This is a genomic window from Chryseobacterium sp. LAM-KRS1 (genome assembly GCF_013184525.1).
GTDB classification, from domain to species: Bacteria; Bacteroidota; Bacteroidia; order Flavobacteriales; family Weeksellaceae; genus Chryseobacterium; species Chryseobacterium proteolyticum.
Genome location: NZ_JAAOIZ010000003.1, coordinates 634,386 through 749,728 on the forward strand (window position 1 = coordinate 634,386; position 115,343 = coordinate 749,728).

Annotated in this window: 105 protein-coding genes and 1 tRNA gene (1 of these 106 only partly in view); 54 read left to right on the forward strand and 52 right to left on the reverse strand. The window is 35.1% G+C overall.

What is annotated here, in order from left to right; all coding sequences use genetic code 11:
• Together G9C87_RS10340 and G9C87_RS10345 are read right to left on the reverse strand one after the other, a co-directional pair.
• Nucleotides 1-387: the 5' portion of a reprolysin-like metallopeptidase gene (locus G9C87_RS10340; protein ID WP_172280735.1), read on the reverse strand. Its footprint begins 2,532 nt before the window's first position; 387 of the gene's 2,919 nt are visible here — the first part of the coding sequence; the start codon lies at nt 385-387; the stop codon falls past the left edge of the window.
• Nucleotides 388-662: 275 nt separating this feature from the next.
• Nucleotides 663-2,681 carry a M43 family zinc metalloprotease gene (locus G9C87_RS10345; protein ID WP_172280736.1) on the reverse strand — a complete coding sequence of 673 codons (2,019 nt, stop codon included), beginning with the start codon at nt 2,679-2,681 and terminating at the stop codon, nt 663-665.
• Nucleotides 2,682-2,769: 88 nt separating this feature from the next.
• On the opposite strand from G9C87_RS10345, the gene G9C87_RS10350 reads away from it, so the two are divergent.
• Complete coding sequence (locus G9C87_RS10350) at nt 2,770-3,213, forward strand: hypothetical protein (RefSeq protein ID WP_172280738.1); 444 nt, start codon at nt 2,770-2,772, stop codon at nt 3,211-3,213.
• Between the two features lie 30 nt (nt 3,214-3,243).
• Here G9C87_RS10350 and G9C87_RS10355 read toward each other — a convergent pair whose 3' ends face one another.
• The 9 genes from G9C87_RS10355 to lpxB form a co-directional block, all read right to left on the reverse strand.
• A complete protein-coding gene (locus G9C87_RS10355) occupies nt 3,244-3,903 on the reverse strand; it encodes a DUF6048 family protein (protein WP_172280740.1) in 660 nt (219 codons plus the stop codon).
• Nucleotides 3,869-4,348, reverse strand: coding sequence for a DUF6452 family protein (locus G9C87_RS10360; RefSeq protein ID WP_172280742.1), 480 nt, complete (start codon nt 4,346-4,348; stop codon nt 3,869-3,871). The genes G9C87_RS10355 and G9C87_RS10360 overlap by 35 nt, the downstream gene beginning before the upstream one ends.
• Nucleotides 4,349-4,377: 29 nt before the next feature.
• The gene (gene rlmD, locus G9C87_RS10365; protein ID WP_172280744.1) at nt 4,378-5,784 is read right to left on the reverse strand and encodes a 23S rRNA (uracil(1939)-C(5))-methyltransferase RlmD; all 1,407 of its coding nucleotides are present in this window, start codon (nt 5,782-5,784) and stop codon (nt 4,378-4,380) included.
• A gap of 115 nt (nt 5,785-5,899) precedes the next feature.
• Nucleotides 5,900-7,441, reverse strand: coding sequence for a TlpA family protein disulfide reductase (locus G9C87_RS10370; RefSeq protein ID WP_172280745.1), 1,542 nt, complete (start codon nt 7,439-7,441; stop codon nt 5,900-5,902).
• A gap of 136 nt (nt 7,442-7,577) precedes the next feature.
• Nucleotides 7,578-8,345: a succinate dehydrogenase/fumarate reductase iron-sulfur subunit gene (locus tag G9C87_RS10375; RefSeq protein ID WP_172280747.1), complete on the reverse strand. Its 768-nt coding sequence runs from the start codon at nt 8,343-8,345 to the stop codon at nt 7,578-7,580.
• Nucleotides 8,346-8,369: 24 nt separating this feature from the next.
• Nucleotides 8,370-10,382 (reverse strand): fumarate reductase/succinate dehydrogenase flavoprotein subunit, encoded by a 2,013-nt coding sequence (locus G9C87_RS10380; RefSeq protein ID WP_172280749.1) that lies wholly within the window; start codon nt 10,380-10,382, stop codon nt 8,370-8,372.
• Between the two features lie 15 nt (nt 10,383-10,397).
• Complete coding sequence (locus G9C87_RS10385) at nt 10,398-11,060, reverse strand: succinate dehydrogenase cytochrome b subunit (protein WP_172280751.1); 663 nt, start codon at nt 11,058-11,060, stop codon at nt 10,398-10,400.
• 146 nt (nt 11,061-11,206) lie between these two features.
• Nucleotides 11,207-12,976 (reverse strand): ComEC/Rec2 family competence protein, encoded by a 1,770-nt coding sequence (locus tag G9C87_RS10390; RefSeq protein ID WP_172280753.1) that lies wholly within the window; start codon nt 12,974-12,976, stop codon nt 11,207-11,209.
• 150 nt (nt 12,977-13,126) lie between these two features.
• On the reverse strand, nt 13,127-14,230 hold the full coding sequence (gene lpxB, locus G9C87_RS10395; protein WP_172280755.1) for a lipid-A-disaccharide synthase: 1,104 nt from the start codon (nt 14,228-14,230) through the stop codon (nt 13,127-13,129).
• 79 nt (nt 14,231-14,309) lie between these two features.
• On the opposite strand from lpxB, the gene G9C87_RS10400 reads away from it, so the two are divergent.
• Both G9C87_RS10400 and G9C87_RS10405 read left to right on the forward strand, forming a co-directional pair.
• Nucleotides 14,310-14,819 carry a DUF2480 family protein gene (locus G9C87_RS10400; protein ID WP_172280757.1) on the forward strand — a complete coding sequence of 170 codons (510 nt, stop codon included), beginning with the start codon at nt 14,310-14,312 and terminating at the stop codon, nt 14,817-14,819.
• Between the two features lie 118 nt (nt 14,820-14,937).
• Nucleotides 14,938-15,588: a DUF937 domain-containing protein gene (locus G9C87_RS10405; RefSeq protein ID WP_172280759.1), complete on the forward strand. Its 651-nt coding sequence runs from the start codon at nt 14,938-14,940 to the stop codon at nt 15,586-15,588.
• Nucleotides 15,589-15,642: 54 nt separating this feature from the next.
• On the opposite strand, the gene G9C87_RS10410 is transcribed toward G9C87_RS10405, so the two are convergent.
• Nucleotides 15,643-15,762, reverse strand: coding sequence for a 30S ribosomal protein THX (locus G9C87_RS10410; RefSeq protein ID WP_172280761.1), 120 nt, complete (start codon nt 15,760-15,762; stop codon nt 15,643-15,645).
• A gap of 258 nt (nt 15,763-16,020) precedes the next feature.
• Here G9C87_RS10410 and G9C87_RS10415 point away from each other — a divergent pair, with 258 nt between their 5' ends.
• Complete coding sequence (locus tag G9C87_RS10415) at nt 16,021-16,458, forward strand: ankyrin repeat domain-containing protein (protein ID WP_172280763.1); 438 nt, start codon at nt 16,021-16,023, stop codon at nt 16,456-16,458.
• A gap of 142 nt (nt 16,459-16,600) precedes the next feature.
• Complete coding sequence (gene aspS, locus G9C87_RS10420) at nt 16,601-18,355, forward strand: aspartate--tRNA ligase (RefSeq protein WP_172280765.1); 1,755 nt, start codon at nt 16,601-16,603, stop codon at nt 18,353-18,355.
• 33 nt (nt 18,356-18,388) lie between these two features.
• Here aspS and G9C87_RS10425 read toward each other — a convergent pair whose 3' ends face one another.
• Together G9C87_RS10425 and G9C87_RS10430 are read right to left on the reverse strand one after the other, a co-directional pair.
• Nucleotides 18,389-19,678 carry an adenylosuccinate synthase gene (locus G9C87_RS10425; protein WP_172280767.1) on the reverse strand — a complete coding sequence of 430 codons (1,290 nt, stop codon included), beginning with the start codon at nt 19,676-19,678 and terminating at the stop codon, nt 18,389-18,391.
• A gap of 83 nt (nt 19,679-19,761) precedes the next feature.
• On the reverse strand, nt 19,762-20,331 hold the full coding sequence (locus G9C87_RS10430; RefSeq protein WP_172280769.1) for a Crp/Fnr family transcriptional regulator: 570 nt from the start codon (nt 20,329-20,331) through the stop codon (nt 19,762-19,764).
• A 180-nt stretch (nt 20,332-20,511) separates the two neighbouring features.
• On the opposite strand from G9C87_RS10430, the gene G9C87_RS10435 reads away from it, so the two are divergent.
• From G9C87_RS10435 to ligD, 3 genes are all read left to right on the forward strand, one after another.
• Nucleotides 20,512-21,297, forward strand: a complete 786-nt coding sequence (locus G9C87_RS10435) for a Ku protein (protein WP_172280771.1) — start codon at nt 20,512-20,514, stop codon at nt 21,295-21,297.
• Nucleotides 21,297-21,899, forward strand: a complete 603-nt coding sequence (locus tag G9C87_RS10440; protein WP_172280773.1) for a DNA polymerase ligase N-terminal domain-containing protein — start codon at nt 21,297-21,299, stop codon at nt 21,897-21,899. The genes G9C87_RS10435 and G9C87_RS10440 overlap by 1 nt, the downstream gene beginning before the upstream one ends.
• Nucleotides 21,900-21,970: 71 nt before the next feature.
• The gene (ligD, locus tag G9C87_RS10445) at nt 21,971-23,848 is read left to right on the forward strand and encodes a DNA ligase D (RefSeq protein WP_172280775.1); all 1,878 of its coding nucleotides are present in this window, start codon (nt 21,971-21,973) and stop codon (nt 23,846-23,848) included.
• A 65-nt stretch (nt 23,849-23,913) separates the two neighbouring features.
• Here the strand turns inward: ligD and G9C87_RS10450 are convergent, their stop codons facing one another.
• From G9C87_RS10450 to G9C87_RS10470, 5 genes are all read right to left on the reverse strand, one after another.
• Complete coding sequence (locus tag G9C87_RS10450) at nt 23,914-24,762, reverse strand: mechanosensitive ion channel family protein (protein ID WP_172280776.1); 849 nt, start codon at nt 24,760-24,762, stop codon at nt 23,914-23,916.
• 350 nt (nt 24,763-25,112) lie between these two features.
• Nucleotides 25,113-25,847, reverse strand: a complete 735-nt coding sequence (locus G9C87_RS10455; protein ID WP_172280778.1) for an SDR family NAD(P)-dependent oxidoreductase — start codon at nt 25,845-25,847, stop codon at nt 25,113-25,115.
• A gap of 154 nt (nt 25,848-26,001) precedes the next feature.
• Nucleotides 26,002-26,376, reverse strand: coding sequence for a preprotein translocase subunit YajC (gene yajC, locus G9C87_RS10460; protein ID WP_172280780.1), 375 nt, complete (start codon nt 26,374-26,376; stop codon nt 26,002-26,004).
• Between the two features lie 5 nt (nt 26,377-26,381).
• Nucleotides 26,382-26,888 carry a DUF1573 domain-containing protein gene (locus tag G9C87_RS10465; protein WP_172280782.1) on the reverse strand — a complete coding sequence of 169 codons (507 nt, stop codon included), beginning with the start codon at nt 26,886-26,888 and terminating at the stop codon, nt 26,382-26,384.
• A 1-nt stretch (nt 26,889) separates the two neighbouring features.
• Nucleotides 26,890-27,795 (reverse strand): transcription antitermination protein NusB, encoded by a 906-nt coding sequence (locus G9C87_RS10470; protein ID WP_172280784.1) that lies wholly within the window; start codon nt 27,793-27,795, stop codon nt 26,890-26,892.
• Between the two features lie 90 nt (nt 27,796-27,885).
• Here G9C87_RS10470 and G9C87_RS10475 point away from each other — a divergent pair, with 90 nt between their 5' ends.
• A complete protein-coding gene (locus tag G9C87_RS10475; RefSeq protein ID WP_172280786.1) occupies nt 27,886-29,547 on the forward strand; it encodes an ABC transporter ATP-binding protein in 1,662 nt (553 codons plus the stop codon).
• Nucleotides 29,548-29,646: 99 nt separating this feature from the next.
• Nucleotides 29,647-29,982 carry a DUF3276 family protein gene (locus G9C87_RS10480; RefSeq protein ID WP_034679055.1) on the forward strand — a complete coding sequence of 112 codons (336 nt, stop codon included), beginning with the start codon at nt 29,647-29,649 and terminating at the stop codon, nt 29,980-29,982.
• A 375-nt stretch (nt 29,983-30,357) separates the two neighbouring features.
• Here the strand turns inward: G9C87_RS10480 and G9C87_RS10485 are convergent.
• The 11 genes from G9C87_RS10485 to G9C87_RS10535 all read right to left on the reverse strand — a co-directional run bounded on the left by G9C87_RS10485 (nt 30,358) and on the right by G9C87_RS10535 (nt 40,826).
• Nucleotides 30,358-30,433 (reverse strand) — tRNA-His (locus tag G9C87_RS10485).
• A 35-nt stretch (nt 30,434-30,468) separates the two neighbouring features.
• Nucleotides 30,469-31,188 (reverse strand): bacillithiol biosynthesis deacetylase BshB1, encoded by a 720-nt coding sequence (gene bshB1 / locus G9C87_RS10490; protein ID WP_172280788.1) that lies wholly within the window; start codon nt 31,186-31,188, stop codon nt 30,469-30,471.
• Between the two features lie 83 nt (nt 31,189-31,271).
• Nucleotides 31,272-32,921: a tetratricopeptide repeat protein gene (locus G9C87_RS10495; RefSeq protein WP_172280790.1), complete on the reverse strand. Its 1,650-nt coding sequence runs from the start codon at nt 32,919-32,921 to the stop codon at nt 31,272-31,274.
• Nucleotides 32,922-33,010: 89 nt separating this feature from the next.
• Nucleotides 33,011-33,883 carry a PstS family phosphate ABC transporter substrate-binding protein gene (locus G9C87_RS10500; protein ID WP_172280792.1) on the reverse strand — a complete coding sequence of 291 codons (873 nt, stop codon included), beginning with the start codon at nt 33,881-33,883 and terminating at the stop codon, nt 33,011-33,013.
• A complete protein-coding gene (locus tag G9C87_RS10505) occupies nt 33,873-34,070 on the reverse strand; it encodes a DUF308 domain-containing protein (protein ID WP_373428030.1) in 198 nt (65 codons plus the stop codon). Before G9C87_RS10505 ends, G9C87_RS10500 begins: the two co-directional genes overlap by 11 nt.
• Nucleotides 34,071-34,144: 74 nt before the next feature.
• Nucleotides 34,145-34,987 carry an energy transducer TonB gene (locus G9C87_RS10510; protein WP_172280794.1) on the reverse strand — a complete coding sequence of 281 codons (843 nt, stop codon included), beginning with the start codon at nt 34,985-34,987 and terminating at the stop codon, nt 34,145-34,147.
• A 23-nt stretch (nt 34,988-35,010) separates the two neighbouring features.
• The gene (locus G9C87_RS10515) at nt 35,011-35,583 is read right to left on the reverse strand and encodes an ExbD/TolR family protein (RefSeq protein WP_172280796.1); all 573 of its coding nucleotides are present in this window, start codon (nt 35,581-35,583) and stop codon (nt 35,011-35,013) included.
• Between the two features lie 12 nt (nt 35,584-35,595).
• Nucleotides 35,596-36,204 carry an ExbD/TolR family protein gene (locus tag G9C87_RS10520; protein ID WP_172280798.1) on the reverse strand — a complete coding sequence of 203 codons (609 nt, stop codon included), beginning with the start codon at nt 36,202-36,204 and terminating at the stop codon, nt 35,596-35,598.
• A gap of 62 nt (nt 36,205-36,266) precedes the next feature.
• Entirely contained in the window at nt 36,267-37,130 is an 864-nt protein-coding gene (locus G9C87_RS10525) for a MotA/TolQ/ExbB proton channel family protein (RefSeq protein WP_172280800.1), read from the reverse strand.
• A 241-nt stretch (nt 37,131-37,371) separates the two neighbouring features.
• Complete coding sequence (leuS, locus tag G9C87_RS10530) at nt 37,372-40,185, reverse strand: leucine--tRNA ligase (RefSeq protein WP_172280802.1); 2,814 nt, start codon at nt 40,183-40,185, stop codon at nt 37,372-37,374.
• 173 nt (nt 40,186-40,358) lie between these two features.
• Nucleotides 40,359-40,826: a lipocalin family protein gene (locus G9C87_RS10535; protein WP_172280804.1), complete on the reverse strand. Its 468-nt coding sequence runs from the start codon at nt 40,824-40,826 to the stop codon at nt 40,359-40,361.
• 146 nt (nt 40,827-40,972) lie between these two features.
• Here G9C87_RS10535 and G9C87_RS10540 point away from each other — a divergent pair, with 146 nt between their 5' ends.
• Nucleotides 40,973-41,725, forward strand: a complete 753-nt coding sequence (locus tag G9C87_RS10540) for a glycosyltransferase family 2 protein (RefSeq protein ID WP_172280806.1) — start codon at nt 40,973-40,975, stop codon at nt 41,723-41,725.
• On the forward strand, nt 41,725-42,351 hold the full coding sequence (locus tag G9C87_RS10545) for a deoxyuridine 5'-triphosphate nucleotidohydrolase (protein ID WP_172280808.1): 627 nt from the start codon (nt 41,725-41,727) through the stop codon (nt 42,349-42,351). The genes G9C87_RS10540 and G9C87_RS10545 overlap by 1 nt, the downstream gene beginning before the upstream one ends.
• Here the strand turns inward: G9C87_RS10545 and G9C87_RS10550 are convergent.
• The 5 genes from G9C87_RS10550 to G9C87_RS10570 all read right to left on the reverse strand — a co-directional run bounded on the left by G9C87_RS10550 (nt 42,343) and on the right by G9C87_RS10570 (nt 45,818).
• The gene (locus tag G9C87_RS10550; RefSeq protein WP_172281057.1) at nt 42,343-43,578 is read right to left on the reverse strand and encodes a 3-deoxy-D-manno-octulosonic acid transferase; all 1,236 of its coding nucleotides are present in this window, start codon (nt 43,576-43,578) and stop codon (nt 42,343-42,345) included. The genes G9C87_RS10545 and G9C87_RS10550 overlap by 9 nt on opposite strands.
• A 3-nt stretch (nt 43,579-43,581) precedes the next feature.
• Complete coding sequence (locus G9C87_RS10555; protein ID WP_172280810.1) at nt 43,582-43,926, reverse strand: cupin domain-containing protein; 345 nt, start codon at nt 43,924-43,926, stop codon at nt 43,582-43,584.
• Nucleotides 43,907-44,374, reverse strand: coding sequence for a DUF1648 domain-containing protein (locus tag G9C87_RS10560; RefSeq protein ID WP_172280813.1), 468 nt, complete (start codon nt 44,372-44,374; stop codon nt 43,907-43,909). Before G9C87_RS10560 ends, G9C87_RS10555 begins: the two co-directional genes overlap by 20 nt.
• 10 nt (nt 44,375-44,384) lie before the next feature.
• Nucleotides 44,385-45,101 (reverse strand): C40 family peptidase, encoded by a 717-nt coding sequence (locus G9C87_RS10565; RefSeq protein WP_172280815.1) that lies wholly within the window; start codon nt 45,099-45,101, stop codon nt 44,385-44,387.
• Nucleotides 45,102-45,170: 69 nt separating this feature from the next.
• Nucleotides 45,171-45,818, reverse strand: a complete 648-nt coding sequence (locus G9C87_RS10570; RefSeq protein ID WP_172280817.1) for an O-methyltransferase — start codon at nt 45,816-45,818, stop codon at nt 45,171-45,173.
• Between the two features lie 180 nt (nt 45,819-45,998).
• Here G9C87_RS10570 and G9C87_RS10575 point away from each other — a divergent pair, with 180 nt between their 5' ends.
• Nucleotides 45,999-46,145: a hypothetical protein gene (locus G9C87_RS10575; protein WP_172280819.1), complete on the forward strand. Its 147-nt coding sequence runs from the start codon at nt 45,999-46,001 to the stop codon at nt 46,143-46,145.
• A gap of 58 nt (nt 46,146-46,203) precedes the next feature.
• On the opposite strand, the gene G9C87_RS10580 is transcribed toward G9C87_RS10575, so the two are convergent.
• Nucleotides 46,204-47,037: an OmpA family protein gene (locus G9C87_RS10580; protein ID WP_172280821.1), complete on the reverse strand. Its 834-nt coding sequence runs from the start codon at nt 47,035-47,037 to the stop codon at nt 46,204-46,206.
• Between the two features lie 86 nt (nt 47,038-47,123).
• Here G9C87_RS10580 and tilS point away from each other — a divergent pair, with 86 nt between their 5' ends.
• The 7 genes from tilS to G9C87_RS10615 all read left to right on the forward strand — a co-directional run bounded on the left by tilS (nt 47,124) and on the right by G9C87_RS10615 (nt 55,191).
• Nucleotides 47,124-48,437, forward strand: a complete 1,314-nt coding sequence (gene tilS, locus G9C87_RS10585; protein ID WP_172280823.1) for a tRNA lysidine(34) synthetase TilS — start codon at nt 47,124-47,126, stop codon at nt 48,435-48,437.
• A gap of 3 nt (nt 48,438-48,440) precedes the next feature.
• Nucleotides 48,441-50,516: a protein-disulfide reductase DsbD family protein gene (locus G9C87_RS10590; RefSeq protein WP_172280825.1), complete on the forward strand. Its 2,076-nt coding sequence runs from the start codon at nt 48,441-48,443 to the stop codon at nt 50,514-50,516.
• A 135-nt stretch (nt 50,517-50,651) separates the two neighbouring features.
• The gene (locus G9C87_RS10595) at nt 50,652-52,178 is read left to right on the forward strand and encodes a T9SS type A sorting domain-containing protein (RefSeq protein ID WP_172280827.1); all 1,527 of its coding nucleotides are present in this window, start codon (nt 50,652-50,654) and stop codon (nt 52,176-52,178) included.
• A gap of 197 nt (nt 52,179-52,375) precedes the next feature.
• The gene (locus G9C87_RS10600; protein ID WP_172280829.1) at nt 52,376-52,891 is read left to right on the forward strand and encodes a biopolymer transporter ExbD; all 516 of its coding nucleotides are present in this window, start codon (nt 52,376-52,378) and stop codon (nt 52,889-52,891) included.
• 66 nt (nt 52,892-52,957) lie between these two features.
• Entirely contained in the window at nt 52,958-53,467 is a 510-nt protein-coding gene (locus G9C87_RS10605) for a hypothetical protein (RefSeq protein ID WP_172280831.1), read from the forward strand.
• A 10-nt stretch (nt 53,468-53,477) separates the two neighbouring features.
• A complete protein-coding gene (locus G9C87_RS10610; protein WP_172280833.1) occupies nt 53,478-54,260 on the forward strand; it encodes an alpha/beta fold hydrolase in 783 nt (260 codons plus the stop codon).
• Between the two features lie 127 nt (nt 54,261-54,387).
• Nucleotides 54,388-55,191 carry a patatin-like phospholipase family protein gene (locus G9C87_RS10615; protein ID WP_172280835.1) on the forward strand — a complete coding sequence of 268 codons (804 nt, stop codon included), beginning with the start codon at nt 54,388-54,390 and terminating at the stop codon, nt 55,189-55,191.
• A 49-nt stretch (nt 55,192-55,240) separates the two neighbouring features.
• Here the strand turns inward: G9C87_RS10615 and G9C87_RS10620 are convergent, their stop codons facing one another.
• Nucleotides 55,241-56,245 carry a DHH family phosphoesterase gene (locus G9C87_RS10620; RefSeq protein WP_172281059.1) on the reverse strand — a complete coding sequence of 335 codons (1,005 nt, stop codon included), beginning with the start codon at nt 56,243-56,245 and terminating at the stop codon, nt 55,241-55,243.
• 231 nt (nt 56,246-56,476) lie between these two features.
• On the opposite strand from G9C87_RS10620, the gene rpmH reads away from it, so the two are divergent.
• Together rpmH and G9C87_RS10630 are read left to right on the forward strand one after the other, a co-directional pair.
• A complete protein-coding gene (gene rpmH, locus G9C87_RS10625; protein WP_172280837.1) occupies nt 56,477-56,635 on the forward strand; it encodes a 50S ribosomal protein L34 in 159 nt (52 codons plus the stop codon).
• A gap of 157 nt (nt 56,636-56,792) precedes the next feature.
• Nucleotides 56,793-57,503, forward strand: a complete 711-nt coding sequence (locus G9C87_RS10630; protein WP_172280839.1) for a cell division ATP-binding protein FtsE — start codon at nt 56,793-56,795, stop codon at nt 57,501-57,503.
• 3 nt (nt 57,504-57,506) lie between these two features.
• Here the strand turns inward: G9C87_RS10630 and G9C87_RS10635 are convergent, their stop codons facing one another.
• The 3 genes from G9C87_RS10635 to G9C87_RS10645 are packed head-to-tail and all read right to left on the reverse strand — an operon-like array spanning nt 57,507 to nt 60,242.
• The gene (locus G9C87_RS10635; protein WP_172280841.1) at nt 57,507-58,202 is read right to left on the reverse strand and encodes a tRNA1(Val) (adenine(37)-N6)-methyltransferase; all 696 of its coding nucleotides are present in this window, start codon (nt 58,200-58,202) and stop codon (nt 57,507-57,509) included.
• Nucleotides 58,202-59,656 carry a sensor histidine kinase gene (locus G9C87_RS10640; RefSeq protein ID WP_172280843.1) on the reverse strand — a complete coding sequence of 485 codons (1,455 nt, stop codon included), beginning with the start codon at nt 59,654-59,656 and terminating at the stop codon, nt 58,202-58,204. The genes G9C87_RS10635 and G9C87_RS10640 overlap by 1 nt, the downstream gene beginning before the upstream one ends.
• Nucleotides 59,646-60,242, reverse strand: a complete 597-nt coding sequence (locus tag G9C87_RS10645) for a riboflavin synthase (protein ID WP_172280845.1) — start codon at nt 60,240-60,242, stop codon at nt 59,646-59,648. Before G9C87_RS10645 ends, G9C87_RS10640 begins: the two co-directional genes overlap by 11 nt.
• A 49-nt stretch (nt 60,243-60,291) precedes the next feature.
• Here G9C87_RS10645 and pdxA point away from each other — a divergent pair, with 49 nt between their 5' ends.
• From pdxA to G9C87_RS10705, 12 genes are all read left to right on the forward strand, one after another.
• Nucleotides 60,292-61,383, forward strand: coding sequence for a 4-hydroxythreonine-4-phosphate dehydrogenase PdxA (gene pdxA / locus G9C87_RS10650; RefSeq protein ID WP_172280847.1), 1,092 nt, complete (start codon nt 60,292-60,294; stop codon nt 61,381-61,383).
• Between the two features lie 84 nt (nt 61,384-61,467).
• Nucleotides 61,468-61,998 (forward strand): YceD family protein, encoded by a 531-nt coding sequence (locus tag G9C87_RS10655; protein ID WP_172280849.1) that lies wholly within the window; start codon nt 61,468-61,470, stop codon nt 61,996-61,998.
• A 69-nt stretch (nt 61,999-62,067) separates the two neighbouring features.
• Nucleotides 62,068-62,271 (forward strand): 50S ribosomal protein L32, encoded by a 204-nt coding sequence (rpmF, locus tag G9C87_RS10660; RefSeq protein ID WP_172280851.1) that lies wholly within the window; start codon nt 62,068-62,070, stop codon nt 62,269-62,271.
• Between the two features lie 123 nt (nt 62,272-62,394).
• Entirely contained in the window at nt 62,395-62,874 is a 480-nt protein-coding gene (gene accB / locus G9C87_RS10665; RefSeq protein ID WP_172280853.1) for an acetyl-CoA carboxylase biotin carboxyl carrier protein, read from the forward strand.
• Nucleotides 62,875-62,972: 98 nt separating this feature from the next.
• Nucleotides 62,973-64,328: an acetyl-CoA carboxylase biotin carboxylase subunit gene (gene accC, locus G9C87_RS10670; RefSeq protein WP_172280855.1), complete on the forward strand. Its 1,356-nt coding sequence runs from the start codon at nt 62,973-62,975 to the stop codon at nt 64,326-64,328.
• Nucleotides 64,329-64,429: 101 nt separating this feature from the next.
• Nucleotides 64,430-65,677 (forward strand): ornithine--oxo-acid transaminase, encoded by a 1,248-nt coding sequence (gene rocD / locus G9C87_RS10675; RefSeq protein ID WP_172280857.1) that lies wholly within the window; start codon nt 64,430-64,432, stop codon nt 65,675-65,677.
• On the forward strand, nt 65,677-66,468 hold the full coding sequence (locus G9C87_RS10680) for a glycosyltransferase family 2 protein (RefSeq protein WP_172280859.1): 792 nt from the start codon (nt 65,677-65,679) through the stop codon (nt 66,466-66,468). Before rocD ends, G9C87_RS10680 begins: the two co-directional genes overlap by 1 nt.
• A complete protein-coding gene (locus tag G9C87_RS10685) occupies nt 66,465-67,229 on the forward strand; it encodes a polysaccharide deacetylase family protein (RefSeq protein ID WP_172280860.1) in 765 nt (254 codons plus the stop codon). The genes G9C87_RS10680 and G9C87_RS10685 overlap by 4 nt, the downstream gene beginning before the upstream one ends.
• A gap of 39 nt (nt 67,230-67,268) precedes the next feature.
• Nucleotides 67,269-68,018, forward strand: a complete 750-nt coding sequence (locus G9C87_RS10690; protein WP_172280862.1) for a glycosyltransferase family 2 protein — start codon at nt 67,269-67,271, stop codon at nt 68,016-68,018.
• Nucleotides 68,019-68,022: 4 nt separating this feature from the next.
• Nucleotides 68,023-69,006, forward strand: a complete 984-nt coding sequence (locus G9C87_RS10695; RefSeq protein ID WP_172280864.1) for a hypothetical protein — start codon at nt 68,023-68,025, stop codon at nt 69,004-69,006.
• A gap of 4 nt (nt 69,007-69,010) precedes the next feature.
• Nucleotides 69,011-69,976, forward strand: a complete 966-nt coding sequence (locus G9C87_RS10700) for a lipopolysaccharide core biosynthesis protein rfaS (protein ID WP_172280866.1) — start codon at nt 69,011-69,013, stop codon at nt 69,974-69,976.
• Complete coding sequence (locus G9C87_RS10705; RefSeq protein ID WP_172280868.1) at nt 69,966-71,003, forward strand: glycosyltransferase; 1,038 nt, start codon at nt 69,966-69,968, stop codon at nt 71,001-71,003. The genes G9C87_RS10700 and G9C87_RS10705 overlap by 11 nt, the downstream gene beginning before the upstream one ends.
• Nucleotides 71,004-71,078: 75 nt before the next feature.
• Here G9C87_RS10705 and G9C87_RS10710 read toward each other — a convergent pair whose 3' ends face one another.
• A complete protein-coding gene (locus G9C87_RS10710) occupies nt 71,079-72,509 on the reverse strand; it encodes an MAC/perforin domain-containing protein (protein WP_172280870.1) in 1,431 nt (476 codons plus the stop codon).
• A 358-nt stretch (nt 72,510-72,867) separates the two neighbouring features.
• On the opposite strand from G9C87_RS10710, the gene gltX reads away from it, so the two are divergent.
• Both gltX and G9C87_RS10720 read left to right on the forward strand, forming a co-directional pair.
• Nucleotides 72,868-74,379 (forward strand): glutamate--tRNA ligase, encoded by a 1,512-nt coding sequence (gene gltX / locus G9C87_RS10715; protein ID WP_172280872.1) that lies wholly within the window; start codon nt 72,868-72,870, stop codon nt 74,377-74,379.
• A gap of 47 nt (nt 74,380-74,426) precedes the next feature.
• Nucleotides 74,427-75,383, forward strand: coding sequence for an acetyl-CoA carboxylase carboxyltransferase subunit alpha (locus G9C87_RS10720; protein WP_172280876.1), 957 nt, complete (start codon nt 74,427-74,429; stop codon nt 75,381-75,383).
• 61 nt (nt 75,384-75,444) lie between these two features.
• Here G9C87_RS10720 and G9C87_RS10725 read toward each other — a convergent pair whose 3' ends face one another.
• Nucleotides 75,445-76,140 (reverse strand): DUF6759 domain-containing protein, encoded by a 696-nt coding sequence (locus G9C87_RS10725; protein WP_172280878.1) that lies wholly within the window; start codon nt 76,138-76,140, stop codon nt 75,445-75,447.
• Between the two features lie 143 nt (nt 76,141-76,283).
• Here G9C87_RS10725 and tsf point away from each other — a divergent pair, with 143 nt between their 5' ends.
• From tsf to G9C87_RS10770, 9 genes are all read left to right on the forward strand, one after another.
• Nucleotides 76,284-77,111, forward strand: a complete 828-nt coding sequence (gene tsf / locus G9C87_RS10730) for a translation elongation factor Ts (RefSeq protein ID WP_172280880.1) — start codon at nt 76,284-76,286, stop codon at nt 77,109-77,111.
• A 240-nt stretch (nt 77,112-77,351) separates the two neighbouring features.
• Nucleotides 77,352-80,159: a gliding motility-associated C-terminal domain-containing protein gene (locus tag G9C87_RS10735; RefSeq protein ID WP_172280882.1), complete on the forward strand. Its 2,808-nt coding sequence runs from the start codon at nt 77,352-77,354 to the stop codon at nt 80,157-80,159.
• A gap of 127 nt (nt 80,160-80,286) precedes the next feature.
• Entirely contained in the window at nt 80,287-83,088 is a 2,802-nt protein-coding gene (locus G9C87_RS10740) for a T9SS type B sorting domain-containing protein (protein WP_172280884.1), read from the forward strand.
• Between the two features lie 133 nt (nt 83,089-83,221).
• Nucleotides 83,222-86,047: a T9SS type B sorting domain-containing protein gene (locus G9C87_RS10745; RefSeq protein WP_172280886.1), complete on the forward strand. Its 2,826-nt coding sequence runs from the start codon at nt 83,222-83,224 to the stop codon at nt 86,045-86,047.
• A gap of 111 nt (nt 86,048-86,158) precedes the next feature.
• On the forward strand, nt 86,159-89,557 hold the full coding sequence (locus tag G9C87_RS10750) for a T9SS type B sorting domain-containing protein (protein ID WP_172280888.1): 3,399 nt from the start codon (nt 86,159-86,161) through the stop codon (nt 89,555-89,557).
• 151 nt (nt 89,558-89,708) lie between these two features.
• Nucleotides 89,709-90,497 carry a hypothetical protein gene (locus tag G9C87_RS10755; RefSeq protein ID WP_172280890.1) on the forward strand — a complete coding sequence of 263 codons (789 nt, stop codon included), beginning with the start codon at nt 89,709-89,711 and terminating at the stop codon, nt 90,495-90,497.
• A gap of 172 nt (nt 90,498-90,669) precedes the next feature.
• A complete protein-coding gene (locus G9C87_RS10760; protein ID WP_172280892.1) occupies nt 90,670-91,449 on the forward strand; it encodes a DUF6759 domain-containing protein in 780 nt (259 codons plus the stop codon).
• Nucleotides 91,450-91,524: 75 nt separating this feature from the next.
• Nucleotides 91,525-92,202, forward strand: coding sequence for a tRNA (guanosine(46)-N7)-methyltransferase TrmB (gene trmB, locus G9C87_RS10765; protein WP_172280894.1), 678 nt, complete (start codon nt 91,525-91,527; stop codon nt 92,200-92,202).
• 124 nt (nt 92,203-92,326) lie between these two features.
• Nucleotides 92,327-92,770, forward strand: coding sequence for a DUF6759 domain-containing protein (locus tag G9C87_RS10770; protein WP_172280896.1), 444 nt, complete (start codon nt 92,327-92,329; stop codon nt 92,768-92,770).
• 71 nt (nt 92,771-92,841) lie between these two features.
• Here G9C87_RS10770 and rpsB read toward each other — a convergent pair whose 3' ends face one another.
• The 3 genes from rpsB to rplM all read right to left on the reverse strand — a co-directional run bounded on the left by rpsB (nt 92,842) and on the right by rplM (nt 94,636).
• Nucleotides 92,842-93,603, reverse strand: a complete 762-nt coding sequence (gene rpsB / locus G9C87_RS10775) for a 30S ribosomal protein S2 (protein WP_172280898.1) — start codon at nt 93,601-93,603, stop codon at nt 92,842-92,844.
• Between the two features lie 185 nt (nt 93,604-93,788).
• Nucleotides 93,789-94,175 (reverse strand): 30S ribosomal protein S9, encoded by a 387-nt coding sequence (gene rpsI, locus G9C87_RS10780; RefSeq protein ID WP_172280899.1) that lies wholly within the window; start codon nt 94,173-94,175, stop codon nt 93,789-93,791.
• A gap of 5 nt (nt 94,176-94,180) precedes the next feature.
• Nucleotides 94,181-94,636 carry a 50S ribosomal protein L13 gene (rplM, locus tag G9C87_RS10785; RefSeq protein ID WP_089027987.1) on the reverse strand — a complete coding sequence of 152 codons (456 nt, stop codon included), beginning with the start codon at nt 94,634-94,636 and terminating at the stop codon, nt 94,181-94,183.
• A gap of 389 nt (nt 94,637-95,025) precedes the next feature.
• On the opposite strand from rplM, the gene G9C87_RS10790 reads away from it, so the two are divergent.
• The gene (locus tag G9C87_RS10790) at nt 95,026-96,123 is read left to right on the forward strand and encodes a DUF3667 domain-containing protein (protein ID WP_172280901.1); all 1,098 of its coding nucleotides are present in this window, start codon (nt 95,026-95,028) and stop codon (nt 96,121-96,123) included.
• Here G9C87_RS10790 and G9C87_RS10795 read toward each other — a convergent pair.
• Nucleotides 96,120-96,452, reverse strand: a complete 333-nt coding sequence (locus G9C87_RS10795; protein WP_172280903.1) for a hypothetical protein — start codon at nt 96,450-96,452, stop codon at nt 96,120-96,122. The genes G9C87_RS10790 and G9C87_RS10795 overlap by 4 nt on opposite strands.
• 182 nt (nt 96,453-96,634) lie before the next feature.
• Between G9C87_RS10795 and G9C87_RS10800 the strand changes: the two genes are divergently transcribed.
• Nucleotides 96,635-99,982 carry a methylmalonyl-CoA mutase family protein gene (locus G9C87_RS10800; RefSeq protein WP_172280905.1) on the forward strand — a complete coding sequence of 1,116 codons (3,348 nt, stop codon included), beginning with the start codon at nt 96,635-96,637 and terminating at the stop codon, nt 99,980-99,982.
• Nucleotides 99,983-100,056: 74 nt separating this feature from the next.
• On the opposite strand, the gene G9C87_RS10805 is transcribed toward G9C87_RS10800, so the two are convergent.
• Complete coding sequence (locus G9C87_RS10805) at nt 100,057-102,789, reverse strand: M16 family metallopeptidase (RefSeq protein WP_172280907.1); 2,733 nt, start codon at nt 102,787-102,789, stop codon at nt 100,057-100,059.
• A gap of 140 nt (nt 102,790-102,929) precedes the next feature.
• Between G9C87_RS10805 and G9C87_RS10810 the strand changes: the two genes are divergently transcribed.
• Complete coding sequence (locus G9C87_RS10810; protein WP_172280908.1) at nt 102,930-103,967, forward strand: hypothetical protein; 1,038 nt, start codon at nt 102,930-102,932, stop codon at nt 103,965-103,967.
• A 19-nt stretch (nt 103,968-103,986) separates the two neighbouring features.
• A complete protein-coding gene (locus tag G9C87_RS10815; RefSeq protein ID WP_172280910.1) occupies nt 103,987-104,706 on the forward strand; it encodes a diphthine--ammonia ligase in 720 nt (239 codons plus the stop codon).
• A gap of 25 nt (nt 104,707-104,731) precedes the next feature.
• Here the strand turns inward: G9C87_RS10815 and G9C87_RS10820 are convergent, their stop codons facing one another.
• Nucleotides 104,732-106,141 (reverse strand): pyridoxal phosphate-dependent decarboxylase family protein, encoded by a 1,410-nt coding sequence (locus G9C87_RS10820; protein WP_172280911.1) that lies wholly within the window; start codon nt 106,139-106,141, stop codon nt 104,732-104,734.
• Between the two features lie 275 nt (nt 106,142-106,416).
• Between G9C87_RS10820 and G9C87_RS10825 the strand changes: the two genes are divergently transcribed.
• Nucleotides 106,417-107,496 (forward strand): serine hydrolase domain-containing protein, encoded by a 1,080-nt coding sequence (locus tag G9C87_RS10825; RefSeq protein ID WP_228456999.1) that lies wholly within the window; start codon nt 106,417-106,419, stop codon nt 107,494-107,496.
• Nucleotides 107,496-108,017 carry a 2'-5' RNA ligase family protein gene (locus G9C87_RS10830; protein WP_172280915.1) on the forward strand — a complete coding sequence of 174 codons (522 nt, stop codon included), beginning with the start codon at nt 107,496-107,498 and terminating at the stop codon, nt 108,015-108,017. The genes G9C87_RS10825 and G9C87_RS10830 overlap by 1 nt, the downstream gene beginning before the upstream one ends.
• 51 nt (nt 108,018-108,068) lie before the next feature.
• On the opposite strand, the gene G9C87_RS10835 is transcribed toward G9C87_RS10830, so the two are convergent.
• Together G9C87_RS10835 and G9C87_RS10840 are read right to left on the reverse strand one after the other, a co-directional pair.
• On the reverse strand, nt 108,069-109,433 hold the full coding sequence (locus G9C87_RS10835) for a M64 family metallopeptidase (RefSeq protein ID WP_172280917.1): 1,365 nt from the start codon (nt 109,431-109,433) through the stop codon (nt 108,069-108,071).
• A gap of 2 nt (nt 109,434-109,435) precedes the next feature.
• On the reverse strand, nt 109,436-109,927 hold the full coding sequence (locus G9C87_RS10840; RefSeq protein WP_172280918.1) for a hypothetical protein: 492 nt from the start codon (nt 109,925-109,927) through the stop codon (nt 109,436-109,438).
• A 102-nt stretch (nt 109,928-110,029) separates the two neighbouring features.
• On the opposite strand from G9C87_RS10840, the gene ruvC reads away from it, so the two are divergent.
• Complete coding sequence (ruvC, locus tag G9C87_RS10845) at nt 110,030-110,584, forward strand: crossover junction endodeoxyribonuclease RuvC (protein ID WP_172280920.1); 555 nt, start codon at nt 110,030-110,032, stop codon at nt 110,582-110,584.
• Nucleotides 110,585-110,587: 3 nt separating this feature from the next.
• On the opposite strand, the gene G9C87_RS10850 is transcribed toward ruvC, so the two are convergent.
• Together G9C87_RS10850 and G9C87_RS10855 are read right to left on the reverse strand one after the other, a co-directional pair.
• Nucleotides 110,588-111,034: a lipocalin family protein gene (locus G9C87_RS10850; RefSeq protein WP_172280922.1), complete on the reverse strand. Its 447-nt coding sequence runs from the start codon at nt 111,032-111,034 to the stop codon at nt 110,588-110,590.
• A gap of 54 nt (nt 111,035-111,088) precedes the next feature.
• Entirely contained in the window at nt 111,089-112,978 is a 1,890-nt protein-coding gene (locus G9C87_RS10855; protein WP_172280924.1) for a zinc-dependent metalloprotease, read from the reverse strand.
• A gap of 227 nt (nt 112,979-113,205) precedes the next feature.
• Between G9C87_RS10855 and G9C87_RS10860 the strand changes: the two genes are divergently transcribed.
• A complete protein-coding gene (locus G9C87_RS10860) occupies nt 113,206-114,276 on the forward strand; it encodes a DUF4407 domain-containing protein (protein WP_172280926.1) in 1,071 nt (356 codons plus the stop codon).
• Nucleotides 114,277-114,638: 362 nt separating this feature from the next.
• A complete protein-coding gene (locus tag G9C87_RS10865; protein ID WP_172280927.1) occupies nt 114,639-114,923 on the forward strand; it encodes a hypothetical protein in 285 nt (94 codons plus the stop codon).
• Nucleotides 114,924-115,343: the final 420 nt, after the last annotated feature.

Below are 115,343 nucleotides of genomic sequence, written 5' to 3' on the forward strand. Positions count from 1 at the left end.
CCCATCCTGTATAATCATCGCCTGAAAATCATTAGGAGCCACAGAAAATCTTAAATATTTACCAGGATCATCCATACTTACTCCAACATAAGAACCCAGCTGGTATTGCTCTGCAAATTCTTTTGTCATTACAGGGAAACTATACACCGCAAATCTTTCGATCTTTCCTTTTAAAGTAGGAAGTAAAATCTCTACAGGTTTAGAATTAGTACCCATTTCCTGAGCACCTCTAAGTTGTGTTTTAATTTTCTCGAGATCCAGCTTATAGTAATTTCTCACATTAGTGGATTCAAGTTTGTCACTTCTTTCAAATTTAGTTGGAGTCCATTGCGCAAAAGCTGAAACCCCAATTAAACTACAAAATAAAGTAGAAAATAGTTTTTTCATAAATTAATATCTTTTTAAAAATTTGGTTAAACAAAAATATGAAACCAATACATATTTATACTACAAAACAGCAATAAAATCAAAAAATTATTTATACCTATAAACTATTAAATGAAAATATCAGGATATTATTGAATTTTTAATAAACCATTCAATCCACAATAAAATCAGTCCTATAAAGCAATTGGAAATCATAATTCACAAAAGCAATTGTTAAATTATAAGTAAAAAAAATACCTCAGTAAACTGAGGTATTTTCTATTGTTCTATTGAATCTATTTTTTAATAAACTTAATGCTTTCTGAAACAGCATTATCTTTTATTGAAATGACATACGCCCCTTTCACCAATTCAGCTACTCTTATCTGATTGTTGGTTATAGTGCCACTCTTTACAAGTTGCCCAACAGCATTATGAATTTCAAAATTGGCCTTATTGGAAACTTTAGTAATGTTCAATACATCATTTACCGGATTAGGATACACTTGAATTCCACTGTTTTTAATGTTAGATTCTGATGTTCCCAGTACCTGTACTTTTAAAGATCTGCTTTGCGTTGAAGCAAAATGAGATCCGGAAAGAAGGGTTGTTCCTGATAAAGACTTAATATTGTAATATCCTCCATACGGATAGAATCCATCACCAAATTCATCATTCACTGTTAATGTATAACACTCATCAGGACTTAAGGTCCAGTTAAATGTCTTCAGGGCAGGAAGAGCTCCCGTTGATGAATCAGTATAAGGACCTCCACTCTCCACAGTAGCCCCTGAGCTATTCTTTAAAGTCCAGCTTGTTTCAGAACCATACTGATCCAACTGAAGATTAAATACAACATTAGCGTCAGCTCTCACTACAGCTCCCAGATAATTTACTGTGATATTACTGTTAGATGCTCTTTGATCCGTAGTACCATTTACTGATGTTACATTGATATTCATTTGACCACCTAATACATTAGCATCCATTGGTAATGTAATTATCTGGTATTTATCCTGAGCAAGATTTCCTGACCAGTTATATGTTTTCGAATTACCATTTACAGAGTAAGTAATTACCGCAGATGTTAATGGGCTTGTTCCTCTATTATATAAAGATATTTTTGGATTTTGAGCTGCTGTAGTAGCACAGGTTGCTGTAGCACATTCTCTTTCAAGCTTTACTTCTGCATCATTTGGAAATAAAGGAATTGGCTGATCTGCAATTGAAGTCTTCAGCTCCATTCTTCTTGGAGAATTATTCATTACCGCAGTAATTCTATCTTTTTGATTGATTGTAAAGATATTCATACAGGTATCATTCGTATAATCCATATAGTTCTGAACCATTTCGAATACAGAAGGATTGGTACAACTTGCAATTGCAGGATTACAAGTATAATTGGATGTATGAGCTGTAGGAGTATCTGCACAGAAATCATCACCACAATTTGCATCCCCCCAGATATGTCTTAGGCCTAAGAAATGCCCTACTTCGTGTGTCATCGTTCTTCCTTTATCATAAGGAGCTCCAAGAAGGAATGTATTATTTACATTATAATCACTGCTTCCAAATGTTGCATAATTAGCCACAACACCATCTGAATAAGCTTCACCTCCCTGTACATTCAAGCCAGGTAGTCCTGACGAAGAAGGGAATTGCGCATATCCTAACAAAGTATTATCACTAAATTTCACACTCCACATATTCATGTATTTGGTAGGATCCCAAATAGTTGCAGGCTTTACAAAAGTTTCGATATCAGCTCTTGCCCATGAAGCCTGACATAAGTTAATTCTATCAATACCATTCGTAGGATTTCCATTTGGATCTACCTTAGCCAAAGCAAACTGGATTTGCACGTCTGCCCCCACTGCATTATTATTAAAACCAGGAGTTCCCGCAAGTCTACGGTAATCGTTATTCATTACGGTAATTTGAGAAATAACTTGCTCATCAACTATATTAGGAGCAACTCCAAGATTCTGACCATTATGGATAACATGTACTACAACAGGAATTGTAATGATATTACCATTTTGGGATTTATTAGCTTTAGCATTTTGAACCAATGGAGCCAACCATGCTTCAAATTGGTCAGCATTCATTCTGCCAGGGAATTTTGCCTGCAAATAGTTCTCATACTCTACTGTAGAGCATCTTTCAAAACCATGCGATTGTGTAAGTTCTTCAGAAGATTTGCTTACAAAGTCCGCTTTCTTTTTAACAGCTCCATTTTTGCTCTGAGCACTTAAAGCAACCGTAGCAAATAGAGGTAATAAAAAAAGAAATTTCAAAGTAGTAGATTTTTTCATTCTATAAATTTCTATAAGATTCGCAAATATATCAGTTTAGATTAATATATTTAACTATATTTAAATAAATAAAATAAAAAAATACAAAATGAAAAACATTATCATATTATTACTCTCAATAACAACAACTATTATTGGAAGTTGTCACTCTCAAAAAAGCACAGAAAACAAGCATGTTATAAAGAATAATCAGAAAAACGATCTGGAAAAAATTGAATTAACAGAGCAAACGCGAGGTACCGATAGAAAAATAACTTTTACCTCAGATTCTATAGTAACGTATCTGAATGGAGAATCAAAGATCACAAAATCAAATGATACTCAATGGACAAGTATTGTAAAACAAACCAGTTCATTGAATCTGGATAAACTACCTTCCTATACCGCTCCAACAACAGGTCGCTTTTCGGATAGTGCTTTATCTTCAGTAATCATTGTTACCTATAAGGGGAAAATATATCAATCTTCCGGATTCGATGCCGGAGCACCTCCAAAAGAACTGGAAGCTCTTTATCTGCTGCTAAAAAAATAAACCTGAAGAAAACTTCAGGTTCAGATATTTTTAAAATTTATAGGCTATATTCCAGGAGAACCCCATATTGAATTTGGACGAACTTCTTCCAAATCCAGGGACAATCATGGGCTGTATATCGTCCTGTTTGGTTGTAAATACCATATATTTAGGCTGAAGGTTGACATCAATATAAAAATTGGATTCAAATAACTGTACTCTTCCTCCTATCACTCCTTCAAGCCAATAAGAAGATTGGGTAGAAGACGGAAAAGCTACAGAAGAATTACTACCTCCAAACCCCCGGACAGGCACAGCCATATACTCCTGAGTATAAAATGATCCTGCTGCCTTTCCTCCGGCATAAAAACCATTAAATTCATTCTCCGGATCCTGGGCTAACATGTAAAAAGCTCCCAGCTTAGCAAATGGCCCATTCACTTTAGCGTCATATCCGTTTTTCTGGTATACATTTTTTTCAAAACCAGCTTCTGCAATTGCATGTACATTTCCGTTTATTTTGGAAGATATAAAACCTTGGTATAGTTTTCTATCCGAAAAAAAGGCACTCCCAGCATTGAGAAGATCCAAACCAACCATAAAATTTGGTTCATATTTCCATTTTTCTTTTTTTTCCACAGGCTTTTTCTGCTGAGCAAATCCAAGCAGGCTTATGCTAAAAAAGAAGGTAAAGATTAGTTTTGTCTTCATTCTCTATATTATTTTGTCCTATTTCAACTTTCTTTACCGGATTGCTCGGTGTTGGTGAATCAGAGTTCAGGTTTTCATATGTTTTTTTCAATCCACATCCGGGAGATACATATGTAGATTTAGTGGTATAACTTATCCTTACCTTTGACTCAGTCCCTTTGTCTGCTAACCGGAAATATACGTCTGTATAAGGGGAGTCGTCAACCCTTAATGGAATGAGTCTTGAACTTATTTTTTGCTGTTTTCCCAACTGCACTTTTCCGTTTCCATAATCTACGGCTACGTAAAGAGAGTCTAATGTTATGATTTTGTCATTATCTGCATTTTTAAAAGCAATTTTAATTCGTGGCGTACCTTCACCACTCTCACAGATATCATCATCTCCGCCACAGGAGCAAAGCATTCCCAACATCAGGGTTAATAAGAGAAATTTAAAATATTTCATAATAATATTTAAACTCAAATTTAGGTAAATTATTTCTTTATCAGCAATGCAATATTCTCCACATGGTGGGTTTGCGGAAACATATCCACAGGTAATATCTTAACAACCTTATATTGATCTTTCATCAACGCAAGATCTCTTGCCTGGGTAGCTGAATTACAGCTTACATAAACCACTTTTTCAGGGGAAAGCTTTAATATTTGTTCTACCACTTTCTGATGCATTCCGTCTCTCGGAGGATCAGTAATCAACACATCCGCCTTTGGATGATTTTCGAGAAATTCATCATTAAAGACATTCTTCATATCCCCACAATAGAATGTACAATTCGTAAGACCATTGAGTTCAGCATGTTCAATAGCTGCATCAATAGCCTCCTGAACAGATTCTATACCTATCACCTGCTTCGCCTTTCTGGCCACATACTGTGCAATAGTACCTGTTCCCGTATAGAGATCATAAACTACTTCATTTCCTTTCAGATCTGCAAATTCCAATGTCTTTCTATATAACTCTAATGCCTGCTTATAGTTGGTTTGAAAAAAAGATTTAGGCCCGATTTTAAATTTCAGTCCATCCATCTCTTCCATTAAAAATCCTTCCCCGGAGTAAACATTAATATCCAAATCGTAAATCGAATCATTTTGTTTTGGATTAATTGCATACACCAATGTTTTGATCTGTGGAAACTGACTCAATAAAAATTCAAAAAGCTTCTCTCTGTTTTCAGTTTCTTCCCTGTATAACTGAAACAAGACCATCCATTCTCCCTGGGAATTCTGCCTCATCATCAGAGTTCTTAAAAAACCTTCCTGATTTTTTACATCAAAAAAGTCCAAACCATTTTCAACAGCATAATTTTTTACGGCTAAACGAATTGCATTGGACGGGTCTTCTTGAAGAAAACATTCTTTCAGGTCTAAAATCTTGCTCCACATTCCCGGAATATGAAATCCTAAAGCATCTTTATTTCCAAAATTTTCTTCGGAACTGATTTCGTACTGAGTAAGCCATCTTGCATTGGAAAAAGAAAACTCCATTTTATTTCTATAATAATATTGCTCTTCAGCACCCAGAATTGGCAACGTTTCAAAGTTCTCTATTCCTCCTATTCTCTTAATATTATTATATACCTCTTCCTGTTTAAAATCCAGTTGTTTTTCATAGCTCATATTTTGCCACTTGCATCCTCCACAAGTACCAAAATGAATACACTTTGGATCTACTCTGTACGGAGAACTTTCCACAACTTCTACAGCCTCTGCTTCGTAATACTTAGACTTCGATTTCTTCACCCTTGCATTTACCACATCTCCCGGAATAGCTCCTGAAACCAATACCGTTTTGCCTTCCTCCGTTCTACCTATGGCAACTCCTTTTGCTCCGGCTGCTATTAATCTTATATTTTCAAGAATAATATTCTTCTTCTTTTTCATCCGTAATTTCTATTTTTTCTATCTGTTTTAATGTAACCTTACGGTTTCATTTTGCAAAAATACAATAAAAAAAACCTTATCCTAGGACAAGGTTTTTCATGTATGTTAAAGTTTACTATTTTGTTGGAGCTGGTTGAGGATTCGCAGGTTGCGGATTTACTTGCTGAGCAGAAGGATCAGCTCCCAAACCAGGTTGTAATTGTACATTCGGATTAACTTTTGGCGCAGAAAGTCCGGTTAATTTATCCAGTATCGTTACCAATTCAGGCTCTCCAAGATTTACAAAAGATCTGCTGGCAATTTTACCGTCTTTATCAATAATTACAAAACAAGGTAACTTGAATCCATAAACACCGTATTTTTTAGCAATATCAGAGTTCAGTCCCCCATCACCATAAACATTCGTTCCCGGAATTCCTTTCAATAAAGAATTGCTTGTTTTTACAAACTGATCTTTTGTATCGTCAACATTTACAAATACAAAATTCATTTTTGATTTATAGAAATTAACAACTTCTTTTAGTACCGGTACAGCAGCCTCACTGATGTATGGATTCCATGAAGCATAGAAAAACAGCATATAAGGTTTTCCTTTATTTTCAGAAAGCTTATAGGATTTTCCATCTTGCTTTATTAAAGTAGCATCTGGCGCTACCTCTCCGATTTTAACCCCATTTACAGCTATCTGAATCTTATTAAGGTCGTTTTTAATGGTTGCATCTTTGATATCCTCATCAATAATCTTCTTGATTTTATCCGTCACCTTTGCCGGTGATCCAGGATGGATATCAGACTGAGCCATAACAAATGCTAATAGATAGTCTTTCGTGGTTTGAGAAATATCCTTTTTTGTTTTTAAATACTGGGCAAATAATTCAGAAGTAGTTATGTCTGTTTTATTTTTGCTGTTGGCTTCAGCATATTTTTGAAAATCAGGACTCATTTTAGCCAATAAGTATTGTCTGTAGTAAGGATTCTCCTTTATCATAACATCCTTATTTTCCTGAAGTTTATTTTCATAATCAGTGAAAGTCTTACTGGCTTTAAAAGATGGATTTCCAGGCGTTTGACCTTGTCTCATTTCATACTGGTTGATGATGGACAACAAAGTGCTGGAAAGATCATTCTTCTTCCAATTTACTACCTCGCTGTCAGGACTAAATTTTTTAACGTTTTCTTCAATATTATTATTGATATCCTTTTCAACTTTCTGAATTCCCTGAAGAAATCCCTTTTCATCTTTCATCATCAGCTCATTCATATTAACTGTTTGAGCGTAATTGGTAAGATATTTTTGAGTTGCCGTGAAGAAATCATTATTCTTTTTTGCATCACCTGTAATTACATAATCATTCGGAAAATTCATTCCGCTACCTGAAATGTTAAGTGTTTGCCCTCCTTTTAGATATACCAGATTTTGTTTTCCGGCGTAGGAAATAAGATACATCCCGTTTTTTGGAGCCTCAAAACTCCCTGAGAATGTTCCGTCATTTTTCACTCCTATGTTTGCCAACGGTAATGTAGCAACTCCTGAAGCTTCAATGAACTCTATTCTTTCCAATGGAGATCCACCTGTGATTTTTCCTTTTACTTCAACTTTTTTAGAGCAAGACATTACAAATATTGCAATGATAAACAATAAAAGATATTTTTTCATTTTGATTTTTATAATTAAACAAAAATAGGTTTTTCAGTATTACTAAATACAATTTAATAGTACTTTTTATGAAAGATTTAACTAAAAAAATCGCCATCCTATAAGGAGACGATTTTTCTATTTACTTTAGCTGGTGTTATCCTTTATCTACCAGTGCTGCCATATATTCTCTGTTCATTCTTGCAATGTTTTCCAGAGAAATTCCTTTAGGACATTCTACTTCACAAGCACCTGTATTTGAACAGTTACCAAATCCTTCTTCATCCATCGCCTGCACCATGTTAAGAACTCTTCTTTTCGCCTCAACTCTACCCTGAGGAAGTAAGGCAAACTGAGAAACTTTAGCTCCCACAAATAACATCGCAGAACCATTTTTACATGTAGCAACACAAGCTCCGCAACCAATACATGCTGCAGCATCCATTGCTTTGTCCGCATCATCCTTAGGAACAAGGATTGCGTTAGCATCCAATGTGTTTCCTGAAGTATTCACAGAAATGAATCCACCTGCAGCCATTACTCTGTCAAATGCACTTCTGTCTACCATTAAGTCTTTAATTACCGGGAAAGCGGCACTTCTCCATGGCTCAATAACGATTGTTTCACCGTCTTTGAACATTCTCATGTGAAGCTGGCAAGTTGTGATACCTGTATCAGGTCCATGCGCTCTACCATTGATATAAAGAGAACACATTCCGCAGATTCCTTCACGGCAATCGTGATCGAAAGCGATCGGTTCTTTTCCTTCGTTAATTAAATTCTCATTAAGGATATCCAACATTTCTAAGAATGAAGAATCTGTTGATACATCCGATATTTTATAGGTCTCAAACTGACCTTTGGTTTTATTATTTTTTTGTCTCCAAATTTTCAGCGTAAGATGTAAGCCTTTTTTTGCACTCATAATTTTATATTTATAGGTTGGAGATTATTTGTAGCTTCTAGTTTTAACCTCAATGTTTTCATATATCAGGTCTTCTTTATGCAGAATTTCATTATTGATATCTGCTCCCTGATATTCCCAGGCTCCAACGTATTTGTAGTTTACGTCATCTCTTTCAGCCTCTCCATCCGGAGTTGAGTGATCTTCACGGAAATGTCCTCCACAAGATTCGTTTCTATGTAATGCATCGATAGCCATTAACTGTCCAAGCTCTAAGAAATCAGCTACTCTGAAAGCTTTTTCAAGCTCAGTATTCATTCCTTCTCCTTCTCCCGGAACCTTTACATTTTTCCAGAAATCGTTTCTTACTTCTTCAATTTCTTTTATCGCTTCTCTTAAACCTTCAGGAGTCCTTCCCATTCCTACTTTGTTCCACATAATGTTTCCTAGTTGCTTGTGGAAATGGTCTACAGAGTGGGTTCCTTTATTATTTAAGAAGAAATCTATTTTCTCTTTAATTCCTTTTTCAGCTTCTTCAAATGCTCCTGTATTCGTAGGAATAGCTCCTGTTCTGATATCAGCAGAAAGATAATCTGCAATGGTATAAGGAAGAACGAAATATCCGTCCGCAAGACCTTGCATTAATGCTGATGCTCCAAGTCTGTTTGCTCCGTGATCAGAGAAGTTAGCCTCACCAATTACGAAACATCCAGGAATTGTTGACTGAAGATTATAATCTACCCAGATTCCCCCCATTGTATAATGTACCGCAGGATAAATTTTCATCGGTGTCTTATAAGGATCATCTGCGGTAATTTTTTCGTACATAACGAATAGGTTACCATATTTTTCCTCCACCCATTTTTTTCCTAAATCATAAAGCTGCTGATCTGTAGGATTATGAATATGCTTTTCAATTGCTGCTTCTCTACCTTTCTTCATGATCTCTGTAGAGAAATCAAGATAAACACCTTCTTTGGTATCATTATTTTCGATTCCATAACCAGCATCACATCTTTCTTTAGCAGCTCTAGACGCAACGTCTCTAGGTACTAAGTTACCAAATGCAGGATATCTTCTTTCTAAATAATAATCTCTGTCTTCTTCTTTTATATTTTCAGGTCTTAATTTACCTTCTCTGATTGCCACAGAATCCTCTATCTTTTTAGGAACCCAGATTCTTCCTGAGTTTCTCAAGGATTCGGACATCAAAGTTAATTTAGACTGTTGTGTTCCATGAACAGGAATACACGTCGGGTGGATCTGTACATAACAAGGGTTTGCGAAATACGCTCCTTTCTTATGAATCTTCCATGCTGCGGAAACGTTTGAACCCATTGCATTAGTGGAAAGGAAATAAACATTTCCGTATCCTCCAGATGCAATAACCACTGCGTGAGCAGAATGTCTTTCAATTTCTCCGGTTACAAGATTTCTTGCAATAATACCTCTGGCTTTTCCGTCTACAATAACAAGGTCCAGCATCTCATGACGGTTGTACATTTTGATTCTACCTTTACCGATCTGACGGCTCATTGCAGAATAAGCACCTAACAATAACTGTTGTCCTGTTTGCCCTTTTGCATAAAATGTTCTTTTTACCTGAACACCACCAAATGAACGGTTGTCTAACTGGCCACCGTAATCTCTCCCGAAAGGTACTCCTTGAGAAACACACTGGTCAATGATATTGGCAGATACTTCAGCCAATCTGTATACATTAGCCTCTCTAGCTCTGTAGTCACCCCCTTTAATAGTGTCATAGAATAATCTATAGGTAGAGTCACCATCACCCTGGTAATTCTTAGCTGCGTTAATACCTCCCTGCGCTGCAATAGAGTGTGCTCTTCTTGGAGAATCCTGGTAGCAGAATGCCTTTACATTATATCCCTGCTCTGCTAAAGTAGCAGCTGCAGAACCTCCGGCCAAACCAGTACCTACAACAATAATATCAATCTTATCTCTGTTGTTTGGTGCAACAAGGTTCATATGGTCTTTATGATGCTTCCATTTATCCTTAAGAGGACCTGCTGGAATTTTTGAATCTAATTTACTCATACTAGTATAGTGATATTATTGAGTTATAAAATGATAAATCGCGATGAAAATAAATCCAAAAGGAATAAGGATTGAATACCATGTTCCTATCGCTTTAATTACCGGAGTATATTTTGGATGTCTTGCTCCAATTGACTGAAAAGAAGATTGGAATCCGTGAGCAAGGTGTAGTCCCAATAAAACAAATGAGATTACATATAAAGCTACTCTCCAGATATCTGCAAACTTTTCATGCAATTCCGGCCAGAAACGCTCTGCATCAGGTGCAAGCACTTCTACGTACTTATAATTGATTTCGTGAATCCAGAAATCATAAAAGTGAAGCGCTAAAAAAGCTAATATAACAGCTCCGGAGATGATCATGTTTCTGGACATCCATGTAGAATTCGCAGAAGCATTGTTGGAATCATATTTAATCGGACGCGCTTTATTATTCTTAACTTCCAAAACAAATCCCATAATAAAATGGAAAAGTACTGCGAAACCAAGAATAGGTTGCATTAAGAATTGAACAAAAGGATTATACCCCATAAAATCGGACGCTGTATTGAATGCATCTCGATTTATAACAGATAATAAATTTGTTGTTAAATGCAGTATAAGAAAAATCAGCAAAAACATAGCTGATAATGCCATAGCATATTTTCTACCTATTGTAGAACTCGTTAAACCTGCCATATTAAGTTTAAATTTGAATTTCTACAAAATTAGGAAATGTTAACAATACTGAAAAGTGAGAAATCTCACTATTAGCCAGTTTGTAATCTTTCTAAATAAGATTGTAAAAGCTTAATAAATAAGCGAAAATCAGAGAATGACAAGCATCAATTTATCTCATAAATCTTACCCTTGTAAATAATCTTTTTCCTGGTTACGTCCAGACTTTTTAATTCAGCACTTTTTATTCTTCGTGAAGTACAATAAGGATTAACCATATATTTAATAATTTTCTCCCTGTCAGTGGAGTCTGATATCCAAAACAAGGCTTTATTGCCATATTTAATTGAAAGCACTTTATTTTTTCCTGAATCGTGTATTAAAACCTCATCCTTTTGATTTTCTACAATCGTAAAGATAGCTCTTGCAATAAAAAACAAAAGAATAAAACAAATCAGTATCATCCTGTTTTCAAAATTGAATTTCAGTATAACAAACCTCAACCAATAGACAGACACAGATAAAATAAAGACTTCAACAAGATTCATCGGAATATTTTCAAAAAAAAGAGTATCGAAATCAGCAAACCAACGGATACTTGTAAGCAATCCGTTAATCATGATATCATATCCTTGGTTGATCAAATTAAAATCTATATTAAATGCAGCTAAAGCTGCAATAACAAAAGAGCATATAATAATAAGCTCTGAAAAGGGAATTACGATGAAATTAGCAACAATGGAAATAAATGAAAACTGATGAAAGTAGTATAAAACTAAAGGAATTGTTGCAAGCTGAGCAGAAACAGAAACAGATATCGTATTGAAAAGCAATTTTTTAAAATAGCTATCCTGCTTTGGAAAGCATTTTAACAATGGCTGATTCAACCAGAATATTCCTATGACAGCTATAAAGCTTAATTGAAATCCAATGGTAAATAACTGTTGGGAATCCATAAATAAAATGATAAAAGCGGACAAAGCTACAGAATGCAGTACATCTGGTTTTCTCTGGAGTAAAACATAGATAAAATAAACAGTAAGCATAATACATGCCCGCAGAACAGAATTTCCAAATCCAATAAACAAAGCAAACATCCATATAAATATTAAACTCAGTATTACTGTATATTTCCTGAATTTCAAAGGAAGGATCATTCTGAAAATAAAATAGAACAGACCAAAAACCACCATTATATGCGTTCCCGAAATGGCAAGAAAATGCACCAATCCTGATTTGCTGAAATCCTGTATTACCGATGAATCCATTTCTGTTCGATCTGCAAGGATAATTCCCTTTAAAAACTCCCTGTTTTTAGGAGAAATATTTATTCCGTCAATTTTTTGCAAAACTTCAAGCCTTCTCTGCCGAATAGATTCCTTTAAACTCATATCGTTTCTTGCAACGGATAACAGTTCTCCCGACAGGTACATCTGGTACCTTATATTTTTCCGTTTAAGGTAACCGGAGTAATTAAATTGAAAATCATATACAGGAGGTTTCAATTCCTGCATAAAAACCCATCCTTTATAGTAATAATTAAAGTTAAGCTGATGAACATTTTTAGGAATATATAAAATTGACTTGATGTTTTTTCCTTCTGCCTGAGCAATAACCTCATATTTCTTATATTTTTCAGTTGAGTTTAGCTTTCTGACTATTTTAAATGTTACAAGTTCCCTGGATTTCATTACATCAGAATTCAAAGGAAACGTATTCAATGAATGTAAAATAATGCCAAGAAAAAAGAACATCAACGCTAAAAAAATTGGTCTGACCCTATGGGAAAGATAGGACCGGAGAAACAAAGCGAGCAAAAGAACTGAACATAGAATTATTACAATGACAATAAATCTTTTATCAAGTGATACATAGTCCTGAAAAAAGATTCCAAGAATAAAACATATAACAAGAATAAAAAGTGGCTGCTTATTCAATTCGAAAATTTGTGTTACTCAAAAATATTTATTGAGACAAAAATTAACACACCAAAATTTCAGAATCTTTAAAAGACTACTAAATTCGTTTTAAAAAATAAAAATCGCAGAAAAAAATTCTACGATTTATGTTATTTATTATTGAATATTTCAAACTTTCAAAATCACATCTGCAGCATGATCACTTGCCCCGCTTCCACCGAGCTTTTCTTTTAAAAGAACATAATCATTCAATACTTGTGATCTTTTATTTCCCTCCAGTATCTTCTTTAATTCCTCGATTAAATTTCCGGTGTTTAGATCATTTTGGATTAGTTCCTTTACAACCTCCCGATCCATAATCAAGTTTACTAAAGAAATATATTTTATATTTTTAACCAATCTTTTGGCAATAGCATAAGAAATCTTACTTCCACGGTAACAAACTACTTCAGGAACATTCAGTAAAGCAGTTTCCAGTGTTGCTGTACCCGACGTTACCAAAGCGGCTTTTGAACATCTCAGTAAATCATAGGTTTTATTTGAAACAAAATGCACATTATCATCTACATAAGATTCATAAAAATCTTTTGGCAGACTTGGAGCTCCGGCAATCACAAACTGATACTCTTTAAAAGATGATCTCACAGAAAGCATCATTTCCAGCATTTTTTCAACTTCCTGCTTTCGCGAACCTGGTAATAAGGCAATAATTTCTTTGTCATTTAAGCCGTTTTCCTTCTTAAAAATATCTATATCGATTTCCTGTAAACTGGATATGGCATCTAACAGAGGATGCCCTACAAAATGGGAATGAACTCCATGTTTTTTATAAAAGTCTTCTTCGAACGGAAGAATGACCATCATTTCGTCCACATATTTTTTTATGATCTCTACCCTGCCTTCTTTCCATGCCCAAAGCTGTGGTGAAATATAATACACTACTTTTATTCCAAGTTCTTTGGCAAATTTGGCTATTCTTAGATTAAATCCCGGATAATCAATTAAGATTAAAATATCAGGTTGATTATTTTTAATGTCCTCTTTACAGAATTTAATATTATTTAATATCGTCCTGAGATTCATAGCAACTTCCAGAAATCCCATAAAAGCAAGATCACGGTAATGTTTTACAAGGGTTCCTCCCTGCTTAGCCATCAGATCACCTCCCCAGAATCTGAATTCAGCATCCGGATCTTTCTTTTTTAAAGACTTCATTAAATTACTCCCGTGTAAATCTCCTGAGGCTTCTCCGGCAATGATATAATATTTCATTTCTATAATAAGGATAGAGAACAAATTAAAACTTTGTTGGATCTTAATTTGTAAATTTGTTCAAAGATAATGATAAAAAATGTCAGAAGAATTTGAAATCAGAAATAAAGTAAACGAAAGCGGTCTTGTAAATTTTGATCTTGCCACGCTTCTTCCAAAAGGCACAAGAAAAGGAATCGACCTGAAAGATTTTCTTTTTCAGGAAATGATTTTGAAAGAGAAAGAATTTCGTGCACAGGTGGCCGCTATCAATACTGATGAATATAGTGATGCTTACATATACATTTACAATTCGGCAGATGCTATTGTTCCATTGTGGGCTTATTTTGTCCTTACAGCCAAACTTACTGATGTTGCAAAGAAAATAGTCTTTGGTAACCGTGAAGATCTTGAAGTTATTTTAATGCACAATGCAATACAGACTTATGACTTTGATGATTTAAGAGATAAAAGGGTATTGGTGAAAGGATGTTCGGATAAGGAAATTCCTGAGAATGCGTATGTAGAATTAGTAGAACAATTGAAGCCTATCGTAAAATCTCTGATGTTTGGCGAAGCATGTTCCAATGTCCCTATTTTAAAAAACTAAACTCAGTACCAGTTGCTTAGAAAAAATAAAAAACTTTAACAGTAATTTTAGATTAAAAAAATTATTAGGGAATATTTTTTGATAACTTTGGTTTATTAACAATTTAAATAAACACAACATGAGTTTAATCGATTTGCTAACAGGAAACACAAGCAACCAGGTTGCGGTACAGGCTGAAAACAAATTTGGAATCAGCAAAAACCAGATTATTGCTTTGTTAGCTGTAGCAGCACCCCTAATTATTTCGTACTTAAGAAATAAATCTCAGGATTCTAAAGAAGCTGAAGCATTAAACAATGCTCTGGATAAAGACCATAACGGAAGTATCCTGGATGATGCTTCACAAGTTGAAGCAAGACAGGCAGAAGGAGGCTCAATCCTTAGCCACATTTTCGGTAACGACAAACAAAATGTTGAAAATCAGTTATCACAAAATACAGGAATTTCCATTGATAAAATAGGTCCTGTTTTAGCAATGCTTGCTCCGGTTATTATGGGCTATATTGGCAAAGAAAAACAACAGAACAATGTTGGAGCAGGTGGATTGGGAGATCTATTGGGTGGAATTCTTGGAAATGCCTCTAATCAGGCACAGGCTCAGCAATCAAGTCCGTTAAATGACATTCTTGGTAGTGTTCTTGGCGGTGGCGGGCAGGCTCAATCGTCAGGAAATCCATTAAATGATATTTTAGGAAGCGTTCTTGGTGGAGGCCAAAAGCAACAACAAGGCGGACTGGGTGGTATCCTGGGAAGTATATTCGGAAAATAATTTAATTTGTATAAAAAAAAGACCGGGGATTTATTTCCGGTCTTTTTTATTCTGTTACTTCTTTGATTTTTCCTCCGAAGTTTCTAGTGATTTAGAGGCTTTTCTTGGTCTTCTTTTTCCATAGCTGCCATTATTAATTTTACCTCTTCTTGATTTTTTGTCTCCTTTTCCCATAATAAATTATTTGTTGGTTACGTCTAATGTAAGAAAACTTGTAAAAAAGCACAAAATATTGCCGTTAAAATTTTTATAAAACCAGTACACAAAAGACTCAAATTCTCACAAACAATCCTTTAAAATTAGCAGAATTACATTTTGTCATTATTAACAAATAGCATATATTTTATTTAATTTCAAAAATTGAAATCATAATCATAGTAAATTGTATCAAAAAAATAAATTAACTTTGTGTATTCTTAAAATAAAATTTTCATGAAAAAAATAATCTCTACTACATTGGTTTTCGCAATTTCTATTTTTGCTGGTTCATTATTCGCTCAGCAAATTTCAAGTGAACAGAGAATAGCTTTTCAAACAGATAATATTGAAACATTTAAAAAAGCTTTTCCAAAAGAAGACTACGATAAATGTCTGGGAGAAAAAAATATCAGCTACAATCTTTTGGCGTACAGTGTAAGATTCGACAAAAAAAATATTTTTAATTATTTACTTACAAATAATGTAGACGTCAATAAAATCTGCAGCAATCTAAGTCCGCTTATGGCCGCAGCTAAATTTGGAAGACCTGACCTGGCTAAAATATTATTAAAAAAAGGTGCTTCAAAAAATCTGAAGAATGAAAACGGAGAAACAGCCAAAGACATTTCAGTAAAATATAAACAGGCGGCTCTTACAGAAATTCTAAAATAATTTTCTTAAAAAATATATTCAAAAACTTCCTTTGGGAAGTTTTTTTTATTTATAAGACTTTCAAAAATCTTATCTTTGCACTTTAAAATTCAGACCTTAATGAGTCTGATATATAAAGTATAATATCTAACATCTAAAACTAATGTTTCGATCGCACACAAACGGAGAATTATCTCTAAAAAATCTTAATGAAGAAGTTACACTTTCAGGATGGGTACAAACTATCCGTGATAAAGGATTTATGATTTGGATAGATCTTCGGGATCGTTACGGAATTACACAATTGGTTTTAGACCAGGATCGCTCTTCAACTCAATTAATGGAAGAAGCTAAAAAACTGGGACGTGAATTTGTGATTCAGGTTACCGGAAAAGTAATTGAGAGAGTAAGCAAAAATCCTAATATTCCAACCGGAGAAATTGAAATTTTAGTTGAAAAACTAAGCGTTCTTAATGACTCTCAACTTCCACCCTTTACAATTGAAGATGAAACAGACGGAGGTGAAGAATTAAGAATGAAATACCGTTATCTTGATATCAGAAGAAATCCGGTAAAAGATAAATTAATCTTCCGTCATAAAATGGCTCAGAAAGTGAGAAATTACCTTTCAGAAGAAGGTTTCATTGAAGTGGAAACACCTGTTTTAATTAAGTCTACTCCGGAGGGAGCGAGAGACTTCGTGGTGCCAAGCAGAATGAACCCAGGGCAGTTTTACGCACTACCTCAATCTCCACAGACATTCAAGCAACTTCTGATGGTAGGTGGAATGGATAAATACTTCCAGATTGTAAAATGTTTCCGTGACGAAGACCTGAGAGCAGACAGACAGCCTGAATTTACACAGATCGACTGCGAAATGGCCTTCGTTGAACAGGAGGATGTGATGAATGTATTTGAGGGAATGACCAAAACATTGCTCAAAGATATTACCGGACAGGAATTCGGAGCTTTTCCGAGAATGACTTTCGCAGAAGCGATGCAAAAATATGGGAATGACAAACCGGATATCCGTTTCGGAATGGAATTCGTGGAGCTTAATGAACTGGTAAAAGGAAAAGATTTTAAAATATTTGATGATGCGGAATTGGTAGTTGGAATTAATGTTGAAGGCTGTGCAGACTATACCAGAAAACAGATCGACGAATTGGTGGACTGGGTAAAACGTCCTCAAATCGGAGCCTCAGGGATGGTGTGGGCAAAATTCCAGAATGATGGTGTAAAAACATCATCTGTTAACAAGTTTTACAACGAAGAAGACTTAACAAAGATTATTGAAAAATTCGGGGCGAAAGAAGGAGATTTGATGCTTATTCTTTCAGGAAATGAAAATAAAGTAAGAGCTCAGCTTTCCGCATTGAGAATGGAACTGGGAAACCGTTTGGGATTAAGAAAAGGAGATGTATTTGCTCCTCTTTGGGTAGTCGATTTCCCACTATTGGAATTTGACGAGGAAACTCAGAGATACCACGCGATGCACCATCCTTTCACTTCTCCTAAGCCGGAAGATATTCACCTGCTGGAAACTGATCCCGGAAAAGCCAGAGCAAATGCTTATGATATGGTTCTTAATGGAAATGAAATCGGAGGAGGATCAATCAGAATTTTCGACAGGGAACTTCAATCTAAGATGTTTGATTTATTAGGTTTTTCAAAAGAAGAGGCGGAAGCACAATTTGGGTTCTTGATGAACGCATTTAAATATGGAGCTCCTCCTCATGGTGGTTTAGCTTTCGGGTTTGACCGTTTGGTGGCCATTCTTGACGGAAATGAAGTGATCAGAGATTATATTGCCTTTCCTAAAAATAACTCGGGACGTGATGTGATGATTGACGCACCGGCATCAATTGCTGATGCACAGCTGGATGAACTGGAATTACAATTAAATTTAAAAGCATAAATTAAAGCGAGGTTTTTACCTCGCTTTTTTATTTTATACTATCTGAGATATCAGTTTTGAAGTCATCTTTATCATATCTTCCCTGCCAGGTCCCGTAGAAAGATAACTCACAGGAATTTCAAGCTCATTTTCAAGAAATTGAATAAACTCCAATAATTCCTCGGGTAAAGAGGAAGGATCTTTACATTCTGAAAATTCAGTTTTCCATCCTTTCATCCGACGGAAAACCGGACGTGCTTCATCATCAGTCATTAAACCTGACACTACAGTCTGATCTTTGACTTTATAGTGAGTACATATAGCCACAGACTCAAAGCCATTCAAGACATCCGCTTTGGTAATGATCAATTGAGTCACTCCATTAATCATTACAGCATATTTTAAAGCAGGCAGATCCAGCCACCCTACTCTTCGGGGCCGTCCTGTATTAGAACCAAACTCATTACCTGTTTGCCTTATCTTCTCACCTGTTTCGCCAAAAAGCTCCGTAAGAAAGGCACCATTTCCTACCCTGGTACAATATGCTTTTGTAACCCCATAGATTTCGCCTACCTTTTTAGGCGAGACTCCCAAACCGCTGCACGCTCCTGAAGCAATCGTTGTAGATGATGTAACGTAAGGATAGGTTCCGTGATCTATATCGAGTAATGTTGCCTGTGCACCTTCTGCAAGAATTTTTCTTCCACTCTTAATCGATTCATTTAAAAACACTTCAGCTTCTATCCATCGAAATTTTTTCAAAAACTCTATAGCATCGAAAAATGTATCTTTCAGATCTGTTATCGGAGGAAGTATCTGACCATAATCTAACAGCTGCTGATAGTCTCTTTCTACAATATGATTTACTGTTTCATTAAAGTCGGATCTATCAATATCACCCACTCTTAGATTCTGCCGCAGAATTTTGTTAGCATAGGCCTGTCCTATACCATTTTTAGTTGTACCAATTGTATTATAGGATGAATTCTCTTCCATAAATACGTCCATTAATGTATGTGTGGGTAACACAAGATGTGCTTTCCTAGATACAGTCAGGCGTTTTTCAACCTGAATATTCATATCAAAAGCATTTAGTTTCAAAACTTCCTGCTTGAAATTAACAGGATCCAATACGATCCCTGCCCCGATTACATTGTCTACTCCTTCTATAAATATTCCCGAAGGAAGAGTTTTCAATGTTATTCTTTTTCCATTTCGCTCAATACTATGTCCTGCATTCGCTCCTCCGTTGAAACGTGCGACAATGTCATAATTCCGACTGATCAGGTCAATGAATTTACCTTTCCCTTCATCTCCCCACTGTAATCCTAATACGATATCCATATTTTATAATTTATCTCTTTTTACAGAGCAAAACTATAGCATGAATACGAGGGGGCAATTGTCATTTGACAAGAAAGGGAAATCTATATTATATTTTTTCTGATCCGGCTGAATGAGGAGGGAGTAATTCCGAGATAAGACGCCAACATTGCCTGAGGAACACGGTTTGCCAATCCGGGATAATGATCCAGAAAATGAAGATACCTGGATTTCGCATCCAGGCTCAGCATCGTGCTGGCAACCTTTAGCTTATTCTCTGCTACAAAAGCATGCAACTTAGCGATCAGAACCGGCCAAACAGATATTCTGCTTTCTATGGTTCTAAAATGATTAAAATCTATGACCCATAAAGTTCCATCCGTAATTGCTTCTATATACTCGTTAGAAGGGGTCTGATTAACAAAACCCTGAAAATCTCCGATAAACCGGCCTTCATAAATAAAATATCGTGTACAATCGTCTCCTTGTTTATTATAATACAATGAACGAAATACACCTTCTTTTACAAAGGCAATCATCTGGCTTATCCTGCCCGCCTCTACAAATACCTCTCCTTTTTGGATAGTTAGTTCCTGTACTCCAACAGCAATCAGGTCTTTCTCTTCTTCACTTAGTTCCGCGAATTTCCTTATGTAACTGAATAGCTCTTTCATTCTTTATTCATTGGTATTTTAAAGATATACAAATACTTTTTATTCTCAATTGACAATTGAGAATAAAACAAAAACACATTTTTCTTTTTACATTTTATAAAATCATAATAAAGTACCACATTACGTAAATATTTTTCATACGGCACAATCATTGTACGTTATCTAAACAAACATAGTACAATGAAAGCAATCTGGAATGGCGCCATTGGCTTTGGCTTAGTAAATATCCCTGTTAAAATATATTCAGCAACAGAAACCAGCAAACTGGATCTTGACATGCTGGATAAATCTGACTTTTCTAACATAAAATTCAAAAGAGTTAATGAAAAAACAGGGAAAGAAGTAAAGTGGGAAAATATTGTGAAGGCTTACCTGATGGAAGACCGGTATATTGTTCTCGACGATGAGGATTATGCAGCGGCAAGTCCTGAAAAAAGCAAAATATTATCGATCGACCAGTTTGTAAAAGAATCTGAAGTAGATAGTGTTTATTTTGAAAATCCATATTTTCTTGAGCCCCAGAAAAATGGGGAAAATGCTTACAGGCTTCTCATGAAAGCTTTAACAGAAACCGAAATGGTAGGTGTAGGAACATTTGTATTGCGCGAAAGTGAAGCAATAGGGATGATCAGGCCATACAATGAAGAGGTTCTTATTCTCAACCGATTACGCTTTGATCAGGAAATAAGAGATTACCATGATTTAAAAATCCCGGCTAAAAAAGCTCCTAAACCTGCAGAATTAAAAATGGCAGTAAGCCTTATTGAGCAGCTTTCCCAGAAGTTTGATCCTACGATGTATAAGGATACTTACTCTGAATCACTCATGAAGATCATTAAACAGAAAGCTAAAGGTAAGAGTGTTAAGGCTCAGAAAGCTGAACCTGCAAAAGAAGGAAAAGTAATTGATTTGATGGCTCAATTAAAAGCTAGTTTACAAAGTTCAAAATCTAAAAACGCATCCTGATGGCTCTTAAAGATTATAACGAAAAAAGGAAATTTAACGAAACAAGTGAACCTAAAGGCAAAACAAAAAAGAGTAAGGATCAGCTTATTTTTGTCATCCAAAGACATGCTGCCTCACATCTTCATTATGATTTTCGTTTAGAGATGGAAGGAGTTCTAAAAAGCTGGGCAGTTCCTAAAGGCCCTTCTTTAGATCCAAAGGATAAACGTCTGGCTATGATGGTTGAAGACCACCCTTATGACTATAAAGATTTCGAAGGAAATATACCCGAAGGAAATTATGGAGCCGGACAAGTCGAAGTCTGGGATAGTGGAACTTATGAACCTTTAGAGAAAGACAGCAAGCTTTCTGACGAAAAAGAATTGTTAAAAGAACTTCATGCAGGATCTTTGAAATTTATTTTACACGGTAAAAAGCTGAAAGGTGAATTTGCTTTGGTAAAAATGAAAAACACGGAAGGGAATTCCTGGTTACTCATAAAACATAAGGATGACTTTGCAGAAGCTGGCTATAATGCCGAAGACAATACCTCTCCCAAATCTTTGGTAACAAAATTCTTAGAGGAAAAAAAAAGCCTAAAAAACAACAAAAAGAAGTCATAACATCAAAGCCTGAATTTAAAAAATTCAATGCATTAGCTGATGAAAAGAAGCTTACCTCTTTCATTAAGCCTATGTTGGCGAAGTCCTATGAAAAAGCATTTGATTCCCCGGAATGGATCTTTGAAATCAAATGGGACGGCTACAGGGCTATAGCCGATCTGAGCAAAAATGATCCTTTATTTTATTCAAGAAACGGAATTTCTTTTTTATCAAAATTCAGAAAAGTTACCCAAGACTTTAGTCTTCAAAAGCAAAAAATGATTTTGGATGGAGAAATTGTGGCCTATGACGAAAACGGAAAACCCAATTTCCAACTATTACAACAGATTGGTGATAATCCTGATCTCGCCCTGGTATATCAGGTTTTTGATCTGCTTTGGCTGAATGGCCATTCTACCGAACAACTCCCATTATTGCAAAGAAAAGAGCTGTTAAAAGAAGCATTGGTAGAAACAGAAATGATTAAATATTGTGACCATATCCCTGAAAATGGAATCAGTTTTTTCAATCAGATGGAAAAAATGCAACTTGAAGGCATGATCGCAAAAAAATCCGATAGCCAGTATGTTGAAAATCACAGAACTTCTGATTGGTTAAAAATAAAATTCACCAGTACTGAAGAAGTCATTATCTGTGGATTCACAGAACCCAGAGGTTCCAGAAAAGGCTTCGGAGCATTGATATTAGGAAAATATAAAGGTGGAAAGCTCATTTACTCCGGACATACAGGAACGGGATTCAATAGTGAATCTTTGAATCAACTTCATCAGCGTTTGGAAAAGTTAATTATAAAAAATTCACCGTTTGACAAAATCCCCAAAACCAATATGCCAGTCACATGGGTAGAACCGAAACTGGTTTGTGAAATCAAATATTCTGAAATCACCAAGGACGGAATTTTCAGACATCCTGTTTTTATCACGATCCGGGAGGATAAAAACCCGGAAGAAATCAATGATTCCGCCAATAAAGTGAACCCAAAAAATGAAAAACCTAAAAAAATGAAAGCCACTACATCATCAAAAAATACTGAAAAAGAAAAGGAAGTTACTTTAGATAAGCATAAAGTAAAATTGACAAATCAAGATAAAATATATTTTCCGGAAGATGGTATATCAAAAGGAGATGTGATTGAATACTATCAATCGGTTGCCAGATATATTTTACCGCATCTGAAAAACCGTCCGTTATCCTTAAACCGTTTCCCAAACGGAATTGAAGAACAAGGTTTTTATCAGAAAGATGCCAGTGACAATACTCCGGAATGGGTAAAAACAACACAGGTTTATTCTGAATCCAACGATAAATATATTGATTATATCTACTGTAATGATAAAGCCACACTCGCTTATCTTAATAATCTAGGTTGTATAGATCTCAACCCCTGGAACAGTTCACTCCCTGATCTTGAACATCCCGATTATTTAGTGCTTGATCTCGATCCCTCTAAAAAAAATACATTTGATGATGTTATTGAAACCGCCTTACAGGTAAATGAAGTCCTGAAGTCAATTAAAGTGAAAGGGTATTGTAAAACATCAGGAAGTACCGGAATTCACATCTATATTCCGATGGGAGGTAATTATGAATTCGATCAGGTAAAGGATTTTGCTCATATTGTCATGAAACAGGTCAATGAAAAACTTCCTAAAATAACCACCTTAGAAAGAAGCCTTCAAAAAAGGGATGATAAGAAAATCTATCTGGATTACCTTCAAAACAGAACAGGACAAACGTTGGCAAGTGCTTACAGCTTACGTCCAAAACCGGGAGCTTCGGTTTCTATGCCGATTGCATGGGAAGAATTAAAGCCCGGATTAAAACCTACAGATTTCAATATCCACAACGCACTTGACAGGATTAAAGAAAAAGGAGATTTATTTAAACCGGTTTTAGGAAAAGGAATTGATATGATGAAGGCGTTGGATTTATTGCAGAATTTAGGATAAATCAACGCCTTGATGAAATAAAAAAACCTGCATTTTATCAATGCAGGTTTTTCATTATAAGATTTTTAGTTATTATTATATACATGTACATCCCTTTGTGGAAAAGGAATTTCAATTCCTGCCTTATCAAGGGCTGCCTTACAAGCTATAATCAATTCTTCATTCATTGCCCAGAAATTTTCATTAGTGGTCATTACCCTTACAGACAAATTCACTGCACTATCTCCTAGCTCGGTAACAACTACTTGTGGCGCAGGTTCCTTAAGAGCATATTCATTCTGATGTATTGCCTCCAGCAGTATTTCTTTAGCTTGCTTTAGATCTGCATTATAAGAAACTCCTATATCAAACCACGTTTTTCTTGTTCCCAACTGCGTATAATTGGTAATACTCTTGTTGGAGATTTCACCATTAGGGATTACGATCAACTGATTCTGAGGCGTAATAAGCCTTGTATGGAAAACGTCTATTGCATTTACCGTTCCGGATACTCCTGAACTTGCCGAAATAAAGTCTCCGATCTTAAATGGTTTTAATAATAAAATAAGAATGCCTCCCGCAAAATTCGTTAAAGATCCCTGTAAAGCCAATCCAACCGCTAATCCGGCAGCACCTATCATGGCGACAAAGGCTGAAGTCTGTACTCCTAATTGGGTAACCACTACAATAAAGAGCAGGATATTAAGTCCCCAGTTGATAATATTTAATAAAAAAAGCTGTAAGGACGGCTCCATATTACGTCTTTTAAAGGCTTTTTCAACAAGTCTTTTAATCATCCTGATCATCCACGATCCTACCAAATATATCAGGAATGCTGAAATCACAGCTGTAATAATTTTCGGTGCCCATGCAATAGCTGAGGTCAAGAAGGTGTCCCACTGTTGTTGAACGTTGTCTAATTTTAAATCATCCATTTTGTATTTATTTAAATTGATATGTTATTTTTCTGATAAATTCTGAAACGATCCATATACCATAAAAAAATTAACCTTAAACCCTGGTTTAAAGTAATCTATATAATAAAAAGTATTGGATATCAGAACGACCTGTTCAGGTGCACTCAATGATCATTTTTCGAAATTTATTCAGGTAAAAGAATCATTTCAGATTTTAAAAATACTGAAAAAAAGAATGATTTCCAATTTCTATACCGTACTCCTTTTTTGAAAAAGAGCAGTCTTTTTGAGACTTAAAAATTAAAAATAAACAGATTTAAGAGTTTAATTAAAATTTATTTAGAAAAATAAAAATTCAGCGAAAAATATCATGGTAATTTTGCCACCATACTTCCAGGTAAAATTTTCAAAATAAAATAAATAATTTTCCATTTAAAATTCGGGACTATAGTAAATGAGCTCCCTGCATTGACCACAAAGTTCGCAACATAATCCGGTTCCATTATCAGGGATTCCGTAAGCTTCAGACCTGTATTCATTTTAGTGCGAATATATCCAATGACCAATGCATTGACAATAATATTTCTTGAAGATAATTCCTGTCGGAGACCGGCTAAATATTGTGTGAATGCAGATTTTGTGCTTCCATATATAAAATTACTTTTTCTTCCTCTTACGCCGGAAAGTGAAGAAAGTCCGATAATTCTCTCAAGGTTATTATTACTTTTGTCCATAGCAATAATATTAAGAATTGAAACCCCACCCATATAGTTTACCTGCATCATCTGGTATGCACCTTTAAAATCAAGCAAAGCTTTTTGATTGTCAACCAGAAATCCGGCTGCATAAACTACAATAGCCGGTTTTATCACCAGGTTATCATAAAATTGCTGATGCGAAGCAAAATCGGAAGCATCAAAATATATAATCTTAATTTTCGCTTGATCTAATTGATTTTCTTTAACAAAATTTTCCAGCGAGTCCGTATTTCTGGAAGCCGCAATTACTGAGTATCCTTTTTGCAGATACTGCTTAAAAGATTGTTTTGCAACATCAGAATTTGCTCCTAAAATAAGAACTGTTTTGTTTATATTTTGCTTCATAGGACAAAGATAATTTAAAACTATAAAAATAGTAAGGATTTAATGCCAACAGGAATTTATTGGTTACCATTTTTGTCGGCTTATCTCTATATAAAAGACCGGCGCGGTGAACTTTGTTCACCGCGCCGGTCATATTCTCTTTTAAACTAAAAAATTATTTCTTTTCAGTATCAATTTCTTTTTTCTCAGCAGTTTTTTCAGCTGCTTTAGTTGCTTTTTCTCCAAAACGATTGTCTGTAAATTCTCTTGATACAGCCGCTTTTTCGAACTTTAACTTTCCTGATAATGTTTCAATAACAAAACCATCATCCTGGATTTGAGCAATTCTTCCATGAAGGCCTGAAGTTAGTACTACCCTGCTTCCTACTTTCAGATTTTCCTGAAAGGTTTTCTCCTGCTTCTGTTTTTTCATTTGTGGCCTTATCATTAAGAAATAAAAACCTACAAACATCACACCCATCATGATCAGCATCATTGAAGATGATCCTCCTGCCGGCTGTGCCTGTAAAAAAATGGTTAATGTATTCATTTTAATTAAGGTTGAATATTCGCAGTGAATGTTAATTTAATTGGAGATTTTTCTACGTTCGCATATACGTCAGCATATTTCTGAACATTTCCATCGAAACTTGAAGAATCAAAATGTAAGGTAATCTTTCCTTTTTTACCTGGTAAAATAGGCTCTTTAGTAAAGTCAGGAGCTGTACATCCGCATCCAGGCTTAACTTCAGAAATTACCAATGGATTTTTACCTGTATTGGTTACTTCATAAACATGCTCTACTTTATCTCCTTTTTTGATATTTCCAAAATCGAAATTGCTTTCAGATAAAGCAAGTGAAGTTGAAGGTTGGTTAGATTGAGCCGGAGTTACCGCTTCTGTTGTTGCAGGAGCTACCGGAGAATCAGCGGGAGTTGTTGCAGCAGCAGAGGAATCTGTTGCTACAGATTCAGCAGTTTGAGCCTCCTTGTTTTCTTTTTTACAAGAAACTAAACCAAAGCCTATAATAGACAAAGCGATAATTGATAACGTCTTTTTCATGTTAAATTCTATTTTGATCTTTACAATATTTATCTAAAATTCCGTTAATGAAGATATTGGATCTGTCTGTAGCAAATACTTTAGCAATTTCAATATATTCATTGATAATAACTCTTGATGGTGTAAAAGGAAAATTATCAAGTTCCGATATAGCGGTAGACAAAATAACTTTATCCATTAAAGAAACTCTTTCCAAATCCCAGTTTTCCAATCTTTCACTTAGTTTCTTTTCATTATTTTCCCAATTGTTCAAAGTATCTCTTAGAAGTTTAGCTGCAAAAGCCTTATCATCTTCATCCTTGATCATTTTGATTAATGTTCTGCTTTCTTCATCTTCCTTCAGAAATCCAATTGTCTTTTGAACCATTGAATTGGAAATGTGAATATCATCAGACCAGGTCAGTTCCTTGTCTCCAAGATAATCATGAAAATCTTCATTTTCAGCGATATAGCGCAAAAATAATTTTCCGATAAACTTCTGGTCCTCTTCAAAAGAATATTCTTCTACTTTCATGAAATCCTGGTAACGTTTCCCTGCAGTAATTCTCTGGAAAGTTTTTACCAATAGATCATCATGTAAATCCCATTTCAATTCTTTATGTTGCCCTGTAAAGAATAGCCTTTCAGGGTTTTCCTCTAGTTTGATCAACACCTGATTGTTAATAAATTTCTGGTTGGGATTAATATCAGAATCTGTTTTCAGATATTTTTTCTTCCCAATTTCCATCTGGTTTTCAGCAAGCGCCTTTAGACCTACTAAAAAATTCAGTTGGTAAATATAGAGATGATAGATTTTCTCTATACCCGAAAACATGTTTTTCTCTAAAACATCAAATTTAATCGGATTCTGGTAGTATGAATACACATTTTCCACCACTTTTTCACGGATTTGTCTTCTTCCTAACATTCAAAGAGCTTTTTATGGGTGCAAAGATACAAAATTTAAAATTTATCGAATTCGTAGTGTGAAGGTATTTTTGTAATTTTGTAAAACTATATGAAAGCTTTAAAAACCCTGAACCCCTACTTTTGGAAACACAAGATATTGTTGTTTTGGGGGCTGTTATTTATCATTGCCAGTAATTTTTTTAATACATATAAAGTTCAGTTTGTAGGAAAATCGGTTGATGAACTTACCAAAAACGGACAAATGGGATTCAACAGGCAGGTATTGATTTACGTTGCCATTATTGTTGGTTGTTCGTTATTGACGGGATTCTTTACTTTCATGATGAGACAGACCATTATTGTAGCGTCAAGGAGAATTGAATATGAGCTTAAAAATAAAATCTACAGACACTATCAGGAGCTTTCCCTTACAGATTATAAGCAGACGACTATCGGTGACCTCATGAACCGATTGAGCGAAGATATTGTAGCGGTAAGAATGTACCTTGGACCGGGAGTCATGTATGTCGTAAATTTACTGGTGTTACTTCTTATTACCAGCATCTATATGATAAAAACGGACGTATCCATGACTTTATGGACATTACTACCACTTCCGATTTTGTCATACCTTATTTTTAAAGTAAGTTCAATTATTAACAAGAAGTCAAAGATAATGCAGAAAAGCCAGTCCGGTATTTCAACTTTTGTACAGGACAGTTTTTCGGGAATAAGAGTTGTAAAATTCTTTGCCAGGGAAAATTATATCAAAAAGAATTACGGGGCAAAGGTAACCGATTACCAGGATAAGGCATTAGACCTCGCAAAGACAGAAGCTTATTTTTTTACTATTATTTTATTTGTAATCGGATTGCTTAACGTAGCCATCATCGTCATCGGTGGACAAAAATATATTGCAGGACAACTAAGTATCGGTAAAATAGCCGACTTTTTCATGTACATCAATACCCTTATATTTCCTTTTTCAATGGTAGGATGGGTAACATCAGTCAATCAACGAGCAGAAGCCTCCATGCAGAGAATCAATGAGTTTCTGGATAAAAAATCTGAAATCATTAATAAAAATTCTGATCAGTATAAAATCAAGGGAGATATTGAATTTAGAAATGTTTCATATGTGTACCCTAACACAGGAATAAAAGCTTTAGAAAATTTAAGCTTTACAATTAATGCGGGACAATCATTGGCGATTATGGGGAAAACAGGAAGCGGAAAATCTACGATCGCCTTATTGCTATGCCGTTTAATAGACCCTACTGAAGGTGAAATTCTGATTGACGGGAAAAATCTTAAGGACCACAATCTCGAAGTGTACAGGGATTTTATTGGCTATATTCCTCAGGAGAGCTATTTATTCTCGGATACTATAGAAAATAATATTGGATTTGCGATCGACCATCCGTCCCATGAGAAAGTAGTAGAATATGCTAAAATCGCAGACGTTCATAAAAACATCATAGGATTTAAAGAACAGTATAAAACGACGGTTGGAGAGCGTGGAGTGATGCTTTCGGGAGGACAAAAGCAAAGAATTTGTATCGCCAGAGCCCTGATTAAGGATCCAAATATCATTATTTTTGATGATTCTTTATCTGCATTAGATACCGAAACCGAACAAAATATACTGCAAAATATTGAGTCAAAAATCCACAATGCAACCTCCATAATTATCACACACAGAGAGTCTAGCGCACAAAGAGCTGACAAAATCCTTAATCTTACTGAAATTACCAATTCTGTAACTGCTTAGCCGATTCATTCAAAATTGTTAAATAAATCATAAAAAAAATTTTGTGATTAAAAGAAATCTTTTATATTTGTTCTTAACAAGATTAAAAAATATCTAACAATGAGTGAATACAAGGAACGCCATGAAAATGAAATTTTCACGAAGGTGTTAAAAGCAGGAAGAAGAACATATTTCTTTGATGTGCGTGAGACGAAAGCGGGGGATTATTATCTTACGATTACCGAAAGTAAAAAGAACTTCGGTGAAAATGGAGAGGCTACATTTGAAAAACACAAAATTTACCTTTACAAAGAAGATTTTAAGAGTTTCCAGGAAATGTTCAATGAGTCAACAGATTTCATCATTAATGAAAAGGGTGAGGATGTAATTTCAGAAAAACATGACAAAGACTTCAAAAGCAAATCTTATACTATAGATTCTGACGACGAAGTATAAAAAAAGAATATCTAAAAACACAAGCATCTGAAAAAAGGTGCTTTTTTTATGTCTATTTTTTTACAGGATTATTCTAAGAACAATGGATTTAAAAGATGCAAAAGAGTACTTTTAAATCTAAATACCTATGATGTACCACTCATTAACAGTAATTATGCTAGAAATATGCTATAAAAATCTCTCTAGAATATTCTCTTATTATTTATCACTTCACATTCTATTTCAATCAAGTATTCCCCTTAAAACATCATCAAAATAAAAATCTATCCTGATCCTAAAATAAAATTAAAAGTTTGTGATATTTTTTTGGATAAAAAAATGAAACATCAGAAAGGTATAAAATAAAAAAGTACACTTTAAAAGTGTACTTTCTTTGGGTGAATGATGGGTCTCGAACCCACGACCTTCGGAACCACAATCCGACGCTCTAACCAACTGAGCTACAATCACCGTTTTGTGGTTGCAAATATAGGAAAGATTTTTTAATTACAAAACAATTCCTTCAAAATTTTTCAAAGCAATTAACTTCTCTGTCGTAAATCCCTCAGCGTAAGCAACTCCCGATAGACGCCCTAAATCCTGAGCTCTGTATGTTAAGCTTTCCAGAAAGTCTTTTGTAGCAATCGGAGTTACTGGTTCGGTAGAATTCGGATCATAAAACTGAGTTTTAAATGCAAGGCATGCTTCAATTTTCTTATCCAGATATTCTGAAATATCAATTACAAATTCAGGTTGAATATGTTTCCATTGGATATAATGAAAAATGTGTTTAGGTCTCCATACGTCCTGGCTTTCTCCTCCCTCTACAGTTTCTATCTTTCTAAGACCAGCTAAAAAGCACGCATCGGAAACTAATTTCGCTCCTTTTGCATGATCCGGATGTCTATCATCAATCGCATTGGCTAAGACGATTTCCGGGCGGTATTTGCGGATCATTTTTACAATCTTCATCTGATACTCTTCTGAATTAACAAGAAACCCGTCTTTCATACCTAAATTTTCCCTTGCGGAAACCCCAAGAATTTTTGCAGATTCAGCAGCCTCCATTTTTCTGGTTTCGTCTGTTCCTCTTGTTCCCAGTTCACCTTTTGTAAGATCTACAATAACACATTTTTTTCCTTCTGATATCAATTTGGCAATGGTACCTCCACAACCCAGTTCTACGTCATCAGGATGCGCTCCAAAAGCAAGTATGTCTGTTTTCATATTTTTCAAAGATAAGGCTTAAAATAAAAACTTCCCAAACATTATGAATGGGAAGTTTTAATATATATAATTTAAATTTTAAATTACTTATTGATCTCACCGTTAAGTTTAACAGCATCCTGATAAGTCGGATCCAACTGAACAGACTTAGCAACATAATCTTTAGCTTTAGCTAGATCAGAATCTTTGCTCATATAAGCTACGGCAAAGTAAGCATAAGCTAAAGTTTGTTTATTAGCCTCTACATCTGCTGGCTTAACAGTAGTGATGAATTTTTCATACGCTATTTTCGCAGCATCATTATTCCCAGCTTGTTGGTAAGAATAACCTAAACTGTAATAAGCAGGAGCCCAATCAGGAAGAAGTGTACTCATTTTCTGCCATGTTAATATAGCTCCGTTCCAGTTTTTAACATCCTGGTAAGCAGTCGCTAATTTGAATAATGAATCTGTATCCTGCGCATTAGCTGCTACTTTTTGCTTTAATCCTTCAATGGTAGGGTTTGTAGGTCCTGCATCAGCTGATCCCTGAGAAGCTCCTCCTCCGGCAATCTTAGCTAATTCCATATCCCATTTCATTGTTTCATCTTTTGCAGCTTTTGCAATAGCTATTTTCTGCTGAGCTTCAGTTGTTAAAGCAGTTTTCTTTGCTGCATCTTTTTCATCCTTAGCCAATCCAGCGGCAATTAAACCTTGTAATCCCTGGTCAGCAGGTTGTACTCTTGATTTATCCGCCTGAGAAACGAAAGTATCCATGTTTTGCTTAGCCTCTGCATATTTACCTTCAGAATATAATTGATAAGCTCTCAATTTGAACTTAATAGGATCATCAATTTTATCAAAGATCTTATCTAAAACAGTTCTTGAATTGTTATAATCTTCGTTTGTAAAATAAAGCTTAGCGATTTCTAATTGTGTATATGGATCTTCATCCGCATATTTAGTATAATTGATCAAGTCCTGAGTCGCTTTATCATTTTGCTGATATTTAATATCATAGGCAGCCAAAGCTTTATAAGCAGGTGCATATGTAGCATCTACAGCAATTGCTTTATCAATATTCTCTTTAGCTAATTTCCATTGCTGAGCAGCCATCCATAAGGTACCCATTCTGGTATAAACAGAAGCTTTATTTTTAGCCAGAGGTAACGCTTTATCATAAGCAGTCATAGCATCACCAGGGATTTTTTTCAATCTGTAAGCGTCTCCCAGTGTATAGTAATAATTCGCAGGAACTTCTTTTTTCTGTGCTCTTTCAATTGCCTTATTAAGGAATTGAATGGCAAGATCAGGAGAGTTATTTTTCTCAAATAAAGTTAAAGCCTCTGCAGCTCTGAACAGTACTTCAGCATCTTTTTCTCTTGAATCGCTAACAATTTTCTGTATTTCTGCAACAGCTGCCTTATCACCTTTTCCAAGCTTTACAGCCGCCAATCCGATCTTGTTTAAATAGCTTTTGCTGTCTGCTGCAAGACCTTTATTGAAGCTTTCAGTTGCTTTAGCAAAATCCGGCTCACCTTGTCTTAGAAAAGTATTTCCTAAATAGAAATAATTTTCAGCAGTAGGAGCTTTAGCAATCATATCAGTGAACTGAGTCTTTGCCTGGGCAAATTTATCACTGTCGATACTGTTAATACCATCTTGCAATGTTTGTGCAAACGAAAAATTGGCAAAAAATACCACCGCTGCTCCAAAAGCAATCTTTTTTACATTCATAATCATTATATCTTTCATTTTATATTTTCTAAATCGAGTAATATTATACACAATTTTCAGACCAAAATAGTGTATTTATTTGGGGGATAAAGTCAATTTAATATTTTTTAACGCATTTGCACCTCTCTTTTGTAAATATTGTAGGGTTGCAAACCTTCCTTCTGCACAATCATTTGCCCTAATTGGGTACATGAATATCTGATGAAACCATTGGCAATGTTAAAGTTTCCTTCATTTGTTAAAAAATACAAAACTCTAGTAAAAGGATATTTCATTTCACGCAGTCCTGCAAAATCCGGAGTATATAATTTTCCTTTGTTTTCAACCGGCAATACTTTAACCATATCCCTTAATTTTTCAGAAGTTTTATCATAAGGGCGGCTAAAGGTATTAAGACCTATGACACCAATTTTATCGGGATATTTATTGAGCTGTTCAATGATATTTTCATTACCTGGAATCACAGAAAATTGGAGATCTTTAGGCTGCTTCTTAAGCTTCTGAGCCACATAGTTTAAGTTACTAGAATTAGTCCCGTCAAAAACAAATTCCTTTTTATCAGAAAGAAGACCGTTTTGAATTTCATCCATTGAAATACTGGTCCTGGTAGAATTTTTTGGAACAATAAAAACAACTGCGTCAGCAGCAAATCTGGCAGGCAAAAATTTAGAACCCACCTGCTCTTTAAAAGCTTTAAGCTCTTCAGGACTTAAATCTCTGGACATTACCGCTACTCTGGCCTTTCCTTTCAGAAGGTCTAAAAAGCCCAGGTCTTCCTTCCTTGTAACTACCTTTAGGTGCGCTTCAGGATAATTAATCATGTATCCGTCGGCTAAGGCTTCCGTAACACTTTTAAAGGATTCATCAGTAAGGATTGTAAGATCTCCCTTATAATAGGATGGGGATTTGTCTTCTTTTTTACAGCTTACTGCAACTATACTTAAGACAAAAAGTATGATTACTTTAAAATTATTCTTCATTTCCTGAATTTTTTATTCTTGAAACCGCTCTGTAAATTCTAAAGATTCCATACAGAATCATAACACCTCCAAGAGGGTACGCTACAGTAGGCTCTAAAATAATAAAGAAGAATTTGTAAAAAATAACTACAATTCCTAAAACGATATAAAACAATCCCGTAACCAGGGATAACCAATTGAACATCATATAACAAAAATACCAAAAAAAATAAAAAGAGAAGCATATGCTTCTCTTTTTTAATTATTATTTAAAGATAAAAATTATCCTTCAAAATTCATTGTTAATGGTAATCTGAAACGGTAACGTACAGATTGTCCATTAATCTTAGCAGGAGCCCATTTAGTCTTAATAGACTTAATAGTTCTTACTGCTTCAGCATTAAAGTCTGAGCTTTTTCCACTCGCTTTAACGTCTGTAATACTACCGTCTCTTTCAACAACGAAAGTTACTTCAGCTTTTACAGTTCCTTCATCACCATTCATTGCAGATCCGTCAAAGTTACTAGACACTTTATTTCTAAAAGCATTAATACCTCCTGGGAATTCTGCAGTTTGCTCTACCTCTGTATACACTTGAGTGTCACTTACCTGAGGCTTAACTTCAGCAGTTGAAGTTTTAGTCCCCGTTGATGGTGGAGGTGGCGGAGGTGTGTAAGCCGGAGCTTTAACCCCCTCCTGATTTTGCAAACCAGTTGTTGTTTCTAATTGCTTAGAAATCGGTGGTGGTGGAGTTTCAATTTTCGGAGCCTTAACAGGCTCTGGAACCACGTTCTGAATTACCTCGATTTTCTCTTCTTTTGGAGGTGGAGGTGGTGGAGGTGGTTCTTCTTCTTTTGGCTGCTCAATAATTTTATCTTCCTGAAGAATTTCCACCAAATCAGCTTTTACTTCTTTCTTCTCTGGTGCAGTAAGTCTTTTAATCGTAAGATAAATAAAAGGAGACAAAGCCAAAATCAGGAATAGTGCCGTTCCGATAAGAAAAGATCTTGTCAGAAGTTTTGGATACTGATGTCTCAGATCATAGGCACCATATTCTTTGTTTCTATTTTCAAATACAATCTCGTCTAAAGTAAGATTCTGACTGTATACATTTTCATCTGCCATAGATTTACAATTTTATGGTTAAATTACTTTGTAGCTGGTGCAGCCGCAGCTCCATTATTCCCAACTTTCTTGTTATAAATAGCTACCTCCCAAGGTTTCAAATCGGTAACCCCATATTGTTCACTTTTGGTAATTGCCATTTCGTCAAGAATATCAACAAAGTTTTTATATACAGCGTCATCTGTCGGCTTAATAATTACAGTAAATTTACTTTTATCAGCCGCATTTGCTTTTGCTTGCTCAATTACCTTTCTAACACCTTCTCTATCGAAAGTAGTTTCATTCAGATTCTGATCAGTTAAAGATGTATTATCTTGCTGATGCCAGAAAATTTTATTGTCTTTACCCAATAACAATGAAATTGAGTTAGAAAGTTTAATTTCAGTTGGAGGTGGTTTTTTATCTTTTTCTTTCGGTTTTGCCGGAAGACCCAAATCCATTACGTTAGGTTTACTAAACGTGGTTGTGAACATAAAGAAGGTGATCAATAGAAAACCCAAGTCCACCATCGGAGTCATGTCAACTCTGGTACTCTGCTTCTTGGAACGTACCTTGCCGCCCTTGGCGCCCTTTTCCTGTACTTGTACTTCTGCCATTTCTGCTCGATATTATTCGTTAGGTTTACCTTCTTGTGATGTAATCAACCAAAATTTAAGAAAATCAATATCTCTTAAACCTTCAAATAAGCTTTTCACTTTAGGGTATTGAGTAGTAACGTCTCCTTTAATCGCTAATTTGTATTCAGGATTTACGCTCAAACTTTGTTGTACCCAGTCTACTAACTGCTTATTTGTACTATCCATAGGAATCCCTGTAGGACTCTTAAAATTCTTCTGCTCGTCATCTGGCAAATCAAGATAGCTTTTAAGTTGGTTCATTGGAACCCCAATCGCTTGTACTTTTTGAAATGCAGCTTTTTCGTTGTTGTCAAAAGTAATACCATATTTTTGACCCATTTTATCTAAAAGCTGTAATCTCTCTGATGCATTCTCTACCGGTTGGAAATAGAATTTCCCGTCCGGAGTAGCGTTGATAGTCATTAAACTAGCATCAGGAAGTAACTTCTCTGATATTGAAGATGGCGGTTTAATCTGCTCCACGTCAGGTTTTTTAAACTGAGTGGTCAATATAAAGAATGTAAGTAGTAGGAACGCAACGTCACACATCGCGGTCATATCCGTCACTACTCCATGTCTTTTTGGTTTGACTCTCGCCATTATTTTTATTATTTTTAATTAAACTTCTTTTATTGCTAATGCAAATTCCTTGCTGGAAATTCTTAGTTGAATTCCGCGAAAGATTGTTGGATACTCATTGCGATCTCATCGATCTTATAAGTTAATCCATCAATTTTAGATGTAAAGAAGTTATAAAGGATAATAGCGATAGCTGAAGTACCAATACCTAAAGCCGTGTTGATCAATGCTTCAGAGATACCTGTAGAAAGTGCAGCAGCATCTGGAGTACCACCACCTGAACCTAATGCGAAGAATGCTTTGATCATCCCGATTACGGTTCCTAAAAGTGCTACTAACGTTGCAACTGTACCTAAAGTAGAAAGAATCATCATGTTCTTTTCCAACATTGGCATTTCAAGAGTTGTAGCCTCTTCGATAGCTTTGTTAAGAGCCACCATTTTTTGCTCTTTGTTTAAAGTCGTATCATGAGATAAAGCTTTGTAAGTCGTAAGACCTTCTTTTACTACATTACCTACAGAACCTTGTTGTCTGTCGCACTCTTCTAAAGCCTCATCAATTTTGTTTTGGTTTAATAAGCTTCTTACCTGAACAACGAAGCTATCCAAGTTTCCTTTTCCAGCTGCTTTACCAAGTACGAAATATCTTTCAAAAGAGAAAACGATTACAGTGATCATGAAAGTAATCAAGATTGGTACGATAACCCCTCCTTTGTAGATAATACCTAAAAACGACTCTGGGTGAATGTCTTTTCCTTCAACACTTGAAAAAGCTACAGATCCACTACCTAGTTTATCTGCATCTTTGAAGTTACCAGGACTCCCTAGCACGAATAAATAAATACAAACTCCTATAACGAATAAAATAGGAATAATAATAGCCGGGTTTAAACCTCCTGCCTTTCTAGCAATTACTTGCTCATCATTTTTTGAAACATTCATTTCCATATTTAACTAAATTATATTGTTTTAAAATTTTATCAAGTTGTAAATTAAAGGCAAAATTAATTAAAATACAATAGTCTCAAATAAACATTTTGCATTTTTTTGATAACGAAATATTATTACGATTTCGATAAATCAATTATTCTCTTTTTTTTTAATGATATTTCTCAGTATTTTTAAATACTTTAAAAATTTCAAAAAATTAAGCCTTCATTTTTTTTAATTTGCCAATGTTAATTTTTTTTTAAATTACAATATTCACAATTCTGTGAGGGACTACAATGATTTTTTTCGGGGTTTTTCCTTCCAAAATCTGTTGCATTTTGGGGTCATTAATCACCAAATCTTCTACTTGCGCGGGTGATAATTGAGCAGATAGGGATAATTTGAACCTCATTTTACCATTTACACTCACCGGATATTCAATTTCATCTTCTACTAAATATGATTCTATTAATTCAGGGAATTTTTCAAATTCAATAGAATCGGTATGTCCTAACAAACTCCAAAGCTCTTCACAAATATGTGGCGCATAAGGAGAAATGATAACGGCTAACGGCTCAAGAATATTGCGTTTGTTACATTTTATTTTTTGTAATTCATTTACAGCGATCATAAATGAAGATACAGAGGTATTGAAAGAGAAGTTTTCGATATCGTAAACCACCTTCTTTATTAAAGTATGCAGGACTTTATATTCTGCTTTTGTCGGTTCTTCATCAGAAACTTCAAATACATCTCCGTTAAAATAAAGGTTCCAGAATTTTTTAAGGAATCCGTACACTCCACTTAGTCCCTGGGTATTCCATGGTTTCGATTGTTCCAATGGTCCTAGGAACATTTCATATAATCTTAATCCGTCCGCTCCATATTCTGCACAGATATCATCCGGGTTTACAACATTATATTTAGACTTGGACATCTTCTCTACCTCGCGATCTGTAATATACTTTCCGTCTTCCAAAATAAATTCAGCATCAGCATAGTCGGGTCTCCATTGTTTGAATGCTTCAGTATCCAATTCATCAGATGTTCCTTTTAATAAGGATACATCCACATGAATCTTCTGTGTTTTATATTGAGTTACCAATGATTTGGAAACATACTGATTTGTTCCTTCTACCCTGTACACAAATGCACTCATTCCTAAAATCATCCCTTGATTGATCAACTTTTGGAAAGGCTCATCCTGACTGATGTATCCTCTGTCCTTTAGGAACATATTCCAAAAACGGGAATACAGCAAGTGACCTGTTGCATGTTCACTTCCTCCTATATATAGGTCTACCTGTCCCCAATAATTAGTGATATCTTTTTTAGCAAAAACTTCTTCATTATGAGGATCCATATATCTTAAGAAGTACCATGAGCTTCCTGCCCAACCAGGCATGGTGGACAACTCTAATGGAAATACATTAACCTCATCGATTAATTCTGTAGCTACAACTTTTTGATTAGTCTCATCCCACGCAAAAAACTTAGCGTTTCCTAATGGAGGATCCCCGTCTTCTGTTGGTAAATATTTTTCAACTTCGGGAAGCTCCAAAGGCAAAGAAGACATTGGTAAAGTATATGGCATTCCATCCTTATAATATATAGGAACCGGTTCACCCCAATAACGCTGTCTTGAGAAAATAGCATCACGCTGTCTGTAATTTGTAGTTCCATGACCGATATTACGCTTCTCAACTTCGGCAATCATTTTTGCTTTAGCCTCATCGTAAGATAATCCATTCAGGAAATCTGAATTAACACAAACGCTGGTCTTAGAGTCAAAAGATTTTTCCTGAACATCTTCATCGGTCTCAACAACCTTTTTAATTTCAAGATTAAACTTCTTTGCAAATCTGTGATCACGTTCATCGTGAGCAGGTACTGCCATAACAGCTCCTGTTCCATATCCCATCAATACATAATCTGAGATATAAATCGGCATCTTCTCATTGCTGAAAGGATTGATTGCATAACTTCCGGTAAATGCACCACTCACGTTTTTTACATCAGACATTCTATCCCTCTCGGTTTTCTTAGAAGTCTCTTCTATATAAGCATCAACTTCAGCCTTCTGAGCAGTCGTAGTAATGGTATCAACTAATGGGTTTTCCGGAGCAAGTACCATGAAAGTCGCTCCGAAAATAGTATCAGGTCTTGTGGTGAAAACCTCGATCTTTTCGTCGTGATTCTCAACATTGAATTGAACCTGCGCTCCCTGGGATTTTCCAATCCAGTATTCCTGCGAATCTTTTAAAGGTTGTGGCCAGTCTATTGTATTTAATCCCTGAAGTAATCTCTCAGAGTATGCGGAAATCCTCATACTCCATTGCATCATCTTTTTCTGAAATACTGGAAAACCTCCTCTTTCAGACTTCCCATCTTTTACTTCATCATTGGCTAATACTGTTCCAAGAGCAGGGCACCAGTTAACTGTCGTTTCAGCTCTGTAAGCCAGACGATAATTTAACAAGATATCTTCCTTATCAATATCTGAAGCATTCTTCCACTCTTCTGCCGTGAAATCAAGTTCGTCATTTTGGTTTGCATTTAAACCTTGTGTCCCTTTTTCTTCAAAATGCTGAATCAGCGTTTCTATAGGCTCTGCTTTATCGGTATCTTTATTGTACCACGAATGGAACAACTGGATAAATATCCATTGTGTCCACTTATAATAGGAAGCATCTGAAGTTCTCACTTCCCTGCTCCAATCAAATGAAAAACCAATTTTTCTTAATTGTTCTTCATACCTGTTAATGTTTTGTTCAGTAGTAATAGCAGGATGCTGTCCTGTTTGAATAGCATACTGTTCCGCAGGAAGTCCAAAGCTGTCATAACCAACCGGGTGAAGCACATTAAATCCCTGATGTCTTTTATACCTTGCATAAATATCAGATGCAATATATCCAAGAGGATGTCCTACGTGTAATCCTGCTCCTGATGGATAAGGAAACATATCGAGAACATAAAATTTGGGTTTATCTGTTGTATCGGAAGTTTTGTATGTCTGCTTTTCTTCCCAGTATTTCTGCCACTTTTTTTCTATCTGCTGATGATCGTAAAACACTTTATGTATAGATTTTATTTAAAATTAATCTTCAAAAATTTGAAGAGGTACAAAAATAAAGATTTTAAAAGAAATAGAACTTTAATTTTTAATTAATTAGCATACTTTGATTTAAACAAAAAAATCTCATCCGAAGATGAGATCTGTATTCTTTATTTTCAACCTTATATATATTACTGAGGAATTCTCTTTAGTGTATATGTGGTAGACTTGTATAGATTAGGATCTGTAGTATCTTCAATGGTAAGATTTAGCGTCGTATCAGTGAGTGTAGTTACTTTTCCTTTGTCCGGAACTACTGTACCCTGATACTTGATTTCAATCCTCTTATCACTTGAACTATAGGTATAAGTAAAATTTCGGTCTGAAACAGTACTACATATTGCAGGGGTTCCTATTTCATCCTTATCGGTTCTTTTTCCGGTATTTCCTTCATTGAACAACCATCTTGATTCTTTCTGGCAAGTGGTAAAAGTAATTTCATCTGAAACCCCGGATCCGTTTGCCGGAATAGTGGTAATCACTTCTTTTACAGGTTGCCAAAGTCCGTTAATTGGAAATACCTGTTGAGTATCGTCGTCCTTACATCCGGTTGCTACTAATAATGATAAACCTGCAAATAGTAATGCTAATTTCTTCATGTATCAAATTTTTCAAGGCCTAAAATTATGATTTTTTTTAAATACTCTGTCATTTTTTTTAGGTTTTGCAATTATAATTTTCATTTTCTTAAAATTCCTTCAATAAAACAGATATTTTAAAACCTTATATTTGCATAAAAACACGTATGCCCGAGGTTTCCATAATCACTCCATGCTATAATTCTTCCAGATTTCTGGAAGAGACCATTCATTCTGTAATGAGCCAAACTTTTACAGACTGGGAGTGGCTAATCACTGATGACAAGTCTTTGGATAATTCTGTGGATATAATCCGTAAGGTAAATGATCCAAGAATAAAGTTATCTGTTGCGGAAAAAAATGGAGGTGCAGGACATGCTCGAAATTTATCCCTTGAAAAAGCAACCGGAAGATTTATTACTTTTCTGGATGCCGATGACTACTGGGAGCCTGATTTTTTAGAAGAGATGATCAGCTTCATGAAGCGCGAAAATGCTGAAATTGCCTATTCCAATTATGCGAGATGCAATGAACAGCTTATTCCTCAGATTGAAGATTTCAAAGCAGACAAGGAAGTAACTTTTGACAATTTACTGAAAACATGCCGATTATCCCTCCTATCATCGATGTATGATTCCCAGAGGGTAGGCAAAGAATACTTTCCGGAAGGCAGCAAACGGGAAGATCATGTTATGTGGCTCAATTTACTAAAGAAAATTCCTGTGGGAAAACCCCTTCCAAAAACTATGGCAAAATACAGGATGCATTCAACGAGTGTTTCCAGAAAAAAACAGCATATCGTAAAAGATCAGTACCTTGTGTACAAAGATTTCATGAAGTTTTCTACGTTAAAGTCTCTATATTATACTGCCAACTGGGCGTTGAACGGGTTTATGAAATATTCTAAAATTTTTAATTAATGGAGTATTCAAAAGAATTCAAAGCAGCACTGAGTAATTTCTCTTCTATAGAAAAAGACCGTTTGATCTTCAGACTTCTTAAAAAAGATAAGCTTCTTTCCAAAAAACTATATTTTGAGTTAATTGATACTGAAACAACGGATCAGAAAAGATCCCAGATGGAAGATATCATTGAAGAAAAAGTTCTTTTTGCATCTAAATATATAACTAATCCAAAATATTTCCTGGTTCTTATTAGAAAAATAAGCGCTGAAATAACTGAACACATAAAAGTTACTACCGATAAATTCGGTGAAGTATCACTTCACCTGTTTCTCATCAACAGAATTTTAGACCAAAATTCTCAGCTCAACCATCAAAGGTTCGATGCCGTATATAAGCTTTACATTTATATAATCAATAAAGCAATAAAGGCGCTTCTTACTATACAAAAGCTTGATGAAGATTACTGGATTGAGTTCGATGAGCAATTGAGTGAAATGGAAGATAAAATTCAAAATAACCGCTACCTACAGAAACTTTGTATCAATAATAGTTTTGATATTAGATGGCTTAAATCTGACCGTATTCCTGAAAATCTGGATTTAATCATTAAAGAGATCAAAAGCCAGGGATTCTTAAAATAATGTCATCTTTTTAATAATAAGCTCCGAAGAATCGGGTTTATCATCTACAAATTTTCTGGCACTTTGAGACATATCTTCAATTACCTCTTCATTATGGGTTAAAAAAAGAATAAAATCCGCAGCCAAATATTCGGTTTCAAAAGATTTGCCTCCATCTGCTAAAATCAGTTCATCTGCTTCAGGATTTTTCCTGTAGTGGTTTCCGAAAACAACAGGAACACCAAAAGCCGCCGCTTCAAGAATATTATGAAGACCTGCATCATGAAACCCACCTCCCACTACGGCAATATCAGCATAGGAATATAATTTTGATAGCAGCCCGATGCTATCAATAATCAACAACTGAGGATTGAAAGCCGAAAATCCCGAATCAGAAATCTCACTGTACAATAAGGCATTGGGAAACATCTGCTTTAAGTTCTGGACTCTTTTTAAATCATGAGGAGCAATAATAATTTTCACATCCTGATTCATTACAGAAACCAGCTCTGCAATTTTTTCTTCAGCATGCCACGAACTTCCGAAAACAATGGTTTTTTGATCTCCTGTAAAGTCTTTGATAAATTTTACATGATGATCCCTGCTCCTAAGTTGCTTAACCCTGTCAAACCTTGTATCTCCTGTTATGGAAGATTTTACCAATCCTATACTTTTAGCGAGAGCGTATGAAAATTCAGTCTGATGAAAAAACCAATCAACATTTGACTGAAGCTGTTTAACAAACCATTTCCCGTAAGATGTAAAAAATGACTGCCTTTCATAGAACAGTGCAGAAATCACATAAATTCTGGCATTCCTTTTTTTTAGTTCAGCTAAAAGATTATACCAATAATCATATTTAACCGTAAAGAACAGTTCAGGAGTGAACTGTGCAACAAACTCGCTCACAGATTTTTTTGTATCAAAAGGAAGATAGCAAATAACATCAGCGATATGTTTTTTCCTGATAACATTTTCATATCCTGAAGGTGAAAAAAATGTAATCAGAATTTTATGTTGTGGAAAAATTTCTTTCAGCCTTTCAAGAACAGGAAGCCCCTGTTCATATTCCCCCAGACTTGCTGCATGCATCCAGATTATCTTATCCGTTTTTGAAAATGAAGATTTTACAAGCGATAAAGAATGTTTTCGTCCCTCAATTCCTTTTTTAGTTTTCTCATTGAACAACGAAAATACTTTCATTCCGAAAATGAGGATATTAATCAGTATGTTATAAATAAAAGACATCATCTATTTTTCAATTTCAACCCGGTCATTATTTGTTGAAGGACAAGAGATCACTAAAAACTCAAGTTCTTCTTCTGTATCATTAAAAATATAATGTTGTGCTTTCGGCTCAATAGAAATACTTTCACCCGCTTTTATAAAAAACTTTTCCTGATCAATTTCAAATGAAGCCTCTCCCTTAAGAATATAAAAGAATTGGCTAGCTCTATTATGAAAATGAAGTTTTTCAAAGGTTCCCGAAGGCATTTTTTCCTGCTTTACAGAAAGTTCCTGGGTATCCTTCAGTATCCAGCTATCACAATGCTCTCCCCATATATAGTGATCAGAATTATTTTTGGATTTTATCATACTTTCCTTTTTTAAACATTACAAATATGTTTGTCCCTATTACAAGGATCATCAAGCCTAAAAAAACGAAAAACATATTACCCAAAGTATTTGTTCTGTTTTCAGCTATCCGAACGGTTTCTAAAAGAGTATACCCAAACAACAATAGCAGAGGTAGCAGAATACTGTATGCAAAAAGCTCTAAAGATTTTTTATTTCGGAAGTGATCCGGAATAGTAAGCATGGGAGAGTTGGGATCTCTAGTAACCGCAAAAAGAATAAAAGATAAGAAAGTAGCAATAGAAGGTAAAATCCAAATTATCCTTTTATGATCGTACCCGTCAATTCTTCCGTTAACCATAAAATGAGTTGGAATAATTTCCGGTAATTCTGCATATTTCCATCCGGTAAAAATCCAAATTGAAATAAGCAAGAGAATATTTACAATGAGTAATAGTTTACCAGACATGCTTCGGTTATTACAAAACTTTTTTAATCACTCTTAATTTATGGGTATGACTGTTCAATTCCTTATTGAAAATTCCGGAGGAATCAAGGGTGTCAATTCTTACCTTACCAGAGGCATGAATGATCTTCTGATTTTCTAACATAATTCCAACGTGAATAATTTTCCCTTCGGCATTTTCAAAGAATGCCAGGTCTCCGGGCTGACTTTCCTCAACAAAGGTTAAAGGCTCCCCCACCTCTGCCTGCTGATAGGTATCTCTCGGAAGCTTGATGTCGTGAACTTTATACACCAATTGTGTAAAGCCTGAACAATCTACCGCAAAAAAGCTTTTTCCTCCCCATAAGTAAGGAACATTAAGAAATTCTTTTGCCGTTAAAGCAATGCTTTCCCGAATATCATGACTTCTCCTTGAAGCCACAGCCGGAAATTCAACTTCTGATCCCATAGAAAGCAATGTTTTACCATCATTCATCAATACAGAGGAGAAATCTTCCGTAATCAGAGTAACTTTTCTCTTTTCAAGTTCTTCGTCTGATACCGGTTTTATCTGTTTAGTATCCATCCATCCTTCATAGCCATCATAATGCATTTTTATTTTGGTCCAGTTTTTATTCACTTCCAAAATATCAGCACTTTCACCAAACAATATTTCTGTTACAATCTCTGCTTTGTCCGAGTTTTCTGCCCGGACAGGAGCTACAGTAACAATACAGATTCCTTTATTCATCAACTTTCTTTATATATTAAATGACTAAGGATTTGAAAATTAAAAAATTTAAATTTCAAACCTCTCTATTTACTTCCTTCGAAGGAAATTAACCCCATCACGCAAAGGTAAAATAAGATTTTCAAAATCTTCATCTTTTGCAATCAAATCATTTAATTCTTTAATGACCTGGGTAGATCTTTGTTTTGGGTTTTCTTCCAATACTTTACCGTACCATAGAACATTATCAAACAATACCACTGATCCGGATTGGGTATGGGGTTTTATTAATCTGAAATATTCTGCATAATTATCCTTATCTGCATCGATAAAAACAAGATCAAAAATCTCATTTGTTTCTTTTAAGAAGTCTTTTGCATCCTGAAGTTTAAAATAGATCTGCTCCGAAAATTCACTTTCAGAAAAATACTTCCTTGGAAGGTAAGCCAGGTCTTCATTAACATCCAATGTTGTAATTTTTCCTTCTTTGGATAAGCCCGTAGCTAAACAAAGGGTGGCATATCCCGTAAAAGTTCCTATTTCAAGAATATTTACTGGCCGCAGCATCTGGGAAATAATCGTTAAAAGCCTTCCCTGCTGATAACCGGATATCATATGCGGCTGTGTTGTTTTCTGGAAAGTTTCTTTTCTTAATCTCTTCAGAATTTCAGGTTCGGAAGAAGCGTGGGTCTCCAGATACCTATCCATTTCCGGGTTCTTTTCTTCAAAAAAACTCATGTTATCGATTTTTGTTATTCAAATTTAATTAAATAAAAGAAAAAATGGTGGTATTGTGGATAAAAGATACAATTTAACCATGGGAAAATCACCCTGCTAAAATACCGTAAAAACACGGGTGTTTTAGCAGACTGGACATTAGTACCTTTGCTAAGCAGCAAACGCAAAAACATCATAAACATGGAAACAGAAGAAAGCCTAACTAAGAAAAAGAGAAAAGCTACAGGATCATTAGAGAATGTATCTTCTGAAAAAACTAAACGCAAATTATCCGATTCATTTATTAAGCGAATTATTTCATTATTGAAACAAGAAGAATTAGTTTGATTAAAATAATAAATCCCGAATTTCTCCGGGATTTATTTATGTTTATGTATTTCAAGTATTATTTCTTAGGAGCAATATCCATCAGTTTCATGAACTCATCAAGCTTAGGCATAATGATAATTTCAGTTCTTCTGTTTTCTGCTCTTCCTGAAACACTCATGTTCGTTGCTTTAGGATTGTATTCTGAACGACCTCCAGCTGTAATTCTTGAAGGATCTACACCAAACTGAGTTTGCAGCACCTTAGCAACCGCAGTTCCTCTCAATGCAGAAAGATCCCAGTTGTCTCTTGGTAAATTAGCAGAGCTCAAAGGAGCATTATCAGTATTCCCTTCAATAAGTACGGAATATTTATCGTAATCGTTGATCACTTTAGCTACTTTTCCTAGTACTTCCTGAGCTGCCGGCAGAATGTTATAATCTCCTGTTTTGTACAACATTTTATCTGAAAGGGAAATCATTACAACTCCTTTCAATACTTTTACCTGAACATCCTCATCTGTTACATTATCCAAAGATCTTTTCAGTTTATTTGACAATGCTAAATTCAGACTGTCATTTTTAGCATTATTAGAAATCAATTGTTTGATGTATGAGTTTGAAGCATTAATCTCACCTACCAGTTTATCAATATTTGCAGAGCTTTTTCCTGTATTGGATAAGCATGCATCTAAAGATGACTTCAGAGCATCATGCTGGCTTTTTAGTAAACTATTTTCACCGGATAATGCGGAGTTTTGAGATTTCAGATCCTGAATCTCTCTTTGTCTTTCGCCAATATTTTCAATGCACTGTTTGTAGTTCGAACTTAGTGCATCATACTGTTTTTTGCTGACACAAGATGTCATTCCCAACGCCATCGCAGAAACTGCTAAAATTTTTAATATCTTCATAAATAATCTTTTTTAGACGGATCAAAGTTAGAAAATTCAATTGAATTATATGAATTATCTTTGCACAAATGAAATTCTCAACAGTTATGTTGAAAAAATTAAGTATTAAAGAACAGCTTCAAAATCTGGTTAACTCACCCGAAAAACACAATTATCTTTTAGCGGTAAGCGGAGGTGCAGATTCCATGGTTTTAGCTTTTCTATTCAGTAATCTGGGTCTTAATTTTCAGATTGCACATATCAATTACAAACTTCGGGGTACGGACTCTGATTCGGATCAGAAAGTTGTTCAGGATTTTTGTCAGGCCAATGACATCAGATTTCATTTATATGAGGTTTCGGAAGAAGATCAACAACCTGAAAACTCCATTCAGCTTTGGGCCAGGGAACTCCGATATCAATTTTTTAAAAAGGTACAAGAGGCCGAAAAACTGGAATATCTGGTAACCGCACATCACCTGAATGATCAACTAGAAACATTCATCATTAATCTGTCAAAAGCAGCAGGCATTAACGGATTGAGCGGCATTCCTGCTAATGAGAACAAAATCCTGCGCCCTCTTTTAGGTTATTCCAAAGAAGAGATTTATAGTTTTGCAAAAGAAAACAATATTGAATACAGAGAAGATGCGTCTAATAAAAAAAACGATTACCTAAGAAACAAAATCAGAAATGAAATTGTCCCGAAACTTCTTGAAACTAATGATCATTTTTTAGAAAATTTTAAAAAAAGCTCTTCTTACCTGAATCAGGCAAAAGATTTTATACAAAAACAAATAGAAGAAATAGAAAATAGTATTTCTACATTTAACCTGGAAAAGAGAATCCTATCAAAGCAAAAGCTGGCTAAAGGAAGTGATTTTATAAAGTTCGAAATTTTAAAAAAATACGGATTCAACAAAGAAGAAGAAATCAGGAAAATTTTCACCGCCTCTACAGGAAGTTCTTTTTTTTCTAATGATTATCAACTGATGGTTAATCGGGATGAACTTATCATAATCAATAAGGTTGATAAAAAAGAGGAAGAACAGATAATTTTAATTGAAAAGTTTGATTTCAATAAAGTTTCAGTTGAAATCAATCTTGCCACATTCATTACAGACAGTAGTGAGCATAGCAAGAGTTTCAAATGGTCTTTTGATGCAGAACAGCTTCAATTCCCATTAATTTTAAGGAAAAAAGAGGAAGGTGATTTATTTTATCCATTACTCTTTTCGGGAAAAAAGAAAGTTTCCAAGTTTTTTAAGGATGAAAAATTATCTATTTTAGCGAAGCAAAAAATTTGGGTATTGGCGGACGGCAATAAAAACGTCTTAGGCATTATTCCTTACAGACAAGACAGAAGATTTGTGTGTACAGAAAAAACAAAGCATACCCTAAACCTTTTTAATGAAAAGTAAAAAATGAAAAGTAAATTTAAAGCATGGCTGTTATTAGCTTTGGTATTCTTATTTTCAGGACTCAATGCACAGATCAAAAATCCTGTAAAATTCAAATTCACGATCAATGATCTGGGAAATAATCAATACGAGGCAGTTCTTAATGCAACGATGGAAAGTGGTTGGCATATTTACTCGAGAGATATTCCTGAAGATACAGGGATTCCCACAGAATATAAAGTTTCGGGAAAAAACATTGAACTGATTGGAAAATTTCAGGAAGTTGGAAAGAAGCATGAAGAATTCTCTGAAGCTTTTGGCGGAACGATTGTTTTCTATTCAAATTCGGCAGGCTTTAAACAAAAATTCAAACTTAAAGATCCTACAAAACCCGCAGATGTCATCTCGGAGATCACTTATCAAACGTGTGATGACAGGGTATGTCTGGCTCCCAATACATTAGAATTCAATCAAAAGGTCACTCCAAAAGGAGCAACTGAAGAAGCAACCACTGAAGCTGTTTCAGAAACAGTTAAAGATTCTGCAAAAACGACTGTAACCGCTGTAGAAAATCCATCTAAAGACGAAATTGTCGTATCCCAGGTTTCGCATCTGGATCCTAAAAAATTGAAAATAGAAACAATAGATTTTAAAAAGCCTTTAACGGATTGTGGTACTAAGTCTTCAAAGGTTGATGAAAACTACTGGACCTATTTATTTTTAGGATTTATCGGTGGATTAATAGCCTTATTAACCCCTTGTGTTTTTCCAATGATCCCTCTAACGGTATCATTCTTTACTAAAGGAAATAAAAATAAAGCCAAAGGAAAAAGAGATGCTCTTATCTATGGTTTTTTCATCCTGCTTATATTTGTATTGTTAAGTGTTCCGTTCCATTTAATTAATGGAATTGCAGGAAATATCTTTAATGAAATTTCAACAAGTGTTTGGCTTAATATAGCGTTCTTTATCATATTTATTTTCTTTGCCGGAAGCTTCTTCGGATACTATGATATTACACTACCAAGCGCTATTGCTAATAAATCATCTAAGGCTGAAGAGGCAGGAGGTATCATTGGAATCTTCTTTATGGCTCTTACACTGGTAATTGTTTCCTTCTCATGTACCGGACCTATTTTAGGAAGTTTATTAGGGAGTGCTGTTACCGGATCTACCAATGTACCGATGTTGCTAACTTTTGCATTGGCTGGTTTTGGTTTGGCCTGGGCAATTATTTTCGGACTTTTAGCATTATTTCCTCAAGCTTTGCAGAGCCTTCCTAAATCAGGAGGATGGATGAATACAGTAAAAGTAGTGCTAGGTTTCGTGGAACTTGCATTGGCTTTAAAATTCCTGTCAAAAGCAGATCTTGTTTCTAAAACATTTTTATTAAAAAGAGAATTATTTATTGTTATCTGGATCATCATTACAATTGGTCTTGCTTTATATTTATTTGGACTGATCAGATTCCCTCATGATGATAAAAAAACCAAAATACCTATCACCAGAAAAATATTGGGAGTATTAGGAATTGGATTTGTAATCTATCTGATCCAGGGATTGATCCCTTCTGAGCGTCCAAAACTTCAGTTACTGAGTGGTATCCTTCCTCCGCTTAACGTTAGCTATTTCCATAATGAAAAGGACGGAATTCTGGGAATGCATCCGGAACATGACTTTTTCAGCGCTGTAGAATTAGCCAAAAAAGAAAACAAACCCATTTTGATTGACTTCACCGGATATGGTTGTGAAAACTGTAGAAAAATGGAAGAGTTTGTCTGGAGCGAACCCGACATTTTACCAATCCTTCAAAACGATGTCATTCTTGCTTCTCTGTATGTTGACGACAAAGAAGAACTCCCGGAAGATCAGAAAACCAAAATTGATCTGGGAGACGGTCAAATTAAAAAAGTAAAAACAATCGGAGACAGATGGAGTTTATTCCAGCAGGTTAATTTCAATAACAATTCCCAACCCCATTACGTTTTGGTAACTCCGGGCGGAAAGGTTATCAACACTCCTGTATCAGGTTATATGCCGAAGGAGGAGTTTAAAAAATTCCTGGAATGCGGAGTAAATTACTACAAACAGAATAAATAGTTTACCAATTAAAATATTACAGCCCTGTCAATTAAATTGACAGGGCTTTTTACACTTATTAGAAAAATGTCTACACTTACTTATTGAAATAAATAAACCCAATAATTTTTATTTATTTTTAGAATAAAAGTATACATGAAAAATCTATTTTATCTTTTATTTTTCACTTTAAATTTTCTTTCTTTAAGCGCCCAGGCACCTTCCATAGTATGGCAGAAGACTTTTGGAGGTACAGGTAGAGAAGAGTTTTTTGATATCCAGGCAACCAATGACGGCGGATACATCACTATTGGGGATACTACCTCTTCAAATGGCGACGTAACTACAAACCATGGAAGCACAGACCTTTGGATTGTAAAAGTAAACAGTTCCGGTACCGTCCAATGGCAAAAAACGTATGGCGGAAGCAATATAGACAGAGGATTTAAGATTCAGCAGACCACTGACGGCGGATATATCGCCATTGGATCCACAAGTTCTACGGATGGGGATATTATGGGAAATCATGGAGGATATGATTTATGGATACTTAAACTTGATGACTCCGGCAATATTGTATGGCAAAAAACACTGGGTGGTAGTGCTGATGAAGATGGAGTTGATATCCAGCAGACAAATGAAGGAGGATATATTGCTATAGGATCTACCTACTCTACAGATGGTGATATTACAAGTAATCACGGACAAAGGGATATGTGGATCATCAAATTAGACAGTTCCGGAAATATACAATGGCAAAACACGTATGGTTTTCTTTATCAAGACGATGGAAATCAGATCAGGCAAACTCCGGATGGAAGTTATGTCGTTATCGGAAGTTACAACTTTTCTTCAACCGACACTTCGGATTTCTGGATTCTGAAATTAGACCCATCAGGAGTTGTTATCTGGGAGAAAACATATGGCGGAACATCAAGGGAAAACCCGTACGATATACAAAACACCAGTGATAACGGATATATACTTGTAGGCTACACTCAATCCAGTGATGGAGATATAACAGGAAATCACGGTCAGGGTGAAGTATGGATGCTGAAACTCAACTCGTCAGGTGACCTGCAATGGCAGAAAACATTTGGAGGAACGTCTTCTGATTATGGAGAAGCCATCCAACGGACCTTGGATGGCGGATATATCATTGCCGGAAACGCCCAATCAACCAATGGAGATGTGACGGGTAATCATGGAAGCAGTGACTTCTGGATTATTAAGACTGACTCTTCCGGAAATATCATGTGGCAAAAATCGTTGGGAGGCACCAGTAATGAAATGGGCAGAAGTATTATAGAGATTGCTGACGGGACCTATATTGTAGTTGGCGGAACCTATTCTACTGACGGGGATATCACCATTAATAAAGGGCTTAACGATGGCTGGATGGTAAAAATCCAAACTGAACAGCTAAGTACCACAGAAAATAATATTAAAAACAATATTTCCTTGTATCCTAATCCTGCAAAAGATCTTATTTATCTGGATAACCTGCCTGCCGGAACTACCATACAGATAACAGATATGTCGGGAAGAAAATTGCAAAGTCAAAAATATAATAATAAAAAAAGCTCTATTAATACCTCTCAATTAACCAATGGCATTTATATTATCCACGCTGAGCATAAGGGAAAAAATATTTTATCTGAGAAATTGATCATAGAGAAATAATACACAACCTCTTAATTAATCATAAAATATTAGTAAAATCAAAAACACTAAGGCTTCTTTATGCTAAACATTTAATAAATTTTAAAAAATTGTGAGATTTTGAAAAATTAGGTACAAACTTTGTATGGATTCCTTCAGATAAAGAACAATAATTCAATCTTTGTCAAACAACCGTTTAACATTTAAAAATTGTACTTATGGCTGAAGTTATCGCACAAGAAAAATCAGGAGGAAAACAACGGAAAAAATTAATCCGCGTGGACATGACTCCAATGGTAGACTTAGGTTTTTTATTAATAACCTTTTTCATGTTTACAACCAATTTTACAAAACCCAATGTAATGGATCTGGGATTACCTGCAAAAAGCCCAACTCCGCCAAAAAATGTAGTTGACAACAAAAACCAGGTTACATTTATTATCGGAAAGGATAATAGGATATTTTATCATCAGGAGGCAAAAGGAGATTTAAACACCAGCAATCTCAAGGAAACCGATTATAATGGTGTTAATATTTCAAAAATCATTTCGAAGGCTTACAATGACGCACCTATAAAAGATAATTTCACAATTATCATTGAACCTACAGATGATTCTAATTATAAAAATTTTGTAGATATGCTGGACAACATTGCCATCTCTAAAAAGGAACGTTATGGAATCACCGACATGAAGCCTTGGGAAAAGAAAGTTTATGAAGAATTAATAAAATAAAACATAAAGGGCATTATAATAATGCTCTTTTTTATTTACTTTTGAGAATACAATTTTTATTCTTCGATGAAAAATATACTAATGATCGTGGCAATTACAGCCCTACTTTTTTCTTGTTCAAAAAAAGAAACACAATCAACCCCAAGCCAAACAGACAGCGTCAAAATTATCGATTCTATTAATGCTGCCCGTACAAAAATAAATGACAGCATTAGAAGTAAAAACCATTTCAAAGACTTTAGCGGAGATCATCAATTCACGCATAATCTCATCAAAAAAGCAGGCTCTGTCAATTTCAAAAAAACAGAAGGTGAAAAGGATCATTATAAAGTTCTTGGAGATATAAAATCAGGGAAAGATTATGTACATATTGAAGGCTATATGAAAGTTGTTTCCGACAAGCATATGAATTTCACAGGAAGTATTTCGCAAAGCATCTCTGAAAACGAAAACGGGAAAATAGATATAAGAAAGGGTACAAAAACTTTCTTATCTAAAGACGGCGGAAAAACCTGGAGGCTTCAGGATATGGTAAACGGCTCAGGATTTGTAGACTATATCGATATTCACTTTTAATTCTGAACACATGCTGAATTTTGAAAAAACAGGAAACGGAAAGGAAATTTTAGTACTACTCCACGGCTTCATGGAAAATCTTTCTATCTGGAGTGATATGGAGCCGCACTTATCTAAAAATTTCACCCTTTTAAAAATAGATCTCCCTGGTCACGGAAAATCAGAAATTTTGGCTAACGTTCATACGATGGAGCTTATGGCTGATGAAGTAAAAAAGGTTCTAAACGATCAAAAGCTTGAAAAAGTTCACCTGTTAGGACATTCTATGGGAGGCTATACTTCATTGGCATTTGCTGAAAAATTTCCCGAATCAATAAAAAGTCTTACCTTATTTTTTTCCACCTACTTTCCGGATGATGATGAAAAGAAAAAACAACGTATAAAAAGCTACAGAATTATTCAGGAAGCATTTCCTAATTATGCAAAGGCCGGAATTCCTAATTTATTCAACCCTAACGAAAGAGATATCCTTGAAGGCAAAATAGAAACAGCTCTGGAAATTGCACTTTCTACCAATAATATGGGAGCATTAGCCTGCGTAAAAGGAATGGTAGAACGAACGGACAAAAAACATGTTCTGGAAAATCTTGAGGCTAAAATATTAGTCCTCTCAGGAAAGCATGATAATGCAGTAAAAACAGAAACAACCATCAATAACCTTCCGGACAGGACGAATATAAAATCATACATTCTGGATTGCGGACATAACGGACATTGGGAAAAACCAGGCATTTGTGCAGAGATCATTAATACTGAACTTCTTCATAATATGCCGAAAAACTTAGTTTTATAAACATTTAGGCTTTTTGTTTTCCAACACGAGCCATATTATTACTAAATACAGTCAAGCTATTTTATCCTCAATAAGCCCAATTAAGGTTCTGAAATTTCTTGTATATTAGTGAAGATTAATTTTCTCAATGAGCTTATTCTCCTTCAACAAAAAGAAACCTGTAATCGGCTTGACACTTTCCGGTGGAGGCATGCGTGGAATTGCCCATATCGCTGTTTTAAAAGCACTGGAAGAATATAATCTTAAACCCGATATTATTTCAGGAACCAGCGCTGGTTCTATTGTTGGCGCTTTTTACTCTTTCGGAAAAACGCCCGATGAGATGATGGAAATCGTTAAAAGCACCACTTTTTTTTCCAGGTCTTATTTAAAACTTTCCAAAAATGGCATTTTCAGCTCAAATTTTATTTTAAAACTATTTACAGATCACTTTCCTGAGGATGATTTTAAAATCCTGAAAATTCCTGTTTATGTGGCTGCAACAGAAATGACCCACGGCATTGTAAGCTTCTTTTCAGAAGGCCCCCTTTTTCAACCTCTTTTAGCATCTTCAAGCGTTCCGTTTATACTTCCGCCCGTAAGGATTGGTGAAAAAATATATGTAGATGGTGGCGTTTTAGACAATTTACCCATAGAACCAATCATTGATAAATGCGATTTCCTGATTGCATCACATGTGAATTCGATCAGTTATGATGAACTTAAAAAAATGAGTCTGCTAAAGGAATTTGATAGAATTCTCCATTTAGCCATTGCAAAATCGGTTTATTCTAAAGTGAATTCATGTAAGATCTTTCTTGATCCTCCTAAAATGACAAAGTTCAGCTTATTTAACAAAAAATATATGGATGAAATGTTTCAGCAGGTGTATGAATATACATGTGCAGAACTGGAAGACAAGGGATACAGAAAATTAAAAATTGACAATTGAAGCCAGGTTTAATGCTATTTGATTCGTATCTTCCTTCTTCTGTTTCATTTTACAAATTCTCTTCAGCCACTCTGTTTTTAAATATTTCAAGGGTATCCGGTAAAGAATCATTTGATTTACCTCCTGCTGCGTTGATATGCCCTCCTCCATTGAAATACTTCCTTGAAAACTTATTAACATCAACATCATCTTTACTTCTGAAAGAAATTTTGATAAAATCTTCATACAGGTCTTCCATGAAAAATGCAGACATCTTCACTCCGATAATACTCAATCCATAATTAACAAAACCTTCAGTATCTCCTTTTTGGAAGCCATATTCCTGAAGTTCTTTTCTTGTTAAGTATAAAACAGCTACTGTACCCTCATTTACCACTTCTATTCTTCCTAGTATCAGAGCTAAAAGATGCAGACGGGAAACGGTATTGGTATCCCACGTATTAGATGTAATAACGGAAGGATCAGCTCCTTTTTCAATGAGGTTAGCAATAATACGGTGTGTCGTAGCGCTTGTTGAGCGGAAACGAAACCCTCCTGTATCAGTCATGATCCCGGTATAAAGACACTCTGCAATATCTTTATTAACCAAATCCTCATCCTCCATTGCTTCAATAAAATGATAGATCATCTGGGAAGTTGCAGGGATAATGGTATCTGAATATACATAGTCAAACTCTTCAGGCTGCTGATGGTGATCAATGAGAATTTTTTTTGCGGTAGCTTTTACCAGCCAGTCTCCAAGAATGCCAATTCGTGAAGGTGAATTGAAGTCTAGGCAAAAAATAACATCTGCATCATTAATAAGATCAAATGCAACCTTTCTTTTATATTCAGCAACGATATTCTTTCTGGCTTCAGGCATCCATTTCAAAAATTTAGGAAAATCATTAGGCACAACCACTTCTGCCATTATGCCTTTTGCGTGCAAATAATGTTTTAATCCTAAACTGGAACCAATAGCATCTCCATCCGGATTATAATGGGTAAGGATAACTATTTTATTTTCAGGCGTAAGAAGATTCTTTATTTCTAAAAGTTCAGTAGGTATAAACATCATTATGTTCTTTAAATTTGAGTCTCCAAAGATAGAGCTTTTAAATAAATGAGACATACATTAATTTAAATAAGCTGAGGGGCCCTATTTATAGTGAACTTTTCTAATATCACCTTCAGAAACGCTTAAATTAATTTCAAAAAAAAACAATATAAATTTGTAACTTCTAAAAAAATATTTATCTTTGCAACCTGAAAAATAAATAGATAATTACGATTTAAATATATAGTAATGAGTAAAAGAACATTCCAGCCATCAGAAAGAAAAAGAAGAAACAAACACGGTTTCAGAGAAAGAATGTCAACGCCAAACGGTAGAAGAGTTTTGGCTGCAAGAAGAGCTAAAGGCAGAAAGAGTTTAACGATAAGTGCATCTCGCGCTAAGAGATAATCTCGAAATTATCATATACAAATCATGCTTGAAAAGAAGTTTTTCAGGCATTTTTTGTTGTTAAAATTTACTAAAATTTAGGTTCTTTAAGTTTCTTTTTTCTATTTTTAAAATCTGAAAAGATTTTTTTTAGAAATCGCCCTCTTAAAATTAAATTATGCCACATACAAATATCTCAGGAGACAGCATTATAAGTTTACAGCATGCAAAGATTGCTCAAAAAAACTTTACTGTTCTTTCTGACGTTAATCTCAATATTAAAAAAGGAAGATTTTGCTATCTTATCGGAAAAACAGGATCAGGAAAAAGCTCACTTTTAAAGACATTGTACGGGCATATTCCATTGGCATCAGGACACGGAGATGTAGTAGGTTTTGATCTTGCTAAAATGAGAACATCTGACATCCCTAACCTGAGAAGAAAATTAGGAATTGTTTTCCAGGACTTTCAGTTACTTTCAGACAGAACAGTGGAAAAGAATTTAAAATTTGTTCTTGAGGCTACAGGATGGAGTGATAAAATCAAAATGGAAGACCGTATCAACGAAGTTCTTGGAAGCGTGAACATGAAGAGCAAAAAGCATAAAATGCCACATGAACTTTCAGGAGGAGAGCAACAACGTATAGCTATTGCAAGAGCTTTATTAAATCATCCGGATCTTATTCTTGCGGATGAACCTACCGGAAACCTTGATCCGGAAACGTCTAATGAAATCATGACTTTACTTAAGCAGGTTGCTTTAGAAAACGGAGCTGCAGTAGTGATGGCTACTCACGATTATCATATGATCCAAAACTTCCCTGGTGAAGCGATCAGATGTGAAGATGGAAAGGTATCCGTACTTGATACTACGGAATTATTCGAATAATTTTCATTTACTAAAAACATGAAACTCTTTAGTGAGTTCTAAATATTGGTCCGAGTATTTTCTCGGACTTTTTTCTATCACCAATTCAGAGTCTTCGACGTCACCTTCCCGTAAGGAGAATTCCAATATCAATCTTTTAACTTTTGAATGTTCAATTCCTTTGATCTGAATTCTTCTGAACAAAAACAAATGATATTCTTTTGCAAGTCCAATGAAATCCACTCCCTCCTCAACAGGAATGATCACCGAAAAAACACCCCTTACAGACAACAACGAAGGAATTCTGGAGATTAGTTCTCTGAAATTCAACTCAACTGTCTGCCTGGCAATTTTATCCTTACCGGAATCAGACTCTTCAAAATACGGAGGATTGGAAACAATAAGATCAAATGTATCTTTTGATTCAAAAGTTTTAAAATCCTGATGAATATTTTTCAATCTTCCACTGAAAACCGAATTCCGGAAATTCTTCCGGGTTAATTCAACAGCACCAATCTGAATATCCAACCCTAAAAACACAGCATTAAGATTCCTTTGAGCAAGCATTAAAGATATCAAGCCTGTACCGGTTCCTACCTCAAGAACTTTGGCTGCCCGATCGACACTAGCTAAAGCACCTAACAAAACACCATCAGTCCCTACACGAAAAACATCCGGGGATTGCTGAATATCAAACTGCTTAAACTTAAAAGGTTTCACTATAGATTGGTCGGTAGTGTTATAGTAAATGTAGAACCTTTATCAACTTCTGATTTTACAGAAATTTCACCTTTATAATCTTCCACCATTTTTCTTACCATGGAGAGCCCTAATCCCATCCCACTGTTTTTGGACGTGAAATTAGGTTCAAAAATCCTTTCATACATATTATCCGGAATACCTACTCCGTTATCCTGCACAGAGATCATTACTCTTCTTTGATGCTGCTCTATATCAACATTGATAATTAATTTTCTATCTTCGCTCTGAGCCTGCTTCGCATTGGTAACAAGGTTGGTAATAATCCTGGAAAGATAGATCCTGTCCATGTTGATCATGATATTTGCCTTGTTGGTATGAACGAAAACACTGTCATCACTGAAAACACGTAGAATATCAGCAACCTCCGCATTCAGGTTGATGGTCTCATTATTTTTTTCGGGAAGCTTCGCAAATTCTGAAAAAGCAGAGGCTACGGTAGCAATCAAATCGATCTGATCAACCATCGTTTTACTCATCATTTTCACCCTTTCCGTCACATTAGGATCCTGAGGATCAAACTTCCTTTCAAAATTCTGGATGGTAAGCTTCATCGGAGTCAAAGGATTTTTTACTTCATGGGCTACTTGTTTCGCCATTTCTCTCCACGCTTCCTCTGATGCTTTGAACCTAAGCCTTTCTTTTTGATCCTGAATCTGAAGTATCATTCTGTTATAAGCTCTTGCCAAAGCATTTAGCTCATCATTTTTATAATATCTGATAGGACGCATTTCATTCTCAAAAAGAGTAATACGCGTAATCATATCAGAGAATTTCGTAATATTTTTAGCCAAACTGTTTGAGGTTACCCAACTAATCCAGATACTGAATATAATAAGAAAGAAATCAACCAAAAGGATATATTTAACATATTGGTGAAGCACTTCCAGATAAGCGGATTCATTATGATATAAAGGAATATATACAATTCCTATAGGCTCCAGAACATTATTTTTTAGGATCATATAAGAGGATGTGAATACCGCATCCTTTGCCTGATCATATCCTTTAATATCCACTCTGGCATCAGTCGCCAGGATTCGATTAACAATATCTACGGGAATTGATTTTTGAGATACTAACCCCTGATCTCTGTTGGAAAGAAGATAATGTCCTTTCAAATCATAAATCACAATATCATGCTGATTGATATCTGCAATTTCAAAAATTTTATTTCCTAAAACCTGAGGGAGATCTTTAGTTTCGAGTACCGTACTGCTTACTTCATAATCCAGAAAGCGCATTACAGCACTGGTTTTCTCCTGCATGTCAATTTTGCTTTGTTGCAAAGAATGGTTTCTCAAAACAAAGTAAGGAACGAGAGATGAAGCAACAACACTTAAAAGACATACCAGCAAGAAACCGAAAAACACTCGATTCCTCAAGCTATATCCTTTGTACTTATTAATTGCCATTCTGTTTTTTAATTAACCTAGCAATATACTTACCAATTATGTCAAATTCAAGATTAACTTTATCACCTATTTTTAAATATTGCATATTCGTAAACTCCCAGGTATATGGAATAATTGCGACAGAAAATTGGAAATCCTCACTTTTAGCAACGGTAAGACTTATTCCATTCATAGTAATTGATCCCTGAGGCACTGTTACAAAATCACCGTCACTATCATATTTTACTGTAATGAAATAGCTCCCGTCTTTATTTTCGATTCCTACAACCTCACCTGTCTTGTCCACATGTCCCTGTACAATATGCCCATCCAGTCTGCCATCCATCTTCATACAACGTTCAAGATTTACTACTGTTCCCACTTCCCATTTTCCAAGATTAGTCTTTTCCAGAGTCTCATTAATTGCTGTTACAACATATTGGTCATTCTTAATTTCCACAACCGTCAAACAACATCCGTTATGTGCAAGACTTTGATCTATTTTTAACTCATTGGTAAAAGGGCAGGTTAATGTAAAGTCGATATTACTTCCTTTTTCTTCAATTTTCTCAATAACTCCAACTGCTTCAATAATTCCTGTGAACATATTATTTTTTGCTAAATTTGTAAAATTATAATCTTCAAAGATAATCAAAATGAGTCCAAAAAACTATAAAGTACGAGTAGGAATTTCAATAGGTGATTTCAATGGCATCGGCCCTGAGATCATTATGAAGTCTTTGAAAGACAAAACGATCACAGATTTTTTCACTCCTGTAATCTTCGGATCCGGGAAATTATTTACCTATCAAAAGAATATTTTCAAACTGAATCTGAACTTCAATTATATCAATGAAGCATCTCAGGCTCAGGCGGGAAAACTGAATATGGTCAATCTTGCCAAGGAAAATTCTAATGTAGAGTTGGGAACTCCTACCGAAGAATCCACCCAAATGGCAATATCCTCTCTGGAGGCTGCTACAGAAGCTTTAATCAAAGGAGACATTGACGTACTTGTTACCGCGCCTATCAATAAGGATGAAATGATGAAACTAGGCTTTAAACATGCTGGACATACTGGATATTTTGAAGAAAAATTCAATAAAAAAGGCTTAATGTTTTTAGTAACGGATGATTTAAAAGTAGCCGTTTCTACGCATCATATTCCTTTAGCTAAGGTAGCCGAAAGTATTTCGAAAGAAAAAATCAAAAAACAGATCAAAGCCTTAAACCAAACTTTAATTGAAGATTTCTGTATTCAAAAACCAAAAATTGCCGTATTAGGACTGAATCCCCATTCCGGAGACGGAGGAGTAATTGGCAGCGAGGAAATAGAGATTATCGGACCAGCCATCAAAGAACTTTCAGACAATGGAGTTTTAGCTTTCGGACCATTTCCTGCGGACAGTTTTTTCCAACCCAATAAATATAAAAACTTCGATGCTGTTTTAGCAATGTACCATGATCAGGGCCTTGCTCCTTTCAAAACACTGGCTTATGAAGAAGGTGTAAATTATACTGCAGGACTACCTTTTATCAGAACTTCTCCCGACCATGGAGTCGCTTATGATATTGCAGGAAAAAATATCGCCGATGAACAGAGTTTTACAGAAGCTATTTTTACAGCTATTAAAATTTTTAAGAACAGAAGCGAATATAACGATCTTATGAGCAACAGGATGCAGCCAAGAAAAATGGCTGTAGATAATGGAATAGATGAAGATCTTCCTGATGAAAATGAAGCATAACTCTTCCAAACACATTTAAAATTAATTTGTTTGATATTTTATTTGTAATTATAAAAAAAATGCATATTTTTGCACACTCATTTTATGGACAAGTTAAGAAACTATGACGTAAGCTTTTCCGGATTAAAAAACGGCAAGCATCAGTTCAAATTTGAGATAGACCAATCGTTCTTTCAATTATTTGACACTGAACAGGAATTTACAAATCCTAGAATAACAGTAGATGTTCTTTTGGAAAAGCATACTACTTTTTTAGAGTTTGAAATAAAAATTGATGGAACCGTAGAATTGGTTTGCGATATTACAAGCGCCGATTTTGACCATCAGATTGAAAATGAAATTAAAGTCCTGGTCAAGTTTGGAGAAGAATATGATGATAGTGACGAAAACGTTATTACTATTCCAAGCTCGGACCACGCTTTCAATGTAGCACAGTTGATTTACGAAAATGTAGTACTTTCCATACCTATGAAAAAAGTATCTCCTGACGTAAGTGATGAAGATTTAAAAATTTTGGACCAGTTCAGTCCTAAAGATATTGAAGAAAAAGAAGAGGAAGAACATGAGAGTGACCCAAGATGGGAAGCTTTAAAAAAATTAAAAGATAAAAATTAAAATAATTTAAATATGATGAGATGATGAAAAAAATCTCATCGCTCATCAAATTAAAAAAGTTATTACACAATGGCACATCCAAAGAGAAGACAGTCGTCCACAAGAAGAGATAAGAGAAGAACTCACTACAAAGCAGTAGTTCCTCAATTAGCGAAAGATGCAACTACAGGTGAACACCACCTTTATCACAGAGCTCACTGGCATGAAGGAAAACTTTACTATAGAGGTAAAGTAGTACTAGAGAAAACAGTGGAAACTACTGAAGAAAACTAAGAGGTAAATTTAAAAAAACCTCATTTTAATACAAAAATCGCCCAATTTCATCAAAATTGGGCGATTTTTTGTTGTTTTTTATGTTTTTTTGGTATCTTTGGCTCAAAATCAAATATCAAATTTATGGACATTAAAGACATACAAAATCTTATTAAGTTTGTATCTAAAGCCGAAGTTTCAGAGGTTAAATACAAGACTAAAGATTTCGAAATCACTATTAAAACTCCATTAGCAGGAAGCGAAGTAAACTATGCACAACCAGCAGTTTACCACACTGCTCCTCAGCAAGTAGCAGCTCCTGTACAAACTCCAGCTGCCACTACTCCAACTGAAAAAGTAGAAGCAGCTTCTGATGACAGCAAGTATTTAACTATTAAGTCTCCAATGATTGGTACTTTCTACAGAAAGCCATCTCCAGATAAAGACGTTTTTGTAAATGTAGGTGATGAAGTTTCCAACGGAAAAATCGTTTGTGTAATTGAAGCAATGAAATTATTCAACCAGATAGAATCTGAGATCAGCGGTAAAATCGTTAAGATATTGGTAGACGATGCTACTCCTGTAGAGTACGACCAACCTTTATTCCTAGTAGATCCATCTTAATTTAGAAGTTAGATGTTAGACATTGGATGTTAGATTAAATTCTACATTAAAATAACATTATCTAATTTTCAAATTATCTAATTTTCAAATTGAAGAAGATGTTCAAAAAAATATTAATAGCCAACCGTGGCGAGATTGCAATGCGTATTCTTCGTACTTGCAAAGAAATGGGGATCAAAACCGTTGCAGTTTACTCTACTGCAGATAAAGACAGTCTTCACGTAAGATTTGCCGATGAGGCAGTTTGTATTGGTCCTGCAATGAGCAAAGACTCATACCTTAAAATTCCAAATATCATTGCTGCTGCAGAAATTACTAATGCAGATGCTATTCACCCTGGTTATGGATTCCTATCTGAAAATGCGAATTTTTCTAGAATCTGTCAGAAAAATGGGATTAAGTTTATTGGTGCTTCCCCAGAACAAATTGAGAAAATGGGTGACAAGGCGAACGCCAAAGCAACCATGAAGGCTGCAGGTGTGCCATGTGTTCCAGGTTCTGACGGTCTTATTGAATCATATGAGCATGCAGTGAAAGTTGCTGAAGAAACAGGATATCCTGTAATGATCAAAGCAACTGCCGGTGGAGGTGGAAAAGGAATGAGAGCTGTCTGGAAAGCAGAAGATCTTAAGGAGCATTGGGATTCTGCCATTCAGGAGGCTGTAGCCGCTTTTGGAAACGGAGGTATGTACATGGAAAAATTAATTGAAGAGCCTAGACATATCGAAATTCAGGTTGCAGGAGATCAATATGGTAAAGCCTGTCACCTTTCTGAAAGAGACTGTTCTGTACAAAGAAGAAATCAAAAATTGACAGAAGAAACTCCTTCTCCGTTTATGACCGATGAACTTCGTGAGAAAATGGGTGCGGCAGCAGTAAAAGCAGCTGAATTCATTGGTTACGAAGGTGTGGGAACAATCGAATTCCTGGTGGACAAACACAGAAATTTCTATTTCATGGAAATGAACACAAGGATCCAGGTAGAACACCCTATTACCGAGCAGGTAATTGATTATGATTTGATCAGGGAACAGATCCTGTTAGCTGCAGGAACTCCAATATCAGGAATCAATTATTACCCGAAATTACATTCAATTGAATGTAGAATTAATGCTGAAGATCCATATGCTGACTTCAGACCTTCTCCAGGAAAAATAACAGGATTAAATATCCCTGGGGGACATGGAATCAGAGTAGACACTCATGTTTACTCAGGATATACGATCCCTTCTAATTACGACTCTATGATTGCAAAGCTAATTACTACGGCTCAAACCCGTGAAGAAGCAATTGCTAAAATGAGACGTGCATTGGAAGAGTTTTATATTGAAGGAGTAAAAACAACGATTCCTTTCCACAGACAATTAATGGATGACGAAAATTATCTTGCAGGAAACTACACTACAAAGTTCATGGAAGACTTTGTAATGGATAGAAAATATGATAATCATTAAGATTATTTAATATAAAAAACAGAAACTGCCTCAAATCGGGGCAGTTTTTTATTGATACCTTATCATATTAAATTATTAACTTTGTACAAAACCAAAAGAATATGTCAACAGTAGAAACAGAAAAAAATTCACAGTATTTTATCGACCTTGAAGACAAGCATGGAGCACATAATTACCATCCTCTTCCCGTAGTTTTAGACCGAGGAGAAGGTGTATTTGTATGGGATGTAGAAGGCAGGAAATATTATGATTTTCTTTCAGCATATTCTGCCGTAAACCAGGGCCACTCCCATCCAAAAATCGTAGATGCTTTAGTTAATCAGGCTAAAAAGCTTGCCCTTACCTCAAGAGCTTTTTACAATTCAAAATTAGGAGAGTACGAAAAGAAGATTACTACTTTATTTGGTTTTGATAAAGTGTTACCCATGAACTCTGGTGCTGAAGCAGTAGAAACAGCAGTGAAACTTGCCAGAAAATGGAGTTATGAAGTTAAAGGTATTTCAGAAAATGCAGCGAAAATAATTGTTTGCGAAAATAATTTCCATGGTAGAACAACTACTATTGTTTCATTTTCTAACGATCCGGATGCGAATCAAAATTATGGGCCTTTTACCCCGGGTTTTATTAAAATCGCATATAATGATCTTTCAGCTCTGGAAGAAGTATTAAACAATAAAGCAGAAAATATTGCCGCATTTTTAGTTGAGCCCATTCAGGGTGAAGCCGGAGTGTATGTTCCGGATGAGGGCTTTCTTAAAGGAGCTTCTGAGCTGTGTAAAAAACATAATGTTCTTTTTATTGCGGACGAAGTACAGACGGGTATTGCAAGAACCGGGAAACTGATTGCCTGTTACCATGAAAATGTGCAGCCAGATATCCTGATTTTAGGGAAAGCACTTTCAGGAGGAATGTATCCTGTATCTGCTGTTCTTGCTAACAATGAAATCATGAACGTTATTAAACCCGGACAGCACGGTTCAACATTTGGAGGAAATCCAATAGCCTGTGCAGTAGCCGTAGCAGCTTTAGATGTTGTAGCAGATGAGAACTTATCTGAAAGAGCCGAACAATTAGGACAGCTTTTCAGAAATGAGATTCAAAAATTAATTGAAAAATCTGACCTTATTACTAAAGTACGAGGTAAAGGATTGTTAAATGCGATTCTAATCAATGATACTCCTGACAGTTCTACAGCGTGGAACCTGTGTCTGAAATTAAAAGAAAACGGACTGCTTGCCAAGCCTACTCACGGAAATATCATCAGATTAGCACCACCTTTGGTCATTACAGAGGAGCAGTTACTTGATTGTATAGAAATCATTAAAAAAACGATTCTCGAGTTTAAATAATGTCTCTTACTCTGGCTGTCATTACTTATAATGAAGAGCATAACATTGCAAGACTTTTAGATTCCCTTTATAATATCGTCGATGAAATTATAATCGTCGATAGCTATTCAACTGATCGCACAAAAGAAATTGTCCTTCAACAATATCCCGAGGTCAAGTTTTTTGAAAAGAAATTTAACGGGTATGGTGAACAGAAAAACCATGCCCTTTCATTATGTTCTGGTGAATGGATTTTATTTCTGGACGCTGATGAAGTCCCTGATAAGGAACTAAGAAATTCTATCAGGCATGTAACGTCGTTAAATAATCCTGAATATCATATTTATAAGACGAAATTTAATAACCACCTAGGGACTCATTTGATAAGGTATGGAGGCTGGGGAACTGTATCCCGAGAAAGATTGTTCAGGAAGGATTCGGCAAAATATTCAGATGATAAAGTACATGAATATCTGATCTCTGATAAAAAAGCAGGAAATCTCGATGGCAGGCTTGATCACTATACCTACAGAAGTATACATTGCCATGTATCAAAAATCAATAAATATTCTGATATGATGGCCGAGAAAATGTTTGAAAAAGGAAAAAGAATCAAGCGTTTTAAGGTTATTGTAAGCCCTGTTTTCGAATTTATAAAAGTTTTTATCTTTAAATTTGGCTTCCTGGATGGGTTTGCCGGATACTATATCGCTAAAACTATGTCTTATTATACATTTCTCAAGTACATTAAACTTCGTGAAAAAATAAAATTAGAAGAACTTGAAAAAAAATACCACAAGAAAGCCCTATGATGTTATACCTAATTATTATATCTATTATATTGGTATTGTTAGTGATACATTTCAGACTCTATCTCATTTTCTTCACTGAAAACAGATTGATTATCCTCATGTACCACCAGATAGGAGAAAAAAGTACAGATGCCCTCATGGTAAGCCTTGATAATCTTGAGCGTCAGTTTAAATATCTGAAAGACAAAAATTACACTTCTAAATTCTTTTCGGATATCAACATTCCGACTAAGAATAGCATTATATTAACCTTCGATGATGGTTATAAAAATAATTTCGACTATCTCCCTTCCCTATTGGAAAAATACAACTTAAAAGCTGTTATATTTATTCCTACAAAATTTATTCAGGAGGGATACAAAGATTATCCCATGATGACTTTTGAAGATATCAGAAATCTTGATCCGAATTATTTTGAGATTGCCTTGCATACTCATGCTCATGAAAATCTGAGAACATTAACACCAGAAGAAACCGAAAAGGATCTTGAAACAAATATGCAAATTCTCAATGACCATCATATTAGGTATAAAAAGATCCTCGCTTATCCTTATGGAAAATACCCCAAGAAAGGTGAGGATAAGAAAAAGCTTTTTTTTACCTTAAAAAAGTTGGGAATTGATTTCGCCGTAAGAATTGGAAACAGAGTAAATTACTATCCATCTAAGAAATATGAGCTATGTAGAATAGATATAAAAGGGGATGACTCCATAGAAAAATTCAAATTAAAACTTATCTTTGGAAAATTAAAACTGTTTTAGAAGACCTAACTTTAATGGTTTTCAAACATCTAAATGGTTATGATAAATATAAGCGGCTTAATCATAACATATAACGAGGAAAAGAATATACAGGAAGTCCTTGAATGTTTTGATTTTTGTGATGAAATTATAATTGTAGATTCTTTTAGCACCGATAAAACCTTAGATATTGCTAAAGCTAATCCTAATGTAAAAATCATCCAAAACAAATTTGAAGATTTTACTAAACAAAGAAACATAGCTCTGGATCAGGCTAAAAATGATTGGGTCCTATTTCTGGATGGTGATGAAAGAATTACCCCGGATCTTAAAGCTGAAATAATTAATGAACTTGAAAAACCGGACAAAAAAGATGCTTATTATTTTTACAGAAAATTCTTCTTTGCAGGGAAACCTATTCATTATTCAGGAACCCAGACTGACAAGAACTTCAGATTGTTCAGAAAGTCAAAGGCGAGATATATTTCAGAAAAAAAAGTACATGAAACATTAGAAGTTTCCGGAACAATTGGAGAATTGAAGAATAAACTACTTCATTTTTCCGTTTCAGATTATGAGTCTTATAAAAATAAAATGATTCATTATGGAATTCTGAAAGGACAGGAACTATCAAATAAAGGAAAAAAATTTAATCTAATAACACAATATTCCAAAACAGCGTTCAAGTTTTTCAAGGCATACATTTTGCGGTTAGGAATATTAGATGGAAAAGAAGGTTATCAGCTTTCATATTTGCAGGCGTTAAGCACTTATGAAACGTATGAATCATTAAAAAAGGAACAAAAATAGTTGAATGAAGATTTGTGTAATTAGTTATGATTTTTGGGGCTACGACAAACATATTGTAGATACACTATGTAAAAAGGGTATTGATGCACATCATATTAAAATCGGAAACGTTACGCATTCAAACTTTCAGGAGAGAGCAACTAATGCCATCAGTAAGGTTTTTTTAAATAAGAACCTGAAAACGGAGAAAAGACAACAGTTTGTTATCGATTCGCTTGCAGCATTAGGCCCTCAGGATCAAATTTTGGTTCTAAATCCTGACACATTTGATATATCTACTCTTCAGGAAATTAAGGCATACAGCAAAAGACTTATTACTTATCTATACGATAGCCTTGAAAGGCTCCCTGTTGAAATTGAAAAACTTAAGCTTTTTGATAAAATTTTTTCATTTGATATTATTGATGTTAAAAAACACGCTTTTGAAAAGCTGACCAATTATATTTATCTGGATCACCATTCTTCGGAGGAGCAGAATCCGGAAATGGATCTTTTCTATATTACATCCTACGATAATAAAAGAGTCTCTTTTATTAAGTTACTTACGAAGAAGTTAATCGCTTTGAATTTAAAATTTCAAATTATGATTATCGGTAAGAAAAGCTGGAAAAATCAACTAAAGAATTTATTTATTACTGTGCCGGAAAGCTTATCCATTATCTTTAGTATCAAGAAAATTTCCCATCAGGATCTTCCGGGATATTATAAAAACTCGAAAGCCCTACTCGATCTTACACGGGAAAACCAACACGGATTAAGTTTCAGGGTTTTTGAAGCAATGGCACTCGAAAAGAAAATCATTACCGACAACAAAGCTATTAAAGACTACGACTTTTATAATCCCAACAACATCCTAGTTCTAGATGAAACCTGCAGTAATCTGAATACCCAATTTTTTGAACAGCCGTACGAGAAGATTCCAGACAATATTTATTACTTTTACACAATTGATAATTGGACTAATAAATTATTTGATTTGAATAATTGAGAATATGAAAAAGAAACTCCTATTTATAGCTCCGGGGTATTATGGTTTTAATGAAGTTGTGTTTGATGGTTTGAAAAAATATAGTGAATGTGAGGTTACTCATATTAATTCTACTCTACCATATCAATATAAAAATATTTTTGAAAAAGTATATAATTTTTTTCTGAAAACGTTTCTAAGAAAAAACTTAAAAAATATTAAAAGAGGACAGCACATCCAACATATAATTAACAGTAATGATTATGATATACTACTTGTTAACAGGCCCGATGTATTAAGTCAAGCTGACTTAGCTTCAGCACTACAAAAATCTAAAGTCTCAATTGTTTTATTTTGGGATAGTATTAAAAAAATTCCAGCTCAAAAAGAATATATTAACCAATTTAATATTTGTTGTAGTTTTGATTCTGAAGATTGTGAACATTATCATTTACATTATATAACAAACTTTTATTTTGTTAAAAATAAAGGTACTGCTGTAAAATATGATGTAAGCTATTTAGCAACTTATGATCAAAGAATAGAGGAGACAATTCATTTTTTTGATTATTTTAATTCTAACAACATTTCTGCAAAAGGAAAAATTTTCACATATAAATCAGTCCCAATCAAAGAAGATTTACCCGATAATATAGAAGTAATTCATGAGATTATTCCTTTTTCAAAATCATATAAATATTATCTGGACAGTAAGATAATCCTGGATCTAGCCCATCCTCACCAAAAGGGATTATCTTTTAGGCCTTATGAAGCTTTAGGGCTGAGCAAGAAACTAATTACAACGAATAAAGAGATTATTAACTATGATTTTTATAACCCTAATAACATCCTTGTCGTTGAAAATGTAAAAAATTTGATCATCCCTGAGAATTTTATTACAAATGCATATGAGGAGCCTTTAGATTGGATCAAAGAAAAATATTACATTAAAAACTGGATAAAATCAATAATTTCTTTAAATGAAAACTAAAATATACTTTGTATGTCCTAATAATAAGTTTGCCAGCGGAGGTGTAAAGCAAATCTATCGACAGGTAGAAACACTTAACCGGAATGGCTTTAATGCCGTTATTTTACATAAAAAAATTGGTAAAAAAGATGATTGGTTTAAGACGGAGGTACCAATTGAATATAGCCCATACCTATTCAAAAAACTAAAATATTCATACAAAGAGAAAAAAGTTAACTTTTTTAGAAAAATAGCACTTTCCTTTCTTCAAAGGAAAAGTAAAAAAATTGAAAAAGATTCTATCCTGGTATTCCCTGAAATATATGGTCCACACATACACAATATTGAAAAAGACATTTCAAAGGTTATTTTCAATCAGAACTGCTACTATACTTTTGGATATTTTTCTATACATGAAGATTATCAAATAAACCCATATAATCACCCAAAAACGCTTGCTACTGTAGTTGCTTCAGAGGACGCTCTTAATTATATGAAATTTACGTTCCCTTTATCCAATATATTAAAAATGAGATTGGGAGTGGATTCAAGTGTTTTTAATTTTCACGATAGAAGAGAAAAGCAGATTTGTTTTATGCCAAGAAAACTGGGGGATGATGTTACACAGGTAATTTCAATCTTAAAACAAAGGAAATCTTTAAATGGCTGGAACCTTGTTCCGATAGATAATAAAACTGAGGAAGAAGTTGCGAATATTATGAAAGAAAGTATTCTATTTTTAAGTTTTAATCACAAAGAGGGCTTTGGTTTACCTCCTGTAGAAGCTATGGCCTGTGGTTGCTATGTTATAGGATATCGGGGGCAAGGAGGAAAAGAATATTTTAAAAATGATTTCTCAAGTCCTGTTGAAGATGGAAATATTATTGAGTTTGTCCAAAAAATAGAAGAAGTATTGAAATCTTATGAAAATAATCCTTCAGAGATCTTGCATAAAGGAAAAATGGCTTCAGACTTTGTTTCCCAAAATTATAATTTGAAAAATGAGGAACTGGATACCGTAAATATTTGGAATAGGATACTTTCGTAAATGAGCAAATATATAAAAAGCTGCCTGAAGATTCAGACAGCCTTTTTTATTTTTAATTGTTTTAATATAAAAAAATTAATTTACCGGGGCATAAAATTCGATTCCTTCATTAACCCAATAACTAGATGGACCTAAGTTTGGATTTGTAGAAAGATAATGATCACCCGTATTTCTTGCTTTATAGTTATATATAGCTACCCTTCCAGCGCCAGGTTCTTTATATGCATAAAAGGCTAACCCCATGTAGATGTTCCAATAAGAAGTAGGTTGCAACGTACTGCTTTTTGAAAAATAGTGCTCTGATCCTGAAGTACTTTTGTAGCAATAAATAGGAATTGTATTAGGAGCTTTGTACCTAAAGGCTCTAAATGTTGGCCCTTCATTCGTCCAATAACTGGATGGTTGCAAATTAGTTTCGAAAGAAAAGTAATGATCACTACTTGGATCATTTTTATAACCATATAACATAGTGGTAGTATAATCTAAAGACACTTGATTATCAATCAAATATTGATCAACATAGGCTTTAAGCTGCGCCTTTTTAACTGGATCCTTTACCAAATCATAAATAATAACCAATCCATTATTCCCAAAATCTACCAAAACAGAGTTATTCGGTGTTGAACTATTTTGCCAGTTTGAAATATTAATCTTAGGATTACTTTGGTCTAAATTTAACTCTCCCATTAACCCTTTCGATGGATCTCCTCCTCTTGTCTTATAAGAAAGCTTTTTAGAATAATTTTTATTAGAGCTTGAAGTTTCAACATCATTGTTAACATTAACATCAACAATAGATGCTACAGCAACCTTAACTCCCACTCTAGCAGCATATTCACGATTTTCATTAGTCGTTTCGGATTGGAATAAAATATCCATTTTTGCTCCTGTATAAATATCTAATAATACGTGAGTCCCATAATCATTAACAATTTGTTGTGGGGTTTTAGTTTGTAAGTCCTGAGTAAACTCTGGTGTCAAATAGTTTGCTAAAACATCAGATGTGGTATTAAACCTTAGTCTCTTTTGTTTAATTGTAAGATTATAACTTCCATATATATATTTAGCATCAAATTTATTATTATTGGTTACAGCTAAATTAAAAGATGCAGAGAGAACTTTTTTAAACAATGGAAATCCTACTGTAGCACCTACTTTAGTTGATACCATTTTAGAATAAGCTTCTGCATTTTCTCCGTATTCTTCTTTATACTCCTGAGTAGCTACATTCTCAGTTACTAATCTGGAAGCCTGCTCTGCTTTAAATCTTGCTATATCAATTACCTGAAATCCGGCAGCATTGGCATTAGCATATTCACCAGTTGCATTATACCCATGTCCTAAAACATCATATATGCCATCTCCAGCAGATTTTCCCGCTGCTGAACGATTCAGGCGGTTCAAGTTTTCTGGTGTGGCCTCATTATTAAGTTCTTCTGTAGAACATGAAGCTAGAAAAAGCATTAGTATAGCACTAATACAAAATGAAAATTGTTTTTTTATCATATTTCTTTTTTTGCAAAAATAAAATTCCATTCCACGAGATAAAAATATGACCACATGATAGATATCACAAAAGAAGGAATTGTACAACATCCATAACCCCTATAAATAAAAGAACAAACGTTCCCAAATATTTGAATTAATTTAAGCCTAATCAATACAATTATTAATTATTTCCAACGCTCATCATTATATAATTGTTAATTTTAACCAAACATATATTTATTCTAAACAGTCTAAAGAATATATGATCCTTACCTAACAATACTATAAGAATTTTATCCTAGAGAAAATATCAGAATCGCAAAATATCTGTTAACCATATATTTTTGAGTAAATTTGCAAAAAATTAAAATTGATAATGGAGAAAGTAAGAGTACGTTTTGCTCCAAGTCCTACAGGACCTTTGCATTTGGGAGGTGTAAGAACCGCATTATATGATTATCTTTTCGCTAAAAATCAAGGTGGCGAGTTTGTATTGAGAATTGAAGATACGGATACAGCAAGATATGTAGAAGGTGCTGAAGAATATATTGAAGAAGCTTTAGAATGGTGTGGAATCATTCCTGATGAAAGTCCTAAAAAAGGAGGAAAATATGCTCCTTATCGTCAATCTGAAAGAAGAGAAATTTACGACAGGTATACTGAGCAGATCTTAAAAACGGATTATGCATATATGGCTTTTGACACTCCTGAAGAACTGGATGCTATTCGTGCAGAATACGAAGCTAAAGGAGATGTTTTTTCTTATGATAACAAAACAAGAAATCGCCTGAGAAACAGCCTTGCATTATCCGAAGAAGAAGTACAAAAACTTTTGGATGAAAAAACACCTTACGTGGTGAGATTTAAAATGCCTGTCGACAGAATTTTAAATCTTGAGGATATTATCCGTGGTAAATCATCTGTAAATACCAATACTTTAGATGATAAAGTTTTGGTTAAAAATGATGGAATGCCCACTTATCACTTTGCCAATGTAATCGACGACCATGAGATGAAAATAACTCATGTTATTCGTGGAGAAGAATGGTTACCTTCTTTGGGCTTACATACTTTATTATATGAAGCAATGCAATGGGAAGCTCCACAATTTGCTCATCTTTCACTTATTTTAAAACCAGAAGGAAAAGGCAAACTTAGCAAAAGAGATGGTGATAAATTCGGATTTCCTGTATTTCCGTTAGATTTCAAAGATCCCGAAACCGGAAATATCTCCAAAGGTTACAGAGAAAACGGATATCTTCCGGATGCATTTATTAATATGGTCGCTCTCTTAGGATGGTCCCCTGCTGATGATAAGGAAATTCTTCCATTGAAAGAAATGATAAAAGAATTTGATCTTCACAAAGTTCATAAAGCAGGTGCGAGATTCAGTAAAGAGAAAGCGGAGTGGTTCAACCATCAATATATTCAGTTAAAGTCTGATAAAGAACTTCTTGACATTTTAAAAAGTACAGATCTTGATTTATCCCACATTTCTGACGATAAACTAATCAGAATTATCCATCTTATGAAGGAAAGGGCAACATTCCCAAAAGACATTTATGAAAATGGAAAATTCTTCTTTGAAACTCCTACTTCCTATGATGAAAAAGCATCAAAGAAAGCGTGGAATGAAGACACTGCAACCATTTTAAGTGAACTTTCTGTTGTTTTAGAAAAAACAGAAAAGTTCAATGCAGAAACATTGAAGCAGGTGGTACACGATTTTGCAGATAACAAGGGCCTTGGAATGGGCAAAGTAATGATGCCTTTACGTCTCGCTCTTGTAGGAGAATTGAAAGGGCCGGATGTCCCGGATATCATGGAACTGCTTGGAAAAGAAGAAACTATAGTAAGAATAGACAATGCTATTAATAATTTTAAATAGAGTTTCATAATTTTTCATAAATTTGAACGATATAATTTACTTCAAGAATGGAATATTTAAGTTTCGAACTTCCTATAAAAGAATTAATGGACCAATACCAAACATGTTCTTTAGTAGGAGAAGAAAGTGGTGTTGATGTAAAATTAGCATGTAGTCAAATTGAGGATAAGATCATAGAGAAGAAAAAAGAGATCTATGGAAACCTTACTCCATGGCAAAGAGTACAACTATCCCGTCACCCTGATCGTCCTTATGCATTGGATCATATCAATGGTATTGCAGACAAGGGTAGTTTTCTGGAGCTTCACGGAGACAGAAATTTTGCAGATGATCCGGCATTGGTTGGAGGCTTAGCTACTCTGGATGGTCACAAAGTAATGATCATCGGAACCCAAAAAGGGAGAACAACCAAAGAAAGACAGCACAGAAGATTTGGGATGCCAAATCCTGAAGGATATAGAAAAGCTCTTAGACTAATGAAATTAGCTGAAAAATTCCGCATCCCGGTTGTAACTTTAGTGGACACGCCTGGAGCATATCCTGGATTAGAAGCAGAAGAACGTGGACAAGGTGAAGCTATTGCCCGAAACATTTTTGAAATGGTTCAGCTTAAAACTCCGATATTCACTTACATTATTGGTGAAGGAGCTAGCGGTGGAGCATTAGGAATAGGTGTTGGAAATAAAGTATATATGCTGGAAAACACATGGTATACTGTAATTGCACCTGAAAGCTGTTCTTCTATATTGTGGAGAAACTGGGACCACAAGGAAGATGCAGCGAATGCATTAAATCTTACCCCACAAGATGCCTTAAGAGAAAAATTCATTGATGGGATTATTGAAGAACCTTTGGGAGGAGCACACTACGATCCTGAAACAGCATATTTGAATTTGAAAAGTTCAATTTTGCAAAACATAAAAGCTTTCTCTAAGTTTACAGGACAGGAACTTGAAACTCAACGTCAAGAAAAATTCATTGCCATGGGGCAATTTAAAGGATAAAAATAAAAACGGTTAAGAAATTCTTAACCGTTTTTTTATTCTATATTGATCATTCAATTTTTTATTCAGAAACATTCAGCTCAATCTCAATATCTTTGCTGATCTTTTTTATGGAAGAATATTTTGCATCACAAACCATTGTTGTCAAAACATATTCTCCCTTATCTATTAAAATAAAATTCTGCCCTTTTGCAGGAACACTTAGATTGTAATATTTTTTCCCACTGATCTTTACAATCAAATTACAGTTCGATCTATTTTTAATATTGATGTATGCCTCTTTTAAATTAGTATCATTGCTAAAAAGATGAGTAAGCATAGCAGCAGTCCTTTTATTCTCTTCACTTGGTTCTGATTTTTTGCTTCCGCTTACGCTGGCATAATTTACTTTTGTTTCAGAAGGTGCAGATGCTGAATTTACGGCTAGTGTTTTGCCACTGTTCAATTCATTATTTTTAACAATTTTTTCTATTTTTTCTTTACTAATAGGCTTAATAGTTGGTTTTGCCTCCGGAGAATTATCCGCCATAATTATTTCTATCAGCTTCCTTTTAAAGTAATCTGTTTTTGCATGATTCGGGTTTTGTTTTAAAAATCCGGCTATTACTCTTGCCTCCTTTGAACTTTCAGCATCCTGTTCAGTATATATTATCAAAGTCTCTTTTTCCACAACAGCTTTAGATTTGGCCCTTTTCTTCTTCTGAGAAAAGCCAAGTGTAAAAATGCATAAAAATATAAGGAGAAATATTTTTTTCATTAACTAAGCATTTTAAAATTATTAACAAATAAATAACGTGAAAAGTCAATTTTTAGTTTGTCATTAAAATCATTATCTTTGCACTGCTCAAAAATAAACTAAAAAATCAAAACTAATTCTTAATAAAAAAAATAATAGATATTATGTCTTATACACCAGCTGCTGCAGACGTAGCAAAATTGAGAAACCAAACAGGTGCAGGTATGATGGACTGCAAAAAAGCTTTAGTTGAAGCTGAAGGAGATTTCGAAAAAGCAGTAGATATCCTTAGAAAAAAAGGACAAAAAGTTGCGGCTAACAGAGCTGACAGAGAATCTACTGAAGGAGTTGTTATTGCAAGAGTAAATGAAGATAACACTTTAGGTGCTGTTATTTCTTTAAATTGTGAGACTGACTTTGTTGCTAAAAACGAAGCGTTCATTGAGTTAGCTTATGAGTTAGCTGAAATGGCAATTTTTGCTGCAACTAAAGAAGAACTTCTAGCTACAGACTTCCACGGAATTACTGTTGCTGAAAAACTTATCGAGCAAACAGGAGTTATTGGTGAAAAAATTGAGATCGGTGCTTTTGAAAGACTAGAAGGTCCTTTCTTAGGAGCTTATATCCACGCTGGAAACAAAATCGCTGCAATTACATCTCTTTCTTCTAAAGTAGAAGGAGCTGATGAAGCTGCTAAAGCTGTTTCTATGCAGGTTGCTGCAATGAACCCTATCGCTCTTGACGAAACAAGAGTTTCTCAAGAAACTATTGACAAGGAATTAGAAATCGAAAGAGAACTTCTTACTAAAGAAGGTAAACCTGAAAACATTATCGACAACATCCTTAAAGGAAAAATGCAGAAATTCTACAAAGAAAACACTTTGGTTCACCAGGCATTTATTAAAGATGGAAGCCAGTCTGTTGCAGACTATGTAAAATCTGTTAATGGAGATTTAAAAGTTACAGGATTTGTAAGAGTAAGTCTTAACTAATCTTGTCTTCTTAAGATAATAAAATCCCGATGAAAATTCATCGGGATTTTTTTATGCTCATACTATTTTTTTTGAACTTAAAATCGCCATGGTAAAAATTATTCTTTTTACGATTATAATTTTCATACACTCAAAAGATTTTGACATATAATTATGAATTATTTTTTATTTTAGCCCGTAATTTATTAATGATATATCAAATATTATTTTAAATTTGTAGAAATCCTAATTCCAAAGTTTATGAAAAGATTTCTACTCAGTTTATTACTGTTCTTTTTTACAATTAACCTATTTTTCGCACAAAGAGATACTGAGCACTGGATAGCCCCTTATTATGATACAGTTGGAGGATATACCAATGCATTATATTTATCTACAGATTCGGTCACTCCCTTTGATGTACAAATTTATAATAATAATGCCGTGGTTACCACTGTTACAATCAGCAAAGGGAGCCCACAGGTCTATACCATCACGGACAATGCCCTTATAATGGCCAACACTACAGCAAATGCTTTTACTGCAACAAGTAAGGGACTATACCTTAAAGGGGACAAGCCTTTTTATTGTAGTTTAAGATTAGCACAAAGCGTACATGGCGAAATCATCACCAGTAAAGGAAAAGCGGGTATTGGTAAAGAATTTTTCGTAGCATCCAGCCCTAACACTTCAACAAGTTCACTATACAATTTTACCGCAGGAATTCTTGCTACAGAAGATAACACAACTGTAACTGTCTCATGGAATGGCACAGGCGTTACTTTTTATGGAGGAACACCTACAGGAAATTCACATACTTTCACATTAAACAAAGGACAATCATTTATATTTGCAGGTTCCGGGAATTCCAGCCCAAATCTTACCGGATTTATCGGTGCTAAAGTTGTCTCCGACAAACCCGTTACATTAACCAATGGTAGCTGCAATGGAAATTTCGGGATATTAGGATCCGGAGGTTCTGACCCTGTTCTCGACCAGTCTGTCCCAGTAGAAAGGCTGGGTAATACTTTTGCCATGGTCAAAACTAGGTCCACAGCCCCATCTCAAAATATGGAAGGCGGAATCATCATAGCCACAGAAGATAATACTGATATATTTTTAAATGGCTCTCCTACTGCTGTAGCAACAATCAATGCAGGACAATGGTATAGAATCAACGAAACAAGTTATGTAACACAAACCGGAGCGGGAACACATTCCAATATGTTTATTTCCACATCCAAAAAAGTATATTTATATCAATTTGTAGCTGTAGGAGATAGTAATGCTACTTGTGGATTTAATTACATCCCACCTCTAAACTGTTTCCTGCCCAGAAAGATTGATGAAATTGGAAACATTAATCAGATGCCGGGTATTTCAAGTGGGATTACATTAAAGCTAAACATTTTAACAGAGACAGGAGCAGCTGTTTTAGTGAACGGAGTCGCTCCAACGGCCGCACAAGGACCTTACCCCTTGACGGGCAATACCCAATGGCAAACCTATGCCATTGAAGGGATTACAGGAAATGTATCCATCACATCTACAAAAGCGGTAACTGCAGGAATCAACGGCGGATATAGCTCCGCAGGATATGGGGGTTACTTTGCAGGATTTTCATCAGTACCAGTAATCAGTAAAAAGACAGGGGAGTGTGTTCCTGGTATTGTTTTGGAAGTTGACGATGGATATGAAACTTATCAATGGTATCTAAACGGGGTTGCCATTCCTGGCGCTACTACCAATACTTACACTCCTACCCAGGCAGGAAATTATACCGTGAAAGTTGGTATGGGAACATGCCCTCCTGTAACAACGCCTATTTATAAGGTTTTCAATTGTATGAAAAATACAACAACCAGTATAAATGCTTGTGCTACTAAAATTATAACCCCAACCTTTTCAAGCTCTACACAGACACCTGTACCGAGTACTGTATCAATTTTAACAGCACCTACTCACGGAACAGCAGTCCTAAACCCTTCTACAGGAATAATAACTTATAATCCTGCACCGGGATATTTAGGACCAGATGTAATCGTTTATACTTTCTGTGGAAATGCTCCGGAATTCATCGACTGCGAAACAGTAACTGTAAATCTGACAGTTGTCCCTTTTATCGTAAAGGATGCCACCCTGGAAGCGTGTCAATATGAAGACAAAGCTTATTTTGATTTAACAACAGCCAATGTTATTGACTTCAATTTAGTAACAAAAAAATACTACCCCACTTTAGCTGACCTGAACGCTAATACCAATCAGATCACAGAACCTCAACACTATGGTTCTGCGGGAGGAGTTGTTTATGTTAAAATTACAAGTAATGAAGGATGTACTGGAATTGCAAAAATTACACTAATTGCAAAACCCATTAAGAAATCTCCTACTCTGCTTGATAAATATATTTGTATTGATTCAAGAACCAATCTTGATGCAGGTCCTGGTTACGATTCATATCAATGGAGCACGGGTGCCACTACACAATCCATAGAGGGAGTAGGAGTTGGTGAATACACCGTTATTCTTGGAAAAGACGGATGCTTTGTTACACAGGTTGTAAAGGTTATCAAAACTCATGATCCTGTAATTACTCAGATTGAAATCTCTAACAATACGGCAACTGTTATTGTAACTGGTGGTACACCACCTTACAAATATTCCGTAGACGGAACATCAAACTGGCAGGATTCAAATGTATTTACTAACCTTTCCAGAGGTCAGCATACATTCTACGTAAAAGATGCCAATAATTGCACACCTATTTCTGTTGAAATTACGGTTCCTAACTTAATCAACGCAATAACTCCAAACGGCGACAATATCAATGATTATATTGATTACAGTGAACTGGGTTATAAAGAGAATCTTAGCTTTGTTATCTATGACAGGTACGGAAATAAAATATTCACTGGCGACAAATTCAACAATTACAAATGGGATGGAAGACATTTCGATAAAAAGATAGTGACCGGAACTTATTGGTACCACATCAACTGGAATGAATCCAACAAAGAAAAAACACCTATAAAATATACGGGTTGGATTTTAGTAAAAAATAGAAATTAACATTAAATAATTATTAAATAATTAGACCACGATTAATTAATCGTGGTTTTTTATTGTTGTAATAGATTATTATTAAAACATATCAAATAATCTACTATTTTTGTATAAAATTATAATTCCCAATACCATGAAAAAATATTTCTTTAGTCTAGTTCTGGTTCTTTTTATAATTAATACACTCTTTGCCCAGAGGGATACAGACCACTGGATAGCGCCTTATTACAGTACTATTGAAGGATATACTAATGCCTTATACCTATCAACAGATTCAGTAATCCCATTTGAAGTTAAAATCTATAACAACAATTCTATAATTGGAACAGCTATAATCAGCAAAGGAAATCCACAAACATTCACTCTAAATAACAATGTAATACTTGCAACTAATATAGCTGATGGATTTAAAATAATTAATAAAGGGTTATATCTTAAAGGTGATAAACGCTTTTACTGCAGCTTAAGAATGGCACAAAGCGCACATGGTGAAATTATCACCAGTAAAGGGAAAGCAGGTATTGGCAAAGAATTTTTCATAGCATCCAGTCCAAATAGCGCAATAAGTGCAATTTATAATTTTACAGCAGGAATTCTTGCTACAGAAGATAACACAACCGTAACTGTCTCATGGAATAGCACAGGCGTTACTTTTTATGGAGGAACACCTACAGGAAATTCACATACTTTCACATTAAACAAAGGACAATCATTTATATTTGCAGGTTCCGGGAATTCCAGCGCCAACCTTACAGGTTTTATAGGTGCTAAGGTTGTAGCTGATAAGCCTGTAGCTCTTACTAACGGAAGCTGTAATGGTAATTTCGGAATACTCAGCTCGGGGGGCTCTGATCCTGTTCTTGATCAATCTGTTCCTATTGAAAGACTTGGCAATACTTTTGCCATGGTCAAAACTAGGTCCACAGCCCCATCTCAAAATATGGAAGGCGGGATTATTATTGCAACAGAAGATAATACTGATATATTTTTAAATGGTTCTCCAAATCCAATATCTACCATAAATGCGGGACAGTGGTATAGAATTAATGAATCCAATTATGTCACACAAACCGGAGCAGGAACACATTCCAATATGTTTATCTCCACATCTAAAAAAGTATATTTATATCAATTTGTAGCTGTAGGAGATAGTAACGCGACCTGTGGATTTAATTACATTCCACCACTCAACTGTTTCCTGCCCAGGAAGATAGATGAAATTGGAAATATTAACCAAATGCCTAATATAAACAGTCCAATAACACTGAAATTGAATATTCTCACTGAGACAGGTGCAGCCGTCCTTGTCAATGGAGTCGCCCCAACTCCTTCACAAGGACCTTACCCTTTGACGGGCAATACCCAATGGCAAACCTATGCCATTGAAGGGATTACAGGAAATGTGTCCATCACATCTACAAAAGCGGTAACTGCAGGAATTAATGGAGGATATAGCACTGCAGGTTATGGAGGATACTTCGCAGGATTTTCATCTGTCCCGGTAATTACGAAAAAAAGCGGTGAGTGTGTCCCTGGTATTGTTTTGGAAGTTGACGATGGATATGAAACTTATCAATGGTATTTAAATGGAGTAGCCATTCCCGGAGCTGTAAATAGCACCTATACTCCAGTACAATCAGGAAACTACACTGTAAAAGTAACAATGGGAAGCTGTCCGGTAACAACTCCAATTTATAAGGTTTTTACCTGTATGAAAAATATAACAACCAGTATAAATATATGTGCCACTAAAATTATAACCCCAACCTTTTCAAGCTCTACGCAAACACCTGTTCCGAGTACTGTATCAATTTTAACAGCACCTATTCACGGAACAGCAATCCTAAATCCTTCTACAGGAATAATTACTTACAATCCTGCGCCGGGATATTTTGGACCAGATGTAATCGTTTATACTTTCTGTGGAAATGCTCCGGAATTCATCGACTGCGAAACAGTAACTGTAAATCTGACAGTTGTCCCTTTTATTGTAAAAGATGCTACCCTGGAAGCATGTCAGTATGAAAATAAGGCTTATTTTAATTTAACGACAGCCAATGTTATTGATTTTAATTTAGTAACAAAAAAATACTATCCTACTTTAGCTGACCTGAACGCTAATACCAATCAGATCACAAATCCACAAAATTACGAATCCACAGGAGGAGTTGTGTATGTTAAAATTACAAGTAATGAAGGATGTACAGGAATTGCAAAAATTACACTAATTGCAAAACCCATTAAGAAATCTCCTACTCTGCTTGATAAATATATTTGTATTGATTCTAGAACCAATCTTGATGCAGGCCCTGGTTACGATTCATATCAATGGAGCACGGGTGCCACTACACAATCCATAGAGGGAGTAGGAGTTGGTGAATACACCGTTATTCTTGGAAAAGACGGATGCTTTGTTACACAGATTGTAAAGGTTATCAAAACTCAGGATCCTGTAATTACTCAGATTGAAATCTCTAACAATACGGCAACTGTTATTGTAACTGGTGGTACACCACCTTACAAATATTCCGTAGATGGAACATCAAACTGGCAGGATTCAAATGTATTTACCAACCTTTCCAGAGGTCAACATACATTCTACGTAAAAGATGCCAATAATTGTAAACCGATTTCTGTAGAGATTACAGTTGTCAATCTTATTAATGCCATAACTCCTAATGATGATGGACATAATGATTATATTGACTATAGTGCCTTGTCATATAAAGAGAATCTTATTCTAGTTATCTATGACAGGTACGGAAATAAAATATTCACCGGCGATAAATTCAATAATTACAAATGGGATGGAAAACATTTAGGCAAAAAAATTTCCACAGGAACTTACTGGTATCACATTAACTGGAATGAATCCAACAAAGAAAAAACACCTGTAAAATATACGGGTTGGATTTTGGTAAAAAACAGAAATTAAATTTGACAATATTTCCAAACCACGATCTTAGAATTGTGGTTTCTTTTTATTATTTTATTGCATTTTTTTTAAATTACTTGATGATATATCAAATAATCTCCTATTTTTGCAACAATCCTAAATTCCCATATCTATGAAAAGATTTTTACTTAGTTTATTCCTATGTTTATTATCCTATAATTGCCTTTTTGCACAAAGAGATACAGACCACTGGTTTGCTCCTTATTTTGATAGCTCATCTTCGTCAGCTACAAACTACGCACACGGGCTTTACTTTTCTACTGACTCTGTCACTCCTTTTGATGTCAAAATTTATAGTAATAATGCATTAATCGGGACCGTTACTATCAGTAAAAACAGCCCACAATCCTTTACTTTGGGTGCTCAATACATCAGAACAACAAGCTCTTCAAGTGCTGCCGTTCCCACAAATCTTGGAGTTTATACCAAAGGAGACAAGCCTTATTTCGCTTCTTTAAGAATATATAATATTTCTCACGGAGAAATTGTTACTTCTAAGGGGAAAGCTGGAATTGGAACTCAATTTTATGCCGCAGCGACTCCTATGACTGTTAGTTCCACATCTAATAACTTCACAACGGGAATAATGGCAACAGAAGATAATACTACCGTTACCATTTCAGGATATGATCCCAATATACAATTCATTAATAATACCACTCCTCCACTATCACTTACGACGACATTAAACAAGGGACAATCCTATATTCTTGCCGGACTTGGAAATACCGTTGCTAACCAGACGGGATTTATTGGAGCAAAAATTGTTGCTGATAAACCTATATCCGTTACCAATGGTAATTCAAATGGGTTTTATGCAACAACAACATCTGCTGATGGTTCGGATTTAATTATGGACCAGTCCGTGCCAACGAACCGACTTGGAAATGAGTTTGCCATGGTAAAAAGTATTTCCACAAGCCAGAACAATATGGAAGGAGGAATTATAATTGCCACAGAAAACAATACTGAAATTTATCTTAATGCGGGAACAACCCCAGTAGCTACCATTAACGAGGGAGACTATTACAGAATTATGGCCAATGACTATGCTACTCAAGCGGGCGGTCACTCTAATATCTATATCCGTACTACAAAAAATGTTTATTTGTACCAATTAATTGGTGCCGGCTCTGCCAATAATACGGGAGGTTACAATTACATCCCCCCTTTAAATTGTTTCCTTCCCCGAAAAATAGATGAAATTGGGAAAATTCAGGAAATGCCAACCTATACAGGAACTGTTAATTTGAAACTTAATATTTTAACTGAAGCCGGTGCAGCAGTTACTGTAAATGGTGCTACTCCAACCGCAGCACAGGGACCATTTCCTCTTACAGGAAACACACAATGGGTAACATATGGTATACAAGGAATTACAGGAAATGTTACCATTACATCAACAAAAGCCGTAACTGCCGGAATCAACGGTGGATATAGCACGGCGGGTTATGGCGGATACTTCGCAGGGTTCTCATCAATTCCTGTAATCGCGAAGCAAACAGGAGACTGTATTCCAGGAATAGTTTTGGAAGTAGATGACAGTTTTGAAACCTACCAATGGTCACTAAATGGAAATCCAATTCCGGGTGCAACATCCAATTCTTACACTCCTACTCAGGCGGGAAATTATACCGTAAGAATTACCGTAGGAAGCTGCCCACCTGCTACAACACCTGTATACAAAGTATTCTCCTGCCTTGAACAATCTACAAAATCTCTAATCATGTGTGAGGGATACCAGGCGATTGTTCCTGAATTTACAAATTCAACCCAAACTTATGTTCCGGGAACGGTAACCATTGTAACTCCACCAGCGAATGGAACCGCAACAATTGATCCTGTAACCGGTGTTATTACTTATGTTCCGAATTTCGGATACTTTGGTCCGGATACTATTGTATATAAATTCTGCGGAAATGCTCCGGAATTTATTGATTGCGAACAGGTAACGTTAAACTTAACAGTTTCTTCAACGCCAACTGTTACCAATGCAGCATTGAGAGCCTGCTTCCTGGAGCAAAATCCGTCAACCGGGCTATTTAATCTTACTTTGGCTGCAGTAACCACACAGGCTGGAACTACAAAAAAATATTACCCATCACCTACTGATGCAGTAAATGGAACAAATGAAATTACAAATCCTACTACCTATGTTGCACCAACCGGGGTTGTGTATATTAAAGTAAGCAATGCCAACGGATGTTACAGAGTTGCCGAAGTTACCCTTACTGTTCTGGCACCTGTAAAATCTACAGTACTGGTTGATAAAATCATCTGTATGGAAGATAAAACCACACTTGATGCAGGTCCCGGATTTGCTTCTTATCTATGGAGTACAGGAGCTACTACACAGTCTATTACTAACGTGGGAGTCGGTACTTATTCTGTCCAATTAAAAACGGGTGAATGTACAACAACACAAACAGTTAATGTATATCCCGCAGAGCAACCTGTTATTTCTAATGTTGACATAACGAGCAATGCCATAACAGTATATGCTATAGGAGGCACTCCTCCTTATAAATATTCTATTGATAACATAAACTGGCAGGACTCTAATGTATTTAATAATATTCCACGTGGAGATGCTGTTGTATATGTTAAAGACGCCTATGATTGTGATCCTATTTATGTTTCCGTTACTATTCCAAACCTGGTTAATGTAATTACCCCGAATGATGATGGTGTAAATGATGTAATTGATTATTCGTCATTATCGTACAAACCAAATTTAACATTCAATATCTATGACAGGTATGGTGCTAAAATCCATCAGGGAGATAAAACCAATGGCTATAAATGGAATGGAACAACCAATGGAAGTAAAAGAGTATCTACAGGAAATTATTGGTTTGATATTAGCTGGAATGAGCCTAATAAAAAGCAAACACCAATAAAATATTCCGGCTGGATCCTTGTAAAAAACAGAGAATAAGAATTTTTTGAATAATAATAAAAACCACGATTTCGAATCGTGGTTTTTTTATTATTTTTTCAACATATTACTACTTATTATTATTAAATTTGCGTTAAAAGCTAGTACTAAATGAATAAAATTCTATCTTTTTTATTTATATTTTATATTTTCTCGTCTGTATCTGCCCAATTGGACAGAGAACATTGGTTTGCCCCGATGGTAGACAGAACAGGAAATCCGAATCCCTATCAGAAACTATATCTTTCTACCAACCGGACAACATCATTCCCTGTAAGTATTTATAATAATAATGTATTAATCGGTACCGTAAACATCAGTAAGAATAATCCTCAAAAATTTGATGTATTAAGGGATTATATCATCACAACACAGCAAACGGACCTATTTACTCCCACATCTAAAGGACTTTATTTAAAAGCAGAATTTCCTTTTTACGCAAATTTGAGATTTTCCGTATTCAACCATGCTGAAATTATCACTTCAAAAGGTATTCCCTCGACTGGAAAAGTTTTTTACGCAGCCAATGCTCCGATCAGTGTTACTAATATTATTTTAAACTTTATGACCAGTATCCTGGCTACTGAAGATAATACAACGGTTACCATATCCGGATATAAGCCTACTGTACAGTTTTCCAATGGAACAACAGGAGCTACTAACCCTGTGATTACATTTACACTTAATAAGGGGAAATCTTACATTATAGATGGTATCGGAGATATTGCCGGAAACTTTGACGGATTTATTGGAGCGAAAATAACCGCTAATAAACCTGTAAATATCACCAATGGAAATTTTAATGGCCAGTATGCAGGGAATTACCCCACCAGTTCAGATATTCTAATGGATCAGGCTGTCCCCGTTGACAGGCTTGGAAATGAATTTGCGCTCGTCAAAGGAAACGGAAATATCGGCGCCAATATGGAGGAGGCATTAGTAATTGCAACAGAAGATAATACCCAAATCCGTGTAAATAACGAAGTCGTTCCTATTGCTACATTAAATACAGGACAATACTTTATTATTCCAGATACCAAGTACCAGCTGCAAGGAAACGGTCACTATAATTTATATATTAAAACGACAAAAAATACTTACGTATATCAGATGTTAGCCGGGGATGCAACCGCAGGAAATGAGGTGGCTACAGGGGGCTTTAATTTTATCCCTGCCCTCAACTGTTATCTTCCCAAGCAAATTAATGAACTGGGATTTATAGATGAAAATTTTGTCCACTCCAATAATAATCCAAATGGAATCCTCAGCATTCCAACAAAACTTAATCTTATCACCGAAAAAGGAGCCAATGTAACAGTGAACGGCATTACACCACCTGCTACAACGGGACCGTTTAATATGACAGGAACAAATAACTGGGTAACTTATGGAATTCCCAATGTTACGGGAACCATTACCGTTGTTTCCGATAAAGCAATTACGGCCGGAATCAATGCCGGAAGTGACGCTGTTGGTTATGGAGGATTTTTTGCAGGCTTCCCTACCCAACCTGTTATTTTAAAATCAGGTGGCGACTGTGTTCCGGGAATTGTTCTTACCGTAGATCCTGTTATTTATAACGCCTATCAATGGTATCGCAATGGAATTCTTATTCCGGGAGCAACGAATGTTTCATATAGCCCAACCCAGTCCGGAAATTATACTTGTGCCGTTACAATGGGTAGCTGTGCTCCATTAATTACCGAGCCTTATAAAGTCTTAAATTGTACTAAACTCAGCACCGCCTCATATGATGTTTGTACAAGCCATACAATTAACCCTGTATTTAGTTCTTCTACCCAGACACCAGTAATCTCAACAATAGCCATCTTAACGCCCCCTACATTAGGAACAGCAACGATAAATCCTACTACAGGGGCCATCACATATAATGTAACTAGTCCGGGAACTGCTGGAACAGATACCTTTACTTACACATTTTGTGGAAACGATCCGGATTTTCCTGATTGCGAAACTGTGACTGTTACGATACACATTCAGGTTTTAACGGTAACTAATGCTACTTTATCTGCCTGTGATATCAACGGTCAGGGCACCTTCAATCTCACTTCAGCGAATGTTACTACCAGTACTCCTGTAACCATTACCTATTACCCTACATTGACTGATGCGCAAACAGAAAATGCTGCTGCTCTGATTACAAATCCCAATAACTATACAGCTCCGAATGGAACTATCATTTATGCTGTGGTAAAAAACCCTTCCGGATGTAAAAGCATTGCCCAGATCACACTCAATCTGTACCCGGTAGCAATTGTTCTGCAAAATTACAATGGTACTTTCTGTGATGATAATTTTGATGGTATAGTAACGGTTATATTATCAAATATTACTCCCCTGGTGCTTACAAACAGTACTTATTTTACAAACGTAAGATATTATGCAAATCTAGCTGATGCTGATGCCGGAAATGCCAATAATTTACCCAACACCTGGAGCTACAGTGCTACCACAACCATTTATATAAGGGTAGATTCTCCCGACGGATGTGCAAAGGTAATCCAGCCCCTTACATTTACATTAGGTGCAAGAATTCCTTTACTTAAAAATACAGTAACGGAGAGTTTTTGTGATGATGATCTGGACGGAATAAAACAAGTAAATTTAAGTCAGTATATCACACAATTTACAACAGACCCTTCAGTAAACGCTACTTTTTTTGCAACTCTTACAGATGCTCAGAATAACATCAATCCAATAAATAACCCCGTAATCCTTACAGGCACACAAACTACTTTCGTAAGATTTCAAAAGCAGGGAGTTTGTGCAGAAATAGGAAAGATAATTATAACCATAAAAACTCCTAAACGATCAGACTTACTTACTGATCAGATTATATGCCCTAATACCAAAACAACTTTAGATGCAGGTCCTGGCTTTGAAAGCTACCTTTGGAGCACGGGGGCAACAACATCTTCTATTTCCAATGTACCTGCAGGAAGTTATTGGGTAGACCTGCAATACAATGGTTGTATTTACAGACAGTTTGTAAATGTTACCGAATCTCAATCTCCAGCCATTGTTTCCATAGAGATTAACGGGAGTACAGTAACTATAGGGGCAAGTGGAGGAACTCCTCCTTATGAATACTCACTCGATGGAACCACCTGGCAGATTTCAAACGTTTTTCAAAACCTGCCACGAGGGAGCTATATTATTTATGTAAGGGATTCCAAAAGATGTAATGAAGTTCAGAGGCCTTTTACCATCATCAATCTGATCAACACCATCACTCCAAATGATGATGGTCATAATGATGGAATAGATTATTCCGCATTGATGACAAAAGATAATATTGAGTTTAGAATTTATGACCGGTACGGCGCGGAAATCTTCAGAGGCACTGCTAGTAATCGTTATACCTGGGATGGGAAGTTGGGAGGAAGACCTGTGAATACAGCAACATACTGGTATACCATCAGCTGGACTGAGTACGGGGCAAGTACTGTCGTAAAATATTCTAGCTGGCTTTTGGTAAAAAACAGATAGCAAAACATCAACAGAAAGAAAAATGATCTAAAAAATCAACGTTATAACATTCATTAACACTTATGAACTAAAGTTTAATATAACTTTAACCTGTTTTCACTATCTATCTAGGTATAAATTGATGTAATTCTATGTAATTTTGCCACATTATATGAAGAAACTTATAACGCTCTTGCTATTGGTTTTTCTTGCAAAGGTCAATGCTCAAATATATTCCGGGGAAGTATTCCTTAGAGACAATTCCATATTATATTTAAATCAGGTTTATGTAACAAACCTGAATACTCAGCGAACCGTTCTTACGGATTATAATGGTGATTTTAACATTCAGGCTAACCCAGGAGATGTTATACGTTTTACTTCAATCGTTACAGAAAGAAAAGATATCCGTCTTACCCCTCAGATGTTCGGCATTAAAAGCCTGATCGAGCTGAAAATTGCCTATCATGATATCCAGGAGGTTGTCATCAGCAGATTTAAACCTACAGGAAATTTACGATATGATGTTAATGCCTTAGCTAAGAAAGATAAAGCCCTTGAGCTGAAAAAGGTAATTGGCCTTCCGGAGCCTAAGGGAGATGGCAATCCGCCACAGCTTCCGGTAGCGGGACTTCGTGACGGTGGCTTAACATTTAGTCTTGAAAGCATTTACGATATTTTATCTGGAGAAAGAAAAAAGAAACAACGTTATGTTGCTTACGAGAACATGAATAATTCGGTGACTCAAATAAAGAACTATTTGGGTAAAGATTATTTCCTGAAATTTAAAATTCCTGAAAATTTAATTGATAACTTTTTACAATTTGTTTATTCTTCAGAGAATATACAACCTTATGTACAGGCAGGTAACTTTGAAGCTGTAAAAATTCCAATTGAAAAATATTTACCCATCTATCAAAGAAGATTAAAGAACTCCCATCTGCAAGATATTGTAAAATAACATACAGTTATTGAGATATTTACAAAAAAATTGTATTTATATACAATATATTCTTAAATTTATCTCACGTACTAGTGTAAAATAAAAATTATATTGGTACGTTATCTTTTTAAAGACTAACTGACCTGAATACAAATTAAGGAGAGATACCATTTAACCTAATATTTGTCAGATGAAAAAGTTACTTCTATTCTTTGGTACACTATTATTTATTAGCCTTTCTGCTCAGAAAAGAGGAAAGGACTACACGAATATTCTAAAAAGTAAAAACATTTATGAGATCAATGCTTTTCTTAGAGATGCCCATCCGGATGATCCCCGTAGATCAGTTTTAAAACCTAAAGTAATGGATATGATGAGGGAGTATATCAAGAATGCTCACCCGGCAGATCAAAAAGTAAAAGAAATGCAGGAAATGCTTGCTTTGCTTAAAAGGAGGCCATCTACCAAGATCACTTTTGATGAAATGAATGCTATCATTAAACAAAAGCAGATCGCAAAATACAAAGCAGAATTAGCTGCCAAACAATCTTCAATCGTTTATACGCCCAGTAATGCACAAAATGCAATTGTAGTCAACACATCTTCCACAACGGTAGCAATTCCCGATGCTGAAGCAGAAGAATTCAATATGCTGATGGCAGTTTCTCCCACGGAGCATAAGAACAGGACAGTACAGATCCTAAATTCATTGTTTGATAATGATCCTATGAGCAAAGAATGTATCGTGCTTATAGAAAACAAATCAGACTGTAACATGATCGTGCGAATGGAAGGTGTTGGTACTACAAAATACAGGCTCGCTGTTCCGGCACATAATGAGAACTCTATAGTTGTACAAAAAGGAGATTATCTTTTTACAAGCATTGTTTGCGGAGCACAATATGCCTCTCAAAAAACGATTCAAAAACCGATTATGGTTGCACTGGGATCCTCGGAACCTAAAAATTAAGCTTTTCTTTTTAAGAACAAAAGGAACCAGTTATGTATAAAAATCACTATTTTTGCCAGATTTTCATTTATAGTCATGGGTAAAAATAAAATAGCAAGATTCGAAGAAAACAAAATATTACCTAACGTCATTCAACCGACAAGGGAAGAAGTTTTAAGTGGTTTCGAACTTAAAGGAAATTGGAGAACTGATTTCTTTAAAAACAATAATCCTATTGTTCTTGAGTTAGGGTGTGGAAAGGGAGAATATTCTGTTGGTCTTGCAAAAGCATTCCCAGAAAAGAACTTTATAGGGATAGACATTAAAGGAGCAAGGTTCTGGTTCGGAGCTAAAGAGGCTGTTGAAAACAATATGCCTAATGTTGCTTTTTTAAGATCTCAGATTGAACTTGTAGATCACTTCTTTGCAGAAAATGAAGTGGATGAAATATGGATCACTTTCCCGGATCCTCAAATAAAATACAGACGTACAAAACACAGGCTGACTCATCCTGACTTTCTGGATCGGTATAAAAAATTCTTAAAACCAGGCGGAATCATTCATTTGAAAACAGATTCCGAATTTTTACATGGCTATACGTTAGGTTTTCTACAGGGAGCCGGCTATGAAATAATCACTGCCCATCACGACATTTACGGAGCTCCGGAGTATGATCCCGACACAAAATATTTAAGGGATATAAAAACATATTATGAAGCACTTTTTTCCGCAAAAGGAAAGACTATTACTTATATAAAGTTTAGAATAAGTTAGGTTTTATATGTAAACACATTTGATGAAAAACAACTATTCTGACTTTAATAAGATGCGAATAGATAGGGAAATAGAATTTTATAGATAAAAAGTAAAATCATACATTTACTGTTCAAAAATATATATGAAAAAGAAATTACTCTTACCTGGCATCATTCTCTCATTAATAATGATCAGCTGTAGTGTAAATTATAATAATTATCCAATCAGGAGAAATCCTTTTCCATCCACTTCTGCAACATCATCACGCGTAAGTACGGAACGTGAGTATAATGAATTAATGAAGACTTATAAGCCTGAAACAACTGAAGTATTAAATGACCTGTTAAATGACTCATCAGGGAGTACACAAACCTCTTTTTCTGTAGAGAATAAATCTCCTTGTAATATGGTCCTTACAATAAGCGGAAACAATTACTACAGAAAAATACCGATTGGAGCAAACAAAATAGGATACGTAATGCTTCCCAAAAATCAAAGTTATAAGCTTTCCGGGATGGTCTGCAACTCTGTATATCAATCGACAAAATTTATTACAAACTCCTACTCTATCACTTTATCCAACTAAAAATTTTTATATCATAAAAAAAGGCCACTAATTGTATTAGTGGCCTTTTATATAATAAAGAAAATCTTTAATTATTCTGCATCGAAATCAGCATCTGTATCAGCAGATACTTTTTCTCCTTCTTCTTTAGATTTTTCTTTGTCAGCTTTTCTCTGAGATTGACCTTCTCTGATAGAATCAGAAACAACATTTAAGATCATATCGATAGACTTAGAAGCATCATCATTTCCTGGAATAACGAAATCTACTTTTCTAGGATCAGAGTTGGTATCTACGATACCGAAAACTGGAATACCTAATTTTTTAGCTTCAGTTACAGCGATGTGCTCTCTTAAGATATCAACAACAAATATTGCAGAAGGAAGACGAACCATGTCAGAGATAGAACCTAAGTTCTTCTCAAGGTTAGCTCTTTGTCTGTCTACCTGAAGTCTCTCTTTTTTAGATAAAGTTTCGAACGTTCCATCTTTTTTCATTTTATCGATAGAGTTCATTTTCTTAACAGCCTTTCTGATTGTAACAAAGTTTGTTAACATTCCTCCTGGCCATCTTTCTGTAATATAAGGCATATTAAGTTCTGAAGCGTGCTTAGCAACAACTTCTTTTGCTTGCTTCTTAGTAGCTACAAAAAGAACTTTTTTACCTGCAGAAGTAAGTTTTTCTAAAGCGCTACAAGCTTCATCCAACTTTACTGCTGTTTTATGTAAGTCTACAATGTGAATACCATTTTTCTCCATAAAAATGTATGGAGCCATATTTGGATTCCACTTTCTAGTCATGTGACCGAAGTGTACACCAGCCTCTAAAAGGTCTTTTACATTTGCTTTTGCCATGTTTTCTGTTTTTGTTAGTTTACTTTCCGTCTTTTAAACAATCAACAACTTCTTTAGATGGGAGAAGCGTTTGGATGCTAAACGTAACGGGCAATTTAAAATTTAGATTAATAGATTTCAGATATAAGATACCAGACAAGAAAAAGTCTGAAATCTGATGTCTCCAATCTGATGTCTGAAAAAAATTAACGTTTTGAGAATTGGAATCTCTTTCTTGCTTTTTTCTGACCTGGCTTCTTTCTTTCCACCATTCTTGCGTCTCTTGTAAGTAAACCAGCTGGCTTTAATGCTAATCTGAACTCAGCGTTGATTTCGCATAAAGCTCTTGAAATACCTAATCTGATAGCTTCTGCTTGTCCTGTATTTCCACCACCGAAAACATTTACGGTAACGTCATACTGACCAACAGTTTCAGAAAGGATAAATGGTTGATTTAACTTGTAAACCATTACGTCTGTAGAGAAATAATCTTTAGCATCTTTACCGTTTACTGTAATGTTACCAGTACCTGGCTTTACGTAAACTCTTGCTACAGAAGTCTTTCTTCTACCAATTTTATGAACTGTAGACATATTAATTATTTAAATTCGTTAATATTAATTGTTTTAGGCTGTTGAGCTTCATGCTTGTGCTCAGTTCCTTCATATAAGTAAAGGTTTTTGAACAAAGCAGAACCTAATCTGTTTTTAGGTAACATACCTTTTACAGACTTTTCTAATACTTTCAAAGAATCTTTCTTTTGAAGTTCAGCCGCAGTCATAGATTTTTGACCTCCTGGATATCCTGTATGCCAGATGTAAGTCTTATCTTCCCACTTGTTTCCGGAAAGCGTAATTTTCCCAGCATTCAAAACAATAACGTTATCACCACAATCTACGTGAGGTGTAAAGTTTGTTTTGTGCTTACCTCTCAAAATCTTTGCAACCTGAGAAGCTAGTCTTCCCAACGGTTGTCCTTCAGCGTCTACCACAACCCATTCTTTATTAGCAGTAGCTTTGTTCGCTGAAACAGTTTTGTAACTTAATGTATTCACACGTTTTAGTTAAAGATTAAACATAATTTTCCCTCTAAGGGTGTGCAAAGATACAAATTAAATTTGTAATGGAAAAACATATTTGATTTAATATGCAGGTTATGGGTTTAGCTTAAACGATTCGACAGATTTCATCTATGGAAAATATTCTTGGCACAGATATTGCAAAATCATATTCGATGAAAAAAAAGTTTTAGAAGATTCTAAAAACACAGGTGATAAAGTAAAGAGTTTAGTCACTAAACTCTTACTTTATTAACTTTTATTCAAAGATACCCCATTATTATTACCAATTACCTATCCGTGAAATTATATTTTACATTAATTTGATGTAAAAAATTATTTTTCATTCTCGAAATAATTATATTTGCCGCAAAGCCTTAATAGTCATGAGTCACGGAAAAATAAGAGAAGAAAAAAACTGCCTCAACTGCGGACACCTTGTAGAAGAGAGATTCTGCCCACACTGTGGACAGGAAAATACAGAACCGAGACAACCCTTCTATTTTCTTTTCACCCATTTCATTGAAGATTTTACTCATTATGATGGACAATTCTGGAAAACGATAAAGTACCTGCTATTCCAGCCGGGAAAATTAACCAAAGAATATCTATCCGGAAAAAGACAAATTTACGTGGCCCCTGTAAAGCTTTACATATTTGTGAGTTTTATAACTTTTTTCGTCCCTACCCTTTTCCCTCAGTCAGAAGATACAGATGATGAAGCAACTGAAAAACATTCCATACAAAAAGAAAAAGAGCAGAAAAAAGAACTGACTGCAAAAATAATTGATAGTGTAAAATCAGGAATGCTTGCAGAAGGGTATAATAAAAATGACAGCATTGTACATAAAAGCATATCCAAAATAAAAAAAATTGAGGATCTTATTGACAAAAAAGAAGTGCTAAGTTCTGAAAAAGACCAATTTGCAATATTAGGAGCGACATCAATGAAACAATATGATTCGCTAAGCAAAAAAGGAGGAGGAAATTATAAATCTTTAAGACCTTTTGCTAAAAAAATATTCCATTTACAGGACAGAGGTTTGAAAAGAAAAGAAATAATAGGCCGTTTTGTAGATACATTCATCCACTCTTTCCCAAAAGCCCTTTTTATTTACTTACCTATATTCGCATTCTTTCTATGGGTATTTCACAATAAGAAAAAATGGTGGTATTTTGATCATGGAATATTTACCCTTCATTACTTTTCTTTTCTCTTATTAACTACCCTGATCTTCATTCTCACCAACCATCTTACAGCAATACTGCCCAACTATACCCCTATCAAAATTATTTTTGGATTATTCTATTGTGCTTTATTCTTTTATACCTCAGCCTATTTCTTTATTGCCCACCACAGGCTTTATGAAAACAGCAAGAGGAAAAGCATATTAAAAGGTTCATTGCTATTTATCATCAACTGTATCGGATTACTCTTTATGCTAATGATATTAAGCTACATCAGTTTTATAACGATGCATTAATTACGTAAAGACTTACTGCCTCTAAAACTCGCAATTAAATAATAAGCTACAAATACAGTAGAAAATTTAAGAATAGAAGGAATCGCAAGTTTCAAATCAAAAAGAACAGATCCCACCAAAACCAAAACAGCCATTGCCGCAAAAGACAATCCCAACTTTTGAGGCAGTGAAAAATTAGGCGTATCTAAATAATAAGCCAATCCCCATGCAAAACCAAAAGCAACAGCATAATATAGGTCAAGCCCGATATTCTGACTGCTTAAGAAGAAATAGTTAATAAGAAAACTGATCACAGTTCCTATCGCAAAATAAATCGAAGCTTTCTGCATATAATAATATATGATGCAAAAGTAATTAATTTACCTATTATTTCCGTGCAGAATGCAAAGGAAATGGAGAACCTCAATTTCGGCAAAAACACCTAAACACTTGAATTAAAGAAATATAAAGTTCAATATTATGTTCTGTATTATTGTTATATTTGGAAATTCAGAAATTTTCTAGATTTTTTATGGAAACCCAAAAATATACCCCTAAAAACAAAGTTAGAATTGTAACAGCAGCGTCATTATTTGACGGACATGATGCGGCAATTAATATTATGCGTCGTGTTATTCAGGGAACCGGCTGCGAAGTCATTCACCTTGGACATGACAAATCAGCTGAAGAAGTTGTAAATACTGCCATCCAGGAAGATGCAAATGCTATAGCTTTAACCTCTTATCAGGGAGGACACAATGAATATTTCAAATATATTTATGATCTTCTGAGAGAAAAAAATTCGCCACAGATCAAAATCTTCGGAGGAGGAGGAGGAGTAATCCTGCCGGAAGAAATCCAAGATCTTATGTCTTACGGAATCGACAGAATTTATTCCCCGGATGATGGAAGAGAGCTTGGCCTTCAGGGAATGATTGATGATCTGGTTAACAGATCAGATTTTGCCACAGGAAAAGATGTAACAGCACAGGATCTGGACTCTATCAATTTCGAAAATTCAACCAGCATTGCTAAAATTATCTCTGCTGTTGAAAACTTCTCTGATGAAAAACCGGAGCTTGTTAAAGCTATCGATGAAAAAGCAAAAGATCTGAATATTCCCATTATTGGTATTACAGGTACCGGTGGTGCCGGTAAATCCTCATTGACTGACGAATTGGTAAGACGTTTTCTGCGTTCCAATACAGATAAGAAAATAGCGATTATATCTATTGACCCATCTAAAAAGAAAACAGGAGGAGCATTACTTGGAGACAGAATCCGTATGAATGCGATCAATGATCCAAGAGTTTATATGCGGTCCATGGCAACCAGAGAAAACAATGTATCCGTTTCTCCATTTATTCATTCCGCTTTGAATGTTTTAAAACTTGCCCACCCGGATGTTATTATCCTTGAAACTTCCGGTATCGGACAATCAGGCTCTGAAGTTTCAGACTTTGCAGATGTTTCCATGTATGTAATGACTCCTGAATACGGAGCATCTACACAGCTGGAAAAGATAGACATGCTTGATTATGCAGATCTTGTAGCTCTAAACAAATCGGATAAACGTGGCGCATTGGATGCTTTACAGGCCGTGAGAAAACAGTTCCAGAGAAACCATCTTTTATGGGAGAGCCCATTGGATGACATGCCGGTATATGCTACAAAGGCTTCACAGTTTAACGATCACGGTACTACAGAACTATACAACAGATTAATTTCTAAAGTTAACGACAAATTTTCGGGGCTAAACCTCAATACTTTCGTTGAGCAGGAAATCACAGATGAAGTGACCATAATTCCACCCAAAAGAGTTCGTTATTTATCAGAGATCGTGGAAAACAATAAGCAGTATGATGTAAACATTGAAAAGCAGGCAGAGCTTGCCAGAAAAATGTATCATATTGATGGTGTGAAAAAAATTATCTCTAATGAAACTTTAGATGCCGAATACCAAAAGGCAGAAAAGGACCTCCAGCAGGAGAATATTGATTTCCTTAAAAACTGGGATGACACCAAAAAGGCATTTCATCAGGAATTCTATTCATATTTTGTTCGTGGAAAAGAAATTAAGGTAGAAACCTCAACAGAATCCCTGTCTCATCTGAAGATTCCTAAAATTGCATTACCAAAATATAATGACTGGGGAGATCTTATTCTATGGAAAGGTAAAGAGAATCTTCCGGGAAGCTTCCCTTTCACTGCCGGAATTTATCCCTTCAAAAGAACCGGAGAGGATCCTACAAGGATGTTTGCGGGAGAAGGTGGACCGGAGAGAACGAACAGAAGATTCCATTATGTTTCTGCGGAAATGCCTGCTAAGCGTTTATCTACAGCTTTTGATTCAGTAACATTATATGGCCAGGATCCTGCCTTACCCCCAGATATCTATGGTAAAATCGGAAATGCAGGAGTTTCTATTGCGACACTGGATGATGCTAAAAAATTGTATTCCGGCTTCGACCTTATTAATGCAATGACTTCGGTTTCTATGACCATCAACGGACCTGCTCCTATGTTGCTTGCCTTTTTTATGAATGCAGCGATAGACCAGAATGTTGAAAAATATATTGTGGAGCATAAACTTGAGGATAAAGTAGAAGCTGTTCTTAAAGCCAAGTTCGATGACAAAGGATTGCAAAGGCCCCATTATAATGGAGAGCTTCCTCCTTCCAACAATGGATTAGGACTAAAATTACTGGGAATTACCGGAGATGAAATTATTCCTAAAGAAGAATATGAAAAAATTAAAGCCCATACGATTGCCACTGTAAGAGGTACCGTACAGGCCGATATATTAAAAGAAGATCAGGCACAAAATACCTGTATCTTCTCTACGGAATTTGCTTTGAGATTAATGGGCGACGTTCAGGAGTACTTTATAAAAGAAAAAGTAAGAAACTTCTATTCTGTTTCCATTTCCGGGTATCATATTGCTGAAGCCGGGGCGAATCCAGTTTCCCAGTTAGCATTTACATTAGCTAATGGTTTCACATATGTGGAATATTATTTAAGCCGAGGAATGGACATCAATGATTTTGCTCCTAACCTATCATTCTTCTTTTCAAATGGTATTGATCCCGAATATTCAGTGATCGGGCGTGTTGCAAGAAGAATCTGGGCAAAAGCCATGAAAATAAAATATGGAGCAGATGAAAGAAGTCAGATGCTGAAGTATCACATTCAGACTTCCGGACGTTCACTGCATGCGCAGGAAATTGATTTCAATGACATCAGAACAACTCTTCAGGCTTTATATGCCATTTATGACAACTGTAATTCACTTCATACGAATGCTTACGATGAGGCCATTACAACTCCTACAGAGCAATCCGTTAGAAGAGCAATGGCTATCCAGCTGATCATTAATAAAGAGCTTGGTCTGGCGAAAAATGAAAATCCGCTTCAGGGTTCATTCATCATTGAAGAATTAACGGATCTGGTTGAAGAAGCCGTGTATGCAGAATTCGACAGGATTACAGAAAGAGGAGGTGTACTTGGGGCGATGGAAACCATGTATCAACGTTCAAAAATCCAGGAAGAATCCATGCATTACGAATGGCTGAAGCATACCGGAGAATATCCTATAATCGGAGTAAATACATTCCTGGGTAAAGATGGCTCACCAACTGTTCGTCCGGGAGAAGTTATTCGATCTACTGAAGAAGAAAAACAGGTTCAGATTGAAACACTTCACAATTTCCAACAAGCCAATCTTGATAAATCTGAGGCAGCTTTAAAAGAATTACAATATGCAGCTATTAATCAGCAAAACCTCTTTGCTGTTATGATGGATGCTGTAAAATATTGCTCTCTTGGGCAAATTACCAATGCTTTATTTGAAGTAGGAGGTAAATACAGACGTAATATGTAATCAATATTTTATTATAAATAAAAAAACCGCAGGATTTCTGCGGTTTTTTATTTGAATTGTATCTGATAAGACTTCTATTTTTTATTGAAATCTCCGGCGAAAACAGAGATAATATTATTCTCAGAAAGATATTTTTTCAAAGCAGCATTCACTTCGGATAATTTCAGGTTCTGAATTTTTGTATTTTGTTCATCAAATGTATCCAATGAAACTCCAAAAAGAAGCTGAGTATTTACAAGGTTAACCAATGTTCCATCAGAACCTAAACTGGTTTTCCTTTCATTAGCATAACTTTTTTTATTGGAATCAAGTTCTTCCTGCGTAAAACCTGAAGCTAATGCTTTGTTAATTTCTTCTTTAATAGCAGCTTCTACAGCATTTCTTTTTGTAGGATTTAAAAAAGCATAATAATTCCATGAAGCAACATCATTTGAAACAGGAACATCCAGATATGAACCAACTCCATATGAAATTCCTTCCTTTTCACGCAACCTCATTGGTAATCTTGCAGAAAGGAATCCTCCACTTCCTAAAATTTCATTTGCCATCACTAAAGCCGGGTAATCAGGATGATCCTGCGACATCTTGAAGCTTGAAGTTCCAAGGGCAACTGCATTTTCTTTATCTGGAGTTATGATATTTTTATCTTGTTTTTTAGTTTCAAAGAATGTTGGTTTTACCTCTACAAATTTTGATTTAGCAGTAAATTTTCCAAATGTTTTCTCTAATTCAGAAGAAGCAATTTTTGGATCAATATTCCCGATTACAGTACCTACACCATTGGATGCTCCCATAATATTCTGATAGAAATCAACAATCTGGGCTTTAGTTACTTTTTTATTTTCATCAATTTGCTCCTGTAGGGAAGCTACATAGAAGATACTCGTTTTAGGGTATGGGGATGCCAGTCTCTGTAACTCATTACCTGCAATAGCTTGAGGATCCTTTAATTGTCCTTCCAACTGAGTATTTACTTCAGTAATAGTTTTAGCAATTTCGTTTTCCGGGAAAGTAGAATTTGTCAGTATATCCTGTACGATGGCCATTACTTTTGAATAATACTGTTTGTAAGTATTCACTCCAATGATTAAATTCTGGTCATATACGTAAGCATACATAGAAGATTTCATTTGATCTAATTCATCTTTTATTTGCTCTTTTGTTCTGGTTTTGGTTCCCGATTTCAATAAAGAAGCAGTAATATTTCCAATAGCTTCTTTGCCTTGCAGGTCTTTTTCATTTCCGATTCTTAAACGGAAATTCGCTTGAATTTTTTCTCCTTTAAGCTCTTTATTGATAAGCCCATACTTCATCCCATTAGACAACTTTCCTTCAGTAAGGTTTTTCTTAATATTTGCAATGGAAGCTTCAAAAGGGGCTGGTTCTTTCTCCAAAGCTCTTCCTTTGTAATCTTTTACCAGATCTGCAATCTGGTTATCCCTGAATTCTGTAGGGAATACCCTTTCTTCATTAGGAGAAGGTCGGAAAACACCCATCGTACGGTTGTTGTTTTTAAAATATTTTTGAGCAACCTTGCTGATATCTTCCAGTTTTAGATTTTCTACATGATCACGGTACAGAAAATTTAATTTATAGTTTCCTGCTCCGATAATTTCGGTAAGATTAATTGCAAAATTAATGGTATTATTTTTCTGGTTTTCTATGTCTTTAATCAGTTTTGCTTTCGCTCTTTTAAGATCATCCTGAGTAAATTGAATGGAAGAGATTTTATCAAGTTCTGCCCTTACGAGTTTGGTGGTTTCGTCTAAGTTCTTATCTTTTGGAACATCAAAATTAAAATACACCATCCCCGGATCTCTTAAAACAGGGCTGAATGTCCAGACTCCGGAAACCTTCTGAGTTTCTACCAGACTTTTATACAAATATCCGGAAGGATTTGAGGTAAGGATCTCATAAAGTGCAGATAAGGCAGCATAATCTTTATCTGCATAGGCAGAAGTATGATAACCTGCAGCTATAATCTGCTGATCATTATTTCTCTTGATTTCAAAATACTTTTCTCCGTTCTGAGCTGGCTCTACGGTATAAGTTCCTCCTAATTCACGTGAAGGTTTTTTAATTACTGAAAAATAATCAGAAATATATTTCAATGCGCTTTTCTCATCAAATTTTCCTGCAACAATAAGAGTTGCATTATCGGGTTGGTAATATTTCTCATAGAATTTTCTTAAGGTCGGAGCTTTTACCCGTTCAATATCTTCCTTACTGCCAATTGTACTGTTCCCGTAATTGTGCCAAACGTATCCATTAGAAAATACATTTTGCATCATCACTCTTGTAGGATTATTCTCTCCAATTTCAAATTCGTTTCTAACCACGGAAAACTCTTTATCCAGATCACTCTGTAAAATCGTAGCATTGATCATTCTGTCCGCTTCCATCTGTAAAGACCATTTCAGGTTTTCTTCATTGGATGGGAAAATTTCATAATAATTTGTTCTATCATACCAGGTTGTCCCATTAGCCTGCCCACCTTTATCAGAAAGCTGCTTTTTAATATCTCCAAGGTTTTTGGTACTCTTGAACAACATATGCTCAAGCAAATGTGCCATTCCTTTTTCACCATATCCTTCATCTTTTGATCCTACATTATACACAATATTCACAACCATATTGCTTTGGGAAGGATCAGGAATCAAAAGAACTTTCATCCCATTATTAAGAGTATACTCTTTAATACCTTCCGTATTGCCAATAAATTTAGGAGTCTCGGTACTCTGTGAAAAGACAGGATTAATAGTTCCTGTAAAAAATAGGACAGCTGTCCCCAGTAGTAAGTTTTTCATAGTATTTAATAAATTTCGTTCTTAAATTTAATAAGTTTTTCTCATCATTGATTGAAATATTTATACGAATAAAAAATCTATTAAATCTCAGGCAGATTCTTTATTTTCGCAAATAAAACATCATCATTATATTCATTGTCATGAAAATATACATCAACAAAATCAGCATTCTTTCAATGCTATTGTTCTCTATCTTTCTATTTTCTCAAAAACGCACAGAAGATTTCTCAATCAGTTTTCCTGATCAAAAACTGGAGAAAAGCTATTATAAAACCATTAAGCTTATTGACATAAGGACAGATACTACTTCACTGGGGATTGTACAGAAAGGAGCATTCAACGCAAAGGCTAAGGTTGTTCCCGGAGTAAGCCTTGCCAATCAGTTTCAAAATCTTTTGAACCATATTAATGGAAGCAATGTAGAAGATGGCACCATCGTTATGTATCTTAAACAATTATACTTTGCAGAAGTAACAGGAGCGTTCAGTGAACATGGATATTGCTATTTTCAGGCATTTTTATTTGCAAAAAATGATGATGGAACCTACTCCTATCTTGACAAAATCGACTCTGTTATTGATCATTCCTCAATGGACGTTACCAAAGCAACGATGAAAAAAGGGAGTGAGATGGTGAGTAATTTTATCAGCAAAAATATTTCAAAAAAAGCAACCGCAACAGATCATTATACTCTGGAAGATGTAAAGAATTTTGATGCGATTGAAAAGCAAAAACTGAGTCTGTACAGCTCTGATCAACTCAAGGAAGGTTTATATAAAGATTATAATTCGTTTAAAAATCAGGAACCTGAAAAACAAATTGCCAATGCCAAATTTTATGGCAAATCTCCAAAGATCATTAAGGTTTACGAAACTATTGATACAAAAGAAAAGGAAATCAAAAAAAATGACTATTATGCATTGGTATATCAAGGATCTCCTTATATCTATGTCCCGATGGAAAATGCTTTCTCAAAAGCTGAAAAGAAGGATGGTGATTTCTATTTTACCGGTAAAGTAAAAGGAAGCGCAAAAATGGGAGATGTGGTCACAGCGTCTATATTTTTTGGGATTGTCGGAGGCTTAATTGCTTCCAGTTCATCTTCTGCTTACCCATTTGAACTAAAGATTGACTACCTTAATGGTGCATTTATTCCGATTAAAGAAATCCAAAAATAGGCATCTGAAATAGTAATACATGAAACCCAAAGCCTTATTCAACTGGAGTAGCGGAAAAGATTCTGCCCTTGCATTATATAAAACCTTTAAAGAGGAAAAATTAGATATAATTGGTCTTCTTACCAGTATCAATCAGGAATATCAGCGGATTTCCATGCATGGGGTTCATGTTTCTCTATTGGAAGAACAAGCTTCAAGCATAGGACTTCCTTTAATTAAAATGGAACTTCCTAAAGAACCATCTATGGAACAATACCGCGACATCATGAACAAAACGATGACCGGTATAAAGTCCCGTGGAGTCACCCATTCCATATTTGGAGATATTTTTCTCGAAGATCTGCGAAAATACAGGGAAGACCAATTGAAATCTATCGGGATGGAAGCTGTTTTTCCACTTTGGAAAAAAGATACGAAAAAACTTATTCATGAATTTCTTGATCTGGGTTTTAAAACGATCGTAACCTGCGTCAATGAAACCTATTTAGATAAAAGTTTTGCAGGGAGGATTATTGATGAAAATTTCATCTCGGACTTACCTGAAAATGTAGACCCTTGCGGAGAAAATGGCGAGTTCCATACTTTTACTTTTGATGGTCCCATTTTTAAAACACCAATTCAGTTTGAAATTGGTGATATTGTAAAAAAAACCTATCCAAAACCAAATGCAGAGGATCATGAAAATGGTGATGAATATGTCTTTTGGTTTTGTGATCTGATCAAAAATAAAACGCTGTAGAACGATTGGTTCTACAGCGTTATTTTTAGTTCAATGTCTCTGATATCTCCTTCATGAGATCAAAAACCATACTTATATCATTTTCATTGGTTCTCCAATTTACAAATGCAGCCCTGATCCCTTTATGCTGATTATAAAAAGTAGGCGTCATAAATACTTTTCCTGTACTATTTAATTTTTCTAAGAATTCATTAACCTTATCCTGATCAGCTTCATTTTTCAAAGTGAAACACACCGTATTCAGACGGACAGGTGCCAGAAGCTTAAAATCCGAACTGCTATCTATAAAATGACCAAGCTGTTTAGCCCATCTTATATTATTCTCAACTATTTCCTGATACCCTTGTTTTCCATAGGCCATTATTGAAAACCAGGCAGGTAAGGCTTTTAACCTTCTTGAGTTTTCAGGGAGGAAATTCAGATAACTGAAGTTTTCCAACGGATCCCCGAGATATGGAGCATTGGAATTCTGGAATGTCTCTACCTGTAATAACCTGTACTGATCTTTTACGAAAAACACTGCACTTTCGTAAGGAACGTTTAGCCATTTATGGCAATCCACAGTAATACTGTCAGCCTGCTCCCAGCCTTCCAAAAGATGTTTGGTTTCATCTGAGCAAGCGGCAAATCCTCCAAATGCAGCATCAATATGCCACCAGAAGTTATGCTTTTTTTTAAGTTCAGCTATTGTCTTAAAATCATCAAAATCTACCGTATTCACAGTTCCACCACTGGAGATCAGGATAAATGGCTCCCCTTTTAATTCAATGATACGATTTTCCAGATCATCTATATTCATCGCTTCCCTATTCCCTTCTATTGTTTTAATTTTCACAATATTTCCGCTTCCTATCCCTAAAAGTGATAGTGATTTAAGGCTTGAAGAATGAGGTGTCGCGGTAAGTACTTTTATGGGTATCGAAATGCCGTCTTTTGCAATATCTTTTTCTTTTTCTCTTCCTAACCATTGTCTTGCTACTGCCAGACAGGTAAAATTAGACATTGTTGCTCCGGTTACAAAGCCACCGAGAAAATTTTTAGGGAGCCCCAAAAGATCGAGCATTAATTGTATGGTTTCCAGCTCTATAATGGCAGAAACCCCTCCCTGTCCTTTTGTTGATTGGGTATTCTGGTCATAAACAGAAGCCAGCCAGTCTCCGGCAATAGAAGCAGGAGTGGAACCTCCTGTAACAAAACCCCAGTATCTGGGACCTGATGATCCAACCATAACCGGTTCAAATCTTTCATTAAAAACTTCCAGTACTTTTTTTGTCCCATATCCGGACTCCGGTACTTTGTCTTTGGAAACATATTCCTTTGAATCAACGGATGTTTTTCTATCGGGTAAAGCATCCAGATAAGCAAGCCCCTGCTTTTTTATAGTTTCTAATAAGTTGCCGATTTCCGACAAATCATTTTCAAGATGTTTTTCCATTTTTGAATTAATAATCTATTCAAAAATATTACTTTCTGTAATAATTTAGTTTATATAATTTACAGGTCTTTCATAATTTGGCAGAGCTTTTCCCTTGATTACAATAATTTAAAAATCGCCCCCGGAGCTCTCACATCATTTTTTCTATTTATTTGGCATGGTTTGCATCCTTTTTGATGCTGTAGCTTTAAATTAAAAAACAAATGCTGAAATTTTCCCACTTATTGTTCCCATTAATCATTTTTACACTCTCATTAACCGCATGCAAGAATTCGATGGAATCTATAAAAACGGTTGACAGGAATGCAATCGTCGACTCCACCATTACCGCCTTCGAGAAAAAACTTTTGGAAAAACAGATCGACTCTGTATTCTCACGATTTAATTTTAACGGAAGTATTGCTGTTTTCAAGGATTCTACCCAATTATATAAAAAAGAAAGCGGCCTATCTAACTTTGAAAATAAAACAAAAATCAACGACAGTACTATTTTTGCCATCGGCTCTGTAAGTAAGCAATTTACGGCAGTTCTTGTTTTACTTGAAATGGAACAAAACAAGCTGAATATCGAAGATAAGGTTTCCAGATACCTCAAGGAATTTCAAACAAAAGAATACGAAAATATTACAATCCGTCAGCTTCTGAACCATACCTCTGGATTAAATACGCTGGGAGGTAAGCTTTTATTCAAAAGTGGATCGGGTTTTTTCTATTCCAATGATGGCTTTAATGCATTGGGAAAAATCGTTGAAAAAGTATCAGGAAACTCTTATGACAAAAACGTCCAGGAATTGTTTAAAAAGGCAGGAATGAAAAATTCTTCAACAGGAGATGTTTTTGAGGGAAAGAATTTCGCAAGTGCTTATATTGGAAATAAGAAGAATGCGGAAAGGGTTCCTAATATGCCGCGCAGATTGGGAGGAAAAGAAATTGGGATCCCTGCAGGTGGAATTCTTTCTACCATAGATGATTTACGCCGCTGGAATAACGCTCTGTATGGTGGTAAAGTTTTGAAACCGGAAACCCTTCAGAAATTCATCTCTAAAAGTTCCGAAAGACATCATGCTATTTTAGGAAAAATGGGTTACGGATATGGTATAATGCTCAATATAGGCGAACCGACAGCCTATTTCCACAGTGGCTATGTTATGGGTTCTCCTTCCCTAAACATTTATTACCCATATACTAAAACTTCAGTCATTATATTGTCTAATATTGCTGATGAGGCAAAGGGCAAAGCTTCAGTTTTCAGACCGCATATTGAGGTAAAGAAAATCACAGATGCTATTGAAAACACGGTTATCGACTTAAGACAACAAATGATAAGAACAAGTAATAATAAAAATGAATTGTAATGAAAAAATTATATTTCATTGCTATTTATCCTCCTCAACGGATCATTGATGAAATAAAACTCTTCAAAGAAGACCTTGCTTACCATTATCAAAATTCAAAAGCGGTTAAAAATGATGCTCATATCACCTTGTTACCTCCATTTTCAAGAGAGACAGAGCTTGAGAATGATATTATTGAAGCGTTTGAAAGAATAGATACTTCCCTATCTCCATTCGAAATCGTTCTCAATGGCTTTGGAAGCTTTCCGAATCCAAAAAATCCGGTGATCTTTGTACATCCTGAATACAATCCGGGCCTTATAGATATTTACCATCGTGTAAAAAAACAATTTAGCTTTGGCAAAGGCTCCTTCAACCCTCATATGACCGTTGGATACAGAGATTTGAGTTTTGAAAATTACCTGAAAGCCTGGAAAGTTTATCAAAACAAACCTTACGAAAATAAATTTACCGTTGATAAAATTCTGCTTCTGAGATATGACGGAAAATGGGTACCCATCAGAGAAAAGAAACTACAATAAAAAATCGGCCACTGGGCCGATTCATAATGTTATGTATATTTTCGATTACTTTTATTCTTTTACAATTTTTTGTGAAATGATCAGACCTTCATCTTCACTTACAGCTAAAGTATAGATTCCAGAAGGAATAGTACTGATATTAACAAAGATTGTAGAAGCATTTTTCATTTCAAATTTGACAGGAATCAATTTACCCGATCCATCATACAATGCTACTTTTACATTCTTTGAAAAGTCCTGTTTACCTTTGATATAGAATTCATTCTCTGCCGGATTCGGATAGATTCCGAATCTTCTTTCTTCTGCTTTAATTTCAGACATCCTTAACGTTGAGGTCTTATTCAGTTTCCAGGTTACCGTGGCAAAATGAACCGTATTGTGACTGTTAACTTTTATTAAAGGACTGTTGTCGGTAACAGAGAAAATAAGGGTATTAAGACCGCTATTCAGTTGTGATGGAGAAACTGTTAAGGTATTACTCGTTGAAGAAAGAGCCGTTCCATTGAGAGTCCAGGAATTGACCAATGTATTAGGGATTGGCAAAACTTCATTTACAGTAAATGTTACGGCGGCATTACCATTCACATTGCTGCTGTTGGCTGGTGTATAAGAGTCAATCGGTGATACTAATGAATGTATTCTCTCAATAATGGCCTCTTTACAAACGGAACAAAACTGTCTGTCCAGATATCTCATTTCACAATTTTGATGTGGACGGTACCATGAAGGGCTTTCGGTATAGGGATACACTCCCACACTGTTTAATCCTAACCAGTTTTTCCATTTGATGGTTGCTGTATTGGAGTTTTGTGTCTTGTTAGGTGACTCCCCTGTTCCTGCAAACCAATATTCATCCGCAAGCTTTCCAAAGGAATGCCCAAGTTCATGTACTACAATCTCATTTGAAGAGCCATTTAGCGACGCAAATGCATAAGCACCTCCGCATCCGCCATACTCTGTAGAGTTACCCAGAACGTACGTAATATCATAATCAGGAACATTAGCTGCGAGAACCTGCGCTACTTTATTTGTACTATTGCTGTAAATACAGCGGTGTACACCAAAGTCAAATGAAGAGCCCAGGTAATTATTGGGATTGGAAACAGGAATAACCGGCTCTGTAACATCCGTTGCTGTTCCAGGATGTTTTACACCTGTTTCTGTTGATACTACTTTTACAGCATACGCATTAAAATAATTTTTATATTCTGTATATGGACTTTTTGTAAAGAGATAGTTAATCGTAGACTGTGCAGAATTCACAAAATTAGTTTGCTGAGCAGAAGTAAATCCATCACCCAATACTGCGATATTGATCCGGTTAGAGTTTGAACCGTTATTAAGCAGAGAAACTGTCTGAAAGGTTTGTGAAAAGCACAATGAACTTACGAATAGGAGAAATAAAGTTTTTTTCATGGCTATAGTTTTTGGTTAAATAATAATTGATTTCCTGCATGGGTAACTTTTTCCACTTTCACGATCTGGATTTCTCCGGAATGAGGATAGCGCACACTGAATTCAGCATTATCCGAGGAAACTTTGTGTCTTCCGATTCCGTCTTTATCAAAACTTTCCAGATTCTGATTTAGAGGATCTTCAACCAGCTGTTTCACAATTTCTTTTCCGCTGGCATCAGTAAGTGATATAATAAAATCACCAAGACCTGCTGAGTTTCTGTCAAAAGAAGGGATGGATTTCAACTTTCCTTCAGTAATTTTCTTTGATTCGAGGGTAATTTTTTCAGGACCGGATTTCGTTTTTTCTACCTTAAAAAACAGGTACACAATTTGATTTTTGTCTTGTTGACAATTAACATTCTCAGATGATCTTCCATAACTTAAGTCTTTCACTACCAGAAAGCTATACAGCACAAAAGTCGGAAGAATTAAAAAGGTTAGTAAATTTTTCATAATCATTTTTTGATGAAGTTAAGAAGATTTCACCAAAATAAGATTTATTTTTACTGTTTTTTTTCTAAGGGAAAAAATTCAGAAAGTCATATCTTTGACGAAATGATTGCAGAAAAGATAATTTTAGGTATTGACCCGGGAACTGCCATAATGGGCTTTGGGATTATTTCCATTAAAAAAGGTCAGATGGAAATGGTTTCCATCCACGAGCTTATTTTGAAAAAATATCCCAACCATGAAACAAAGCTAAAATACATCTTTGATAAAACCCTAGCCTTAATTGATGAGTATCACCCGGACGAGGTTGCCCTGGAAGCTCCATTTTATGGAAAAAATGTTCAGAGTATGCTAAAACTGGGACGTGCACAAGGGGTAGCAATGGCAGCGAGCCTTCATCGAAATATTCCGATTACCGAATACTCACCTAAGAAAATAAAAATGGCTATTACAGGAAATGGGAATGCCAGCAAAGAACAGGTAGCAGGGATGCTTCAAAACCTTCTGAAGCTAAAAGAATTTCCAACAAAATATCTGGATGCATCTGATGGTCTTGCCGTAGCTGTTTGTCATCATTTTAATTCAGGAACAATTGCTGATACAAAATCTTATTCCGGATGGGAAAGTTTTTTAAAGCAGAATCCTGACCGTTTAAAATAAGCGTTACTGTCTTTCATAAATATCTTCTATAGCAGTAACCTTTCCATAGATGATATCATTATAAAGAATGGAAAATCTGTTTTTCGAAATGATTCTAAATTGTTTATTTTCTTTTAGATCTGCATCCATATATGAGAATGAATTTTTATTAATCGTCACTAAATTTCTTGCTGACGAACTTATTATCTCACAGTTTTTTCCATTTGCATACTTTTTAATAAAAAAAATATTTCCATTTTCTTTTTCGAATAATAAAGTGGTCTTCTTTGTACATTCGTGAAGTGGATATATTTTACTTATCTCTCCATCTTTATAGGTTTCTTCAACTAATTTCCATTTTCCGATAAAGTAATATTGATCACTCTCCAGACTCTTTCTTTTTACTGCGGGAGATTGTGATTGGCAACTTAGCATAAAACTACAGCATAATAAGAAAATTAATCTTTTCATTGTTTAGCATCTTTTAGTAAAAAAGGCCCTTTTTTTAAAGGGCCTTCTACTCTATTAGTTATTTATAAATTTCTTTGATTCTTTTTTATCACCGTAAGTGATAATGTATACTCCTTTTGGTAATGTTTGGTTGATTCGAACTTCATTCGTTTTAGAAGTACCTTTCTGCAATACTTTTCCACTCATGTCATAGATCTGGTAATCTCCAAAACTTACATTTTTACTTCCTATCAGTTGAAGTTTATTTTCTGATTTTGTATAAACAATTTTACTTTCCGAACTTCCTTTAACTTCAGATGTTCCTAATGCTTCTAAAATCTTAACTGCATAGTCCTCCATTTGCCCATATTGTAACTGAGAGCAAGGGGTAAGATCAGGAAGATTTACTGAATTATACGTCGCAGCATCCACTGCAATTCTCATCCTCAAATAAGTATTTTTCACAGCATTGGCAGGAGGAGTAATCGTGTTGGTAACGGTCATCCCTGTTCCGGTCAAATTGCCTGATAAATGATTTACGACCAATTCACTATCTTCAAAAGACCCATTGTTATTATAATCGATCCAGACTTTTGTTCTAAACTTTTCTGCCTGACTAAAAGTATATGCATAAGTTACTTTCAGCTCCGTTCCTGTAGTTGACGGTATTTCGGTATAGTATGCAGGCCTGATACAATTTGCAGAAGCAAAATCATCATAATATGAAGGAGTTGCTTCATCTGAATCGTAGCCATTAGTAGTACTGTTTATAGTTCCAAATTTAACGTTGGTAGCACCGATCGCAAAATTATTATTGGTAGGGTGCGCTGTACTTGGCGGATTACATTGGGCTGCAACTACAGAAACTGGCGAAGGAATAACAATCGACGGATCTTTACCCGCTGTAGAGTTAAGCAGATCTTTTCTATACTCCATCATTAACAAAATAGCCCGGTCTCTTTGTCCTTCCGTAAATTTACGGTTAGAATTGGTGTAATTCATAACATTATATTGAGTTCCGTCGTAGTTTTGTCCGGTACATGGATCAATAGCAGTATTGTTAGGAACAGCAACACCATACATGCTTCTAGATGGTGAAGTATCACATACTCTATCTCCTGTTGTTGCACAATCATTACTAGGAGGGCAACTTGATTGATCAGTATATGAAACTCCCTGAAATGTATGATAAAGTCCAAAAGCATGTCCAAGTTCATGAGTTAATGTCGTATCATTTTGATTTTTAATGGTTGCCACCTTCATAAAGCTTTCATAATCATAAGCATAAGAATCCGGGAATTTTGCGTATCCCATTAATCCATAAGATAATTGCTGCTGCCCATCAAAACCGATCACTACATAAATATTAAAGTATGAATTTTCCGGCCAATGGTGCGCTAACTCATTTTTAATCTGGCTATCACTAGCTCCACTTGAACTTTGCATCTTAACTCCCCTTGTATCATAACCTGGAATAGTACTTCCATTATATCTCACAATACCGGTAGTAGGAGTACAGCTAGGTGATCTTTTAGCCAATACGAGCTTAAAAGGAATTACTGCTCCTCCAGTTGGTCCGGAACCTTCAGGGTAAAATCCATTGCCAAAAGTTGTAGCATACATACTGTTCGCTCTGTCGATCCAGTCGATAATTTCCTGATCAGTAACATGTAAATTTGCATTAGCAGTTGCCTGAGATTCAATAACATGTACTACAACAGGGATTTCATAAACTTGTCCGGTATAAAGTCCGTTCCACGAAGTACTAGCGCCAACTTTATTAAGATAAGACTGCTTATTCATGGAAGCTAATCTGGCTTCTACAATCTCCCTGTTTTTCTTTAGTTCAGGGTGTTTAGCATCCATTTGCGACATGATTTGGTCAAAACCACAAATATTTTGCACATTTTGAGAAAATGCATTAACCCAAAGGATCAACGCAAAACATAGAACTATTCTCTTCATATTCAACTATTTTTTTAATTTATTCGATGCAAAACTATTATTTATTTTAACAAATTGACAAAATATATTGAAAAAACGTAAAGAATTTTATTATGTTAATATGTAAAAATCATAACTTATTGTCTAACAGTGATATAAATAAAACAAGTAAACATACTTGGTAAAACATAATACTATCTTTAGCATTGGTATGATTTTTAGTATTACTTTTGTATAAATTTTCAATAATGAAAAATCAACAACAAACTATAAATCAGGTGAATCATAAAATAAATTGGTTCCAGAAGTTTCTGATGGTATGCTCCGGAGGAAACATCCATATTTTAAGGAAAACACCAAGTGAATGGAATAAATTTTCGGGTATCGGAGGTATCGTTTTATTTACTGCAGTTTTCGCTACACTTTCCGCAGGTTATGCCATGTATACTGTATTTGATAATATATGGACATCTGTTGGTTTTGGAATTTTATGGGGATTAATGATATTTAACCTGGACCGTTACATTGTTTCCTCCATCAAAAAAACGGGAACATGGTGGAATCAGATACTCATGGCTATTCCACGTCTGGTTTTGGCTACTTTTTTAGGAATTATCATTTCAAAACCTTTAGAGCTTAAAATTTTTGAAAAGGAAGTCAATAAACAGCTGAACACGATCATCCAGCGAAATAAAAAGCAGCTTCAGGGTGAAATGACCGGCAGAATTCTTCAGCAAAGCGGTCCTTTTGAAACTGAGAAAAAACAAATATCAGAAAAGATTGCACAATACCAAAAGTCTTATGATTCGGCAGCTGTAGAGCTAGAAAAAGAAATCCTCGGAAAACAATCAGGCTTAACGAGTGGAAAAGTAGGTTTCGGATCTAATGCCAAAAGAAAACAGGAGCTTAAGGAGCAAAGACGTCAGGATCTTGAGAGTTATCAAAAGCAAGTAGCTCCAAGGTTGGAATATCTGGATAAAGAAATTTCAAAAGTATACACCAATCTGGAAACCGAAAGAAAATCTACTGAAACCTTTGAGGATAAGTTCAATGGATTTGCCGCCCGTTTGCAGGCGCTTGATGAGTTAGGAAAAAATTCCGCAATCATAGGTTTAGCTGCAGCCTTTATTATGGGGCTTTTCATTTGTCTGGAAATTTCTCCTGTACTGGTTAAGCTAATTTCTCATGTAGGCCCCTATGATCATCTTTTGGAAAAAACAGAAAATGATTTCCGCCTGTACTCCAAGGAAAAAATTGAAAAAGGCAATGCCCTTACCGACTATAGAATCGATGATTTTAAAGAGAATCTGAATAAATAATTTAAATTATATCAGAAAAAGACCTTTCATGTTTATGAAAGGTCTTTTTTATTTTAAAACGTTATATTCTGTCGTTACTCAAAAGTATTTTTACCTTGGAGTTAAAGATGTAATTCTTATTAATTCTTTTCAAAGTGAAATCAAGTACTCTTAAAAAAGGTTAAATTTGCAAAATCTTAAAATACAAAAGAATAAAAAAACTCTACTTGAGTATATTGACTCTATGCACAATAACTATCAAATTATCACAAGAAATGATATAGCAAAAAGATATCAAATCCAATTCTCAGGATTTCCTAACTAGGCATTACAAGAAGCGCTAAATGAAGCAATCAGATTAGAACAGTTTAAATAAATTCAAAATGGAAGAGTATTTAGATAAGCATTTCATAATTAAATTTCTATTTCTCTTAATAGTAGGTATTGGCACTGTCGTAATTTCATATCTATTATCTAAAAGTTTTAAAAAAGAAAGTTTATTATCTACTCCTAATAATAATTTAAAAAGGATGACATACTGGCGTACTTTAGGGGGTATGCTCATCGGAAGTGTTAGAGTATTAATATCCTTTTATTTGTTATTTGAAGATTTAACGAAAAATAAAGAGGAAAAAAACAACAAATTTGAACAAGTTCAGATCAAATAATTACATTGCCTTTAATTAAATGGTATTTTTTGCATAAAAAGTAAATTAAAGATACAGCTACTAGAAACTTAATTTCTCGGGGCTGTCATTATTTTTATTTTTATTTGTCTATTATAATGTGACAACAAGTTAAAATACCATTAACTAAAAATAATCCAGAGTGAAAAAAATAATATTATTTACCTTAATATATCATATTTTGTTATTTCTAATACCTCTTGTAATAATTTCTATTCTTGAAGGTTATGGAACCGAGACATATGCTTATATCTTTTATTTTAGTGTGAGGTACTTCTTTGTCGGATTTATTTTTGATGTCATAATACTAGCCCTTCTATATTATTTTAAAATCAGTAAATTAAAATGGGTGTTATTCTTTTTAAGTTCTATATGCATTGCATTAATAATGCTTTACACTTT

Coding starts and splice junctions, on each gene's coding strand:
- G9C87_RS10510 (WP_172280794.1), bottom strand. CDS start 34,987: ATGGCAGATGAAAATGTATACAGTCAGAATCTTACTTTAGACGAGATT.
- G9C87_RS10500 (WP_172280792.1), bottom strand. CDS start 33,883: ATGAAGAATAATTTTAAAGTAATCATACTTTTTGTCTTAAGTATAGTT.
- G9C87_RS10840 (WP_172280918.1), bottom strand. CDS start 109,927: ATGAAAAATTTACTAACCTTTTTAATTCTTCCGACTTTTGTGCTGTAT.
- G9C87_RS10425 (WP_172280767.1), bottom strand. CDS start 19,678: ATGGATATCGTATTAGGATTACAGTGGGGAGATGAAGGGAAAGGTAAA.
- G9C87_RS10345 (WP_172280736.1), bottom strand. CDS start 2,681: ATGAAAAAATCTACTACTTTGAAATTTCTTTTTTTATTACCTCTATTT.
- G9C87_RS10495 (WP_172280790.1), bottom strand. CDS start 32,921: ATGAAAGATATAATGATTATGAATGTAAAAAAGATTGCTTTTGGAGCA.
- G9C87_RS10375 (WP_172280747.1), bottom strand. CDS start 8,345: ATGAGTGCAAAAAAAGGCTTACATCTTACGCTGAAAATTTGGAGACAA.
- G9C87_RS10640 (WP_172280843.1), bottom strand. CDS start 59,656: ATGGCAATTAATAAGTACAAAGGATATAGCTTGAGGAATCGAGTGTTT.
- G9C87_RS10360 (WP_172280742.1), bottom strand. CDS start 4,348: ATGAAATATTTTAAATTTCTCTTATTAACCCTGATGTTGGGAATGCTT.
- G9C87_RS10735 (WP_172280882.1), top strand. CDS start 77,352: ATGAAAAGATTTCTACTCAGTTTATTACTGTTCTTTTTTACAATTAAC.
- G9C87_RS10545 (WP_172280808.1), top strand. CDS start 41,725: ATGGAGTATTCAAAAGAATTCAAAGCAGCACTGAGTAATTTCTCTTCT.
- rlmD (WP_172280744.1), bottom strand. CDS start 5,784: ATGAAAAAGAAGAAGAATATTATTCTTGAAAATATAAGATTAATAGCA.
- G9C87_RS10795 (WP_172280903.1), bottom strand. CDS start 96,452: ATGCAGAAAGCTTCGATTTATTTTGCGATAGGAACTGTGATCAGTTTT.
- G9C87_RS10600 (WP_172280829.1), top strand. CDS start 52,376: ATGGCTGAAGTTATCGCACAAGAAAAATCAGGAGGAAAACAACGGAAA.
- ligD (WP_172280775.1), top strand. CDS start 21,971: ATGTTGGCGAAGTCCTATGAAAAAGCATTTGATTCCCCGGAATGGATC.
- G9C87_RS10755 (WP_172280890.1), top strand. CDS start 89,709: ATGAAGAAACTTATAACGCTCTTGCTATTGGTTTTTCTTGCAAAGGTC.
- rocD (WP_172280857.1), top strand. CDS start 64,430: ATGTCAACAGTAGAAACAGAAAAAAATTCACAGTATTTTATCGACCTT.
- G9C87_RS10410 (WP_172280761.1), bottom strand. CDS start 15,762: ATGGGAAAAGGAGACAAAAAATCAAGAAGAGGTAAAATTAATAATGGC.
- G9C87_RS10605 (WP_172280831.1), top strand. CDS start 52,958: ATGAAAAATATACTAATGATCGTGGCAATTACAGCCCTACTTTTTTCT.
- G9C87_RS10535 (WP_172280804.1), bottom strand. CDS start 40,826: ATGAAGAAATTAGCATTACTATTTGCAGGTTTATCATTATTAGTAGCA.
- tilS (WP_172280823.1), top strand. CDS start 47,124: ATGTTGAAAAAATTAAGTATTAAAGAACAGCTTCAAAATCTGGTTAAC.
- accC (WP_172280855.1), top strand. CDS start 62,973: ATGTTCAAAAAAATATTAATAGCCAACCGTGGCGAGATTGCAATGCGT.
- G9C87_RS10655 (WP_172280849.1), top strand. CDS start 61,468: ATGGACAAGTTAAGAAACTATGACGTAAGCTTTTCCGGATTAAAAAAC.
- G9C87_RS10720 (WP_172280876.1), top strand. CDS start 74,427: ATGGAATATTTAAGTTTCGAACTTCCTATAAAAGAATTAATGGACCAA.
- G9C87_RS10430 (WP_172280769.1), bottom strand. CDS start 20,331: ATGAAAGAGCTATTCAGTTACATAAGGAAATTCGCGGAACTAAGTGAA.
- accB (WP_172280853.1), top strand. CDS start 62,395: ATGGACATTAAAGACATACAAAATCTTATTAAGTTTGTATCTAAAGCC.
- G9C87_RS10540 (WP_172280806.1), top strand. CDS start 40,973: ATGCCCGAGGTTTCCATAATCACTCCATGCTATAATTCTTCCAGATTT.
- G9C87_RS10575 (WP_172280819.1), top strand. CDS start 45,999: ATGGAAACAGAAGAAAGCCTAACTAAGAAAAAGAGAAAAGCTACAGGA.
- G9C87_RS10450 (WP_172280776.1), bottom strand. CDS start 24,762: ATGGATGATTTAAAATTAGACAACGTTCAACAACAGTGGGACACCTTC.
- G9C87_RS10740 (WP_172280884.1), top strand. CDS start 80,287: ATGAAAAAATATTTCTTTAGTCTAGTTCTGGTTCTTTTTATAATTAAT.
- G9C87_RS10790 (WP_172280901.1), top strand. CDS start 95,026: ATGAGTCACGGAAAAATAAGAGAAGAAAAAAACTGCCTCAACTGCGGA.
- G9C87_RS10465 (WP_172280782.1), bottom strand. CDS start 26,888: ATGAAAAAGACGTTATCAATTATCGCTTTGTCTATTATAGGCTTTGGT.
- G9C87_RS10705 (WP_172280868.1), top strand. CDS start 69,966: ATGAAAACTAAAATATACTTTGTATGTCCTAATAATAAGTTTGCCAGC.
- G9C87_RS10645 (WP_172280845.1), bottom strand. CDS start 60,242: ATGTTCACAGGAATTATTGAAGCAGTTGGAGTTATTGAGAAAATTGAA.
- yajC (WP_172280780.1), bottom strand. CDS start 26,376: ATGAATACATTAACCATTTTTTTACAGGCACAGCCGGCAGGAGGATCA.
- G9C87_RS10480 (WP_034679055.1), top strand. CDS start 29,647: ATGAGTGAATACAAGGAACGCCATGAAAATGAAATTTTCACGAAGGTG.
- G9C87_RS10350 (WP_172280738.1), top strand. CDS start 2,770: ATGAAAAACATTATCATATTATTACTCTCAATAACAACAACTATTATT.
- G9C87_RS10750 (WP_172280888.1), top strand. CDS start 86,159: ATGAATAAAATTCTATCTTTTTTATTTATATTTTATATTTTCTCGTCT.
- G9C87_RS10525 (WP_172280800.1), bottom strand. CDS start 37,130: ATGGAAATGAATGTTTCAAAAAATGATGAGCAAGTAATTGCTAGAAAG.
- G9C87_RS10560 (WP_172280813.1), bottom strand. CDS start 44,374: ATGTCTGGTAAACTATTACTCATTGTAAATATTCTCTTGCTTATTTCA.
- tsf (WP_172280880.1), top strand. CDS start 76,284: ATGTCTTATACACCAGCTGCTGCAGACGTAGCAAAATTGAGAAACCAA.
- G9C87_RS10805 (WP_172280907.1), bottom strand. CDS start 102,789: ATGAAAAACTTACTACTGGGGACAGCTGTCCTATTTTTTACAGGAACT.
- G9C87_RS10630 (WP_172280839.1), top strand. CDS start 56,793: ATGCCACATACAAATATCTCAGGAGACAGCATTATAAGTTTACAGCAT.
- G9C87_RS10760 (WP_172280892.1), top strand. CDS start 90,670: ATGAAAAAGTTACTTCTATTCTTTGGTACACTATTATTTATTAGCCTT.
- rpsB (WP_172280898.1), bottom strand. CDS start 93,603: ATGGCAAAAGCAAATGTAAAAGACCTTTTAGAGGCTGGTGTACACTTC.
- G9C87_RS10700 (WP_172280866.1), top strand. CDS start 69,011: ATGAAAAAGAAACTCCTATTTATAGCTCCGGGGTATTATGGTTTTAAT.
- G9C87_RS10685 (WP_172280860.1), top strand. CDS start 66,465: ATGATGTTATACCTAATTATTATATCTATTATATTGGTATTGTTAGTG.
- G9C87_RS10850 (WP_172280922.1), bottom strand. CDS start 111,034: ATGAAAAGATTAATTTTCTTATTATGCTGTAGTTTTATGCTAAGTTGC.
- G9C87_RS10370 (WP_172280745.1), bottom strand. CDS start 7,441: ATGAAAAAATATCTTTTATTGTTTATCATTGCAATATTTGTAATGTCT.
- G9C87_RS10380 (WP_172280749.1), bottom strand. CDS start 10,382: ATGAGTAAATTAGATTCAAAAATTCCAGCAGGTCCTCTTAAGGATAAA.
- bshB1 (WP_172280788.1), bottom strand. CDS start 31,188: ATGAAAACAGACATACTTGCTTTTGGAGCGCATCCTGATGACGTAGAA.
- G9C87_RS10415 (WP_172280763.1), top strand. CDS start 16,021: ATGAAAAAAATAATCTCTACTACATTGGTTTTCGCAATTTCTATTTTT.
- rpmH (WP_172280837.1), top strand. CDS start 56,477: ATGAGTAAAAGAACATTCCAGCCATCAGAAAGAAAAAGAAGAAACAAA.
- G9C87_RS10835 (WP_172280917.1), bottom strand. CDS start 109,433: ATGAAAAAAACTTTATTTCTCCTATTCGTAAGTTCATTGTGCTTTTCA.
- G9C87_RS10745 (WP_172280886.1), top strand. CDS start 83,222: ATGAAAAGATTTTTACTTAGTTTATTCCTATGTTTATTATCCTATAAT.
- G9C87_RS10615 (WP_172280835.1), top strand. CDS start 54,388: ATGAGCTTATTCTCCTTCAACAAAAAGAAACCTGTAATCGGCTTGACA.
- G9C87_RS10555 (WP_172280810.1), bottom strand. CDS start 43,926: ATGATAAAATCCAAAAATAATTCTGATCACTATATATGGGGAGAGCAT.
- G9C87_RS10825 (WP_228456999.1), top strand. CDS start 106,417: ATGGAATCTATAAAAACGGTTGACAGGAATGCAATCGTCGACTCCACC.
- G9C87_RS10860 (WP_172280926.1), top strand. CDS start 113,206: ATGAAAAATCAACAACAAACTATAAATCAGGTGAATCATAAAATAAAT.
- G9C87_RS10810 (WP_172280908.1), top strand. CDS start 102,930: ATGAAAATATACATCAACAAAATCAGCATTCTTTCAATGCTATTGTTC.
- G9C87_RS10550 (WP_172281057.1), bottom strand. CDS start 43,578: ATGTCTTTTATTTATAACATACTGATTAATATCCTCATTTTCGGAATG.
- G9C87_RS10725 (WP_172280878.1), bottom strand. CDS start 76,140: ATGAAAAAAATATTTCTCCTTATATTTTTATGCATTTTTACACTTGGC.
- G9C87_RS10865 (WP_172280927.1), top strand. CDS start 114,639: ATGGAAGAGTATTTAGATAAGCATTTCATAATTAAATTTCTATTTCTC.
- rpmF (WP_172280851.1), top strand. CDS start 62,068: ATGGCACATCCAAAGAGAAGACAGTCGTCCACAAGAAGAGATAAGAGA.
- G9C87_RS10470 (WP_172280784.1), bottom strand. CDS start 27,795: ATGTTAGGAAGAAGACAAATCCGTGAAAAAGTGGTGGAAAATGTGTAT.
- G9C87_RS10455 (WP_172280778.1), bottom strand. CDS start 25,847: ATGAAGCAAAATATAAACAAAACAGTTCTTATTTTAGGAGCAAATTCT.
- aspS (WP_172280765.1), top strand. CDS start 16,601: ATGTTTCGATCGCACACAAACGGAGAATTATCTCTAAAAAATCTTAAT.
- G9C87_RS10610 (WP_172280833.1), top strand. CDS start 53,478: ATGCTGAATTTTGAAAAAACAGGAAACGGAAAGGAAATTTTAGTACTA.
- G9C87_RS10435 (WP_172280771.1), top strand. CDS start 20,512: ATGAAAGCAATCTGGAATGGCGCCATTGGCTTTGGCTTAGTAAATATC.
- G9C87_RS10565 (WP_172280815.1), bottom strand. CDS start 45,101: ATGAATAAAGGAATCTGTATTGTTACTGTAGCTCCTGTCCGGGCAGAA.
- lpxB (WP_172280755.1), bottom strand. CDS start 14,230: ATGAAATATTATATCATTGCCGGAGAAGCCTCAGGAGATTTACACGGG.
- G9C87_RS10440 (WP_172280773.1), top strand. CDS start 21,297: ATGGCTCTTAAAGATTATAACGAAAAAAGGAAATTTAACGAAACAAGT.
- G9C87_RS10800 (WP_172280905.1), top strand. CDS start 96,635: ATGGAAACCCAAAAATATACCCCTAAAAACAAAGTTAGAATTGTAACA.
- trmB (WP_172280894.1), top strand. CDS start 91,525: ATGGGTAAAAATAAAATAGCAAGATTCGAAGAAAACAAAATATTACCT.
- G9C87_RS10680 (WP_172280859.1), top strand. CDS start 65,677: ATGTCTCTTACTCTGGCTGTCATTACTTATAATGAAGAGCATAACATT.
- G9C87_RS10570 (WP_172280817.1), bottom strand. CDS start 45,818: ATGAGTTTTTTTGAAGAAAAGAACCCGGAAATGGATAGGTATCTGGAG.
- G9C87_RS10595 (WP_172280827.1), top strand. CDS start 50,652: ATGAAAAATCTATTTTATCTTTTATTTTTCACTTTAAATTTTCTTTCT.
- G9C87_RS10400 (WP_172280757.1), top strand. CDS start 14,310: ATGTCAGAAGAATTTGAAATCAGAAATAAAGTAAACGAAAGCGGTCTT.
- G9C87_RS10590 (WP_172280825.1), top strand. CDS start 48,441: ATGAAAAGTAAATTTAAAGCATGGCTGTTATTAGCTTTGGTATTCTTA.
- G9C87_RS10710 (WP_172280870.1), bottom strand. CDS start 72,509: ATGATAAAAAAACAATTTTCATTTTGTATTAGTGCTATACTAATGCTT.
- pdxA (WP_172280847.1), top strand. CDS start 60,292: ATGAGTCCAAAAAACTATAAAGTACGAGTAGGAATTTCAATAGGTGAT.
- G9C87_RS10820 (WP_172280911.1), bottom strand. CDS start 106,141: ATGGAAAAACATCTTGAAAATGATTTGTCGGAAATCGGCAACTTATTA.
- gltX (WP_172280872.1), top strand. CDS start 72,868: ATGGAGAAAGTAAGAGTACGTTTTGCTCCAAGTCCTACAGGACCTTTG.
- G9C87_RS10405 (WP_172280759.1), top strand. CDS start 14,938: ATGAGTTTAATCGATTTGCTAACAGGAAACACAAGCAACCAGGTTGCG.
- G9C87_RS10355 (WP_172280740.1), bottom strand. CDS start 3,903: ATGAAGACAAAACTAATCTTTACCTTCTTTTTTAGCATAAGCCTGCTT.
- G9C87_RS10815 (WP_172280910.1), top strand. CDS start 103,987: ATGAAACCCAAAGCCTTATTCAACTGGAGTAGCGGAAAAGATTCTGCC.
- G9C87_RS10690 (WP_172280862.1), top strand. CDS start 67,269: ATGATAAATATAAGCGGCTTAATCATAACATATAACGAGGAAAAGAAT.
- G9C87_RS10770 (WP_172280896.1), top strand. CDS start 92,327: ATGAAAAAGAAATTACTCTTACCTGGCATCATTCTCTCATTAATAATG.
- G9C87_RS10385 (WP_172280751.1), bottom strand. CDS start 11,060: ATGGCAGGTTTAACGAGTTCTACAATAGGTAGAAAATATGCTATGGCA.
- G9C87_RS10580 (WP_172280821.1), bottom strand. CDS start 47,037: ATGAAGATATTAAAAATTTTAGCAGTTTCTGCGATGGCGTTGGGAATG.
- G9C87_RS10855 (WP_172280924.1), bottom strand. CDS start 112,978: ATGAAGAGAATAGTTCTATGTTTTGCGTTGATCCTTTGGGTTAATGCA.
- rpsI (WP_172280899.1), bottom strand. CDS start 94,175: ATGTCTACAGTTCATAAAATTGGTAGAAGAAAGACTTCTGTAGCAAGA.
- G9C87_RS10620 (WP_172281059.1), bottom strand. CDS start 56,245: ATGTTTATACCTACTGAACTTTTAGAAATAAAGAATCTTCTTACGCCT.
- G9C87_RS10475 (WP_172280786.1), top strand. CDS start 27,886: ATGAAAGCTTTAAAAACCCTGAACCCCTACTTTTGGAAACACAAGATA.
- G9C87_RS10520 (WP_172280798.1), bottom strand. CDS start 36,204: ATGGCGAGAGTCAAACCAAAAAGACATGGAGTAGTGACGGATATGACC.
- G9C87_RS10505 (WP_373428030.1), bottom strand. CDS start 34,070: ATGATGTTCAATTGGTTATCCCTGGTTACGGGATTGTTTTATATCGTT.
- G9C87_RS10515 (WP_172280796.1), bottom strand. CDS start 35,583: ATGGCAGAAGTACAAGTACAGGAAAAGGGCGCCAAGGGCGGCAAGGTA.
- ruvC (WP_172280920.1), top strand. CDS start 110,030: ATGATTGCAGAAAAGATAATTTTAGGTATTGACCCGGGAACTGCCATA.
- G9C87_RS10695 (WP_172280864.1), top strand. CDS start 68,023: ATGAAGATTTGTGTAATTAGTTATGATTTTTGGGGCTACGACAAACAT.
- G9C87_RS10830 (WP_172280915.1), top strand. CDS start 107,496: ATGAAAAAATTATATTTCATTGCTATTTATCCTCCTCAACGGATCATT.